We start from the raw sequence: 86,103 nt of genomic DNA, 5'->3' as shown, positions 1-86,103 counted from the left end.
CAAACGCAAACGCAAACGCAAACGCAAACGCAAACGCAAACGCAAACGCAAACGCAAACGCAAACGCAAACGCAAACGCAAACTATAATATACTCGATGTACCTTATCTGTCAGGCAGTATTGATAATAATAAAATCCATTTACCGCCCTATCAAGCATGTTTTTTAGAAAAAAATACAGTAAATAATCATGGTGAAATATAATGGCTAGTATCACCTTACATAATATCTGTAAGCGTTATGGCAATGCCAATATTTCTAACAATATTAATCTGGATATAGCCGCTGGGGAGTTTGTCGTTTTTGTTGGGCCTTCCGGTTGTGGTAAGTCTACATTACTCCGAATGATTGCAGGGCTTGAAGACATTACATCGGGTGATTTATATATTGGCGAACAGCATGTCAATCAGATACCACCCAAAGATCGTCCTGTGGGCATGGTATTTCAGTCATATGCGTTATACCCACATATGACAGTAGCAGATAATATGGCTTTCGGTCTAAAGCTTGCCAAAGCCAATCAATCAGTTACTCAGAAAAAAGTCCGTCAAGTGGCTCAAGCCTTACAGCTTGACAATTTATTAGCCCGAAAGCCTAAAGATTTATCGGGCGGCCAACGCCAACGGGTCGCTATCGGTCGAACCATTGTGAGAGAACCAAAGGTTTTATTATTTGACGAGCCACTATCGAACTTAGATGCCTCATTACGAGTAAAAATGCGTATAGAGCTTTCTAAACTCCATAAACGGTTGGGGGCAACTATGATTTATGTCACCCACGATCAAGTAGAAGCCATGACGTTGGCTGATAAAATTGTGGTATTAGAAAATGGTAAAGTTTCTCAAGTAGGTAAGCCGTTAGAACTTTATCATTACCCTAATAATCAATTTGTTGCTGGATTTATTGGCTCGCCACAAATGAACTTTATTCCCTGCCAAGTCATCGAGTCATCACCAACAACTGTTGTAGTACAGTTTGCAGATAATAATAAAACGCTTAGTTTGCACCTGGATGGTACTCATATAAAAGCCGGTGAACATGCCATGCTTGGAATTCGCCCAGAACATATTTGCAATGCAGAAGAAGCAGATATTAGTTTCGTTTGCAAAGTCAATGTTATAGAACGCTTAGGTGATGAAACCATGGTTTATGGTGAACTACCAGGCTTAGTTGACGAGTTTATTATTAGAACCCATGGTAATGCCATCACCCAAGAAAATGACAATTATAACGTTGGCGTTAAAGCACAATGTTGCCATTTATTTAATCAACAAGGAGAAGCCTGTAAACGGCTTTATCAAGAGCCTAGTTTAGGGTACCCCTAATGCGAATGATTAAAAGCCATTCGCATTGGTGGTATAATATCCAAATTAAATTATTATTAGTGGACTATGCTAGTCAGTGACTAGGAATGGCTGGCTATCCAACATTTTTATTAAAGCCACCTCACCAACCAATGTTTTTACATTCTGTATAAAACAAGCCATCACCAGTCAAATGCAATATAAAATATATTAATTGCTGATAGTACTATTTATCCAATTTGTATATGCATATACACTTGTGAACACATCATATGAATTTGGCGTAGCACACCCTTTAACAAAACTTGCTAAACCGACAAGCTTATTTACACCATTATCATTATAAACTAATGGACCTCCACTATCACCAAAGCAAACCCCTGAAACAGGTGTAGATACTGAGCCTACACAAACTTGATTGCTGCTGGATATCAAACTATTTAGTGTATTATTTTCAGCTGCAGCTTTAAGTAAAATATTATGCCTTATCAAGTCATTCACTTCTTTTGTGAATAGTTGAATACTTTTAGATATTTTCACCTCTAACTCTGTAAGCTCATTTAGTTTGCTTACCTCACTTTTATCAGTTAGCTTTATTTTTTTATTAATTTTTAATTGGATTACAGCTAAATTTTTTAAATTATCTGTAAAGTGTGAAATAGTTTTTGGTATTTTCCACAAGCTTGTATTTACACCCACCTCACTAAATTTACTCTCTCGACAAATATTAGTCTCTTTAATAGCATAATTTATATTCTGCCTTACTGATGGCTTACTTGTTGTTTCATTAATTAAGTACGCCTCAACCCCTTCATAAGTAAACTTCTTAAACTCACTTTTATATTGAGTTACCCCCCAACCAGTAGCAGTGACTAATGAGTTACTATCCAGTTTTTTATCAATCAGCTGTATCCCCTCTTTTTGTGTTGCAGCCGATGTTAGCTTCAGCAAAGCAATATCATTATCTAACCATGCCATATCTTTTAGTGGAGAGTAAGTAGAATAATAATTGGGGTGAATAATAATTTTGCTTATTGATTTTATAGCTAAACTACCATATTTTTCTTCTCTATCAAGATCAAGAGGTCCAACAACAGCACTTATATTTTTTTTATCCATTTTCTCTACACAATGTGCAGCTGTAACAACCCAGCGGTTATTTAATAATACACCACCACAAAATTGATAGTCAGATATATTTTTATTGTTTTGACTTGCCTCTAACTTATCATAGTCTTTTAATAGTGCAACAACCCAGTCATGCTTCACTGTTGCTACTGTGCCATTTATACTTCTTTTTTTTCGTATATGCTCTGAAGCTACACTACTTGTGCTTACAACAATACCCAGCCCTATAATGGCCATTAAAACTTTTTTCACAATAGTACCCTTAAAATAATTATAAGTATGATAGTTAGTGTTGGTCTAAAATAATACCCACTCATTCATCTATTAGTGGTCGCGAGCAATTCTATAATAACAGATACGTTACTTTATTGTAACAGAACCAATTAAACGCCTTTAAGTTATGCATTAGCTATACATCAAGTTTTACTTACAAAGGACAATACCCGCAAAAAATATTAAAATTACAACTTACTATCCTCAAGTTGAAAAACAGAAGAAGACTCCCCCCAGAAGCCTATGATAAGCAACTGAGGTAAGATAATAATACTTTTTTTAAGGTATGTATAAATTGCATTCATGATGAGTACAATTAAAGTGATAGGACTTCCGTATTAAACTCATCCTTAATAATTTCTTGTGCTGGCAACCCTCTTCGTAGTTCATACATAGCTATAGATGCCGATACAGCTACATTTAAACTACCTACCGGCCCATATTGTGGAATTGTCACCACATGAGCACATTTTTTTATAAAGCTAGTAGGTAATCCATCTGCTTCATTTCCAACTATTAATGCTGTTTTTTCTGGAAACGTAAACTGATTTAACAGTGATGTCTGTTCAGCAATTTCAATAGCAACGGATGTATAACTATTCGCCATACACCACTCAAACACATCGTCAGGATTTGGCAAGTGAATAATTTCTGCCTGCTTTTCCAGCTTTCTTGAAAAAGATTGGCTACCTTTTTTAAATTGCCAGGGTAATTCATGGCCAATAAATACGATTTCATTACCACCATGAGCGATATGACTGCGAACTATCATCCCTACATTTTGGGGACTATTTAACGAATGAAGAACTGTGCAAAAATCAGACATTATTAATAATCTACATATAATCCAATGGTAATTCAGTTGTGTGTTTCATGGTTTCCATGACAAAACTGGCGCTTACGTCGTATAAATCGGCTTTAATTAACGCTTTATATAACTGGTCATAGCCTGCCATATCAGTAATTACAGCTTTGATTAAATAATCTAAATCACCACTAGTGCGGTATACCTCTAATACCTGAGGTAGGCTATTTACCACTTTGCGAAATTGCTCAGACCACTTTTCGTTGTGTTTATTTGTTCGCACAGCAATATAGGCAGTCAGTGGTAGATTAACTTGCTCTTGGCTCAGCAATGCAACCCGCCCTCGAATGACACCATCCTGTTCTAGCTTTTGAATTCGCCGCCAGCAGGCTGTTTTTGATAGTGCAACTCGTTCAGCTATCTCCCCTACTGACAAGCTGGCATCTTGTTGCAAGATTGCTAGTATTGCCTTATCAAACTTATCCATTGTTCACATATCACCCACACTAATAAAATAATTTTTCCATAATAAACCACTTAGGGAAATTTTATTCTATTGATAACCAATATCTATGGCAATTTAGCAACAATGTTCATGTCAATCAGAACTATAATGCATATACTAAGAATATAATGGAATGAAAGGGCAGTCTTATGCAGCACCTGATCGAGAGCATCCGCCAAGCCGTGATTGGTGAACATCACCCCATTGAAACCCCGTTTGGGCAAAAGCCTTTAGTCTACGCAGACTACACTGCTTCGGGACGTGCCTTGGATGTCATCGAGCAGTTTATCCAGTATCAAGTACTCCCCTACTACGCCAACACCCATACTGAAACTTCATTCACTGGCCGCCAAACGACAGCGCTTAGAGAACAGGCCAGACAAATCATCCGGCAGGCTGTTAATGGCCAGGAAGATGACCAGATTATTTTTTGTGGCTCAGGGGCAACCGCAGCCATCCACAAGTTGATTGATATTCTTAACTTACGCTTGCCTGCAGACCTGGATGAGCAATATCAGTTCAGCAAGCAAATTCCTGACGATAAACGCCCTGTCGTATTTATTGGTCCCTACGAACATCACTCTAATGAACTACCCTGGCGCGAAAGTATTGCTGAGCTAGTCTCCATTCCACTTGATGAGGATGGTCAAATAGACTTGGGCGCTTTGACAGCTGCACTGGAAACATATGCTCACCGCCCGTTAAAGATAGGTAGCTTTTCTGCTGCCTCTAATGTAACGGGTATTAAATCAGACGTTGATGCAATTTCACGCTTATTACATAAATATAATGCCTATAGCTTTTGGGATTATGCAGCAGCAGCGCCTTATGTTTCGATTGATATGACTGGCGAACAAAATGAGCATGGCGATAGCAGTAAAGATGCTGTTTTTATCTCCCCCCATAAATTCATTGGTGGTCCTGGTACGCCTGGTATTTTAATCGTTAAAAAGCATTTACTTACCAATCGTGTGCCTGCTGTACCTGGAGGCGGAACCGTTGTTTATGTCACCCCCGAAGACCATCGCTTTATCGAAAACCCTGAGCGACGAGAGGAAGGTGGCACCCCCGCCATTATTGAGTCAATTCGTGCAGGCTTAGTTTTCAAGCTACAACAAACCATCGGCACCGAGACCATTGAGCAGCGGGAACACCAGTTTGTTCGGCAAGCGATTCAACGTTGGCAACAACATGAGGCTATTGAGATATTGGGTAATCCGGATGCCTCTCGCTTATCCATTATTTCTTTACAGATTAAGTGGCAAGAAAAATACTTGCATTATGGGTTTGTTGTTGCCCTCTTAAATGACTTATTTGGTATCCAGGCTCGTGGTGGTTGCTCTTGTGCAGGGCCTTATGGCCACTCATTACTGGGTATGGATATGTCATATAGTAAAGCCTTGGAAGCTGAGTTATTAAATGACCAAATGATTTTACGCCCAGGCTGGGTGAGGCTTAACTTTAATTATTTTATTGAACAAACTACTTTTGAGTATCTCGTTCGAGCCATTGAACTCATTGCCACTCATGGTTGGCGACTGCTGCCTTATTATCAGTTTGACTGCCAGTCTGGTGTTTGGTTATACCAAGGCCAAAAACCCAAGCTAGCCGTAACACTAGACACTCTGGATTTTACTAAAACTTCATCTAAATCAGGCCAAGTATACTGTCCAACTACCTTAAAAGATTGCTTAGCGACAGCAGAAATAGAACTAACCAACCCATCCAGAGACGCAAAGCAATACACAATCAAGCTACCGCCTAGCGCTGAAAAGTTACGCTGGTTTGCCCTACCCCAAGATAAAGCTCAACAAACAATTAAGGACTAACTGTGGCACTTGTCATTTCAGTGGGTATTTTAGTTGGATTAATGCTTGGCCTAACAGGGGCAGGTGGCTCTATTTTCGCTGTGCCTCTGCTTATTCTGCTGCTCAACTTCTCCCCTAATGATGCGATGGGGGTTGCTTTAGGAACTGTCAGTATCAGTGCCATTGTCGGTATTCTGGCCAGACTGCATCATCAACAAATTGCCTGGAAGCCTGCTATTGTCCTGATCATCTCTGGTACCGCTTTAGCACCTATTGGTCGCTGGCTTGGTAGTTTAATAGACCAGCGGCTTTTATTAGTTGGATTCATCTTACTAGCCAGTTATATCGCTATCCGCATGTGGCAATTATCAGGAGCTGCTGTTACTAACCTAGCAGCAAAACCAGAGCCTATTAACTGCACTGCAACCAAACATTCCCCATTACTTTGGCTGGCAGGTGCAGTTGCAGGGCTTTTATCCGGATTATTTGGAGTAGGTGGTGGCTTTTTGAACGTACCGATTCTTACCCTTCTGACGGGCATTAGCATGAAGCGTGCAGTAGATACATCACTACTGGTTATAGCATTAGTCAGTACTACAGGCTTTATATTCCATGTTAACTGGGTTGCAGAGGTACCTACAGAATTACTAATCGTCGTTACCATTGGCAGCGTAATTGGCATTCTCATGGGTACTTTCTTAACCCGGCATATTGCCAGCTACCAGTTACAAAAGTTATTTGCTGTATCGGTTCTTGGACTGATGGCGCTTTCTGTTCCCAAAGTATTAAGCTAAAAGAAAGGAGCAAAACATGTTATTTCGTCAACTATTCGATGAAGCAACCTGGACCTATACATACTTGCTAGCCGAACAGGAAGGTGGTCACGCCTTACTCATTGACCCTGTAAGGGAAAAAGTTCCGCAATACCAACAGCTTATCAGTGAGCTAGGCTTGCAGCTGGCATACGCAATTGATACCCATGTCCATGCCGATCATATTACCGCTTTGGGCAAACTACGAGAGCTATATGGTTGTGAGACCATCTTTGGGGAAAGAACTCAAGCCCAGTGCGCCAGTCGTATGGTTAAAGACGGTGAAGTTATTTCCCTTGGTAACCTGCACCTAAAAACAATTTACACCCCAGGCCACACTGACGACTCTTACTGTTTTTTATTAATCAATGAAATACCACAGCTGTTATTTACAGGTGATACCCTATTAATCAGAGGAACAGGGCGAACTGACTTTCAGCATGGTGATGCTTACCAACAATATGAAAGCTTGTTTAATAAACTGCTTAAGCTACCTGACACAACCCTGGTTTACCCAGGCCATGATTACAAAGGCATGACAGTAAGTACCATCGGGGAAGAAAAACGGTTTAACCCACGCTTGCAGGTAAACAATGCCAAGGAGTACTGTGAAATCATGGACAACCTAAACCTACCTAACCCTAAATTAATGGATGTTGCAGTCCCTGCTAATTTAGGTTGCGGTCTATAGTTCTCTTTTTATTAGGTTTTAGGTGTATCGTCCGTTAGTGGTTGACTGCATTGCCATACAAGGCAGAAGATGTGTGGTCTAGTGATCAACTAACAATATAATGATGAGAAATAAGTAAAAAACATTGACTTGTCAATAGGGTTGTTTATAATTCACTCAGCTTGAAAGTACGGCGTTAATTTATGTTCAATTTTCACGATGTTCCTTTTGTAGTGCCTCGTTAGTTTGTCATAAGTCACACCTAAATTTCTCTGCTACACTGTCTTACACCTCTCTCCTAGTGGGTAAGGTTTAAGAAATTAGATTAATTTAATTGTTTAAAGAAAGATCCAAATTATGTCTGATAGAAAAAACGGCACTGTAAAATGGTTTAACGAATCTAAAGGCTTTGGTTTCCTAGAGCAGCAATCTGGTCCAGACGTCTTTGTTCACTACAGTGCAATTCAATCTCAAGGCTTTAAGTCTTTGACTGAAGGCCAACAAGTTGAATTTACTGTCACGCAAGGCCCTAAAGGCCCACAAGCAGAGAACGTAGTTCCTTTATAAGCCACTCTTATAATTGATACTTCTGTTCAGGACAGTGCTTAACTTAAGCGCTGTCCGCGCACTTCATATCATTTACCTCTCAATACCCCTTTTACATTCCTTCTAAGCAAGCACTTTTAAAAGCCACATCAACTTTCTGACCTTCTATTCGACTTTTTTGCTTTCCATCAATCTGCTCCCCATAAAAAAAGCCAGCAACAACTGTGCTGACTTTTCATCCAAGGTTAACCGACCTTACTTTTTATTCAAGCCATTATGTAACGACTTTAGTAACGTCGACTCCTGATCATCTTGACCTAAGTGCCAAAACATCACACCAGCTAACTTCTCTTGTTTGATGTAATCCGTTTTATACTTCATTGATTCCTTATCATCATAGGTAACGAATAGGTTATGCTTGGCATTATGTAGCCAAGGGGCTTTGGCTTCAGAATGGAAATGACGTTTATAGCCAAAGCCACCAGCTAACATTTTTTTAATATCAGCATAAGTGGCTATACGCGGCTCATTACGCTCAACACACTTGTCACAACCGACTAACCAAGTTGGATCACCACGGTAGGGATCACCTTTTTGGGTGTTAAAGGTTTGGTATAGCCCATAGTTATCAGTACCTGCTTTTCTAAATGCTCGCCCATAAAAAGGGACACCCATTACTAGCTTATTGCGTGGTACTTTCATAATTAAATGCTGTTTAACAGCCGCATCAGCCGTTAAAGCAAATGGGCTTGGAAATAGCTTTGTAATCTCTTCCCAGGACTTTGGCGGATTAAACTGTACTTCACGTAATGCATTATAAAATTTCGGTTCATCCTTCGCGCCATATAAATGAGCATGGAAATTGGTTTTAGTCACCCCCTGCCAAGGTCCATTAAAATCATAGGTCATAAGGTTAATGTAGTCTAATGGCTCAACCACCTTATCCAATAGATGATAGTAGCGAGACATAAAGAAAGCACCACCTGCACCTGCAATGGTTAGCTGATAGTCAGATTGACTCGTTTTTTCTGCCTGATTGATTTGTGTACGAAATTCCTTCAGCAATGCCACAAAATTGTTAGCATCCTGCTTCCTCGGATATTCCCAATCTAAATCAACCCCATCAAATCCATGCTTTTTCATAAAAGCAATACAGGATCTGGCAAACTCAGTTCTTGCTGCCGGGGTACTCGCTGCATCTCTAAACCGGTTAGCGGTTGGGCTGGCATCATTGGAAAAAGCCCAGCCTCCTACTGAAAACATCAGCTTCAAGTTTGCATTGTATTGCTTCAAGTTGGTCAGTAACTGAAATACCTCAGCTGACTTTTGCTCATTAGCTCCTTTTAATAAGTCACACTGACCTTTGTCGTTAATACCAATAAATGCATAGTTAATATGGGTAAGCATTTTGGCTTTTTCCGGTGAAATATTACTCACAGGAAAATCAACAGCAGGATATTTATTAATTTCATCTGGCCCCAACATGTAGTAACCAATCACTGCATACTTACCACTCGTGTTGGGTGACCCATCATCAGGATTCGGCTTATCCGGATCTGGTTTATTTGGATCTGGCTGTCCTGGGTCAGGATTAGGTTTATCGGGATCAGGACTGCCATCTACTCGCTTCCATGGGCCCCATTGATCTTTTCCTGGCTCATCACCGCGAGTCCACCATTTCGCTTCATAAACAACCTGATTATGTTTAACTCGATTACCTTTGATATAAGTAGCTGTAGCATTCCAGTCTTTTATATCTCCCGTATCTGGCTTATCAGAATCATCGGGATCGGGTACTGGGCTTGGCTTATCGTTGTCATCTGGTTTGTCATTATCATCAGGAGTTGGCTTTGGTTTATCATCACCAGGTTGATCCGCTAGCAATTTCCATGGTCCCCATTGCCCCTTTCCAGGTTGATCACCCCGAGTCCACCATTTAGCCTGATAGTGTTTACCTTGATAGTGTACCTTATCACCCGAGGTATACACTTTAGAAGCATTCCACTCTGCTATACCATCACCATCTGGATCAGGCGTTGGAGGCTTAGGCTTATCATTATCACCAGGATCAGGAGTGGGTGGATTAGGTTTGTCATCACCTGGATCATCAGGGGTTGGTTTAGGCGGCTTCGGTTTATCTGGGTCAGGTTTAGGCGGCACAGGTGGTTTTCCATCTGAATTTAAACCTTCATGCATCGCATTGAGAATTTGCCCATTATCTGCGTCAATTTCCCAAGCAAACAACCCTTTCAGCTGTTTGCTTAATGCATAAGCGCCTTTTGCTTTAACTGAACGGGGGTTATCATAGGTAATTAAGGTACCTTTTTCAGCATTCCACACATAAGGTGCTTGTGCTTTTTCATCATAATAATATTTAAAACCGTTGATGCCCCGGCCATTAACTCCACCTAAGTAGTATTTTTCAATCCCTTTATAATCAATTACTCCATTTTCCCACGTACCTTGCTGGGTATTTTTAGGTAGCGGCCCCCCCCCTTTACCGGCAAATGGATTATTAGGAAGACCACCAGCTACGCCTTTCCAACCTCGGCCATACATGGCAACACCCATGACAATTTTATCTGAGGGGAAACCAGCCTTAATAATATTATTAACCGCATCATGACCATTGTATTGCGGTACTTTTTCATGGTCAGCCGCATAAATGCCTGCATGGTGCCCCAGTGTATTGTCCCAGCCGCCATAAAAGTCGTAGGTCATGGCAAATACGTAGTCCATATACTGAGAAACCTGAGAGTAATCAATACTGGCTATTTTTTTAGGCCCTGCCGATACTGCTGCTGTTAATAAATATTGACGCCCCGTTTGCTGGCTTAAATTATCCAAAGCTGCTCGCAGCTCTTGCATCAGTGCCGTAAAGCCCTGTTTATCTTCTGGTTTACCTAAGTCAGGGTTAGCGCCGGGTTGGCCTGGGAATTCCCAATCAATATCCAAACCATCAAAAAAATCATACTTCTTGATAAAGTCCACTGCAGACTGAACAAATTTAGCACGCTTTTGTGGGTCGTTAGCTAAATAATAAAAGGGATCTGATAATGTCCATCCACCGAGTGAAGGCAGTATTTTAATATGAGGATTTGCAGCTTTCATTTTGGCTAACTGATTAAAGTTACCTTTAATCGGCTGATCCCATTTATCACCAGGGTAGCTTTTTTCTAAAGCGGCAAATCGATCATGAATAGTAACGGTATAGTCTTCTTGATCACTACACTCACGTTGTAATGCACTATACCCTTGGGGATTGGCTTTTTTTAGTGACTCATTAGGGCCACAAACTGCAATAAAACCATATAATACATGAGTGAGCTTTTCTGCTGGTATATCTTTTACATGAAAGTTGCGTCCATATATACCCCATTCTACAAAATAGGCAGCAACAACTTTATCATCAGCAAGATTGTTACCACCCACAGGGGTCGCAAAAGATGCTTCAGCTAAAGACAGACCTAAACCAAGCGTTATACTTAAACTTAGAGTCTTAGGCAGCAGATGTCGGAAAGACCGTCTGTTCATTTATGCCTCCACAGGCTTAAAAGCGTAATGTATGTAAACAAAATAACGTGTTGTATCAGCTTAAGTAGTTTCAAACTTACTGCTTAGCAGTCAGTAAAAATTAGGATTAAAAAGCGCTCAGATAAACGTAATGACAAGCACTAAGCCAGCTTTTAATATTTCATAAAATGAGAGGGTTAAATAATTACAACTGACAACATAGTGTTTTTAACACATCTCAACCTAAGCATTTCAAAATTTATTTAAGCAATAATTAAAAAAAACAGGATAAAGACTTAAAAAATGATGAAACGTTGCTGTCATAAGTCGCCTTTATACACGAAACAAAGCGACACGCACACACAGCGAAAGATATTTAAGCAAGACTTCCTACAATTCAACCCTAATATTTAGGGGCAACAACAAGGCTTAAAAATTATTCGAAAAGAGTATAATTTCTGCTAAACCCACTTAAGCCTATTATTGCAACTCACATCTATTTTAAGCGTAGCAAAAGAATATAAAATACCACCAATACAGTTCACATATTTCTGTGAATAATAAACGACAAAAGTAGTAAATATTTAAAATGGTGAACTCAAACAACACCAATTAAGGTCCAAATGCCAAACATTATTAAAATAATTCAGCGCATCTCAGCAACCAAGAGATTACGCTATTTGACCAACAACCGCTGTTCAGACCAATTCAAAAAAAGCATAACCATAAAACAATTAAAAAAGAAGTGGTTAACTTATTTTATGAAGAGATAACGAGTGCCCCAATACTGAGCTTTCATTAAAGCCATTTATTCCCAGAAAAGCGCTTTTACTAGGATATAGGGACTACCTCAAGAAAAAGAAGATAACTAAAGAATAAAGAAACAAACAGGTTAATGATCAGTCATTTTGTAAAACATTAAAGGCTAAACCATTAACAAGCTCCCTTACTTAGTTAGGGGCAGCACTCGTGATTGAATTTATAATAATCTCAACCTTGCGCCCTTTTGGTTGAGTAGAAGGCTGAGGCGTCAGCATCAGCTGTAGAGGAAAAGCAGTTTTTTTATCTAAAGCGGCTGGTAAATATTGTTGTGACAGGGTTATAAGCCCTCGTTGACTATGGCCTTTTTTAGTTTCAAACAGCACACCATTTTGATTCCAGTTAATACTGTGTGTTAACCGGCTGGCTTGCCAATTATATACACTCTGTTTACTCTCTACTTGCGCTTTCTGCTGCAGCCAATAATGGGTGATTACACCATTTGTAGTATCTTGGCAGTTACTCGCACAGCGCATAGTAAAACCAAGCCCACTGTTTTTGTCCTGGTTTTGCAGACTAACAGAAAACTGGCCATTAGCGAGTAAATTACTGGCTTGTGCAACTGTTTTAATTTGCAACTGGCCAGACGAAAAATTATCAACCGACTCTATACCTGCAGCTAGCCATTGGCCATTCTGATACTCTAATACCAAATGCAACCGTCCACGCTGGTCTACAAAAACATTCTCTGGTGCCCAACGCCCTCCCTTCACGGAGCCTTGCTTTATTCGCCATTTGCTGCCAGCAAAAACCAGTTTATTATTTTCTGCGTATTCTACATGAACCCTGGCAGACTCATGATGGCTCAGATTTAATTTAGTCGATGACAATGTGGCACGGTAAATCTTACCTTGGTAAATATAATCACTGGCGGTCAGCCAGTATTCACCTGGCTCAACATTTGTCAGGCTATCCTGGCCAACTGACAGCTTTCGCGTTACTGGCTCACCACCTGAGACAGGGTGTAAAGTCAGTGTTGCTTTTGCTCCAAAAGGCAAGCCCGTCACCTGAGTCGCAACCGCCAGCTCTCCTGTCGGCTGTAAAGACTGCTGAAACGTTAAATTGAACTGCTGTACTGCTTCTTTGCTAGCAGTAAACTCAAAGGGCTTTTCAGCACTGGCACTGGGCTTATATTGAAAAGGCCAACGCTTGACGGGGTTAAACCATAACCGATAACGATGACCTACCACCAGGTTATTCAACTGTTGGGTTTTCGCCCACTGCAACTGCAGTTGCTTAGGGTGCTCACCGTGAGTAACGTCTTGAATATAAGCGGTGAGTGAATCTGAGCGATCAACTACTTCTGCTGGAGTAACCAGTTGCATAGCGGTGGTATAGACAGGCTCATCATATTTAATTTTGACAACTGCGGCAGACTTTCTATTGGATAAGCGAATAGACTGCTTAGCCATGCCTGGAAAGTCCCCTACCTGTTCCGTATGGACGGTATATTCACCATAAGGTAATTGGTCGAGAATAAATTTCTGCCCCCAGTCAACCGCAACCCGCTTTTCAAAGTCACCAACGCCTTTCACTGTGACAACAGCCGGCATCCCTTTCACTTCAGGCCCAGGAGCTTTAGGTGCCCTGAATAGAAGCTGGCCATGTTGGTAACTTACCTGCTGGTCTTTATCTGATAAAAAGATGGTTGCTTTTGCTGATGACTGGCCTAGCTTTGCTTTTGATTCAAACTTCAACATCAAAGATAGAGTGGAGCCTGGATGCAACTCTGTTTGCAGCTTTTGGTTTTCACTAAATGCCAGCACCAGTTGATTGTTGTACTGCCCACCAATTCTTTCTGAAACCAACACACGGCGATCAGGCATTGAAATAGGGAAAAAACTGCCTGACACTTCAATAACCCGATAAGGCGTAGCAAATTCAATTAAAGCATTAGTTAAATCAACCGTTTGTTTAGATTGGTTAGTAATTAATAGACGACCTGTTGCTTGTGTCTCTCCGAGATGCTGAATAGAAATCACAGAAGCATGAAGACCAGAAGCAACAGCACCAGGCTTTTCTGCAACTGTTGCTGCTAGCGCAGATGCTGCACCTAGCGAAATAACAGCTGTTGTTAAGCTTAGCCAAGCTTCAGTGTTCAACGATCATCTCCTAATACAAACGTTTATCTTTAATGGCATTTGCAGCTTATACCAATACTAACAAGCATCAACACAGTTAATGATAAAACGACTCAAACCTTAAATATCTTGTCGTCTTAAATTTGTCAGATGTTTGTTACAAGCTTTTGTTTAACAAGCTTCCGGTATAAACTTTTGATTACAAAGGATTCTACTACAATTACCTACTAAGAAATACGGCATACTTCGAGAATTAAGCAGAACAACACTAAAGGGTACCTCTAATAATTGTTTGCTGTCTCTGGCCTTCTGGTAAATTCGCAATCAAGGCGTTGGTTTGAAGGCATGCTGGTGGCCTGTCGAAAAGCAACAACACCGAGTGTCGGTTTACCAGAAGGCTACGATTCATTTAGTTAACCTCACTAAATGAATCGCGAGTAATATTATGAGTACCCTGCTGCTGTACAATAATAGTATCCTCTATTCGAACACCACCATATGGCTTAAGAACGTCAACCACTGACCAATTGATGAGTTTTTTCTGCACAGACGAGAGCTGATCTAATAATAAATCAATAAAGTAAATACCAGGCTCAATGGTAAATGCCATCCTTTCTGTAATGGGCCTTTGTAGCCTTAAAAATGGATAGTCAGGATGTGCGTTAAGCAAAGTACCTTGTTCATCCTGTTGCCAGCCACCCACATCATGGGTTTGCAGGCCAATCAAGTGACCCAATCCATGAGGAAAAAAGCTACGAGTCAATTGCTGTTCATAACAGGCATCAGCTGTGGTATTGACTATCTCCAACTCAGTTAAGATAGTGGCAATTCGCTGGTGCATTTGGTCATGCAAAGCCGCATAATCCATCCCTGTTTTGATCTGTTGAATTATCCATTGTTGAGCTTGATCTAGCTTTTCAACTAACTGATTAAACAGCCCAGACTCTACCGCACTTGTTGTACGAGTAATATCGGCTATATAGCCTGAAAAACTAGCACCAGCATCCACTAACAAAGATAAATGCTGTTTAGGCGGTATGGACTGATAGTGGTCATAATGCAAAACTGCACCATGCTCATTTAACGCCACAATATTATTATAAGGTGCATGAGCTTCTTGATGGCCACAAGCTTTTAAAAAGTCCAGATGAATGTCCAGCTCTGACTGCTGCTGTTGAAATGCAGCAATTGCAGCATTATGCCCTTTCATAGCAATCTGGTTGGCCAGAATCAAACATTGCTGCTCATAGTCAGTTTTATATGCTCGATGGTAACTCAGATAATTCACTAACTTGCCAGGATTAACCTGCCCTATCCCCCAATCAGCAGCTAACGGGGCTTCTTCACCAAGAAAAGCAAACTGCTCTAGGTTAGCGGGCAACACATTTTTAAGTGTTTCAACTTTATTAATAATCGTTAAATTAAAGCTATCAACCCAATAACCTGCTGGTGGCTCAGGTGTTACATGCCAAAAATCCTGAGGCATAAAGTAAACAAGCTGTGGCTTTTCAGCTGGTTTAATGATCACAGCGGACTGAGGCAAGTTGGGTAGTGGCACCCACCACTTAAAAAAAGGATTAGCTTTAAATGGATAATAGGTATCATCCAAAAATGCCGACTTGGGTTTTCCAGAAAAAATAACCACTCCCTCAACATTGGCTAATGTCATGGCTTTTTCAAATAATTGGCTAACCCTGTCAATATGATTCGCATAAAGCTGCTGCCAATTCATTCTTATTTCACTCATTTTATTGGTCTCAATTTTTTATTTTTGTAATTACTTGGTAAATTGCCTTACATAACAACTGACAGTCTTCCTGTTCCATTACATAAGGCGGCATAATATAAATCAGTTTACCGAAAGGACGAACCCAAACACCTTCATTAACAAACAAAGGCTGGATAGTTTTCATATCAACGGACTGCTTCAGTTCTACTACACCTATAGCACCTAATACTCTTACATCAGCCACATTTGCAAGTTCACGGCAAGGGGCTAAACAAGCTTCCATCGTGATAGATAATTGTTCCACTTGCGCTTTCCAATGTCCCGCTTGTAATAGCTCCAAACTTGCTGATGCAACAGAGCAAGCTAATGGATTTGCCATAAAAGTTGGGCCATGCATCAACACCCCCTGATTAGAGATAGTATGCGCCACCTGCTGGGTACATAAAGTAGCAGCCAAGGTCATATACCCCCCCGTCAGCGCCTTACCCACACACATAATATCAGGGCTGATATCTGCATACTCACAAGCGAATAACTTACCCGTTCGGCCAAACCCTGTCGCAATTTCATCCAGTATTAATAACACTTGATAATCATCACAAAGCTCTCTGATCCGCTTTAAATAAATGGGCGAATAAAAGCGCATTCCCCCTGCATTCTGTACAATAGGCTCTAAAATAACCGCCGCAATCTCCTGATGGTGCTTATCCAAAGCCGCTTTAAACTCAGCTATATAATCTTCTTGCCAGTCTTCATGAAAACCACACTGCGGTGCTTCAACAAAAACATTATTAAGTAACACCCCCGCAAAGACTTCATGCATACCTTCAGGGTCACAGACAGACATAGGAGCGAAGGTATCACCGTGATAGCCTTTTTTGACGGTTAGCAATCTTTTTTTAGCTGGTTTGCCGGCAGCTACCCAGTATTGAATCGCCATTTTGATAGCTACTTCTACAGATACCGAGCCAGAGTCGGCGAAAAAGACTTGCTGGAGAGATTCAGGGGTAACTGCCAACAGCTGTCTTGCAAGGCGAATAGCCGGCTGATGCGTAATCCCTCCAAACATAACATGAGCCATTTTCCCCAACTGCTGCTGGAGGGCTTCATTTAACCCTGAGTGGTTATAGCCATGAATAGCTGACCACCAGGAGGCCATGCCATCAATTAGCTGACGCCCGTCAGCCAAGGTGAGCCGAACCCCATCAGCGCTAGTAACAGGGTACATTTCATAGCAGTTAGTTATTGAGGTATACGGATGCCAGATATGCTGGCGATCAAACTCCAGGTCTTCAACTGTGATGGTATCAGCCATACAACATGCTCTCAGTAAAAGTGACTAGTGCTGCATTATATTAGAGTGCAACACTAGTTTTTCACAAAATGGCGATGTCTGCATTACAGCAGTACAATAGACACAAAAGTGTTCCCTGAGAAGGAAGTAAAATGCCTGCTTTATTTGTTAAGCAACTAACTGTTATCGACTTTTCCTACTACTGCGCTACTCGCGGTCTGGTTGGTGAAAGCTGGCTGGTAGATGTTATCCTTGATGGCCAACTCAATGAAGAAGGAATGGTGTTTGATTTTGGTCAGGTAAAAAAGACCATTAAACAAACAATTGATGATTTTGTAGACCATAAGCTATTGGTGCCAGGTACTCACCCAGCGATCAATATTGCCGCAGAACATGGACGGATGAATGTTACCCTGTCAACAGAAAACCGCGGCAAAATTATTTGTGATGCGCCAAGCAGTGCCATTATCACCATTGATGCCAGTGAAATATCTCCCTCAACGATAACACCTGTGATCGAACAGCATTTAAAACAGGTATTACCTGATAATGTTGAAAATATTACTTTAAAATTATATCCAGAGATAATTAATGGCTCATTTTATCATTACAGTCATGGTTTGAAAAAACACAAAGGGTGTTGTCAACGGATCGCCCATGGACACCGTTCTGCTATTAATATATATCGTAATGGCGAACCAGACCCGCTACTCGAAGCAGATTATGCTAACCAATTTCGTGATATTTATATTGGAACAAAAGAAGACATCACTGGCGAGTTTATTGATAATGATATGGCTTATTTTAAATTTGCCTACACAGCCCAACAGGGCTATTTTGAGCTAGTGATCAGTCAACCCCATTGTTATCTAATTGACTCAGATAGCACTGTTGAACTCATTGCTCAACATATTGCAAACACAATTAAAACAGCCTATCCAAATGATAAAATTACTGTTAATGCCTTTGAAGGCTTTAAAAAAGGTGCTATAGCAGAACTTTAATATTCTGCAACTAAAATAGTCATTTTAATTTTTAATTAACCCATGGACTGTTAATGTTTATACTTTCCAGGTATACATTAGCAGGCCTAATATTCACAGCATTTATCACCCAATCAAAAAAAACTATTTATTTCCATCCCGAATAAAAAACATTTTTGACGAATATTAAAACATTTCTCATACTGGTAGGGTAAAAGCACTTATAGACCTTATAACCTGGGGAAGTCAATTTGGCTATAGCTAAACAGAACAGGTTATCAGTCAAACTGTTGCGGGTCGTTTTACTGTCCGCATGCTTGGTTGGACTTGTATTAAGTTTTGCTCAAATTGTATATGACGCCTATAGCGCCGATGAAACCATCGATACCTCTGCCTATGCGATGCTCGCTATGGTCAGAGACCCCGCTATTCAGGCGGTATACAGCTTAGACAAGGAAATGGCTTCTCAAGTGGTTGAAGGCTTATTTGAGAACAATTCTATTCGCTATGCCGCCATTGGCCACCCAGATGAACCCATGCTGGCTGAAAAAAGCCGCCCTCTTATAGACACCCCTTATCGCTGGCTAACTGACAAAATTTTTAATCAAGAACGTACTTATAAAGTGAACTTGTTTGGTCGGCTTCCTTACAGTGAGTATTACGGTGACTTGGTAATTACGATTGATACCGCACGGAGCGGCTCAGAATTTGTCAATCGATCAATTATTATCTTTACCTCTGGCTTATTACGAGCCATTGCTATGGCCACGGTACTCTATTTAATTTATACCTGGCTACTCACCAAACCCCTAACCCGCATTATTGACAACTTATCAAGAATTAACCCTGACCAGCCTGGCCAAAAAAAAATTCCTATGCTGCCAGGCAATGAAAACAACGAGCTCGGCCTATGGATTCGAACGGCGAACCAACTGTTGGACTCCATTGACCGTAATAATACCAAGCGGCAAAAAGCTGAAGCCCATGTGCTCCGGCTAGCCCAATACGACTTTTTAACCGGTTTGCCTAATCGAGTCATGTTACAAAAAGAATTACAACAAATTCTTCAAGAAGCCAGTGCTCGTAACAAGTCAGTCGCTGTTCTCTGTTGTGGTATTGATGATTTCAAGGGTGTCAATGAGCAATTTACCTATAAAGTGGGTGACCATATTCTTATGGCGCTTGCCGATCGACTGAGAAATCAACACCATAAAGTTAAAGCAGTCGGACGATTAGGAGGAGACCAGTTTGCCATTATCCAGGATGAAATTGACCAACCCTATGAAGCAGCTGAATTAGCCCAACAAGTGCTTAGCGACTTAGAAGAACCCTTTGTCATCAATAATATTCCTATCTCCATTCGCTCAACGATGGGAATCACCCTTTATCCAGAAGATGGTAATAACCCTGAAAAGCTACTGCAAAAAGCCGAACAAACCATGACGCTGGCAAAAACCCGTAGCCAAAATCGTTTTCAATTTTATATTGCTAGTGTTGACACAGAAATGCGGGTGCGTCGCCAGCTTGAAAAAGACCTGCAAAGAGCGCTGGAAAACGAAGAGCTCCATCTTGTTTACCAGCCACAAGTTTCTTATTTAACTGGGCGAGTTGCTGGTGCAGAGGCCTTAATTCGCTGGATTCACCCAGACAAAGGGTTTATTTCCCCAGACCTGTTTATCCCCCTAGCAGAGAAAAGCAACACCATCATCGATATTGGTGAATGGGTGCTCAACCAAGCCTGTCACCAATTAAATAACTGGCACCAACAAGGGTTTGAAGACTTTCGTATCGCCGTTAACCTGTCTGCTGTACAGCTTCGTCATGAGAAAATTGAATCCTTAATTGCAGATACTATTCAAAAGAATAATATTCCTCCCCACTGCCTAGAGCTGGAGGTGACTGAAACGGGTATTATGGAAGACCTGTCTATGGCTGCTGCTAAACTAAACAGTATCAAACGGTCAGGCGTGATGATCGCCATCGATGATTTTGGAACTGGCTACTCCTCGCTCAGCTATCTAAAGAAACTCCCCTTCGACAAAATCAAGATTGATAAAAGCTTTGTTCAAGATGTATTGGAAGACGAAGAAAACGCTACTATTGTTAGGGCCATAATTCAGTTAAGTAAAAGCTTAAATTTAAGTGTAATTGCAGAAGGTGTAGAAACGGTTGAGCAAGAAGCCTACATCATAGAACAAGGTTGTCAGGAAGGTCAGGGTTATTATTACAGCAAACCCGTTTCTGAAGAGCAGTTTCAACAATTCATAAAAAAAAACTACAAAGCAGCTTAGCCCACATTGAAGCCAGCCCCCGTTAGACTTTTTTTACTAAAAATACCTTGCCAGTAACACGCTTAGAAATAAACAACACCTTATTTATTATCCAATAAAATATTGTTAACCAGCCATAGTAAAGTCACTTGTCACTTTTAAACGATAAACATTATCATTATACTCTCCACTCTTATTACTAAGATAAGCGTTAGGAGTGGATGTCAATGCAATCAACAGGTTTTACCCGAAATTTATTCGCTTGTGCTTTTGCCAGTATGGCTCTGGTTAGTTACGCAGGTGCTGAACAAACTCAGACAACTGCTGTATCAACTGTCTCCTCATCAGCGGTAGCTAGCACTCAAGTAACGCCAGCTGCTGTGGTTAAGCATTATGCAGATATCGCCTATGCTAACTATTCAGATGGTTTAACGACAGCTAAAGCGTTACAAAAAGCCGTTGAGACATTCCTTCAAGCTCCTACTGAAGCCAATTTAGCTAAAGCCAAAGAAGCCTGGATTGCAGCAAGAGTTCCTTACCAGCAAACTGAAGTATTTCGTTTTGGTAATGCCATTGTTGACGACTGGGAAGGCCAAGTAAATGCATGGCCACTAGATGAAGGCTTAATTGATTATGTTGATGCCAGCTATGAGCACGAATTAGGCAACGAAGGCGCCAAAGCCAATATCATTGCTAACGCTACCCTGAAGATAGGTAATAATTCATTAGATGTAAGTAAATTAACACCAAAACTATTGGCCGACTTAAATGAGCTAGGTGGTTCAGAAGCTAACGTGGCTAGTGGTTACCACGCCATTGAATTTTTACTATGGGGCCAGGATTTAAACGGCACTAACCCTGGTGCAGGTAAACGCCCCGCCACTGATTATACAGCAGGTAAAGCTTGTACCAACGGAAATTGTGAACGCCGTGCAGCTTACCTGAAAGCAGCTGCCGAGCTATTGGTCAATGATTTAGACGAAATGGTTAAACAGTGGTCACCAACTGTCGCTAATAATTACCGCCAACAGCTACTGAATGAGAAACCAGAAGATGGCTTACGTAAAATGCTGTTTGGAATGGGCAGTTTAGCATTAGGAGAATTAGCCGGCGAAAGAATCAAAGTGGCTTTGGAAGCTAACTCACCAGAAGATGAACACGACTGTTTCAGTGATAATACGCATTACTCTCACTATTACAATGGTAAGGGCGTTAAAAATATTTATTTCGGTGAGTACAAGCGAGTTGATGGCTCTGTCTTATCAGGCCCAAGCCTGGCTGACTTAGTTAAACAAAAAGATGCCAATAAAGCAAAAGCCATTGCTAGCGCATTCAACAATACTGAGCAGGCACTCCAAGCAATGGTTGATTCAGCTAAAAATGGCTTCGCATTTGATCAGTTAATTGCAGCCAACAACAAAAAAGCGAATCAAATTCCACAAAATGCGATTCAAGCATTAGTGGCAGAGACCGCAGCTATTGAAATGGCTGCTGGTTTAATCGGGGTTAGTAATCTAAGCCCTGATACCGCAGATCATGAGTTTAATTAATTGATAATTATCTACTAGGCATCCTAAGCAAGTTGTATCTTGCAATTTGGTTGTTCCCCCCTTTGAAAAAGGGGGGCTAGGGGGGATTTAAGTTTGAGTATAAAAAGACTAGTGGGTGGTTTAAGGTTTGAGTAGACTTTCATGAAATCCCCCTCAATCCCCCTTTTTCAAAGGGGGAAGCTGGATTGTGCCATAGCTCTAATCGCTCACTTTTCGTGACAGCCTCAATAGTGAGAAAGACTTTAGTTAGGGCTTGACTACATATCCACACACCAAACTACTAAAAAACCAACACTAAAAATACTACTCATTCACTGCCTAAAAAAATATAATAGCGCAAAATTAAAACGCACTCATAGGCGTTGTTACGATATACACCATTATCCTGTCTTGTTTTTAGGAAGTTTTTGATGATTAAGCCTATGGGAAAACGACCCACAACAGTAGTCGCCTGTTTTTTGGTATTACCAGTATTTGCAGGTAATGAGCCCACTGAACAACAAAAAACCAAAGCACTCTCTGGCGGTACTGCCACTGTATTTAATACCACACACAATGCGTTCTCTCTCCCCTCAGCCAATATGCCACTAAGTCGCAAGCTGGACTTTAGCGTTGGCAACAGTTTTTTTCGCAATCCCTGGGTAATAGCGCCTGCGACAACAACGGCACGTGATGGTTTAGGTCCAGTTTTTAATACTAATGGCTGTCAGAACTGTCATATCAAAGATGGACGTGGCCACCCACCCGAAAGTCCCAACGATAATGCAGTGTCTTTGCTGGTCAGATTAAGTGTTCCAGCTAAAACCGCCGAAGAAAAACAACAATTGGTTTATTCCGGAGTCATACCTGAGCCAACCTATGGTGGCCAACTGCAAGATTTTGGCGTACCAGGGGTACCAGAAGAAGGGAAGGTAAATATTGAATATACCCCCATTACCGTGAAGTTTGCTGATGGAGAAACCGTCACGTTACGTCAGCCCAACCTAACTATTACAGGGCTGAATTATGGAGCTATGCACAAAGACACCCTACTTTCTGCCCGAATCGCCTCTCCTATGATCGGCTTAGGTTTATTAGAGGCCATCACTGAAGCGGATATTTTAGCTAATGCAGACCCTGATGATCGTAATAACGATGGTATTTCTGGCAAAGCCAACCAGGTTTGGGACAAAACCAAAGAGAAACCGTCCTTGGGCCGGTTTGGCTGGAAAGCAGGACAGCCCTCTTTAATGCAACAAAATGCTGCGGCTTTTAATGGGGATATTGGGATCACTTCCAACTTATTTCCAAGCACGGACTGCACTGCAAAACAAGCGGCTTGTCAAAAGGCAGCAACGGGCGGCAACCCAGAAGTAGAAGATAAAATTCTTAAGTTTGTCGAGTTTTATTCACGAAACCTGGCGGTCCCTGCCCGTCGCAATCTAGATGACCCAATGGTGCAAAAAGGTGAAAAGTTATTTGAACAAGCCCAATGCAGCAGCTGTCATATCACTCAGTTTAAAACCCCCACACTTAAGGAACAGCCTGAGCAGTCCAATCAAGTCATTCACCCCTATACCGACTTGTTATTACACGATATGGGCGAGGGGCTTGCTGATAACCGCCCTGAGTTTCTAGCTAATGGTAAAGAATGGCGTACACCACCCTTGTGGGGTATTGGGCTCACCCAACAGGTAAATGGCCATACTTTCTTTCTTCATGATGGACGTGCTCGCAATCTAATGGAAGCTATCCTGTGGCATGGTGGTGAAGCAGAAGCAGCGAAGCAACGTGTCCTCAACATGGCTAAACAAGACCGCCAAGCATTACTAGCCTTTCTCAACTCACTGTAATTCTTTAGATGCCGACATGAACTTTAAACAACTTCCAACTGTCTTAAGTAAAACCTACCTCCTAACAACATTGCTCATTGCCGCTAGTAACAGCTACTGGCTGAGCAATGTGGCTTCGGCCGATTCTCCACCGCCACCAGCAGCACTAAGCGTACATCAACAAGTGTCAGGGTTTTATCAACAGCTAACCAACTCAGCCCGTTACTTCCAGCAATCATCTTTAGAGCTGTGTCAATCACCTTCTGCAGCAAAGTTTACAGTTGTACAAAATCACTGGCGACAATTGATGAATAGCTGGATGATTGCTGAGGTGATTAATTTTGGTCCAGTACAACAGGGTAATATGGCTTGGCGGTTTCAGTTCTGGCCTGATAAAAAAAACCTGATCAAGCGAAAAGTAGAAGGTTTTTTAGCCACTCATTCTCAGCCAAATACAATTTCTATAGAAACAGTTAAAACATCCAGTGTACTGGTTCAAGGGTTAAGCGCAGCTGAATATTTATTATTTGATCCTCAGCTTAAACCTGATCAACAGGTCACTAACAGTTCTCAACGCTGTAAAATGTTGGCCAGTATCAGTGCTCATTTATTTGCAAATGCTCAGCAGCTTGAAAAAAGCTGGCAAACTGAAACTGCTACGAATAAACCAACTGTCGAAGAGAGTATCAGCCAATTACTTAATGGCATGGCGACCCTAATCGAGCGTAGTCACAAGAAGCTGGTTATGCCCCTCGGTAAACAAAAAGCAAACCCTTATTTTGCTGAGTCCTGGCGTAGTCAACATTCAATCGACAATATTAAGCACAATTTAATTAGCATCAAGCAACTTTATCAGGTTCAATTAAAGCCGCTACTATTGGAGAAAAAACAAGGGAATTTATTAGCTGAGAAAATCGATCAACAATTTAACTTTACCTTTACACTGCTTGGTCAATTTAAACAATCACTTTTTATTTTATTAAAACAGCAGCAGTTAAAGCAGGCCTCTCAACTGGCTGAAAACTTAAAACAATTAAAACAACTGTTCAGTCAGCAATTACCCGACAAATTAGGTGTAATCATTAGTTTTAATGCTAATGATGGAGATTAATAACATGGATCGGCGACAATTTCTGATCAGCCTTGTTGCAGGCGGTACCGGTTTGGCAGTCAGTCAGCATAACTGGGCGAACACGTCTACCCCACTCCTAGTGAGTGCCTATAAAAATCAAACAGGCCAATATGGCGTTGCGGCCTTTTCGACTGTTACACATCAACCAACATGGCAATTACCCTTACCTGCCAGAGCCCATGCCATTAGTACTCACCCTAATCAGCCGCTGGCAGCAGTATTCGACCGCCGACCAGGCCAGCAGATACATATTGTTGACTGGCAGCAAGGCAAATTAATTACTGCGATAAATGCGGCCGCTAAACGACACTTTTATGGCCATGGTGTTTTTAGTCAAGATGGAAAACTACTGTTTTGCACAGAAAATAACTGGCAGCAAGGCACTGGTGTTATTGGCATTTATGACACCCAACATTTTACCCGCCAGGGAGAAATTGCCAGTGGCGGCATTGGCCCCCATGAACTGGTATTGCATCCCGATGGACAATTTCTGGTGGTGGCCAACGGGGGCATTTTAACTCACCCAAACAGCGGTAGAAAAAAACTCAACCTGGATAGTATGGCCCCCAATCTGAGTCATATCAGCATTGAGACAGGCAAGCTGGTTGATCAACAAGTCTTTGTTCATCACCAACTGAGTATCCGTCACTTAGCTATTTCTCAACAAGGACAAATCGTTGCCGGTATGCAATATCAAGGTGACCAGTCAGATATTGAGCCTTTAGTTGCCAGTCAACTTGCTCAAGGTCGCCCCCTAACCCCACTTGCTGGAGATGAACTAGCCTGGCTGCAAATGAATCAATACACAGCGAGCGTCTGCATTCTCGATCATGCTGATACGGTTGTTATTACCTGCCCTCGTGCAAACCAAGTCATGAGCTGGCAGCTAAGCACCGGCAAGTTAGGGACTACCCTCAATGTGGCAGATGCCGCTGGAGCAGTTGCAATAAGTACGAATCATTGTGCTGTTACGACCGGGCTTGGGCACTTGCATACTATCAAATGCCACCAAGGCTCGATGACGCCAATGACTCAACAACGTTTTGCAGGTATCGCTTGGGACAATCACTTAGCACTTGCGACTATCTGATCCTACAAGACCTACTAGGCGTTAGCGCCTGTTGAACTGAGTTCCACAGGTGCTAAATTTTAGTCACTCCATTGTAAAAAAACGTCAGCTTTCATCTACACTTAAACCTGTTAGCAACTTAGTGATTCACTCTGTCGGTAAGAGGCGTTAGCTATTGAGGTGTTGTAATGGAGTGGCTAAAGCAAAGCTTAGTAGTCAAAATTTTCTCATTATTTATTGTGGGTCTTACCCTGATATTTGCTGTTTCTGAATGGGGTTTTCTAAGATTTAGTCATACTGTTGATCAGCATCAAACACTACTTAATCAAGAGTTTAATAACGCGCTTACCATTACTCAAATTAATCTTGAATTTAAACGACAGGTTCAGGAATGGAAAAATGTTTTAATTCGCGGTAACGATGCTAACCAACTAAATAAATACTGGGGGCGTTTCGAAGCACAAGAGAAAAAAATAAAAACCATGCTAGAAGCGCTTCAACAAAATGTTAAGGACAAAGAAACCCTCAACACTCTCGAAAACTTCAGGACTAAATACCAAGAAATGGCCACAAAATACCGGCAAGGAAAGGATACTTTTGTTCAGTCCAAGTTTGATATCAGTAAGGGCGATAAAAGCGTCAGTGGTGTTGATCGAGAACCATCAAAGCTACTGGAAGAAGCAGCTGCACGCTTATCGACAATAGCTGCGGAAGAAGCCGCTACTGCAAAAGCAGACAGTAATAAAGTCAGTTTAGTGGCTACCTCATCCATGATAGTTATTTTAGTGATTGTTGGTGTTGCCCTAAGCTTGATGTTACATCACTTTCTGGTAAAACCCACCAGACAAATAATCGACCATATCAGCAATGTTAGCGAGGGTGAGCTTACTACCGTACTCCAGCTTGACCGAGAAGATGAACTTGGCAAACTTGCCAGTGCAGCCAACCAGCTGCAGCTCTCCCTTAAAACGACTGTGACTAACCTAAAAGATGCTTTAAGCAGCTTATCTTTTTCTTCCTCAGAATTAGTGCAGATCTCATCTGGAATCAACAAAGGTATTCAGGAACAGCACTCCAGAACGGACCAAGTAGCCACAGCCATGAATCAAATGACCGCCACTGCAAATGAAGTGGCAGAACATGCTCAAGGCGCCGCTAGTGCAGCCAGCCAAGCAGATGAATCAGCCCAGGAAAGCATGACGGTAATGGAAGGCACTATTAAAACCATTGAAAATATGTCACAAGAAATTGCTAATGCATCAGAGGTTATTCAAAAGCTAGAAGAAGACACCAAAAGTATTGGTACTGTATTAGACGTCATTCGAGGTATTGCTGAACAAACTAACCTGCTAGCTCTAAACGCAGCCATTGAAGCAGCACGGGCAGGTGATCAAGGTCGAGGGTTTGCAGTCGTGGCCGATGAAGTAAGGACACTGGCCCAACGTACTCAGCAATCGACAGCAGAAATACAAGGCATTATTGAAAATGTTCAAGTGGGTGCACACCACGCAGTTGAAGCGATTGAGCGAGGCAAAACCCAAACCGATCTTGGGGTAGAAAGAGTATCTCAGGCTGGTACTGCTTTAAAAAATATTACTCAGGCAGTTGAAGAAATTCGTGATATGAACCACCAAATTGCCACTGCGGCAGAAGAGCAAACCTCTGTTGCAGAAGATATAACCCAGAACATCCATGAAATTACCACCATTGCTTCTTCCAACAGTGATCAAGCAGAAAAAACTGCACAAACCAGCGCCGCTTTGGAAGATTTGTCTAATGAGCTTGAAAAAATCGTTAACAAACTAGGCCACTAAACATAATTTTTCATTTCCCTAAAACAGCAAAACCCCTCAATTGAGGGGTTTTTTAGCGTTAGCTGCCAAAGAGGAAGCTTGGCTAAATAGCCGACATTACATCATGCCGCCCATTCCACCCATGCCACCGCCCATGCCGCCCATATCAGGCGCAGGCTTATCTTCTGGGATTTCAGCAACCATTGCTTCAGTCGTGATCATCAGACCAGCAACAGATGCTGCTGCTTGTAGTGCAGCACGAGTTACTTTAGCTGGATCAAGAATACCCATCTCAATCATATCGCCGTACTCACCCGTTGCAGCATTGTAACCAAAGCTACCTTCGCCTTGCTTCACTTTGTCTACAACTACAGAGCCTTCATCACCAGCATTTTCAGCGATTTGACGAATTGGCGCTTCTAAAGCACGCAGTGCTAAAGCAACACCTTGGTTTTGATCTTCGTTATCACCTTCAACAGTGATGCCTTGTAAAGCACGCACCAGTGCAACACCACCACCAGCAACAACGCCTTCTTCTACAGCGGCACGAGTTGCGTGTAATGCGTCTTCAACACGGGCTTTCTTCTCTTTCATTTCTACTTCAGAACCAGCACCTACTTTGATGACGGCAACACCACCAGCAAGCTTAGCAACGCGCTCTTGCAGTTTTTCTTTGTCGTAGTCAGAAGTAGATTGCTCAATTTCAGCACGGATTTGCTCAACACGCGCTTGAATATCAGCAGCAGCGCCAGCACCGTCAACAACTGTTGTGTCTTCTTTAGTGATCGTTACACGCTTAGCTTGGCCAAGATCATCTAAGGTAGCGCCTTCTAAAGACAGGCCGACTTCTTCAGAAATAACCGTTCCGCCAGTCAGAATAGCGATGTCTTGCAACATAGCCTTACGACGATCACCGAAGCCAGGCGCTTTAACAGCGGCTACTTTAACGATGCCACGCATGTTGTTAACAACCAGTGTTGCTAATGCTTCGCCTTCAACATCTTCAGCAATAATTAACAGTGGCTTAGATGCTTTAGCAACCGCTTCTAGAACGGGTAGCAGATCACGGATGTTAGAGATTTTCTTATCAACCAACAGAATGTATGGGCTTTCCAGCTCAGCACTCATGCTTTCTTGGTTGTTGATGAAGTAAGGTGACAGGTAGCCACGGTCAAACTGCATACCTTCAACAACGTCCAGTTCGTTCTCTAAACCACTGCCTTCTTCTACAGTGATTACACCTTCTTTACCTACTTTTTCCATTGCTTGAGCAATGATTTCACCGACTTGCTCATCAGCGTTAGCAGAAATGGTACCTACTTGAGCAATAGACTTTGAGGTTTCACATGGAGTCGCAGCCGCTTGTAATTTTTCAACAACAGCAACAACTGCTTTGTCGATACCACGCTTTAGGTCCATTGGGTTCATGCCTGCAGCAACAGACTTCAAACCTTCGTTAACGATTGACTGAGCGAGTACAGTCGCAGTTGTTGTACCGTCACCTGCTTTGTCATTTGCTTGAGACGCTACTTCTTTAACCATTTGCGCGCCCATGTTTTCGAACTTGTCTTTCAGCTCGATTTCTTTCGCAACAGAAACACCATCTTTAGTAATGGTTGGCGCACCGAAAGATTTTTCGATAATTACATTACGACCTTTTGGTCCTAAGGTAGCCTTAACTGCATCTGCTAATTGGTTAACACCTAGCAACATGCGCTGACGGGCGTCATCACTGAAAACGACTTCTTTTGCCATGTTAATATCCTTACTTTGAACTAAATTATCTGTTTAAGAAAGCGAGAAATAAATTAAAAAGGCTTAGCCTTCCAACACACCATAAATTTCGCTTTCATTCATGATGATCAGCTCTTCGCCGTCAATTTTTACTGTGTTGCTTCCAGCGTACTGACCAAAAACGACCTTGTCGCCAACCTTAACACTTAATGGACGTACTTCGCCGTTATCTAAAACTCTGCCTTCACCAATAGCAACAACTTCACCTTGGTTAGGCTTTTCAGCAGCAGTACCTGGTAACACAATGCCGCCAGAAGTAGTGGTTTCTTCTTCTTGACGACGTACGACAACGCGATCGTGTAATGGACGGATTTTCATTGATCACTCTCCAATGTTTTTCAATTCGCCGAGTGTTGCTCAACTATCGTATAAATCAGCACAGCATAATCAGCTTATTGCTATGCAGCATTCCTTAAGAAAGCAGCCTTAAGAAAGCAGCTAAATTGATCCAGCCATCAGTAGATTGCGCCTACAACTCGAAGGCAGACCATACTATGACTGACATCAAACTTTTGTGTGAAGGAAGATGGGGTTGCTCCAAAAACTTTTCAACACCTTTCAACAAAATTTTTTTAATTTTTTTCTACCAAGAGAGTTAATCGACTGACAACTCAAGTAGTATTCTGTGGATGTGATGGATCTGAAATGCTCGCAAAGATACAACTCACGAGCAGTACTGAGGATAGTGGGTAACTATTACAATATAGGCCTTTAGGCTGTCGCAAAGGCCGAGAGATATAAGGTGATAGGGTATTTTGGAGGCACTGTTATTTGTTTAGTTTATGCCAGTCATCTTCTCGCTTAAACTCCCCATCAATAATGTGAGGGTCGCGATGGGCAGATCCTTCTGCGGTAAAGTGAGCTGATGCATGCACATTATGCACTTTAAAGCCCTTCTTAATTGCCTGTTTAATTAGCCAGTGACGGGTAAAAGGAAGTAAACAGCAAAAGCCAAAGGCATCGGTAACAAAGCCCGGTGTGAGTAATAATGCACCTCCTACTGCCAGTACAATACCTTCAGCCATTTCCTGTGCAGGTATTTGCCCTTGCTGCATTTTTTGCTGGGCATGCATTAACGTCGACAACCCTTGTTGACGCAGCAGTTGTAACCCAATCACAGCCGTTAGCAGCACTAAACCAATAGTTAACCACGCACCAATAACTTCCCCCACTTTAATCAGCACAAACATTTCAACAATGGGGACAACAATAAATAACATTAATAAGGGGCGCATGGTTTTAATCTCCTAAAGTACACTGATAAAGAAGTGAAGCCACCCCTTCATAGCATACTTTTTGCTAACAAAGCCTTCATTTCTTTATAAGATGAAGGCAAATCCAGTTATTTTCAACCCCCTTACATGTAATAAGTCGTACAGGTGATTAATCAACCGGCCATAGCGACTAACAGCTTTCGCACTTGCTGAGGTGTTTCGGCCACTTCATGAAAAGCAAGCCGCACAACTTTATCAGCAACTCGCAGGTTAAACCCTTCACTATCAATACCTGCCATCTGAGGCGCTACACCATCTGGCAACTGAATGCTGGCCTTTTGGCAATAGGTTATCATGGCTTTAGTATGGTCCTGATTCATGTGTTGTACCATACCCTGTTCTACCTCACCGAAGAAAGGGTTCGGCTTAACTAGCAGCTCTGGCTCTAGCCAATAAATTTCGCCAAATCCACCAATAAAGCGAGCACGCACCAGTTCAATCACATAAAAGTCAAAGTCATGAGTTTGATGATAGCCTCTGGCTTGAGGGAAAAATGCATAGTAACGCTCAGCCAGTAATGGATCATTTACCTGATAAGCATCGCCCACCCAAGTGAGTCTGGCGCCGGTTTGAATATCATCAATATCGGCTTCCGTTACCGTTAACGACACTTTATTATCAGCCTCTATATTTTTTGTATGCTGAGCAATGCGACTAATCAGCATCACTAAATTCCCTTTACCATCCAAACAATACGGCACTACTGAACCAAACGGATAGCCAGGTAATGAAAGTGATTGAGTAGCCAAAACACCATGATATTGGTTTAGTAACAACTGTCGTGCAGCTAAAGCTGCTTGCTCTTTTTTGCTCATTTTTCTAACCAGTGGTATTACCAACAATAAACGAAGACTTACCAGAAAATAATAATCATTCTCACCTAAATAAGCTACTACCAGATTAATTAGGAGCCACTAAATGGATATTACCAATAAAGTCATTGTCATTACTGGAGCTGCTCAAGGGCTGGGCAGAGCTATGGCCGAGCGCTTTGCCAAGCAGCAAGCTCAACTAGCATTGGTAGACCTTAATGAAGATAAATTACTAGAAGCAGTTAATCACTGCCAATCACTTGGTGCAAAAGCTCACTCATTTATAGCCAATGTGGCAGATGAAACATCCGTTGAAAACTTATTTGAGCAAGTGAGTCAACAGTTTGGAAAGATTGATGCGCTCATCAATAATGCCGGAGTTTTACGGGACCGCATGTTAGTGAAAGTCAAAGACGGACAAATCGTCAATAAAATGAGCTTGGCAGAATGGCAAAGCGTTATTGATGTCAATCTGACTGGACTGTTTTTATGTGGTCGTGAATGTGCTGCAAAAATGATTGAAAAGCAACAGCCTGGCGTCATTATCAACATTTCCAGCATTGCGCGGGCAGGCAATATCGGCCAAACCAACTATGCTGCAGCCAAAGCTGGTGCAGTTGCCTTAACCGTTACCTGGGCAAAAGAACTGGCTCGACATGGTATTCGCTGTGCTGCCATTGCACCTGGTTTTATTGGTACGGAAATGACTGCCAGCATGAAACCAGACGCACTGGAACGCATGACCTCGCAAATCCCTTTAAACAGAATGGGCACTCCTGATGAGATTGCACAAGCAGCTGAGTTTATTCTACAGAATGATTATTTTTCGGGAAGAGTGATAGAAGTAGACGGCGCCTTCCGCCTTTAATCCTCTTCTTGAATAACTGTTAGGCTATGTTGTTTTCAGTTGACCACCACGGATGGTGGGAATGCAGTTCGTGCAGGAGCATTTAACTGCCTTCACCCCAGTCACTTATCACAAATAAGCTCCTGGGGCTTCATCGCTCAACGCCTTGCCTAACAACTCTTCAATTTGAGGATAAACACTATAACAAAATATAGCTTCCCCCTTTGAAAAAGGGGGACTGAGGGGGATTTCATGAAGACCTACTCAAGCAACTTTAACAATTCGCTTGCCAATTATGATCAAATTGACTGAAGTAGAACAAGCACGCTGGCAACTTTAAATCCCCCCTGCTCCCCCCTTTTTCAAAGGGGGGAAATGGCTTTTACGACAACCTACTCCAAAAAAGCAGTACCACAAAAGGGCATTACCACTTATACCCTACCCCAAAGGAGAAGGTGCTATCTTTCTTATGCTTACCCTCTGCTGGGTAGTTATCGTAGTCGTACTCATACTGCAGTACTGTTGAGATATTATAAGGTAGCCTGTATTCAAAACCGGTTTCACTTTCGAAGCGGAAGTTCTTGCTTGATTCTTTAGGGATAAACATTTCGTGGTTGTGGAAGAACGACAGTTTATCAAAAAATATCATTTCCTTGTTGTAGTCGAGGGCCCAACGGAACACCTCGAACTCTTTCACCCCTTCATCCCGGTATTTTTCTCGAATATGGTTAATACCACCTTCAACAGAAAGCTTGTGTAGTGGTGTATTGAAGAATTCATAACCCAAACCAATACCAGCAGAGAGTCGTTCATTCAGCTCTTTGATACCGTCTTCTTCATAGCCTAGGTTGGTAGTAAAGTACCAGTGCTGGTTGTAAAAGTAGTCATAGCTGTAATCAGCTTGCAACTTATCTTCTACCACATGCTCCTTTTTAGTCGTACGATCAGTTTCTAGCCCGACGTCATGACGATGTACTCCATGAACAAAGCTTAAATCAGCATCAAAATTCAGCTCTTCAGACTCTGTATTTCCATCTTTTAACTCAAGAAACGCGTAGGTTTTCCCAGAAAACCGCCAAGGTTTTTCTTTATCCTCTTTGGGGTAAAGCTGGCTGATTCCATTTAAAGCAGCAAATTCAACCACTTCACCATCTGCTTGCTTGACATGATACAGTGCCCCATCACTAGCTAGCTTGCCATGCACCACATCACCAGAGCGAGTAACAATAGTCATTGGCTTTTTAGTCTTAATGGATTTCACCTTAGTCCAATCCAACTGAATATTGGCATAAGGTGTTTTAATTACTAGTATCTCTTGGTCGAGATACTTAATTTTTCCAGAAATTTTATCGCCATTAGAGAGCGTAAGGGTATCAGCAACAGCAGAGCAACTGATAAATATAAGGCAGGTATAGACTATCTGTTTTATTAACCTTGACATCATACGATCACAGAAACTTCTTAATAAGGCCAACAGCTACTGACTAAGTTAGTAACCACGGGTTGAAATATGTTTAATTGATAATTAATGCTTACTAAAAGAAAACTGAGTACGGTTAGATACATGCATAAATGAATAATTCAATTTGATAAAAAGTTTGTCATCGCTATGATGGCGGCTGTCTAAGGCCAATAACTGTTTATTTGCTTCAACTAATTTATTGCAGCTTGAATAATTAATTTTTTTCAGCATCATCAACACAGTTATTGTCAACCTATATTAACCATCACTACTTCAGTCATCACTACCACTAAGTTATTACGATCATAAAAGAAGCAGCAATGGATCCAACAAAAAATGCCCGCATTTGGCAAGTCGTTAGTTTAATACCTAAAGGCCGGGTTGCTACCTATGGCCAAGTAGCCAGAATGGCTGGCTTGCCCAATCACGCACGGATGGTGGGCAGTGTACTCAAACAACTGCCACACGGTTCTGGGCTACCCTGGCACCGGGTAATTAATAGCAAAGGCTGCTTATCATTTCCGCGAGATAGTAAGCAGTTCTCAATACAAAAAGAGAAACTCGAAGCAGAAGGTATTATCTTCGATAACCAAAAAGTCTCGTTACAAAGATTCCAATGGCAAGGTGAATAATATCAAGTTATATAACCTTAACAAGCGCTCACGAACTCATTACTATCAATACATATATCCATTGGAAAGAATCAGTTGATACTAACTTGAGTAGAAGAAACATGCAGGCTACCTTATCAAAACTCCTTGACACCCTGGCTATATACACCCAGCGCCGGGTCATTACCATGCTACTGCTGGGCTTTTCATCTGGCCTGCCCTTTATGCTGATTTTCTCTTCGCTGTCTTTCTGGCTAAGAGAAGCAGGTGTCGACCGAGCATCAATCACTTTGCTCAGCCTGACAGGATTAGCTTTCGCCTTTAAATTTTTGTGGTCCCCACTTGTTGATAAAATAGCAATCCCGACATTAAGCCAAAAGTGTGGTCAACGCCGCAGCTGGTTGCTGCTATGCCAGCTGACCATTTTATCCTGTTTTCTCTTAATGGCTTTGCAAAACCCTTTAGCCAGTTCAGGCTTCCCTCTAGAAATAATGGCAACACTTGCAGTAATCGCGGCGCTTAGTGCAGCTACTCAAGATATTGTTATTGATGCTTATCGAATTGAAATGGCAGAACCAGAATTACAAGGAGCCATGGCTGCTATGTATATTGGAGGTTATCGAGTTGCCATCATTACAGGTGGTGCAGGCACCCTTGGGCTTGCTGCTTGGTTTTCAGGAGACCTGACAGGTTATCAGTACACTGCCTGGCAGAGCACTTATTTGGTGATGGGCAGTTTAATGGTAATTGGCGTTATCACCACATTATTGATGCCTGAACCCGTTCGAAACATTGACCAAGCAACGGTTGAGTTAGAACAAAAAAGTAATGCTGTTATCAGCCGCTATTTACCTGGCTCTTCGTTACTCAAGCAGATTATCACTATTTTTGTTAGCGCCATCTGGGACTTTATTAAACGCTACGGCTGGCAAGCAGTAGTCATTCTGCTGTTAATTGGCAGTTATCGTATTGCTGATATTGTTATGGGAGTCATCGCTAACGTTTTTTATGTGGATATGGGTTTCACTAAGTCTGAAGTGGCTACAATATCAAAGGTCTATGGTGTCATCATGACCTTGGCAGGAGCTGCTTTAGGTGGCTTTATTATTAAGTATGTTGGTGTGATTAAAGTGCTGTTTATTGGTGCTTTTATGTCTGCCGTTACCAATTTACTATTTGCTGCACTGGCCCATATTGGACACGACACCAGCTTTCTGATTTTTACCATTAGCCTAGATAATTTGAGCAGTGGGCTAGCTCAAGTTGCGTTTATTGCTTACTTATCAAGCCTAACGAATGTGTCATTTTCTGCTACACAGTATGCATTGTTTAGCTCACTGATGCTGTTATTTCCAAAGCTAATTGGGGGCGGTTCAGGCTGGATAGTCAACCAAATTGGCTATTCTCACTTCTTCACCTTTACTGCTATTTTAGGTATCCCTGTACTAGTTTTAGTTGTCATTGCAGGTAGAGTTGCACCACCTGATACTACTAACAAGCAGGATACAGATGCCAACAGTTCTCTACCCATACCCTAAAACAACATGAGGGTACCTCTAAAAAGGACATGTCATATATTCTTGAGGTAAAGGATCTTACTAAACAATACCCTGGGGTATTAGCCGTTGACCAAATCAGCTTTGCTATTCCTCAAGGTATTTGTTTTGGTTTACTTGGGCCTAACGGTGCCGGCAAAACCACCACCATTGAAATGATTGAAGGCATTACCAAACCTACTGTGGGTAACATCCTTTTTGCTGGCAAACAACGTAACAATAACTTTAAACAGCGCATCGGCATTCAGTTTCAAGCCACTGCGTTAATGGATTATTTAACAACACAAGAAATTCTTAAGTTATTTGCCAACTTTTATCATCATACCCTGCCATTAGCCACCGTGATTGAACTATGTAATCTGAATGATATTTTAAACCGCTATGCTACTAAATTATCAGGTGGTCAACGACAGCGTTTACTATTAGCACTTAGCATTTTAAATGACCCAGACTTGATATTTCTTGATGAGCCCACAACAGGTCTAGACCCAAAAGCCAGAAGGCAATTTTGGCAGTTAATTGAAAAAATTAAACAGCAAGGTAAAACCGTCTTGCTAACCACACACTACATGGATGAAGCTGAAGCACTGTGTGATGAACTAATTATTATTGATCAGGGAAAAATTATTGAACAAGGAACACCTACCGCATTATTACAAAAGCATTTTTCCAGTGTTCGTGTCACTATCCCTCGTGACAATATTACTAATACTTTACAACTGAAGTCTTTTGCTAAAGTTCAGGTAAATAGTAATGAAGTGGTGTTTACAACAAATGAAGTTGAAAAACTGATCCACCAGTTATTAGCTGAACAGGTCAACTTGGCAGGACTGAGCATCAGAAGACACAATTTAGAAGATTTATTTTTACAGCTGACTGGCCACCACTTGCAAGATGCTAAACCTTAAACCCTTTATTGCTATATTCATTGCGCGAACTAAAGAGTTTTATCGCGATAAGGCCGCTTGGTCTTGGTCACTAATCATGCCTTTTCTATTAGTGATTGGCTTTAACTTTGCCTTATCAGATAGCCAGCGTCAGCAATATAAAGTAGGTGTTGTAGAGACGTCTACAGATCAGTTAAACCCTCTTAAATACCTCAAATTTATCGAGTTTGTTTATTATCATGACCAACAGCAAGCTATTGATCGAGTCAAATACCATCAGTTGGACCTGTTAATTAAAGCTGAGTCCTCACAGATAAAATACTGGGTTAATAGCGACTCAACTGGCGGCTATTTCATGGAGCAGCTATTACTACAGCAAGCAGCTGATGCAACCAAACAAACGGTCACAGGTCGCGAAATTCGTTATGTGGACTGGGTGATGCCTGGCATACTTGGCATGAACATTATGTTCAGTGCTTTATATGGCGTAGGTTTTGTAATTGTTCGCTACCGCAAAAATGGCGTATTAAAACGCCTTAAAGCCACCCCCTTGTCAGCACTACAGTTTATTACCGCACAAGCTTGCTCGCGGTTAGTTGTCATCCTGCTTATCAGCTTAACTCTCTATCTTGGCTGTTATTTAACAATCGACTTTTTAATGCTGGGCAGCCTGATTGATTTACTTGTTGTGTTGTTGACCGGTGGTGCCAGTATGATAGCCATGGGGTTAATTATCGCCTCTCGCATTAGTACAGAAGAGGTAGCTGATGGTATTTTAAACGCCATTGCCTGGCCTATGATGTTTTTATCAGGTGTTTGGTTTTCCTTAGATAGTGCCACACAAACCTTACAGCTCATAGCCAACTTAATGCCTTTAAATCATATGGTCACTGCATCAAGGGAAATTATGATTAATGGAGCCAGCCTGACCGATATCAGCAATCACTTACTGATCATGGTGATATTTACTGTTGTTTGCTTGGTGATTGCGGCCAGTTTTTTTCGATGGGAGCGCAATTAACCATCACGCGCTGTTAGGAGGTCGTTGCAACAACCACCTCCCCCCACCAATCAACTAGTCACGAAAGTTATTGTATTGTAGCGGCATATCTAGACTCGCTTCTTTCAGCAAGGCAATCGTTGACTGTAAATCATCACGCTTTTTACCCGTAACCCTGACTTTCTCTCCTTGTACTGCCGCTTGTACTTTCAGTTTTGCATCTTTGATCAACTTAACGACTTTTTTAGCAAGCTCTTTGTCCAATCCTTCTCGTACAGTTGCCTCTTGCTTGACTAACTTCCCTGAGCCGTAAAAATCTGCTACTTCCAGGCACTTTACATCAATCCCTCGCTTAATTAGCTTGCCTTTCAGCATTTCCAGCATTTGCTGTAACTGAAAGTCAGCCTCTGCTGTCATTTGAATCTGTTTTTCTGTTAAGCTAAAGCTGGCCTCTATTCCACGAAAATCATAGCGGGTTTCCAGCTCACGACTGGCTTGATCAACCGCATTGGTTAACTCATGGCTATCCACTTCAGAAACGATGTCAAAAGAAGGCATAAATTCTCCCAGCACTATAATTAATTAAAGCAATTTCAGAAACGGCTAGTGTAGTGTCTTCTGATACGACGAGTGAAGCGGGTTTGAGCATGTTTAGGAGACGATGCAACAGTTTTTGTCAAGCCCCTTTAAACCAGGATTTTGATTAAGTTCTAAATCGTCGCCTCAGGTAGAACACAGCACTAGCAACTTGTTGTATATTTGACAGATATTGCCAGCAGTTATTATAACTTATTTTTAGGTTAGTCTGTTTTGTACTAGCCACTCACTTACTAAACAATATAACAGGACCCTAATGGCGAATCTTAATATACCAATAATGGTTGTTGACGATGCGAAGTTTAGTAGCGTAATGATTGGCCGCACCTTAAAAGGAGCAGGCTTTCGGGATATCCGGTTCGCTAGTAGTGCTAATGAAGCTCTGGTTCAACTACAAAAACGCCCTGCCAGTATTTTAGTAGCAGACTGGTTAATGCCTGAAATGGATGGTTTGCAACTCACCCAGCAGGTTAGAGAATTAGACAAACGCCTACACCACTTCACGTATGTCATTTTGCTAACAGCCAAAGAAGGAGTAAAAGCACTGGCAGAGGCATTTGATCGGGGTGTCGATGACTTCATCAATAAATCAGTAATGAACGATCAGCTATTACCAAGAATATTTGCAGCTGACCGAACAGCGCATATGCAAAACCAGCTTTTAGAAGAAAATAAGTTATTAGTTGATAACCTCCAACAACTTGAAAAACACAGCCTCACCGACCATTTAACTGGTATCGGTAATTTACGATTTTGCCTTAACCATCTAAGTGAAGCCATTCGGCATGTAGAGTCACGTGATGCTTCTGCTTGTTTACTGGTCATTGCCTTGCAAAATGCCAAGCAAATTGAACAGCAACGGGGGCTAGCTATTTATAATGAAGTGGCCAAAGGTGTTGCTCGACGCCTGCAGCAGTTAATCAGACCACTCGATATTATTACTCGCACTGGTGATGATCAGTTCTCAATCATTACTACCCATCTGCATGATGAGCAATATACGCCAAAAAGCTTTCGCCGCATTTATGAAGGGCTTAATCTAAAAGCATTTAAGTCATCTGTTGGCTATATTTCAATTAAAGCAGCCATGAGTATGTGCATACTAACGAACACCCCCCCATTACCTACCGCGGAACAATTGTTGGTGGTTACTCGTAAAATGCTCCAAAAATCACTTGAAACTGGCCTGATAACAGCCACCCAATGGAACCCTGGTATGCTGAAGAAAAAACCACCTCAAAGTGAAGCAACATCATAGTAAAAAAATCACCCGCTTTAGTCATATTGCTAATAAGAATGCTGGTACCATTTTTTGCTGCTGTTATTATTCTGCTATTGTCGTTATTTAGATAGCTTTTTTATAGCATGACTCAATCTCTTAATAACCAGCCTTGGTATATTCTTGGTGCCGGCGCTATGGGTTGCTTACTGGCTAGTCAACTCGCCAGACAACAACAACCAGTTAAATTGATCGTTAAACGAGCAAGCACTCCTTCCCAAGCCATTCATTACCAGCAGACTGACTTACACTTTTCTTGTAAAGTACCAGTAGTTGATCATTGCGCCCTTCACCACCATATCAACAAATTAATTGTGACTACCAAAGCCTATGATGCGCTTCCAGCTGTTCAGTCAATCGCCCATTTGCTAACAGCTGATGCTCAAGTCATTTTGTTACAAAATGGTTTAGGTTCTCAACAAGTTATCGCGAACACACTGCCAAACCAGCAAATTGCGGTCGGTTCAGTAACCCATGGTTGCTTCTTAACTAAACCATTTCAAGTAGTACACGCAGGACTTGGCCAAATTACTATTGGCGAACTTAGTCCCCAGCTTAATAATGCTAAACCCCGCTGTCAGTTCCAGCAGTTTGCTCAGTTACCTCTGAATATTCATTGGACTACAACTCCACTCACCACCCTCTGGGAAAAAGTAGCTATTAACGGTGCCATCAACGGCCTTACAGCACTTTATCAATGTAAAAATGGTGAGTTATGGCAACATCAGGGATTAAGGCAACAGGTTATTGCCCTTTGCTTAGAAACAGAAGCTATACTTAAGCAGTTGCAAATACCCTTATCTGATCAACTAGTCACATTAGTGAAAAGGGTCATCTTACAAACTGCCGATAACTATTCATCAACACTTCAAGATGTAAAAGCAGGAAAAGCAACTGAGCTAAGTTACATCAATGGCTATATTATTGATAAAGCCCATATAATGGGAATTGACCTGCCCCATCATCAATGGTTAGTTCGCACCTTAAAGGAAAAAGGCTACAGTTAATAATGTAACCTGCCGTAAAGGCTATAGTATCAAACCTATATATGACTCAATCATCAATCTCAGGATATCTGTCAAGCCTGCCCATTAGCCGCAAATTATTACTTCTGCTGCTAAGTGTTATCATTTCTATTGCCTTTGTTGCCAGCATTACGTTGGTATTAACAACTTACTTAATATCCAAGGATTATATTGTTCCTCACAATGTTACAACCACCAGTAAGCTGTTAACTAACCCACTATTGATTTCCCAAATTCAACGTGAGCCTGAATTAGCTCGTCATTTGTTACAGCATTTAAGTCAGTTTGATTATATTGAATCAATTAGCTTTTATGACCAACAGGGTAAATTACTGTTATCTTTTCCTGATGAGCAACACCAGTCACAAACCAGTATTACTTCTATAACGCTAGAGCCATCCTCTTATGTTGAAAAAATCCAGTTAGATGATGGCCAGCAACTTACCCTTGAAATCAAAGCCAATCATTCATTACCTGAAATGTTATTTTTGGCAATGAAAGTGGCTATTTTAATCATCATGATTTTTGCTGTACTGATTATGCTATTTGTGACTGGTGTTATCCGTCAGGTCATTACTAAACCAGTATTACACTTAATTAAATTGGCTCATACTGTCTCCATTGAAGAAAACTATTCAGTACGCGCAACGAAGTTTCATAATGATGAGCTAGGAATTTTGGCTACTGCCTTCAATACCATGCTGAATCGTATTGAAGCTAGAGATCAGCTGCTAAGAAAAGCGCGTGATGAAGCAGAGCAAGCCAGTATGAAAGCCCAGTCAATGGCCTTGGAAACCCAACGTACCAACAAAAAACTGGAGCTAGAGGTTCAGGTTCGTACCCATATTGAGCAAAAGCTGACTGCTTTACAGAAATACCTCAACAATATTATTAACTCGATGCCTTCTGCATTAATTGCCATTAACACCAATAAACAAATTCAACAGTGGAATGAAGAAGCAGCTGCTTTATTTAACATTAAAGGCAACCAAGCATTACAACGCCCTATTCAAGAGCTTTCTACTATTCTGGCTGAGCACGAGCCTGAAATAGATAAAGCGTTAAGTCATCAAACCGTGGAAACTGTCGAGCGCGTCCCCCTCACTCACCACAATGAAGAGAACTATTTTGACCTGGTTATCTACCCACTTTGTGGAGAAGAGCACCAAGGAGCCGTCATCCGGCTAGATAACATAACTCAGCGCATTCAATTAGAAGACACTATGGTACAAACTGAAAAAATGTTATCAGTAGGTGGACTGGCCGCCGGTATGGCCCATGAAATTAATAACCCGCTAGGTGGCATTGTTCAGGGAGTGCAGAATATTTTACGCCGCATTTCTCCTACCTTAGCTAAAAATAAAGAGGAAGCAGAAAAGCTACAACTGGATATCCACCAACTTTACATTTATATGGAGCAAAGGGGTATTACCCGCTTTTTGAGTAACATTAAAGACGCAGGTACCCGAGCCTCTAAAATTGTGCAGAATATGCTGCAATTCAGCCGTCGTAGCTCAAGAACCCTATCTCCAACCGATCTAAGTGAATTAATCAATCGTACCATTGAAATTGCTCACAGCGACTTAGACATTAAACATGGCCTTGAGCTAGAACGAATCCATATCATCACCAACCTGGATGACACCCTTACCAGTGTGCCCTGTATTGCCAACGAGCTTGAGCAAGTACTACTTAATTTAATCAAAAATGCTGCCCAAGCCATTAATCAGCGCGAAGAGCCAAAGTGGAATGGCAAAATTATTATCACGAGTAAACAAACAACGACCCAAGCCATTATTAAAGTCGAAGATAATGGTATCGGCATGGACAACACTACGCGTAAACGTATATTTGAACCTTTTTTTACGACTAAAGAAGTGGGAATTGGCACTGGTTTAGGGTTATCAGTGTCGTATTTCATTATCACTAATAACCACAAAGGGCAGTTACATGTGAAGTCAGCTGCTGGAATAGGCACAGAATTTATTATCAGCTTACCCCTAAAAGTTGAGCTAACTCCCATCCCCAAAGCAAAAGCAATAGAAACAGCCCTAAGAGACTAATAATCCCTATTAAGTCAGTAAGGTAACTAGCGCGATAATTGCTCCCCAGATAACTACTGTTCGATTCAACAACCCTCGCACAGCCATCAATTCATCAGCAGCCATCTGTTGCTGCTCTGTCGTATCAGTTGTTTGCTTAAACTCCTCCATATCCAATGGAATAGTTAGCGCCTGCAATCCCGTACGAACCACTAACTCTCCTGGGGGCTCAGCCCATCGCCGCCAGCTTTGTTGGCATTCATGATAAGCTTTAGTGAAGTTACCAGCTAAGGTAAATGACCACGCAAGCACTCTGGCAGGTAACCATTCAATAATATATTTTAAATCCCAAGCCACATGCGCAGAAGCTAATTTGTTTTCATCATTTTGCTGCTGATTAGCCAAATACAGCTCATTCATACGATAAATAAGAGCAGCTACAGGCCCTAATACAATAAACCAAAATACAGTGGTAAACAGTTGCTCCAATACCTGATAAAACACTAACTGTCTAATTTGTTGATACTGATGAGACCATTCATCACGTAAATCTTTACTGAGTACTGGAAACAATTCTTGCGCACGAATAAATACCGTTTCAGCATTAGCTACTTTCAATGAAGCTACATAGAGGTCTAGTCTATTTAAATACCCTTCCCTCCCCAAGGAATAGACTAAAAGAACCACACTTATCAACAACATGGGGAAGCCTAGCCAAGCCTCATTGGCTTCACTGACTAACCAGGCGACAACTGCAGTAGGAATCAACAATGTGATAACCCAGATCCACTCAGCCCCCAAATTACCACCTAGCTTGCTCGCCACTAACTCAATCAGTTTATTAAACCAGTTATCATGCTGTATGAATTTACGGCTATCAGCCATAAAAAAAATAGCAACACCTATACACAAAGAAATGAATAGCATAGTTTATCACCAGGGTTATATGACCATTCGCAGAAGTATACATCACCCAACTGCAGAGGGGTGACGTAAAAGGGTGTTGGATAAAAACATGAAGTAACAGGGTATTCTTCTACCACTCTAAAGGCCATCCATAGTCTTTAGCGCTTTAGCTGGGTCCAGCCAGCAATGCCAGAACACTCTATCACTTCATATTTCCCTGATTTTGCGACACTCTCATAAAAGGTTATAAAACCATACTTAAACACCTATGTGCAAACCACCATAACGTCAGCAGGTCATTAAACGACTCAAATAGTGGTTAATTCAAAAGAAAGCGTTCGAAAATGCAGGATGAGATCACAAACACAAGTGGACAGTTAACCTATACCCTTCACGAATGATTTCTAGGTTTTGTTATCTTCATTTCTCGCCCCAATCACCTATTATTATAGGCTCATGGGGCCTCGTCACTTGATGGCCGCACCTAAAAACCATTCGTATTGGGTACATACTAGCAAAGGGAAACAACGTAGTTATTTCCCTTTGCTAGTAGATATTTAATATTTCACTTTATAGTTAACGAAGAAAGTACGACCACGCCCTTTGAAGTCATAGACCTCTTCAGGCCCATAATAAGGAGAATAAAGCTTCTGCGCTCGCTGTGACCAAATAGTGGTGTATTCGCGATTAAAAACATTTTGTACACCGAAACCAACATCACCGACAGGTAGCTTATAATTGCCTAAGAAATCCACAGTGGTATAACCAGACAACTCACCATTTTCACCTTTCCCTTTCAGCCGTTTCCTATCATCTCGCAAACTAAACAGAGTTTGGCTTTGCAGTTTTAGTGAGTATGTATCATCATACCAGCCAACCCATGCCCCCGCTTTTGATGCACTACTACTATCAACCAATGAACGTTGCCAGTGGCCGTTTTTATCTTTTTCCTGGGTTTTTACATAATGCCCAGTTAAGCCAAGCTGGAGCTTATCTGTTGCCCAATAACTTGTTTCAAACTCGAAGCCATAAACCCGCTTTTCATGATCACGTAGCTCCAGTAATAGTTCTTTTCGGTCATATGATTCCACTTTATCTGACTCAGAATAATAGAGAGCCGTTTGAACACTTAAGTCAGTTCCCGTATAACGCCAACCTAATTCGTAGCTGTCAGTTTTTATGCCATCAAGGCGATCATTACGAATATCTGAAGATTTTACTAACTCAGCATGACCATCTTTATTAGAGTCTGTATATTGACCATCACCGTATCTTTTTGCTGTATCCGGCAGTTCAAAACCTTGGGAAAAGTTTGCCCATACTTGCTGATTAGCCGTTAAATCAAAAACGGCCCCTATATTGAATAAGCCGAACTTATAGTGAGTTTGCCCACCTGGTACTGGGTCTGCAGATGTGTATTTACCAAACGCAATATCTTTTTGAATACCAGTATCAATAAAATCATCTACTTCATTCTTCATATATTGATAGCGGTATCCTCCTTCAATCAATAAACGGTCCGTTAACTGATAACTTGCCTGAAAAAAGCCAGCAATAGATGAAACCTCTGTATCAGGATAACGACCTATTTTATAGGCTTTTTTATTAACTAGCCCGCCACTGGCATTAGAAATATTTTGATCAAAAATTATCTGATCATTTTCAAATTGGTCAATATAGCCATCCACCCCATAACTCAGGGTTAGCTTATCAAATGATTTAACAAGTGCCGTACGTAAACTAAAAACGTCTGTCTCCTGCTTAGACGCTGAAAAATAACCTTTATTAGATGGCTCCTTTGATCCACTGGGCCGAATAAATGGGTTATATGAAAATGATTCTTTACGATAAGATGCCTGCACTATTAGCTCATGACCAAACACTTCTTCATGGTGATAAGTTGCATTTAATAAATAGCGCTCTGTACCAAGATTTCGATCAGAAGAAAATCCTCTGCGTGTTTCTATTAAATGATGGTTGCCTGCTTTAGAGCCTGCCAGATTTTCACCAAAATAAGTACCATAAGGACTATCTTGCTCACTATTATAGTGTTGAGCCAACAAAGTAACGGTTTGTTGATCGTCTAGTTTATATTCAAGCGAACCCATTAAATCAATAGTCTCATTAAACTGTAATGAGCCTTGGGTGCTATCTGGATTAATTAACTCACCATTAGCATCATAAAAAGCATTCGTTTCGCTATAAACAAGAGAACCCCTAGCTTTTAATTTATCCGTTCCACCACTGATTGACTGAGCAATTTTATAATCCCCATCATTACTATTATTAAACCCAGAGCTACCCCCAACATAAGTTTCTGCTGTTAGTTCACCTGCCTCGGCACGTTTGGTAATAATATTGACTACACCACCCGAAGCACCTGCGCCATAAATAGCCGTAGCACCAGATAATACTTCAATACGTTCAATATTAAATGGATCAATAGAATCCAGCTGTCGGCTAATTGATCGTGCAGAATTTAACGACACGCCATCAATCATCACTAACATTGCCCGACCACGTAAATTCTGGCCATAATTAGTTCTCCCCTGACTACCTACATCCAGGGAAGGTACTACAGTGGAAAGAATATCACTTAAATTTTTCCCTCCACGAGACTGCGCTTCAATGGTTTCTTTATCCACCAACCAAACAGTACCAGCAATATCGCTAATCTGTTTAGGCGCCCGGCTTGCTACCACCACCACAGAGTCCAGCTTTTCAATATTTTTCTGTTCAGCGGCCACTGTGACCGGAGAAAGTAAGGTGGTAATCACCAGTGAATGATAAAAATAATGGCGTGACTGCATAATGTCTAACTCACTTATGTAACTAACTATACTCTTCACAATAGGTATACCCGTCGCGAATCATTTTTAGGTTTTGTTATCTTCGTTCCTCACCTAAAAACCCTTCGCATTGGGTATATTTTGGCTATTTGGTGAAAAGATCCCCATTGTTACGGGTATTAATTACTGGTTTTTAATTAAGGTAATTTGCTCTTCTTTACTACGGCGGTTGCAAGTGCCACATAATTTCCTATTAGGTAAGCTGAACTTTAAACAACAGTTATTACGTCTTGGGATACAGACATAACCCGTTGCTTTTTCAATCAACAACCAATCAACAGCACTTTGTATAGAAGGCGAAAACTTTGATAAAAAATGTTTAATATCAGGATGAACAGCTTCTCCTCCTTTGCCAAAATGCGCCAACCGACTCCAAGGTGAAGCGATAGCGAGTGCTGTATTTCCCCAAAATGCTTGTGGGTTAATCCGCAATAGCGTACGAAAAATGTCAAAAAACTCTTTTATCAAATCATCTAACCAACTCACTAAGGATTCATTAGTAGTACAAAAAGGCTGTCCCCGCCATTGTATATTTTCAGAAAGTGACTGATTAATAAAAAGCTGATTTAAATTTAATTGTGGTATCAATCCGGTAAATAGATACACTGCAACTAACGGTGATACAACACAGCTCATCAATCGCTTTTGCACTAAGGAAGCAGCTACTCTGCGATTGGTTACCTGCTCTTTTTCACAAAATTGATTAACAGCATTAATCAACCATTTTGAATCACTAAATAATAAGTCTAATGAAAGATGATCAGACTCATTACACTCTTTCCAATGCCATTCATCATTAAATGACGCTAAGTTAGTTAATGCTGAATTAACATCATTGAACACTGGAAAGTGTGGTTCAAAACAAGCTGGTAGCATATATACCCTTCGCTTTGGCTATACCTATTATGCATCATTTGTAGATGTAGAAAATTAAATGGCTTGCTTTAAAGGTGGCTGAGCAGCTGACTGGTCCCAGCTAATTAAGCCATCACTCGACTCAAGATCAAATATTTCTTGTTGGCATAGATGATTAATAATCCGTGCTGAACGCCAAGCCATTAAACTTAATTGAGGTTCAGCAATACCATGACTGTGCAAACCAGCATTAACTGCAAAAATCCTATTTTCAGCAGGGCCATCCCAATCAACAGCAAAATGTTCATTTAATGAGTAACGGTCTTTTTCATCAAATTTTAACCGAGACTGGATACCAGCCAAACAGTTTAAAGTAGGTGTAGTAAACCCTGTCGCCAAAATAATGACATCTGCATCATAATACTCAGTTTCCTGAGTTAATCCATTTATTGCCTGAACCTGATAAATATTATCCGTTTGATTGACTGCACTCATTTCCCTGTGAGGCAATAAATAGACCCATTTTGGTTCTCGTAATACATCAAAACGATGATAAAGCGTACGATAAATACTTAATAAACAAGCTTGGGTTACTCCATCAGAAGTTAACTTTTGGTCACGAATCTCTCGCTCTTTAACCTGGCGACCTAGTTTATAAAAGCTATCTACATAATCAGGAGTGAAGTATTCATTTGTAAACGCCGCTTCATCCAGTGGTTGATAATTTGCACGTCTTGATAGCCAATTCAATTTGCTGGGCTTTCCCCAATAACCATTTAATACATTAAGAAAGATATCAGCGCCACTTTGTCCACCTCCAATTATCATTACCCGCTTACCACTAAAATCGTGGGAGTTTAGGCCAATGTTAGCAGCATGAATAACTTGCTTACCTAAATAAGGACGAGCACATTCAGGAATAAATGGTTTTTTACCAGTACCTAAACATAAATTCTTAGCATAATAAGCACCTTTAGAGGTTTCTACCTTAAATTGGTTATTCATAAATGAGATATTTTCAACTTCAGTTGCAAATTGCACTGATGGAATTTGTTGAGCAGCCCAGTTAAGATAATCGGAAAACTCAGCACGACTAATACAGTTTAATTCTGCTGATAAAAAACGATAAAACTTCTTTCGTTTAACCAAATAAGATAAAAAAGAGTAAATACTATGCGGAACAACAGCAGTGACCAAGTCCTTTAGAAACATTGTTTGCATATGAGTATCAGGTAACAGTAACCCAGGGTGCCACGCGAACTGTTCACGACTTTCAAAAAATCGTGCACTCACCCCTTTTACCTGTTGAAGTAGTGCAGCCACACTTAGGTTAAAAGGACCTACACCAATACCTGCTACATCAATTATTGAACTATTTGGTTGTGTTGGCTTAGTTAGCATTTGTTTGCTCCTGATCACTGTTGACTGTTATTTCTGCTACAGTCATTTTTTCTTCAGCAATGCAAAGTGGGTTATCTAATAACTGATCCATATCCGGCAGCATTCGACTTTGGCTACTATCAGTTTGATGACGGAATTTAGCCAGATTTAAACCAATACGCAGAATTTTTGGTTTAAACAAATCTAATCGTTCAAACCGCTCATTCAGCTCTGGGTTCTGGGCCATATAGGTTTTGATTTCTTTACCCAACAATCCATAAAAGACAGGTTCAGCCACTCCAAGCGCTGTTGTTAGCGGAGATATAAAACGTAATACCGTTACAAAATGACCCGTTTGTAAATCGTGAATAATGAGTTCTTCAGGTAGTTTAACCGTTGCTGCTTTCACTGAAGCAGGTAAATCTGCGCTTTCTGGTAATTCTCTGTCAACTAAACGCATATCCCCCTGAAAATCTTTCAATAAAACCCGTTTTGGTTGATTGTTCTCTAAAATAATAGTGACATTCTGACCATGAGCAATCAGTGAGACCCCATACTTGCATAATAAATGATAAAAAGGTAACACCACCACCCGAAATAACTTTGTCAACCAGTCTGTTGGTGATAAGCCTGAAGCTTGTATATAAGCACCAATGATAGATTGCCCCTGCTCATCAATTTCCATTAGTGCAGCCATTAATATTGCAGTTTCGTTATTTCTCAGCTTTTCATTGATACTTTCACGCCAAATGACACCTAATAGCTCATGGTAACGATAGGGTGCTTGGTTTAAATTGTTATAAGCCGGATGTGTAACAAAAGCACTGGCAGGCTCTTGTAGAATTTCAGCACCTATACCTTGCAAAAATAAATCCTGTTTAAAGACTTTATTCAACCATGATGATGCTTCAGGCCCTGCTAAAATATAGCGGCTGGGTATCCCCCGATAACAGGAAGTATTCATAATGGTTAACGGGAGTTTTATATCTAATCCTTCTGGTCGACTAATATTGCTCAAAGTACGCAACGATAATTGAGGTAAAAATAAGTCACCCCATTCACCCAGATAAATTATCTCACCATTAGCGATTAACTCAGCAAATAAAGTTGACAGTTTATTTTGCCATTGCCAAGGGTGTACAGGGAGCAGCAAGTAATCGTCAGGATGACCACCATAATGTTGGATCTGAGCCTGCATTTCTACTTGTACTTCAGTATTTACAGCACTATCTACTAGTTTTTGCCAACTCCACTGATCTGCCACTGCATATGTAGTATTTTCCTGTTTAACTGCTATCCAGCATAATTGAAAAGCCTGACGAGATTCAGGCGCATACAATGCTAAGTCTTTACTACCCCAGCCTCTTCGGCCTTTATTAAATACAAATTTGGGATGACCATTAAATAGGCACTGTTGCTGATTAATATCCAGCTTAATGAAGTCATCAGCTCTTAGGCCTTTTTTCAATTCCAGCAATTGACAATCAGCAACCAGTGTTGCATACATATCTTCATAATGTTCAGCTAGACTTTCATCCACCAACTCCAGTTCAGTTTTTGCATCCTGCATAAAGGTCGCTACAGAGGTAACTGACAAATGAGCTGATTCATTATTTGAAGCTGGCTGTTGATTCACTGGCTCTTGCTGAAGGACTATTTCTTGACGAGACAAACTACTCGGCTTAATAACATATTGTCCCCATATATTCCTCCATCCCTCAAAGTAGTAACCCACTCCTGACTCTAGCTGCAGAAATAAAGACTGTTCTGAAGGCCTGATTTGATTGGTATCTGCTTTTGCTGGCAATTGATCAATCTTAGCTGCTTGAAAATCAACTTGCTTTATCTGAAAGGCTTGTTCATAGGCAAGTTCAGAGATTATCTTAGCAACCATGATTTGATTAACTATACCCCAATAGCTATGTAATGCCTGTTGGCTCATGGTTACTGTTCCTCCATGAGCTCAACAAACTGATCATGGAAAAATGCCTGACGTTCAATCATTACCAAAGCAGATGTCTTATGGGGAAAATCAAATTCAAATAAAATACGATAGCCTACGTCTTTAATTCGACGAAATAATCGTTGGTTATCATGACGAGGCTCTAACACAATTCGCTGTGTACGCTGTTCATCAATAAATAAATAATGGGTTAACGCTCGCATCCAGCTCTTAAAGAACAGTGGCCCACGGAAGACTTGTTCTCCAACTAATAAATGTATCCCTCGGTCATAGTGAGTATTATCATAATAAGGTGCTAACCGGTCTTCAGATACCCAATAAACCTCAAAGTAACCAAATGGGTCACCATCAAACTCACCAATCAATGGAATAATATGTGGATCTTGTTGTCGTTCGTTGATAAATTCTACTAGTTTTTCTCGTGACCAGGCTTGCTCCCAAAATTCAGCTACCCGTGGGTCGTTCATCCATCCAGTAAAACAATTGATGTCTTTTTCCAAGTCAAAAGTACGAAAACTTATTTGCTTACCCACTAAACTGTCAAAGCGGCTATAAACTTCACCTGTTGGCTTTGGAGGACGTTGCGGATGGAGACGCACCTGCTTAGTACTTTGAATTAGACGTTGTGGGTAATGACTGGATAAATTATGTTTGTGCCAGTGTAATGGCAGCTGATAAAACTGCTGCCGATATAGAACTTGATTGATAAAGGGAGTTAGAGCAGGTACTTGACTCGCCAAATTACTCCAGTTTTGCTTTTCATCATTTAACAAATAAATACCGTCAATAGTTGGAAATGCTTGAAATAAACTATCAATCCCTTTCACCCAAAGTTTAATTAAGTAATCAAGGGATATTTGATCCAAAATTTCAACTTTAGCAATCTTCTCAGCGGGTTGTTCAATAGCAAACAAACTATCATATGGTTTAACTGTATTTTCAGACATATTACATTACCTCTGATACAGTTTTTTTAGTCGATGTATTTTTAGCACTCGCCAACTGTTCAATTTTAGCTATAGGGTTTTCAAGATCAAAATAAATGACGGCAGGATCAGGAATCGAGTTTTCATTATAGTTTTGCAAATAACAAAAAAAGTTACCTTTACTGCGAAGAGTAGCATTCTGCAAAACAAAATCTAAACAAAAACTATCTTGCACACCTTGGCTTTGCAGTTGCTTTAAACAACCGTGTAATATATGCAACAAGTCCACCTCACTTACCGCACATCGTGAACTGACTGCTGCAATGGTGTTATAAGTAGAGTTAATAATTAAGTAATAAGGGAAGTAACGCCGTACTTTATCTTCGTTCCAAAAGTTTTCTGGCATCTGAGCATCATCAATCAGTTGCTCAGGAAAAAGTTGATAAGCTAACTCTGTATACCCTGTACCTTGGCAGTCACGATAATACATGCCAACGGGCTCTCCTCGCTCCATTTTCAACACGATATTTTGTTGGTGAGCCAGTAACACAATGCCATAATTGGCCTGTAAAGCAAATAAAGGTTCAACAACATACTTACAGTATTGATTAAACCAGTATTTTGCAGCCTGACTAATCGATATATTTTTATGACTAGCAACCGTTTTCACTCTATCTGCAATTAAGGAGTCTGCTGCTAATGGATGTTGTTGAGTTAATGTTGCCAGTACAACCGCTTCTTCTTGAGGGGTATGCATTAATAAGTTGTCACGCAAAGCAACCAATGACTCAGCAATCACCTCACCTTCTGAATTAATTAAGCCAATAAAAGCAGGCTCTTGCATCACTTTAAATGAAGCGTACTGCTGGCCAAACGAGCACAATTTCTCAGTATCAAATACCTGTTGTAGCCGTGTTCCCCTTATCACTTCTTTTAGTGACAAGTTACGTATAGAGTTTGTGAGCTTAACACTGAGAGAAAACTTCAGCATATAAGGCAAACCAGGACTATAGAGTGAGCGGGTGGAAGACGTTGGATACCAGTTTTCACCAATCGCACCTAGATTAACTAATAATCCCCTTTCTTGATACTGTTGAATATCGGCTGTGTTTAGTAATAGCTTAGCCTGCCAAGGATGCACTGGTAACAGCAAGTAATTCTCAGGCACCTTACCAAAAACAGCCTCACTTAATTGCGTATCTGCAGTTAACAGTTGTTGTATTCTTTCACTAATTCCATAATGGCCGGTACTATCAGTAATCGTAATAGATGGAGAGACTGCAAACCAATATAAGGCAAATTTGGCCTGGTGCTCTGGAGCAAAAAGGCGAGCATCCTCTTCAGAAAATTGTTCTCGACTTTTTGGCGCAGGATGCACTGAGTGGCCTGCAATTAGCCCTTGTTCTGCTTGCGCAAAGTTCAATTCACCACTATAAATAGCCTGCAAATTATCACGTGCTGCAATGGCTGCTTGTGTATTAGCACGGCTTTCAACCACTCGCTGAATAAATATCGACTTTTGCTCATTGGTTAAGTCACCAACGATATCTACATCATTAATAATAAGCTGCAAAAACTCATTAAAGTTGAGTAGTTTTTCTTCTGATTTTTCTGACTGACTGACTAGTTTTAATGGCAACTGATATTCATGAATTCCTAACGCAGAATGATAACTTACTGGTATATAAATCAGTTGTTGTCCATTATTTAGTGGAACAATTGCCACTTCTTGATTAGCACTACTCTTTTGCCAAGTAACCGCTTTCGACTCTCGAAGAAAGGAATTTAAAAAACAATTAATCGAAATATCTGCTTGAATACTTTCTGGGTCAAGACCTACAGAAAAGTTTACTTCAGTCACAAAATTCCCCTTACAACATAGAGAAGTTCATTAGGAGAAAAGGCTAATCCTCTGTATCCAAAAATCAGCCAAAACTTGTCGAACAATAATTAGAATTACGTAACCTGGATAATCAGGATTAACAAAGCAAATGATAATCATTTTCATTAAATAAAGCGAGCATTTACTTGTGTTTTTTTAAAGAAAATAGTCAAAGCACAAGCTGACTATTTCACAAAGTGAAATAAAGGGCTTTTCGACAGGCCACCAGCATGCCTTCAAGCCAATGCCTTAATTGCGAATTTAGCGAAGGCCAGAGACAGCAAACAATTAGTAGAGGTGCCCTTAACTCTATTTTAACTGTGGCGTATTTGTCATAAATCCAAGTTTATTACTTTCTAAGAAGAAACAAAAAGAATCCACCGCCCATTATAGACGCCAATACTCCCGCAGGAATCTGCCAGGGGAATAACCAGTTTCGCCCTAACCAGTCAGCGACTACCATTATTATGCTACCCATAAGCCCTGCAATAACCAACTGATTACGAGCTGCATATTGGCCAAATAATTTCGCGAGCTGAGGTGCCAATAAACCAACAAAGCTCAATGGCCCAACAACCAGAGTAGCAACTGTCGTTAATATTGCTGCAATTATTAGCAGCCATAGTCGTACTTGCTGACAGTTCATACCTAATCCAGTTGCAGCTGCTTCACCTAATGTCAGCAGATCCAGGCAGCGGTGCAATAATAAAAGCATACTCAATAAAATAGTAGTAACCACCAGTAGCAGGATAACATCCATATTAGTTGCCAAATACGTTGACCCTGATAGCCAATGTAAAATTGCTTTAGCCTGGTCAGTACCACTTGTCAATAATATACGAATTGTTGCGTCTAAAAATGCACTGAGCCCAATTCCCGCCAAGACCATTTGGCTTGGTGAAAATCGGCTACGCTGAGAAAGTAACCACATTATCCCGAATGCTAGCAACGCCCCCATACTACCAAATAATAACTGCTCTCCACGAGATGATATAATTCCAGTTATCACTCCTACAATTAACATTAAAGCAACGCCAGAGCTGACACCCATAATTTCTGGACTTGCCATGGGATTTGCAGTTATTCGCTGAATGGCACACCCTGCAACAGCCAGCCCCCACCCTGCTAACAAAGCAGCAAATACTCTAGGAAATCGAAGTGTCAATATACTATTCGTTAATTGAACAGCCCAACCGTGTTCATTTTTTCCTACTAATAAAGCAATAGCCGTACATAGTATTGCTATAACCAAACAAACCGTAAGCAGTTTAACAAAAGCATATTGCTTTATATTTATCGGCTGTTCAGACACTACCTTTGCTACAGCAGAAAGCGGATTACGCAGCAATAACCAAATGAGACAAGGAGCTCCTATCAGCGCAGTTATTGCACCAGCAGGTAACAACTCCCCCCCTACCCCAGAAAAAGGCTGGATAACTAAGTCTGCCATTGACATTAGCAGAGCGCCTATGATCGCACTGGTGACCAGTCTAGTATAAAACTGTCTAGCACCAGCTAACTTTGCAAGCGCAGGAGCCACTAATCCCACAAAGCTAATTATCCCCACTGTACTCACAATACTCGTTGTCATAAAAACAGCTAGCGTTAATGAGATTAACCGGATAGTACCTACTTTTACGCCTACGGAGGATGCCAACTGCTCCCCCACCTGCAGTAACATTAAAGGCCGTTGAAATAATAACAACAGAATAAATGGAATAGCAATTTGTGGTAATAAATGAGTTACATTTTGCCAGTCGGTTTGACTAAGATCCCCAGCCCCCCAAATAAACAAGCTAGTCAGTTGCTGATCATTAAATAACACCAGCACTCTATTAACTGCCCCAAACAATAAGCTAATGACCATACCCGCCAAAACCATTTGTAAGGGGGCAAAACCTTTGCGGGCGGAAATAAGGAATACTAAACCTGTCGCAAGCAAGCCCCCAATAAAAGCAAACCAGTCAGGATCTATGGCTAAACCACTAGGTGCTAACAATAAAGCACAAGCCAGACCCAACTCAGCCCCGGCAGCGACACCTAATGTAGTGGGTGATGCTAACGGATTACTTAGCACTTGTTGCATAACACACCCAGCTAATGCCAGTCCCGCTCCAACTAATAGTGCAATGGCGATCCGTGGTAAAAAGCTGTAAAAATAGATAATTTGCCTGAAGTCATTCTCATCGGGAGCAACTGTGGCCTGCCACACCAAGTCAAGTGGTAAGTTAGCAGACAAATTAAAGAGAAAAATACTTCCACTTATTAATGACAACACAACCAACCATAAAACAAGCTGGGGGCTTATTATAAAAAAGCGTGTTAAGGGAGCTGAATAAAATAAGTTTGTCATTAGCTGACACTACTTTGTTATTGGTTTTGCCATTAAATGGGCATCTCTAAAAATAGTAATTTTTTTCATGAGAGCAAGGCAGCACCGCACGGAAGGCCACAGTGTATAAGTAATACATGAGGACCTGAGTACGGAGGTAACGCAGCTATCGAGGAAAAAGTGCATTTTTAGAGGTGCCCATTAATGCTTCTGTTAGTGTATCACTTAACCTTACAGCAGCATTAATACCACCAAATGCCCAAATAGGTGGTAGCTCATAAACTCGCTTGCTACGGGTAAATGCCATTGCTTGCCAAAGGGGCGTTGAAAATAATTTTGCTTTATCTGTTTTATTTAGTGGCCCAAAATAAATAACATTCGCCTGCTGACTCAGTGCCAGCTTATCTACACTGGTTGAGGCAAATCCCCATAAGTTAGTTGATCCCTGCCAGGCATTCGTTAACCCCATCATTGTTAACGTTTGGCCCACTAACGAATGAGTGCCATGTATGCGAATATGTTTATCACCTATAAAACGAACAAGAAAAAAAGGTCGTACAGATTTGCCTGCTTTTTTTAGTTGACTGCCATTGTTTTGAATATGTTGCTCTGCTTCAGCAATTAGTTGGGATACTATATTTTCTTTTGCTGTTACAATAGCCAGTTGATTTAATACTTTTTTTGCTTGGCTAAATGGATCACGCTTTTTATTATAAACCGTTAATACCATTGTTGGCGCAATTGCTTGGAGAGATGGGTATAAGGGACTTAAATGGCTACTCATCAAAATCAAGTCTGGTTTTAGCTGGGTCAATAACTCTAAATTAGGTTCACGCCTTGACCCTACATTTTTGACCTGACTCGGTAACTGTGGCTTAACTACCCATTGGTTATAACCGTCACTATCCGCAACAGCATACGGTGTTACCCCTAAAGCCAGTAGGCTTTCTGTTAATACCCAGTCCAGTGTAACAATTTTAGAGGGAGTTTTAGCTAGTTCCAAAGTACCCATTTCATGAGTAATGGTTTTTGCTTGTACAGTAAAACCAAATAACAAACCAATTAATAATAAATACTGCACAGCTAACTCCTTCGCAAGCATAGATAGATTATGGCGCTACGCCTGGACACAAAAAGCTTAAAATAAAAACACATTAACGAACAAAACTGACGATGCTATCATTCTCTGGGTGAGCAAATAGCCCCATGGGAATACCGTAAATAGCTTCCAGCATTTCAGCTTGCATAAGCTCAGTGGGGCTACCTTGTGCCATAACCTTTCCAGAATGTAAGGCAATTAAATAATCGCTAAACCGAGCAGCCATATTAATGTCATGCAATACCATAATAACCGTTAATTTCAGCTCCTGATTTAAGCGTCTAATAAGAGACAACAGTTCATACTGATGAGCAACATCCAGTGCCGAAGTAGGTTCATCTAATAATATACAACGGCTGTTTTGTGCTAATAACATTGCCACCCAGGCTCGCTGACGTTCGCCACCCGATAAAGTGCTTACTAAACGCTTGGTATAAGCTGTCATACCGACCAAGTCAATGGCCTGATTAACCATTGCACGATCCTCAGCATTATATCGGCCTAAAGCACCACGCCAAGGGTATCGGCCAAAGTAGACTAACTCTTCGACTGTCACACCGTCAGGCACCTGTGGTTGTTGAGGCAAATAAGCAACCTGCAAAGCAAATGCTTTGTTACTAAAGTCATCTAATGGCTGATCTGCTAGAAAAACTTTGCCACTAAACGGCAGGTGTTGTCTGCTTAACAACTTCATGAGCGTCGACTTTCCAGAACCATTATGGCCCAGCAGTGTGGTTATTTTTTCTACTGGAAATACTAAAGAGGCAGGCTTAAGAATTTGTTGCCCTCCTACCTCAAAAGTTACATTAGAAAGGGTGAACATTACCTAGTACATCCTAATGCAGATACTAAAGCTGATTGCCTATACAACAACTGTCCCTTCATTTAATGATTAATTTGATATAAGAGCACCTCTAACGATTGTTTACAGTCTCTAACCTTTTGCTAAATTCGCAACCAGCCGTACACATCGCAAGCCATCTTGCTCAAGAATCCATCAGGTTGCACAAAGGCCATAAACAATTATTAGAGGTGTCTAGTTAGTTACAACATGTTGCTATTGTTAAAGTCAATATAGTTTGCTTAACAGAAACGTAAATGATAATGATTTTTATGTTGATTACAATAAAATTATTTGCTTAACTAAGCTGATCTACCAAGACACATAAGAAATATGTGTTATTTCACTATTTTCGTTATCTAGAAAATACTGGTTATCTCCTCACTTTACCCAAAACGAATGGTGTTTAGGTGAGACCATTAGGCGACGAAGCCCCATACCTATAAGTAATAGGTGATTGGGGTAAGGAGCGATGATAACAAAACCTAAAAATGATTCGTGAAGGGTATATGCTGTCAATTACTCTTGAACAGACCTCTCCTCCTTATAAGCTCTATTTAATTGCAGCAATTGCCGCCCTAATGGGAATTGGCCAAAATGGGTTACTGGTTGCACTACCTATTTTAACTGAATCATCAAATATCCCGCTTTATATTTGGTCAATTATTATCGCGACAGGTAGTGTACTTTTTTTACCAAGTTCTCCTTTTTGGGGACAACTTAGTGACCGTCATGGCCCTAAACCTGTAGTTATTCAAGCACTAGTTGGGTTTGTTATCAGTTTTTCATTAATGCTACTGTTTGTCTGGCTAGCTCACTTGCAGTGGCTAACAACACCTCTTGCTATCGCAGGCTTGTTATTGGCTAGGGTTATTTATGGTTTAACTGTCTCCGGAATGGTGCCTGCTGCTCAGCACTGGGCAATTATTTTACAAGGTGAGCAAGATAGAATAACAGCCATTGCTATGGTAAGTGCAGGCCTAAGCTGTGGTCGCTTGCTTGGCCCACTATTGGCGTTAGGCTTGTTACAGTGGCATCAGTTTGGCCCACTGATGGTGATGAGTATCTTACCCCTGATTGCGCTACTACTGGCTATTAAATTAAAGGCACCTTGCCGTTCAAGCTCAGCCGAACCCTCTAATCAAAAGCTCACAAAAGAAAAACAAAAATGGCAATGGCCAAGTTGGAATTTATTCCCAATGCTGATAATAGCCATCAGTTTATGTACAGCTGTTGCGTTACTCCAATACACACTGTCACCATTAATTCAGCAAATTACACATTGGTCCACAGGTACGATTAGTCAAGTAATTGGTGCTCTACTGACTATTAGTGCAGCCACTACGCTTAGTGTGCAGTTAGGTGTAGTAAAAACTAAACGGCTATCAATAACATCATTATTTCATTGGGGAGCAAGCCTGTTTTTAGTAGGCTTTATTATGTTTCTAATCCCTTATTTACCCATGTTTTTTATTGCCATTAGTTTAATGTCTGCAGGCACAGCCCTGCTTGTGCCTGCCTATACAACAACTGCCACCCAACTAAGCAGTCTAGGACATGGCACAGTAACTGGCTATATTTCTATGTCACACACAATCGGCTATGGTTTGGCAGCACTGACGGCAGCATCGGTGATTTTTTCACCTTATGTGCCTATAGGAATCTGTATAATTTGTGGATTATTATGCTGTGCTTTTAGTATAAGGCAGGTAAAGTCTAACCAATAAGCTTATAAATATAGTCTTTCACTTGCTCTGGCTATTGGTAAGTATAAGTAGATAAACAAAGCCAGCCAACGAAAATATAAGTAAAACAACAGAAGTCAAAGCAACAATCATCAAAACAATATGAACTCTAGGTTTTCTTCATTTGTCTCAAGTTGCCAATGACTGATTCTAACGCTCGATCAAATAACAGATTATCGTCAAGTAATGTGACGTTACCGTGATCAACATCTAAAGCCAACTCTAAACTTGTTTTTTCAGCGACTTTCATGCCTGTTCGGTTAACAAAAATATATTTATCTGCTGGCTTTATAAACGCAGCAAGTTTGGCACGAAATTTATTATCTTCATTTAATCCAAACTCAACCCAATTACCCACTTTCATGTGGGCTATTTTGTTTAAACTCTGTTCACTGACAGCTGGCTCATTCAGCTTGGCAGACTGCTCTGCCACTTTATTGTCATTAACAACCGTTGCGGGCTTTTCTGGTTCCTTCATTTCAACCACCTCAGCTTGGTCATTAATGACTGGAGGGGGCTGCTGTGGATCAGGCTTCACCTCAGCGCTAGATGCTACTGATTGATCCGATTGTTTTACTCTTGTTTTAGCGGCAGTAGCAGTAGGCCTAGCTTGCCTCAAGCTTTGTACATGTAAATTCTGTAGCTGTTTAAATAACTGCCGCTGTTTGTAGGGGTCAAATGAGATTTCTGTTAAGCTATCCCTCAACTGTCTCATTAAGGGGGGCACCATCTTAAGCAGCTTCTTTTTATCTTCAGTACTGGTATGAGGCTGGACACTCCATATTAACTCATCCATCACTGCAATAGCATGTTGCCATGCTTGCGACTGCTCCCCTGCTTTTAAATAAGCAATAAACAAGACATTGGTCCAACCTTCTTGTAACAACTCAGTTACAACGTCTGGTAGCTGACCATTCTCTATTCGTTTTTGAATTTCTTGGGTAGCAAGCTGTTTTGCCTGATCTGTTTTTGCCTTACCTTCTTCAGCGTCTTTAATTCGCTGCTCAACAAGTGAAGCTCGACGCTGCTCCTTTTGAACAAATGCAGTAAAGTCATCTACCAGCTCATTAAATAATTCAATATTGTCAGCAAAACCATGTAACAACTTTTGTACAACCTCAACCATCTTGTCATATAGCTTTTGCTGGGCTGCATTATCTTTCTCATCACAGCCTAGTGCAGCTGACGCCATTTCATTCAATAAACGACGAGCAGGGTGAGATGCTTTACTAAATAAGGCCTTATCAAGAATAGCTACTTTTAATAAAGGAATTTGCAAGCGACTAATGACTGCTTTGAACTGATTGGGCAGGTTACGGTCGTCCAGAATAAATTCAAACAACATTGACACCAGGTTAATAACATCCTGGTCAACCTGACCGATGGTTTTACTTTGATCATAACTTTTTAACAGGCTTTCCAATGCTGTTTTGATATCAACCTGTTCAGCTGGTTGACTGGGAGCTGGTAACTGCTCTACAGCAGGTTGATGTTGAATTTGTGACAACATCCCCATTAAATCTGGCTGGCTAACGGCTGGCAGGTTATTGGTTGAAGCTTGGGAGTTCTGTGGAATTGATAATTGAGCAGCAACCAATAGATCTCGAAGAGCTAAAAATGCTTCCTGGGCTGCTTGAGCATCCATCATTAGCTGCCCACTGTCTGCTGCCCCTCCTCCATCAACAGTCGTCCTTCTATAAATAGGAGCCCTTTGACTTTGTACAGGGCGACTGGTCAGCTCAGGCATTACTCCTGCTTCTTTTAACAGCTGATTGGCTCCATGATAAAGCTGGTCAACAGCACCGAGCACATATTTCTCAAATAGCCTGAAAACAATGAGCTTAACTTTGATATCTATATCTAGCTTCTTTGTCGCTTGGACAAATGCCTGACAAAGCTTTTCTGGGCCAATCGGATTGGCTTTATCGTTAATAGTTTGTGGTAATAAGCTGTCAATGCGGGTGGTTAAGTGCATCAACTGCATGCCATGATCGCGATTGATCACTTTCGATACCATCGTGTCGATGGCAACTGTTTCTTCAAGATCCTCATTATTAACTAATGAAAGCGCATCAAAAGAAAGTTCATCTAGCTCAACTTGACTGCCCTGCTTTGGGGGGCCAACTAACTCATTGAAGTTTTGCTGGTAGGCTTCAAAAAAGCTCATCTCAATCGCTTTGCGCTGCAATCGCACCTCGCGCATGGCTTCAAAGTAAATATTTTGCTCTGTATTAGAGCCTGCTCGATCGGCCATCTCGAACAGGGTGTCATCTGCATTTTCAAACAAACTGCGAATACAGGATTGAAGCTGATTAAGGCAATGTTCACAAACCTTAACTAATGGTGCTGAAAGGCGAGTAGCTGGTTTCACGGACTTGGTATTTATTGACGATAAGCGAACAACCTTCGAATCTTCCTGCATTAGCTATTTCTCCGCATTTGCCCGACCCACTTTCATGTACTGTCAAAAGCCGGGAAGACTTCCTGTATAGAAAACAGATAGCTGCACCTATCATACAACCGTATGAGAAATAGTTCCATTGATTTAGTGAGAGCCATCAAAGTTATTATAGTAACTTCAACACATCAAAAAATGGTTAAAAGCAAGGATATGAGATTGATGTCACAATATTTTACAGTATTGAAAAAGACATTTCATGCCGAAATTCCTAAGCTGAAGAACAACGAGTTAAAACAATAACTACTGATGTTAAGCCTTAATAACTTTAGTAAATTTATGCCAATTGTTTATTTTTGATTAACTAACTATTCCAAAATTGTCTAGCCATTTTAACGCCACCCTTTTACTCACCGTTTGCTTAACAATAGTGTTAGTATTACATGGGCTTTTTAAATTTATGTAGCGCTAATATGAGTAATTCCGAAGAAACTCAAAGCCATCAAAATACAGCAATATCTCACACAATTGGTCGTGGGATGTTGGTTGCTGCCTGGATCACTGCACTGCTATTGCTAACCCTTTATTTCAGCAACTGGGAAAAACAACGGCATAACCCAAACCAAGTACCAGTTGCCCAAGTTAACCAGGATGGCAGTCGTGAAGTCAGGCTAACGCGCAACCGCTATGGTCACTATGTTGCTAATGGTTATATTAATGGTAAAGAAGTCCAGTTTTTTTTAGATACTGGAGCAACTAATGTTGTGATTCCAGAAGCGGTTGCAAAACACCTGAGTCTACCAAAGCTCGCTACTCACAAAGCACAAACCGCCAATGGCACGGTTGATGTGTTTGTCACCCGATTAGCCAGCCTTACCCTAGGTAATATTCGTTTTTTTGATGTCGATGCCAGTATCAATCCACATATGGAAGGTGATGAAATTTTACTGGGTATGAGTGCATTACGCCAATTAGACTTTAGCCAGCAAGGTGACCAGTTAATACTTAAGCTACCCCAACAAAATTAGATATACTAATCCTCTTAAAACAACTAACCCTACATTACCGAAGGCAATAATGATTGACCCAGTAATTCTAAAACAAGCTGTAATAGATAATGTGAACCAAGCACTGGCTGAAGATGTGGGAAGTGGTGACATCACTGCTCAATTAATACCTGCTAAAGCTGAAGCCACTGCCTATGTGATTTCTCGGGAAACAGCTATCATTTGTGGCCAACCATGGGTAGATGAAGTATTTAAACAAGTGAACCCAAGCCTAATCGTCAACTGGCAGGTAGAAGAAGGTCAATTTGTTACCGCTAACCAGCAACTATTTAGTGTAACAGGCTGCGCTCAAGCAATCCTGACTGCAGAACGAACAGCCCTCAATTTTTTACAAACCCTTTCTGGCACAGCCACTATTTGTCATGAATATGCCAAACTAGTGAAGCATACGCCAGTAAAATTACTGGATACTCGCAAAACCATCCCTGGCTTACGAGTTGCCCAAAAATACGCGGTAACTAAAGGTGGCTGTTATAACCACCGTATTGGTCTATATGATGCCTACCTAATTAAAGAAAACCATATCAATGCCTGTGGCTCAATTACCAATGCTGTCAATCAAGCGAAACAGCTCAACCCAGGTAAGCCTGTCGAAGTCGAAGTAGAGTGTTTTGCGGAGTTAGAAGAAGCTCTGGCAGCAGAAGCAGATATCATCATGCTGGATAATTTTTCCCCTGAGCAATTAATCCAGGCAGTTGAACGGGTAAAAGGAAGAGCAAAGTTAGAAGCATCAGGTGGGATTAATAAACACACCCTGGTTGAAGTAGCCACCACAGGTGTCGACTATATTTCAATTGGAATGCTAACCAAAGATTGTCGTGCTATCGATTTATCCATGCGGTTCGAAGAACAAAATTTGAAAGGTAATTGAAAAATTAAAACAATTAATACCCTAACCTCTGAAAGTATCGTAAAACCACTTAACACCCTTTCCCTCTGGGAGAGGGCTGGGGTGAGGGAAAAATTTGATAATTATATTGGATGTAAAGCATGCAAAAAATTTTAGTAACAGGCGGAGCTGGCTACATTGGAAGTCATACCTGTGTTGAGCTACTGAATAAAGGCTATGAAGTGGTGGTAGTGGATAATCTATCCAATAGCCATCCAGAATCGTTGGATCGTGTACAGAAAATATGTAATAAACCACTTACCTTTCATAAAATCGACATTCTGGACACTGAAGCCTTAGAGCAAGTATTTAAACAACATCAGTTTTATGCTGTCGTCCATTTTGCTGGCTTAAAAGCTGTCGGTGAGTCCTCTGAAATCCCCCTTACTTATTACGAAAACAATGTGTCAGGCACCATCAAACTGTGTCAAATGATGCAAGACCATCAGGTTAAAAACCTGGTATTCAGTTCATCCGCTACTGTTTATGGGAACCCAGCTAGTTTACCTATTGTTGAAAACTTTCCACTATCAGCCACTAACCCCTATGGCCGCTCAAAACTTATCGTGGAAGATATATTAAGAGACCATTACCAAGCTGATAACCGCTGGAATATTGCTCTACTTCGTTACTTTAACCCAGTAGGCGCACATGAATCCGGTTTAATTGGTGAAGATCCCAATGGCATCCCCAATAACCTAATGCCGTATATCTCCCAAGTAGCCATTGGTAAACGTAAACAACTTAACGTATTTGGTAACGACTACAATACTCCCGATGGCACTGGCGTGAGAGACTACATTCATGTAGTAGACTTGGCCAAGGGACACGTCAAAGCCATCGAAAAAATGGCTGATAAGCCAGGCTGCCAAGCCTATAACCTGGGAGTAGGCAACGGATACAGTGTATTAGAAATGGTAGAAGCCTTCGCCAAAATTAGCGGCAAACCCATCCCCTACCAAATTACCGATCGCCGCCCCGGCGATATAGATGCTTGCTATGCCAACCCAGCATTAGCGAAACAAACTCTTCACTGGGAAGCCACCAAAACCCTAGAAGATATGATCAACGATACATGGCGTTGGCAACAACAAAATCCTGAGGGGTACTCTGCAAAATAGCTCCACAGCTAAAGTGCTTAAACAACGATGTTATAGATATCTAAAATAATAGTTGACAAATTATTTCAATAATCGCTTTATCAAGGTATAAGAGAAGGCTTCAAGTAACCAAAAGAAATCTAACACTTCTCTTATATCTCTTCTATGCTTAAAGGTGCCGTCTAATAAAAAGCTGAGACCGGGATGAGTACCTTAGCAATCAATCAACGTATTACTTTTAGTGAAACCATAAATAGAAATACACTAATATTAGTGTTTTTTCTATCCGGTTTTGCAGGCCTGATCTATGAGTCGATTTGGACTCAATACTTAAAACTATTTTTAGGTCATGCCGCCTATGCCCAAACTTTAGTTTTAATTATTTTTATGGGAGGCATGGCACTTGGTGCCTGGTTAGCAAGTAAATATCTACATAAATTTAAAAACTTATTTTTAGCATATGCAATCGTTGAAGCGATTGTCGGTATTTTCGCATTAGTATTTCATAATATTTATGTAACCAGCACTGATTTTTCTTACAATATTGTCATGCCTTTTCTTGGTAGCAGCTTACAAATTGAAGTTTTTAAATGGAGCTTAGCAACCCTCTTAATCCTGCCACAAACTATCTTATTAGGCAGTACATTCCCTCTAATGAGTGCCGGCTTTATCCATTATTTTCCTGAAAAGAAGGGGCACTCACTCTCTATTTTATATTTTTCTAATAGCTTTGGCGCGGCAATTGGTGTATTAGTTGCTGGCTTTTATTTGGTTCACACCGTAGGATTACCTGGTACATTGCTAACAGCAGGGTTGATTAATTTTGCTGTAGCACTTATCTCATGGATAACCAGTAAACAATTTGTAGATGAAAGTATTCAATCCACTCATCTGGACAAACAAGAAGTTGAGACTCATAAAACACTAAAGGTTTTACTTATCGTCGCAGCCATCACTGGAGCTGCCTCTTTTATGTATGAAGTCGCCTGGATTCGTATGTTAAGCATGGTGCTAGGCAGTTCCGTTCATTCCTTTGAGCTAATGCTAAGTGCTTTTATTTTGGGTTTAGCCATCGGAGGTTTTTGGATTAGAAATAAAATCAGCAAAATAACCAATCCAATCCAATGGTTAGGTTATATCCAAATAATAATGGGGATACTCGCTGCGTTAACCATTGTCTTTTATAACTACACATTCGACTTTATGGCTTTTACCATGCATGCATTACAGCGTACGGAGCCTGGTTATATTTACTTTAATTTGGTTAGTCATGCAATATGCCTAGTGATTATGTTACCCGCTACAATCTGCGCAGGAATGACATTACCATTAATTACCTATATTCTACTAGAGAATGGCTATAATGAGCGTTCAATTGGTTGGGTATATTCATCTAATACTATAGGTTCTATTTTGGGGGTAGTAATTGCTGTTCAAATTGTAATACCATTATTCGGTTTAAAAAACTTAATTGTAATTGGAAGTACTATTGATATCCTTATTGGAATAATTGCCTTAGCTTTATTTAAATATAAACTTAAAACTAAGTTCGTAGCTTTCATATTATCTCCCCTATTACTTTCATTTATTAATTTCAACGAACTAAAAATGGCATCAGGAGTTTATAGATCAGGTACTTTACCCAACTCTGACTTATCAAACATTATTTATCACGCGGACGGAAAAACAGCAACAGTAGCTGTTATAAAACAAAGAAAGGAAAAAAATACAAGGATATATATTAGCACCAACGGTAAGACAGATGCAAGTGCAACAATAAGTCAAGATCACCCTCCCACTCCTGATGAAGATACTATGATTTTAACAGCAGCTATTCCTATGGCAATAAAAAGCAATATTTCAAGTGTTGCTATAGTAGGAATTGGATCAGGAATTTCTAGCCATGTTTTTTTATCCAACCCCCAAATAGAGAGTGTAGATACAATAGAAATTGAGAAAGAAATGGTAGAAGGAGCAAAATTTTTCAAAAACTTCAACTTCCGGATTTTTGATGATGCTAGAAGTAATATACATATAGCAGATGCTAGAACTTTCTTTTTTTCCAATCAAAAAAAATATGATGTAATAATGTCTGAGCCTTCTAATCCTTGGGTTAGTGGAGTTGCCAGCTTATATACAACAGAATTCTATAGTTTAATAAAAAAATTTATAAAGGAAGATGGTTTATTCGTTCAGTGGTTACAAATTTATGAAATCGACATAAACCTCGTTTTTTCCGCATTTAGAGCCTTAGGGGAAAATTTTAATGACTACATTGTTTATGCATCCAATCAAGGGGATTTGATAATAGTTTCATCTCCAAATAAAAAAATAGACATTAATTATATTGACATTTTCAACATCGACAACATTAGATCCGATTTATCAAGAATAAAACACTCTAGTATAGATGATATAATCATACATGAAATAACCAACAAAGCTATCTTAAGTAAAATAATTAATAAAACAAAAACAAACCCCAACTCTGACTATTTTCCAATAATTCAACAAAAATCTGATAAAACCAGATACTTTAAATCATCAGCGCACGCAATCTTTGATTTAAAGTTATCACATATAACAAAAATAAAAACTAACAATAAAATCAACATAAAAAATCTAAATAAAGAAAACACCTTCTTCATTGCACAAAAAATAAGCCAAACAAACAAATCAAATATAACCCTTAAAAATTCAATTTATAACAAAGAATTTTTTTGCAAAAATAATGGCTTATTAGATGAGTGGATTAAAAAAACAGCTACATCGTTATACACCTCTTCATGGCTAAACAAAAAAGTAGCCTTGGATCACATTGAAGCTCACTTCAAAGACTCTTGTCCAGTAGAAAAAGTCAATAATTTAAAAGAATACTTCACTAGTATAGCCACCAACAAATATTCAGATACAATAAAACAAGTTGAAAAGTTCATTTTACTGAATAATACAATCGATCTACCAATGCGAGTATCATATAGCTATGCACTTGCAAAGCTAAACTACAAAGAAGATGCAAAAAGAGAAGTTTCAGAAATAAATAGGAAAGTTAAAAATAACCTTATAGTAACATACATTGATGCCTTGTTAGATTAGATGACTCCAAAAAAAATAATATCAATCACTATTTATATAGCAAGCATTGTCTTTATTATATTATATACATATAGCATTAAAGATCATATAACAACATTAGAAAAAACAAACTATAAAACCATTATGATTTGTTTTTTTTTATATTATGTGTTTTTTTTTATCAATGGTTTTGTACTAATGAAGTCAATAACTTTATTGAAAAGCGACAAAAAAAACAAAACCTTGTTTTTCAAAATAAGTATTTACTCATCATTTTATAATTTAATAACTCCATTTAAAGCTGGCAGTATTTTAGCCAAATGGCACTTACTTAAAAAATATTTTTGTATTTCTAACAAAAATTTTATTTCATCATTTGTATATCTAAATATAATAAACTACTCAATTTCACTAGTCGCACTAAACATTTCAACTATAGTGCTTGTACAGAAATACGATATAAGAACCTTTCTACTATTTGACATACTAGTTACAGCTCTGTCAATTATCATTCTATACCATACAAAAAAAATATTAACCTATATAAAAATAGAAAACTTGCTTACAAAAAAAAACTTGAAGACAACACTAAAAATCACCACTTCACTTTTAATTCAAGTAGGAATTGGATCGTTAATAATTTATTATATATTTTTATCAATAGAAAAAGATGCAAATCTAACTACAAGTATCGTTTTATTTTGCCTGATAAACCTTAGCACATTCATCGCAATAATACCTGGAAATATAGGCTTTCGAGAGATCGGCTTAGGTGCAATATCAACTTTTATAAATTTAGACTTTAATATTGTTTTTACAGTTGTATTAGTAGATAGAATAATACAAACTAGCTTTATCTTTATTTTATCATTGCATTATTTTATTATAGAAAAAACAAAAAACTAGCAATCCTTTTAACTAAAAAACTATTTAACTTCATAAACAGAAATTAAATTTTCGCCACCCTTTAGCTTCACAATGCATCTTTTATTAATTGCTTTATAAAAATCGATTTTTTTGCTTTTTATCCAATCAATATTTTTATAAAGACTTTCTTCGTAATACATATTATTACTTTCATCAATAACAAGCCATTTAACACCAGTTTTTTTTGCATATTTTATAACTTTTTCTAAGCTATCATTTGGAATCACCCTAAATACTCCACCTAATATATATGCATGCCCAGGATGAAACGAAAAAATCGGATCATTTTTATTAATTATTTTTTTACACAAAAATAATGGATCACTTTCTTTCGCTGACTTCCTTGTCATTTTAACCTCAAAAAAAGCATTATTCAAAGAAAATAATAAAATCAAACCCAAACAAAAAAACCAACATAAAAAAGTGTTAATTTTTAAATTAAAATACCTAAAAATATAATAAAATTCACAAACCACCACAACTACGGCAAAGGGAAAAATAACGTATACATACCTACCAATTAAACCAGAGAAAAACGAAACGAATATAAAGTAAAAAATAATACATAAAGACAAAATTTTTCTACACTCATCAAAAAAATTATTTATTTTTAAGGAAAATGAAGAAATAATCGACAAGATAAAGCATACAAAAAACAGATTGCCATTTAAATCTAAGATATAAATAATATTTTTATATAAATTCACTGCATAATCATCAACTCTAAAACCACTTTTTTTCGTATCTATTGAAATGGTATACCCTTCCATTTCTGATGAGTCTACTAAAAGTTTTCTTAACCTTCTCCTATTTTCAATTAGTTCAGAATAAGAAGATATAATTTTAATATCTTTCTTTTTACTGGTTTTCACTACATATTTGTTTAGCCTAAATCTTTGACTAGTTAATACCTCTCCTGTTTGCTCGTATAAGGCTATGCTATAAGGAATAAAAATAGTATTAAAACCAACTAGCAAATATATTATTATTTTTTTTTGAAAGTTATAAAGAATCAAATAACCCAAAAAAACAATAAAAAAGAAAATCCCTATATGCCTTGTAAGAAATAAGGTTGCAGAGGTTAAACCAAGAATAAATGCTATACTTCCTCTACCTCTTTCAATAACTTTTAAAGCTAAGATAAAGTTTACAGATAAAATAAAAATAAAAACCCCCTCAGTAAGTATAGAACTACCAAAATAAGCAAAAACCCAATTCAGCTGAACAATAAGACAAAAAATTAATGAATTTTCAGTACTTGAAATTTCCACTACATAAGCCATTAATAAAATTACAGCACAACTAATACAAAAAGTATTAATAAAACTAGCAAATAGTACTGGATCCATAAAAAAATTTCCAACACCTATTAAAAATGGAAAAACTGGGGGTAAAATTAGCCCTATGTCGATATGCTCCCACCCTTCAATAAAAAGTTTTCCATCATAGATAATACTCTCTCCAAGATAGAGATACGCAGCAGAGTCTGGAGAGTTTACACCAAACATATAATTATAGTTTATTAGTAAAGGATTAGAGAATACAAGACAAAAAATAATATAGATATTGACTCTATTTCTATAAAAAAAATTCTGGACCCATGTATAATAAAAATCACTTAACATAATAACTATGATTTAGCATAAAAAGTTTAGTGCTAAGATATACAAAATTTTAATATTAACCGTAGATTATGAAGGCCATCTAGCCTTGTAAAAGTTTATTTTTTATAATAGCTACAAACAGAATACCTTTACTAAATTATTAACTAATAACTGAAATATAAAAACCAAATAATAAGCACCATTTATCCCGCTTAGCCTATATTTATTTTACATTTCAAACTCTCGCCAGCACTAACTATTTAAATAAATACCACAACTTCAGAAAACTATAAATACATATTCCCAAAAAAACTAAGCTAAATCCTCAATATAAATCCATTCGTTTTTAATTTTTTTTATTTCGTATTTATTTTCAGACTTTAGGAGTAACTCAATATTATAACGATATGGAAAGAAATGTGTATGCAGATTAAAACCAAACTTATATGGCCTCTCTCTTGGTAAAATAATAATAATTCTTTCACTCGCAACCCTCCTAAATTCTTTTATCGCATCTATAGGGTTTATCAAGTGCTCCAAAACATGAGAACAAACAATTGTACTAATACGTTTATCTTTAAATGACAAATTATTTGCTGTACAATAGCAAAACTTATATTTTTTTTTAAAACATCTTGCAATATCACAGCATAGATAGTCAATTTTTCCATCTACATATTCCGATATAATACCGGAGCCACATCCTACATCAAGAACATTATTACCAATTATTAGACTTTGTAGCTCTCTCAATACCTCATCGCTTGTGTCTGATTTAGCTTTTAAATCACAGTCTTCCGTAACTCTGTAGTAATCTGTAATCTCTTTTTCACTAAAATTAAAAAAATTATCTCTAAACTCTAAAAAATATTTATATTTTTCTTTAAAAAGTATATAATATATAGGAGAGAATATGTATTTATTGTCACGAATTATTGGAGGTAACAACTCATTCAAGCACCAATTAAAAAAAGCAGCTATGCCATTTGAAAATTTCAATTAATTTCACCTGTTTTTTTTCATATACATTAAAGCTGTAATTTGTTCAGCAACCAAACCTATTAAAAAAATAATTAACCCATTACTTATTAATAGTGCACTCATATTCGTAAACCTCTCATATAAAACAAACGTATATAAATAATAAAAAAAACCTGTTATCACATGAAAAATACCTACTGGAAAAAAAACTTTCAATGGTGAGTACAACGTACCTACTTTAAAAATTATCAGCAAGAAACGAATACCATCACTCAACGGCTTAATATGACTTGCACTATTTCTTTTATTGAATTTAACTGGCATGAAACCAACTGAATAACCAGCTCGATAGAATGCCATTGTAATGGTTGTTGGGTATGAAAAGCCATTAGGTAAAATATTTATAAATTCTCTAAATTTTGCAGCATCAACCACTCTAAACCCTGAGGTTAAATCTTTTACTTTATTGCCTACGACATAACTAGAAAAACTATTATAAAACTTATTTGCTACAAGCCTGAAAAAATTTTCGTGTGAAGCATAATCCCTCGCAGCAATAATCATATCATAACCACTTTCTAACTTCTCTAACATTTGCTTTATATACTTAGGATCATGCTGGTTATCTGCGTCCATAAAAACCAAAATATCCCCACTTGCGCTATTTGCTCCAGATTTAATAGATGCGCCATTTCCTTTATTATAAGGATGAGTAACTTCCTTCACATTATATTTAGCACATATGCCACTAGTATTGTCCTTCGATCCATCATTAACAACCAAAATTTCAGCATTAATTTTTTGCTCTATTATTTTTTCTAAAAGAAGCTCTAGTTTAGAGCCATCATCCTTGCATGGTATAACTATGCTCAATTTATTCATATTCTTTTATCATTCTGCTATAGTATTTTATTTCACTTGAAACTCGTCTATCATACCTATACTCATACAGAATATTCATTACCTTTTTAGCTTGATTTATTTGTCGATTTTTAATAAATAAATAAACTAAATCAATCCCTACCCTAACGTGATTACGATCGTTCTCCCAAAGATCCTTTAAAATCTTCATTGCTAAGGCGTCATTATTAGCTACAATAAATAGCTCAGCTGCAATATTTTCAATCAACCATTTCCTTTTATATTTATAATTTACAACCCAAGTATAGAAATAATTAGACAGCTTTTTAATATCTATACTTCTACAATGGCCACTTCTATAAAAATAAACTAATTTTTCTAATGCAATAGTAACGTACTTTAAATTCTGCTCTCTTTTCTCGCTAATAAAAGTCATATAGTACTTTTCATCTATGATCTGATTATTAAGGCATAATATATGCATTTGATGCAAATTTGCACCAATTATCATTTTTGAATTTATTTTTTTAATTTTATTTACGGTATTTATTGCCTCTGATAACATACCTAAGTTACTATACTCACTTCCCAAGTCCATTAAAACCCTTATAGAGTTAGGATGTCCATTTTTAAAATGCTGTAGTAGAGTAAACTTATCCCCCCAAATATGAGAAAGTTGATAAGCAGTTAAATATATAGTGACAAAATATAATACTATACCACTCTTTATTAACTTATTTACTTTCTTCTTAAAATAATATACACCTAGACCAACTACTCCCCAAATTAAACCTATGGCTGGAAAATAGTTTCTATGTTCAAAATACAGTTCCAACCCAAGAAAACTAGACTCAACCCCATGTCCAATCAAAAAAAACAATATACCAAAACTTAAAAGTCTAACTCCCACTTTATTCCAAAATTTAATAACCAAAAATATAGTTGCAACCCATAGAAACAATGACATAACAGTTGTCCAGGGTTTTAGGATGCTAGAAGACTTTAAGAAATCATCATGAAATACTCCCATACTTACTACATCTGGTATAAATATATTTTTTATATATATAAACAAAACTCTTAACTGCGTTAGAACTCTCTCATATAGTGTAAACTCTCTCTCTTCATAGTTAAGACCAGGCAAGTAGTTCAAACCCACAAAAAAGATAAAATAAACTCCAAAAGCCACTCCCCCCACAAAAGTTAGAAAATAAATTTTTTTCAATATATTGCTAAAATATAATTTCTCACTAAACTTAAAAAAGAAAACCTCTAACAAAAATAGCACAGGCAGTGTTAACAAACCATTCTCTTTACTAAAAATAGCTAACGGATAAAAAAAGATAAAACTTAGAAAATAGAGGAGAATTGACTTATATACTACTAAGCTTACTCTTGCATAGTAATAGGCAATCATACTACATAGCATAAACAAACAACTTATTTGTGCCATGCGCTGTATAACATATAAAGTAGTACTAAAAAATAACGGATTTATTAACCATAGTAAAGCCACACAAAAAGCAGCCTGTTTGCTTTTATTTGCAATTTCTGTCTTATCGTACAAAATAACTGACAACCAAAAAATCAAACAAGCAATTAACAAGTGAATAAAAACATTTACCAGCTTAAAAAAAAATTTATTATCCCCCCACACCACATAGTTTAGTAAAAAAGATGCCATAGATACAGGCCTGCCTAAAGGACCTGATTCATTTTCAGAAACAACATCAATCCACGTAATATTTTTATTTTGTATCTCAAGTAACGGAATCAGATTATGATAGTCATCTAACAGTGCGGGTCCCCTAAGACCAGGTATATACAATACTACGCCGAGAATAATTAATATAAAGATGAGAACTTTTTTTTCTAAAAAAAAAGCTAGCTCATTGCTTGATGAGCTAGCTTTTTCACAAAGCTTATTCACGGCAATTAGCAGGTCTGAATTTCGGGTCTAATGTACCAGCAGTACAACTCCAAGTAACCCCTTGACCAACTGTACCAACTCCCGTAAAAATGAGAGTATCACCTTTTGTATCAGACCCTCCTAAAGTTGAGTTTAGTGTATAAGTAATGGTAGCTCTAGTATCTGATCCCTGGTTATATTCAATTTTAGTAATATAAGGGCTTTGTTTAGTGTTTAGACTTATACCACCGCCTGTTGCAGTCTTAGGCATTTTTGACGTTGATAGAAATGTTTCCGAAATACTTGACTTATCTTTACCTGCAATAACCAATACCTCCGAGCTTCTCGCCCTAATGGTATAGTCCTGGTAAGCCGGTATCGCTACCGCTGCTAGTATGCCAATAATAGCGACTACTATCATTAATTCGATAAGGGTAAAACCCTGTTGTTGCCTTATGGTTTTCATGCGTCTTACTCCGTCTATTTTTAGGAAAGTACTCAACTCCCTGTCATTATTTATGCCAAACTGTTTTAGGCATCCTTTAAGTCACTTTAGACGCTATTTACAAGTTAGTTATAGCACTTCTTTGTGAAGCTGCAATTTTTGATTCAGTTTATTTATTAAACTTTAGGTCACTTACTGACCATTTTGGTCAGTCACTAATACATAACTTTTTTATTACCATTTTCTTCCAACATGAAAAGCTGACTATTTCGCTCTATACTTGATTCGATCTAACAGATATATTTTCGATAGTTGTAGCCTAAGTAAGCGATTATAAAAGATGATTCTAACGGGACTTGCTAAACGTTTAGTTGATGATAATCTGCTCAGCCATGACCAGGCGAGCCAAGCCTATCAAGAAGCCTCTAAGCAAAAAATTCCTTTTGTCACCCACTTGGTACAGGCTGATCTCGTTCAATCGAAGGATATTGCCCGACTTGCAGCAGAAGAGTTTGGCTCGCCTTTAATGGATATGGACTGCTTCGATTTCGAGCAAGCTCCTAAAGAGTTGGTCAATGAAAAGCTGATCAGAAAACACCATATTCTTCCGTTACTTAAACGAGGTAATCGATTATTCATCGCAGTTTCTGACCCCACCAACCTCAACGCTTTAGATGAAATCCGCTTTAATACTGGGTTAAATATCGACTCTGTATTAGTTGAAGAAAATAAGCTCTCTGCAGCTATCGAAAAGTTTCTTGAAAGCGCTGATGATGCCTTAAGTGATTTAGCAGACGAAGACCTGGATGCTCTTGAAATATCTGCTGGTGAAGAAGAACAAGAAGCTGCTGGTGGTGATGAAGCAGATGATGCGCCTGTCGTTCGCTTTGTTAATAAAATGCTACTCAGTGCTATTAAAGGTGGGTCTTCAGACCTCCACTTTGAGCCCTATGAAAAGAGTTACCGGGTAAGGTTCAGGACAGATGGTGTACTACATGAAACCGCGAGGCCACCTATTACTTTAGCCCCTCGCATTTCTTCCCGGTTAAAAATTATGTCTGCGATGGATATTTCTGAGCGGCGCAAGCCTCAGGATGGCCGGATTAAAATGAAGTTGTCCAAGTCAAAAGCCATCGACTTTCGGGTCAATACTTGTCCAACGTTGTGGGGTGAAAAAATTGTATTAAGGATTCTTGACCCAACCAGTGCTCAAATGGGAATTGATAGCCTGGGTTACGAAGAAGAACAAAAAGACATGTATATGGAAGCCTTACATCAACCGCAAGGCATGATTTTAGTGACTGGACCAACAGGGAGTGGCAAAACCGTTTCATTGTACACTGGGCTTAATATTCTCAACACTGTCGAGCGCAACATATCTACTGCTGAAGACCCTGTAGAGATTAACTTGGAAGGCATTAACCAGGTTAACGTCAACCCAAAGCAAGGTATGGACTTTGCTCAGGCCCTGCGAGCATTCTTACGACAGGATCCAGATATTATCATGGTCGGTGAGATCCGGGACCTGGAAACTGCCAGTATTGCTATCAAAGCAGCACAAACCGGCCACATGGTAATGTCCACGCTACATACCAATAGTGCTGCTGAAACCCTAACCCGATTGTTAAACATGGGGGTACCAGCTTTTAACTTAGCCACAACAGTCAACTTAATTATTGCCCAACGCTTAGCAAGACGCTTATGTAGTAACTGCAAGGTTAAAATGGATATTCCTAAAACAGCCCTTCTTCATGAAGGATATACTGAAGAACAAGCACAAACTGCAATACTATATAGCCCTAGTGCTAAAGGTTGTGATAAGTGTAACAATGGTTATAAAGGGCGTGTGGGTATTTATGAAGTAGTTAGAATTACTCAAGGGCTTTCTAAAATCATCATGGAAGAAGGTAACTCAATTCAAATTGCCGAACAAGCTAAAAAAGAAGGCTTCAATGACTTACGCACTTCAGGCTTATTAAAAGCCCTACAAGGTGTCACTAGCCTGGAAGAAGTGAATCGAGTGACTAAAGACTAGTCATCTTACTTTTGAAGTAAAGTTATACTACTAGGCTAAAACCTTAATTATTTGAACAAGTTAGCATTATAACTGGTTGTTTCTAACAGATTTAACGTGCATGCGTTACACTTATTGTGTGACACAACAAGAAGGCATATTGTGATTTAAGCTACAGGAATCAACAAGTGCCTTTATTATAAATACATAATGCTCGGTAGCGGGCCTTACCCAAGGAATCTGATAGTCAGGTACTCCAATGGCTACAAAAGCAGTTAAACCCAGCGCTTTCGTCTGGGAAGGCAAAGATAAGAAAGGTCGAAAAACCAAAGGGGAAATCCAGGGCGCCAGCATTGCCATGGTGAAGGCAGAGCTGCGTAAGCAGGGGATCAACCCAACTAAGGTTAAGAAAAAAGCAATCAGTTTTGCTGGTAAAGGCAAAAAGATCAAGCCAATGGATATTGCGGTTTTTACCCGTCAGCTGGCCACTATGATGAAAGCGGGTGTGCCGTTGATTCAGTCTTTTGAAATTACTGCTGATGGTTGTGAAAATACCACTATGCGAGACCTGGTAAATGATGTCAAAAATGATGTGGCAGGGGGTACCAGCTTAGCTGAAGCCTTAAGCAAACGCCCCAAGTACTTTGATGACTTATATTGCAGTCTAGTGGCTTCTGGCGAGCAGTCTGGTGCCTTGGAAAGCTTGTTAGATAGAATTGCTACTTACAAAGAGAAAACTGAGTCGTTAAAAGCCAAAATCAAAAAAGCCATGACCTATCCCATTGCTGTAGTCGTTGTAGCAGTGATTGTCACGGCTATTCTATTAATTAAAGTGGTCCCCCAATTCCAAGAGGTTTTCCAAGGATTTGGTGCTGACTTACCTGCTTTTACCTTATTTGTAATTCAAATATCAGAATTTTTACAAGCCTATTGGCTGTACTTTTTAGCGGGTATTGGTGTGCTTATCTTTGCATCCAGTAAAGCGCTGGAAAAATCGAGAGGATTACGTGATAGCAGGGATCGGCTTGTACTGAAAATACCCATTATTGGTGATATTATCGACAAATCAGCTGTTGCCCGTTACGCAAGAACCCTCTCTACCACTTTTGCGGCAGGTGTACCATTAGTGGATGCCCTTGACTCTGTGGCTGGTGCTGCAGGTAATGTAGTTTACTATGATGCGGCTAGACAAATTAAAGAAGATATCTCCTCCGGTCAACAATTACAGTTTGCCATGAAAAACACGGCAGTATTCCCTAATTTAGCCGTCCAAATGGTAGGAATTGGCGAAGAGTCTGGAGCCCTTGATGACATGCTAGATAAAGTGGCAAGCCATTATGAAGAAGAAGTGGATAATATGGTTGATAACCTCACCAGCTTGATGGAGCCATTGATTATGTCTGTATTAGGTGTATTAGTAGGTGGCCTGATTGTGGCCATGTACTTACCTATTTTCCAACTGGGTCAGGTTGTATAAAGCCTACTTCTTTTACTTTTCTCAGCTTTGCTATTATATAAGGGCAGTCATTACTGTCCTTTTTTGTCTGGTATTTTTTTCAATGAATATTATCGATTACTTAGCCAGTAGTCCTGCGGCTTTTATTTTAGTTTCACTTATTTTTGGTCTGATTGTTGGCAGCTTTTTAAATGTGGTTATTTTACGGCTACCAATCATGATGAATCGAGAATGGAATACTGGGTGTTGTGAATTTCTTAAGCTACCACCCCCTACTATGGAGCCCACTAAGTTTAATTTAATATTTCCTCATTCTCACTGCCCAACGTGTCAAACCCCTGTTAAAGCCTGGCAAAACATACCCATTGTGAGTTACATTCTATTAAAAGGAAAATGCGCCAACTGTAAGTCCTCCATCTCAATTCGCTACCCTATTATTGAGTTTGTCTCTGGATTATTGACTGTTGCAGCTGCCTATTATTACGGTTTTAGTTTGCAAATGCTGGCAGCGAGCAGTTTATTTTTTGCCATGATTGTACTCACAATGATTGATTTAGATGAGCAATTATTACCCGACAGTATCACCCTACCTTTTTTATGGCTTGGCCTGGCTTTAAACTATTTTAACATTTTCACAGACCTTGGCAGTGCAGTTTGGGGAGCTATTGCTGGATATTTATCATTATGGAGTGTTTACTGGGCTTTCAAATTATTAACTAAAAAAGAAGGTATGGGGCATGGGGATTTTAAGTTATTAGCTTGCTTTGGTGCCTGGCTTGGTTGGCAAATGTTGCCTGTTATTATCCTACTGTCTTCATTTGTGGGAGCTTTGGTAGGTATTACTATGATTGGTTTAGGCCTTAAAGAGCGCAATAGCAAAATCCCCTTTGGCCCTTACTTAGCCATTGCAGGTATTATTGCTTGTTTATGGGGTGAAGCCCTACTTAATAACTACCTACAAATCGCAAAATTCCATGGCGTATAAAGTTGGTATTACTGGTGGCATTGGTAGTGGTAAAACGTCTGCAACAGACTATTTAGCTAATATTAAACAAATTACTATCGTTGATGCCGATATCATTGCCAGACAGGTAGTAGAGCCAGGATCCTCAGCCTTATCTACTATTGAGGAGCACTTTGGTAATCAAGTTTTACTTGAAGATGGCTCACTTAACCGCCCATACTTGCGACAGCTAATTTTCAACTCACCAATAGAAAAAACATGGCTAGAAAAACTGCTGCACCCCCTTATTCGACAACAAATTATTGCAGCATTAGAGCGGGCTACATCTGCTTATGCAGTGCTGGTATCCCCTTTACTATTTGAGACTGATCAGCACCTGCTTGTTGACCGCACTTTACTCATTGATGTGCCTGAAACAGTACAAATCACTAGAGCCTGCCAGCGAGACAAGATGTCAAAAGAGCAAGCTCAACGCATATTGGCAACACAAATGCCACGAGAGGAGAAACAGCAAAGAGCAGATGATATAATTAATAATCAGGGTTCTATTCAGCACCTTTATGCTCAATTGGACCAGCTTCATCAGCAATATTTAGGATTTGCTTGTCATGACTAGTGCTATCGTTAAATGCCCTACCTGCAAAAAAGCAGGTCCCTGGACACCTAAAAATGAATTTCGACCCTTCTGCTCAAAACGCTGTCAGCTGATTGATTTAGGTGCCTGGGCAGATGAGCAGCACCGCATTCCGGGCGATCCTGCTTATCTGCCTGATGAAGAGCTTTTAGCAGAGTACCCCTCTGACCAGCTAGTATAAAGCTAACTAGGCCAGAACTGACTAATTCCAGCAACACCTTGGCCACCAATCTGCTTGGCCTGCTTTACATCGGAAGCGTCGAGACCACCCAGACAATAAATAGGGCACTGCGCTAAATTGATTAAATGCTGTGCTTTTTCCCAACCTAAGCTGGGCTGTTCTGAGTGGCTCGCCGTTGGCTGAATTGGTGAAAGAGTAATAAAATCCACAGCTAACGCATTAGCCTTAGCAATTTCCTCAGCGTTATGGCAGGAGGCAGCAACTAGCCAACCCTGCTCTTGATACTGAGCAATAGCAGCTTCATTGCAATCCATCAATTCAGTTGCCGTTAGATGAACACCGCAGACTCCTTCCAGATTATATGTCTCTCTACTACAACTTGACTGTTTAATAAGCAGCTTCACGTTTGTTTGATAACAGTACTCTGCCAAGGCTTTGACCAAGCCCAGTGGTATAGGTTTGTCCGTAGCCCTTAGCTGTATTAATTGAATGCCTGAAGCTATAGCTGTTTGTACGCGCCTTAAGCAGTCAGCCTGGTCAGTAAAGCCACCTGAAATTAAATAATGATCAGGTAGTAATAAGGCTTGAAGAATAGGGCGATTAGCGGGTGGAAACTGATAATCTGATAGTTTTGTTTTTGCCACCCACTTAATTGCCTGTCCTTCATTGCCAACAGGATCACCACTAAATGCTGTTACTTGCCATACATCAAGCTGTACAACTTTTTCAGGATACTCATAAGTTATTTTAATTAATGGGTTAGCAGTTATTACCTGAATAGCAAGTTCTTCGTATAGCTCTCGCGTTAATGCTGCCTGCACAGTTTCTCCCTGCTCTATCTTGCCTCCAGGAAACTCCCACTTACCCCCTTGGTGTTTATCATCCGGGCGTTTAGCAATTAATACTTCACCTGAAGCATTTATAATCGCCGCCGCTGCAACCTGAATAGACTTTTTGTGCATATTTTATTCTCTGTTATCAGGTCCGATATTCAGCATTGATTTTGACATACTCATGGGAAAGGTCAGTTGTCCAGATAGTTTCAGCAAAATCGCCATTACCCAGCTCAATATCAATTGAAATTGCAGACTCAACCATTGCCTGTTGACCCTGCTCTTCTGTATAGCTGGCTGCTCGACCACCTTTTTCAACAATGGCAACATCATTTAGCTTTATCTGTACCTCATTGACATCTAATTCAGCAATCTCTGCTCGGCCAACTGCCGCTAATATTCTGCCCCAATTGGGATCACTGGCAAATAAGGCGGTTTTAACTAAAGGAGAGTGTGCCACTGTATAGGCAACTTCCAAGGCATCTTGAGCAGTTTTTGCACCATTGACATTAATGGAGACAAATTTAGTGGCGCCTTCTCCATCACGCACAATCATTTGAGCTAGCTGCTTAGCCACCTCAATTAGCGTGCTTTTAAATAATTGAAATAACTGATCACAGGTATTCACTATTAATTCATTATTAGCTGCACCGGTAGCTGCTACTATAAAGGCATCATTAGTGGAGGTATCACCATCAATGGTAATACGATTGAACGACAGGTTCGCTATATCTACAGTTAATTTCTGCAGTAAAGACTGATCAACAGCAAGGTCTGTTGCAATAAAAGCTAACATGGTGGCCATATTTGGCTTAATCATCCCTGCCCCTTTCGCAATACCTGTGATGGTATAAGTTTTCCCTGCCCAACTAAATTGCTTAGAAATACCCTTAGCCTGAGTATCAGTAGTCATAATGGCTTCTGCTACCTGATTCCAGGACTCAACACTTAATTTGTTTACCAGTTGGGGTAGTGCATCCTCTATTTTTTTGACAGGTAATGGTTCTCCAATAACCCCTGTCGAAAAAGGCAATACTTGTTGTTGCGTCAGGCCTAACTGTTCTGCTGTCACCTCACAACTACAGTAAGCATCTTCCAAGCCCTGCTGGCCTGTTCCTGCATTAGCATTTCCCGCATTGATTAATAGTGCTAAAGGCTGTTGCGATAAATGTTGCTTTGCCACTTGAACCGGGGCAGCACAAAAACGGTTTTGGGTAAAAACCCCTGCTACAGTGCTACCAACCCTAAACTGCAGTAATGCTAAGTCTGTTCGTAGATTTTTTTTGATACCAGCAGAAACTGCTGACAACTTTACACCTGGAACAGGCAACAGTTGCTTTATAGACTCTAAGCCGACCGCCATATTTCTTACTACCTCACAAAAAAGGCGACTACCGTCGCCTTTTTTAAATTACTTCTAATTAACAAAATATCTTATTGAGTTATGTATAGTTTATACAATCTTACCATGACATTGTTTATATTTCTTTCCAGACCCACAAGGACAAGGCTCGTTACGCCCAACTTTTCGTTCCTGGCGAATAAATGGTGTATTAGCGTGCTCATCACCTTCTTCCGAAGCTGGCTCACCAGTCATGCTTGCCGCCTCAGCATGCTGAAACTCCATTTGTTTAGCTAAAGCAGCCCTACGCTGGCGCTCTACTTCTTCTGTATTATCATCTTGTTTGACTTGTACATGGGAAAGAATTTTGATGGTTTCATGCTTAATATCTTCAAGCAGTTGTTGGAACAGCTCAAATGACTCACGCTTATATTCTTGTTTAGGATTTTTCTGTGCATAACCACGTAAGTGAATACCTTGGCGCAGGTAGTCCATAGTTGCCAGATGCTCTTTCCACTTATCATCCAATACTCTTAACAACATTTGCTTTTCGAACATACGAAGAACAGAAGCACCTGCTAGCTCTTCCTTAGACTGATAATCTTCCAACAAATGTTGTTTAATTTTTTCCCTTAGTGGCTCTTCATAGAGTTTGTCATCTTCATCCAGCCACTGCTGAATAGATAGATTAATACCAAACTCTGAGGATAAGTGCTCCTCTAAACCATTGATATCCCACATTTCCTGCAAGCTTTGAGGAGGAATAAACTGGTTAATTGCCTGTTCCAAGACATCTTCTCGGAATTCTGTAACCATTTCAGATAGGTCATCTTCACTCATTACCTTATTACGGAAGCTATAGATGTACTTACGCTGCTCATTAGCCACATCATCATATTCTAATAAGGCTTTGCGAATGTCATAGTTGCGACCTTCGACTTTACGTTGGGCTTTTTCAATAGCATTGGTCACCATTCGGTGCTCAATGGCTTCACCTTTTTCCATACCAAGCCGCTGCATTAAGTTGCGAATACCATCAGAGGCAAAAATACGCATGAGGCTATCTTCAAGAGATAAATAAAAGCGGCTAGAGCCTGGGTCACCCTGACGACCTGAACGGCCCCTTAGCTGGTTATCAATACGTCGTGACTCATGACGTTCAGTACCAATAATATGTAGGCCACCAGCATCTAATACCTGTTGATGCCGTTCTTGCCACTCAGCTTTAATGCTATTAATTTGCTCTTCTGTTGGGTTTTCTAGATTAGCGACTTCCGCTTCCCAGTTACCTCCCAACATAATATCTGTACCACGGCCTGCCATGTTGGTAGCAATAGTTACAGCACCAGGTCTACCTGCTTGGGCTATAATTTCAGCTTCTTTTTCGTGGAATTTCGCATTTAATACTTGGTGTTCAATTCCCGCTTTCTTTAATGCACTAGAAACTCGTTCAGAAGACTCAATGGAAGCGGTACCTACCAAGATAGGGCGATGCTTGGCTACATTTTCTTTAATGTCTTCAATTACCGCATCATATTTTTCTTCGATACTGAGATAAACCAAGTCGTTATAGTCTTTCCTCACCATCGGCTTATGGGTAGGAATGACAATAACGTCTAAACCATAAATTTGTCTTAGCTCAACTGCCTCAGTATCTGCAGTCCCTGTCATACCTGACAATTTTTCATACAAACGGAAATAGTTTTGGAAGGTGGTCGATGCTAAGGTCTGGCTTTCGCTTTGAATCTGCAGGCCTTCTTTTGCCTCTAAGGCTTGATGTAAACCTTCAGAAAGTCTTCTACCTGGCATGGTCCGGCCTGTATGCTCATCAACTAACAACACCTGACCATTTTGAATAATATAATCAATATTTTTATGAAAGATTTGATGGGCTTTTAAAGCAGCGTAAACATGATGGAGTAAATTTAGATTGTTCGGTGCATAGAGGCTTTCCCCTTCACCCAGCATTCCCTTTTCGGCCAGCAGCTCCTCTATAAACTGGTGTCCAACCTCATTTAGCTCAACCTGTCGGGTTTTCTCATCTAAAGTAAAGTGACCTTCAACAGCCTCTTCCTGCTTTTGTAATTTAGGAATAAGTTTATTTATAACAGTGTAAAGCTCAGAGCTGTCTTCAGCAGCACCAGAAATAATCAAAGGAGTTCTAGCTTCATCAATCAGAATCGAGTCTACTTCATCTACAATGGCATAGTTAAGTGGGCGCTGGAATTTGTCCTCTAAACTAAATGCCATATTATCCCGCAAGTAGTCAAAACCAAATTCATTATTAGTCCCGTAAGTAATATCCGACTGGTAGGCTGCTTTTTTTGATTCTGGGTCTTGACCTGATGTCACCACACCAACAGTTAAACCAAGAAACTCATATAACGGACGCATCCAGTTTGCATCACGACTAGCTAAGTAATCATTGACTGTCACAACATGGACGCCCTTGCCAGATAAGCCATTAAGGTAGGCTGGCAAGGTTGCTACCAATGTTTTACCCTCACCCGTACGCATTTCAGCAATACGTCCTTCGTGAAGAGTCATGCCACCAATCAATTGAACATCGAAATGGCGCATCCCCATTACCCGCTTGCCTGCCTCACGCACAACAGCAAAGGCTTCGGGTAATAAGCTGTCTAAGCTCTCACCTTTTTTGGTTCGATCACGAAACTCATCAGTTTTAGCCTTTAATTGCTCATCTGACAGTTTACTCAATGACTCCTCTAGAGCACTCACTGCTTTCACTACTTTACGCATCCGGCGTAACTGGCGGTCATTTTTACTACCAAAGACTTTTCGAACTAAAGGCGCTAACATAATCGTTTACTTATTGTGTCCACAAGATTAATACCAGACAGCATCTCAAATGCTCGGCTGATTTTATAAAATAAACTTAGATAAAGTAGCTGGATTGTAACGCTATTTACTTTAGACAAGAAAGCATTACCACAGCTTTTAAGAGAAACTACTCAAAGTGCTTATCGGTTTACCCATTTGCACGGGAAATGTATCTGGCGGGGTTAACAGCTTTTCCGTCTTTATACACTTCAAAATGAACATGTGGACCTGTTGCTCGTCCACTGCTGCCCATTAAAGCAATTTTTTGCCCTTTTTTTACTAAGTCACCTACTTTAACTAAGATTTTACTGTTATGAGCATAACGAGTAACAAAACCATTACCATGATTCACTTCAACCATGTTGCCATAGCCACCTCGTGAGCCAGCCCATGTAATTACTCCCGACCCCACAGAAAAAATACCAGATCCATATTTACCCGCAAAATCAACACCTTTATGCCAGGCATAACGCCCATTGATAGGGTCTGTTCGCCGACCAAATCGAGAAGATAGCCAGCCTTTCCTTATTGGGCTACCTGCGATTAATACGTCACTCTTTATTTTTCGCGAGGTAATTAAATCACCTAACAACTCTAATTGAGCTTCTCGGTTGTCGATTTGTTTGATCAGCTGATCTATCAGGTCAATAAATTGAGGAGGCTTAAATGCTTCATCAATATCATTAGATTCAGGACCACCTAACCCAGGAGGCTCACTAAAATC

General features: G+C 39.9%; 65 protein-coding genes (1 of these 65 cut by a window edge). 32 read left to right on the top strand and 33 right to left on the bottom strand.

The features are described 5' to 3' along the window. Together ORQ98_RS12840 and malK are read left to right on the top strand one after the other, a co-directional pair. A partial coding sequence (locus tag ORQ98_RS12840; protein WP_274689210.1) for a hypothetical protein occupies positions 1–203 on the top strand: 203 nt, incomplete at its 5' end. Beyond that, entirely contained in the window at positions 203–1,324 is a 1,122-nt protein-coding gene (gene malK / locus ORQ98_RS12835; RefSeq protein WP_274689209.1) for a maltose/maltodextrin ABC transporter ATP-binding protein MalK, read from the top strand. The genes ORQ98_RS12840 and malK, both read left to right, overlap by 1 nt. Positions 1,325–1,513: 189 nt before the next feature. Here the strand turns inward: malK and ORQ98_RS12830 are convergent, their stop codons facing one another. From ORQ98_RS12830 to ORQ98_RS12820, 3 genes are all read right to left on the bottom strand, one after another. Continuing rightward, positions 1,514–2,683: a serine protease gene (locus ORQ98_RS12830; RefSeq protein WP_274689208.1), complete on the bottom strand. Its 1,170-nt coding sequence runs from the start codon at positions 2,681–2,683 to the stop codon at positions 1,514–1,516. Positions 2,684–3,020: 337 nt separating this feature from the next. Then, entirely contained in the window at positions 3,021–3,530 is a 510-nt protein-coding gene (locus ORQ98_RS12825) for a TrmH family RNA methyltransferase (RefSeq protein ID WP_274689207.1), read from the bottom strand. Between the two features lie 10 nt (positions 3,531–3,540). After that, positions 3,541–3,996: an Lrp/AsnC family transcriptional regulator gene (locus ORQ98_RS12820; RefSeq protein ID WP_274689206.1), complete on the bottom strand. Its 456-nt coding sequence runs from the start codon at positions 3,994–3,996 to the stop codon at positions 3,541–3,543. Positions 3,997–4,163: 167 nt separating this feature from the next. Here ORQ98_RS12820 and ORQ98_RS12815 point away from each other — a divergent pair, with 167 nt between their 5' ends. From ORQ98_RS12815 to ORQ98_RS12800, 4 genes are all read left to right on the top strand, one after another. Next, on the top strand, positions 4,164–5,843 hold the full coding sequence (locus ORQ98_RS12815) for an aminotransferase class V-fold PLP-dependent enzyme (RefSeq protein ID WP_274689205.1): 1,680 nt from the start codon (positions 4,164–4,166) through the stop codon (positions 5,841–5,843). Between the two features lie 2 nt (positions 5,844–5,845). Then, the gene (locus tag ORQ98_RS12810) at positions 5,846–6,616 is read left to right on the top strand and encodes a sulfite exporter TauE/SafE family protein (RefSeq protein WP_274689204.1); all 771 of its coding nucleotides are present in this window, start codon (positions 5,846–5,848) and stop codon (positions 6,614–6,616) included. Between the two features lie 16 nt (positions 6,617–6,632). Continuing rightward, positions 6,633–7,325: an MBL fold metallo-hydrolase gene (locus ORQ98_RS12805; protein WP_274689203.1), complete on the top strand. Its 693-nt coding sequence runs from the start codon at positions 6,633–6,635 to the stop codon at positions 7,323–7,325. 336 nt (positions 7,326–7,661) lie between these two features. After that, complete coding sequence (locus ORQ98_RS12800) at positions 7,662–7,871, top strand: cold-shock protein (protein WP_274689202.1); 210 nt, start codon at positions 7,662–7,664, stop codon at positions 7,869–7,871. Between the two features lie 234 nt (positions 7,872–8,105). Here the strand turns inward: ORQ98_RS12800 and ORQ98_RS12795 are convergent, their stop codons facing one another. The 4 genes from ORQ98_RS12795 to bioA form a co-directional block, all read right to left on the bottom strand. Then, positions 8,106–11,384 carry a glycosyl hydrolase family 18 protein gene (locus tag ORQ98_RS12795; protein ID WP_274689201.1) on the bottom strand — a complete coding sequence of 1,093 codons (3,279 nt, stop codon included), beginning with the start codon at positions 11,382–11,384 and terminating at the stop codon, positions 8,106–8,108. 929 nt (positions 11,385–12,313) lie between these two features. After that, positions 12,314–14,284 carry a LamG domain-containing protein gene (locus tag ORQ98_RS12790; protein WP_274689200.1) on the bottom strand — a complete coding sequence of 657 codons (1,971 nt, stop codon included), beginning with the start codon at positions 14,282–14,284 and terminating at the stop codon, positions 12,314–12,316. 388 nt (positions 14,285–14,672) lie between these two features. Then, positions 14,673–16,010, bottom strand: a complete 1,338-nt coding sequence (gene pepQ, locus ORQ98_RS12785) for a Xaa-Pro dipeptidase (protein WP_274689199.1) — start codon at positions 16,008–16,010, stop codon at positions 14,673–14,675. A gap of 10 nt (positions 16,011–16,020) precedes the next feature. Further along, a complete protein-coding gene (gene bioA, locus ORQ98_RS12780; RefSeq protein ID WP_274689198.1) occupies positions 16,021–17,307 on the bottom strand; it encodes an adenosylmethionine--8-amino-7-oxononanoate transaminase in 1,287 nt (428 codons plus the stop codon). A 131-nt stretch (positions 17,308–17,438) separates the two neighbouring features. Here bioA and ORQ98_RS12775 point away from each other — a divergent pair, with 131 nt between their 5' ends. The 7 genes from ORQ98_RS12775 to ORQ98_RS12745 all read left to right on the top strand — a co-directional run bounded on the left by ORQ98_RS12775 (position 17,439) and on the right by ORQ98_RS12745 (position 27,915). Next, positions 17,439–18,290 (top strand): 6-pyruvoyl trahydropterin synthase family protein, encoded by an 852-nt coding sequence (locus ORQ98_RS12775; protein WP_274689197.1) that lies wholly within the window; start codon positions 17,439–17,441, stop codon positions 18,288–18,290. Positions 18,291–18,520: 230 nt separating this feature from the next. Continuing rightward, positions 18,521–20,560, top strand: coding sequence for a putative bifunctional diguanylate cyclase/phosphodiesterase (locus ORQ98_RS12770; protein WP_274689196.1), 2,040 nt, complete (start codon positions 18,521–18,523; stop codon positions 20,558–20,560). A 206-nt stretch (positions 20,561–20,766) separates the two neighbouring features. Further along, entirely contained in the window at positions 20,767–22,089 is a 1,323-nt protein-coding gene (locus tag ORQ98_RS12765) for an imelysin family protein (protein ID WP_274689195.1), read from the top strand. 410 nt (positions 22,090–22,499) lie between these two features. Continuing rightward, complete coding sequence (locus ORQ98_RS12760) at positions 22,500–23,921, top strand: di-heme oxidoreductase family protein (protein WP_274689194.1); 1,422 nt, start codon at positions 22,500–22,502, stop codon at positions 23,919–23,921. 16 nt (positions 23,922–23,937) lie between these two features. Continuing rightward, on the top strand, positions 23,938–25,011 hold the full coding sequence (locus tag ORQ98_RS12755; RefSeq protein ID WP_274689193.1) for an imelysin family protein: 1,074 nt from the start codon (positions 23,938–23,940) through the stop codon (positions 25,009–25,011). A gap of 4 nt (positions 25,012–25,015) precedes the next feature. Continuing rightward, complete coding sequence (locus ORQ98_RS12750; protein WP_274689192.1) at positions 25,016–26,122, top strand: DUF1513 domain-containing protein; 1,107 nt, start codon at positions 25,016–25,018, stop codon at positions 26,120–26,122. A gap of 167 nt (positions 26,123–26,289) precedes the next feature. Next, positions 26,290–27,915 carry a methyl-accepting chemotaxis protein gene (locus tag ORQ98_RS12745; RefSeq protein ID WP_274689191.1) on the top strand — a complete coding sequence of 542 codons (1,626 nt, stop codon included), beginning with the start codon at positions 26,290–26,292 and terminating at the stop codon, positions 27,913–27,915. A gap of 96 nt (positions 27,916–28,011) precedes the next feature. Here the strand turns inward: ORQ98_RS12745 and groL are convergent, their stop codons facing one another. The 4 genes from groL to ORQ98_RS12725 all read right to left on the bottom strand — a co-directional run bounded on the left by groL (position 28,012) and on the right by ORQ98_RS12725 (position 31,777). Further along, positions 28,012–29,649 carry a chaperonin GroEL gene (gene groL / locus ORQ98_RS12740; protein WP_274689190.1) on the bottom strand — a complete coding sequence of 546 codons (1,638 nt, stop codon included), beginning with the start codon at positions 29,647–29,649 and terminating at the stop codon, positions 28,012–28,014. A 63-nt stretch (positions 29,650–29,712) separates the two neighbouring features. After that, a complete protein-coding gene (locus ORQ98_RS12735; RefSeq protein ID WP_163832621.1) occupies positions 29,713–30,006 on the bottom strand; it encodes a co-chaperone GroES in 294 nt (97 codons plus the stop codon). A 449-nt stretch (positions 30,007–30,455) separates the two neighbouring features. Beyond that, positions 30,456–30,923 (bottom strand): FxsA family protein, encoded by a 468-nt coding sequence (locus ORQ98_RS12730; RefSeq protein WP_274689189.1) that lies wholly within the window; start codon positions 30,921–30,923, stop codon positions 30,456–30,458. Between the two features lie 152 nt (positions 30,924–31,075). Further along, positions 31,076–31,777 carry a HugZ family pyridoxamine 5'-phosphate oxidase gene (locus ORQ98_RS12725; protein ID WP_274689188.1) on the bottom strand — a complete coding sequence of 234 codons (702 nt, stop codon included), beginning with the start codon at positions 31,775–31,777 and terminating at the stop codon, positions 31,076–31,078. A 103-nt stretch (positions 31,778–31,880) separates the two neighbouring features. Here ORQ98_RS12725 and ORQ98_RS12720 point away from each other — a divergent pair, with 103 nt between their 5' ends. Further along, the gene (locus tag ORQ98_RS12720; protein WP_274689187.1) at positions 31,881–32,642 is read left to right on the top strand and encodes an SDR family oxidoreductase; all 762 of its coding nucleotides are present in this window, start codon (positions 31,881–31,883) and stop codon (positions 32,640–32,642) included. 403 nt (positions 32,643–33,045) lie between these two features. Here ORQ98_RS12720 and ORQ98_RS12715 read toward each other — a convergent pair whose 3' ends face one another. Continuing rightward, positions 33,046–34,065 (bottom strand): DUF481 domain-containing protein, encoded by a 1,020-nt coding sequence (locus ORQ98_RS12715; protein ID WP_274689186.1) that lies wholly within the window; start codon positions 34,063–34,065, stop codon positions 33,046–33,048. 338 nt (positions 34,066–34,403) lie between these two features. Between ORQ98_RS12715 and ORQ98_RS12710 the strand changes: the two genes are divergently transcribed. The 4 genes from ORQ98_RS12710 (at position 34,404) to ORQ98_RS12695 (ending at position 38,158) form a co-directional block, all read left to right on the top strand. Next, on the top strand, positions 34,404–34,715 hold the full coding sequence (locus tag ORQ98_RS12710) for an MGMT family protein (protein ID WP_180570638.1): 312 nt from the start codon (positions 34,404–34,406) through the stop codon (positions 34,713–34,715). A 101-nt stretch (positions 34,716–34,816) separates the two neighbouring features. Further along, positions 34,817–36,232 carry an AmpG family muropeptide MFS transporter gene (locus ORQ98_RS12705; RefSeq protein ID WP_274689185.1) on the top strand — a complete coding sequence of 472 codons (1,416 nt, stop codon included), beginning with the start codon at positions 34,817–34,819 and terminating at the stop codon, positions 36,230–36,232. A gap of 29 nt (positions 36,233–36,261) precedes the next feature. Then, positions 36,262–37,158 carry an ABC transporter ATP-binding protein gene (locus ORQ98_RS12700; protein WP_274689184.1) on the top strand — a complete coding sequence of 299 codons (897 nt, stop codon included), beginning with the start codon at positions 36,262–36,264 and terminating at the stop codon, positions 37,156–37,158. Continuing rightward, on the top strand, positions 37,145–38,158 hold the full coding sequence (locus tag ORQ98_RS12695) for an ABC transporter permease (RefSeq protein WP_274689183.1): 1,014 nt from the start codon (positions 37,145–37,147) through the stop codon (positions 38,156–38,158). The genes ORQ98_RS12700 and ORQ98_RS12695 overlap by 14 nt, the downstream gene beginning before the upstream one ends. Before the next feature lie 54 nt (positions 38,159–38,212). On the opposite strand, the gene ORQ98_RS12690 is transcribed toward ORQ98_RS12695, so the two are convergent. Further along, positions 38,213–38,695, bottom strand: coding sequence for a YajQ family cyclic di-GMP-binding protein (locus ORQ98_RS12690; protein WP_274689182.1), 483 nt, complete (start codon positions 38,693–38,695; stop codon positions 38,213–38,215). A gap of 295 nt (positions 38,696–38,990) precedes the next feature. Between ORQ98_RS12690 and ORQ98_RS12685 the strand changes: the two genes are divergently transcribed. The 3 genes from ORQ98_RS12685 (at position 38,991) to ORQ98_RS12675 (ending at position 43,101) form a co-directional block, all read left to right on the top strand. Further along, on the top strand, positions 38,991–39,992 hold the full coding sequence (locus ORQ98_RS12685) for a response regulator (protein ID WP_274689181.1): 1,002 nt from the start codon (positions 38,991–38,993) through the stop codon (positions 39,990–39,992). Positions 39,993–40,099: 107 nt separating this feature from the next. After that, positions 40,100–41,020 carry a ketopantoate reductase family protein gene (locus tag ORQ98_RS12680; RefSeq protein WP_274689180.1) on the top strand — a complete coding sequence of 307 codons (921 nt, stop codon included), beginning with the start codon at positions 40,100–40,102 and terminating at the stop codon, positions 41,018–41,020. A gap of 41 nt (positions 41,021–41,061) precedes the next feature. Beyond that, positions 41,062–43,101 (top strand): sensor histidine kinase, encoded by a 2,040-nt coding sequence (locus tag ORQ98_RS12675; RefSeq protein WP_274689179.1) that lies wholly within the window; start codon positions 41,062–41,064, stop codon positions 43,099–43,101. 9 nt (positions 43,102–43,110) lie between these two features. On the opposite strand, the gene ORQ98_RS12670 is transcribed toward ORQ98_RS12675, so the two are convergent. The 10 genes from ORQ98_RS12670 to ORQ98_RS12625 all read right to left on the bottom strand — a co-directional run bounded on the left by ORQ98_RS12670 (position 43,111) and on the right by ORQ98_RS12625 (position 58,095). After that, positions 43,111–44,007: a regulatory signaling modulator protein AmpE gene (locus ORQ98_RS12670; protein WP_274689178.1), complete on the bottom strand. Its 897-nt coding sequence runs from the start codon at positions 44,005–44,007 to the stop codon at positions 43,111–43,113. Positions 44,008–44,543: 536 nt separating this feature from the next. Then, positions 44,544–46,796 carry a TonB-dependent receptor gene (locus ORQ98_RS12665; protein ID WP_274689177.1) on the bottom strand — a complete coding sequence of 751 codons (2,253 nt, stop codon included), beginning with the start codon at positions 46,794–46,796 and terminating at the stop codon, positions 44,544–44,546. Positions 46,797–46,958: 162 nt separating this feature from the next. Beyond that, positions 46,959–47,711 (bottom strand): hypothetical protein, encoded by a 753-nt coding sequence (locus ORQ98_RS12660; protein ID WP_274689176.1) that lies wholly within the window; start codon positions 47,709–47,711, stop codon positions 46,959–46,961. A gap of 54 nt (positions 47,712–47,765) precedes the next feature. Next, positions 47,766–49,091 carry a lysine N(6)-hydroxylase/L-ornithine N(5)-oxygenase family protein gene (locus ORQ98_RS12655; protein WP_274689175.1) on the bottom strand — a complete coding sequence of 442 codons (1,326 nt, stop codon included), beginning with the start codon at positions 49,089–49,091 and terminating at the stop codon, positions 47,766–47,768. After that, the gene (locus ORQ98_RS12650) at positions 49,081–51,012 is read right to left on the bottom strand and encodes an IucA/IucC family protein (RefSeq protein ID WP_274689174.1); all 1,932 of its coding nucleotides are present in this window, start codon (positions 51,010–51,012) and stop codon (positions 49,081–49,083) included. Before ORQ98_RS12650 ends, ORQ98_RS12655 begins: the two co-directional genes overlap by 11 nt. A 2-nt stretch (positions 51,013–51,014) precedes the next feature. Further along, positions 51,015–51,980: a GNAT family N-acetyltransferase gene (locus ORQ98_RS12645; protein ID WP_274689173.1), complete on the bottom strand. Its 966-nt coding sequence runs from the start codon at positions 51,978–51,980 to the stop codon at positions 51,015–51,017. A gap of 1 nt (position 51,981) precedes the next feature. After that, on the bottom strand, positions 51,982–53,820 hold the full coding sequence (locus tag ORQ98_RS12640) for an IucA/IucC family protein (protein WP_274689172.1): 1,839 nt from the start codon (positions 53,818–53,820) through the stop codon (positions 51,982–51,984). A gap of 370 nt (positions 53,821–54,190) precedes the next feature. Next, positions 54,191–56,194: a Fe(3+)-hydroxamate ABC transporter permease FhuB gene (fhuB, locus tag ORQ98_RS12635; RefSeq protein WP_274689171.1), complete on the bottom strand. Its 2,004-nt coding sequence runs from the start codon at positions 56,192–56,194 to the stop codon at positions 54,191–54,193. A 145-nt stretch (positions 56,195–56,339) separates the two neighbouring features. Further along, positions 56,340–57,254 (bottom strand): ABC transporter substrate-binding protein, encoded by a 915-nt coding sequence (locus ORQ98_RS12630; RefSeq protein WP_274689170.1) that lies wholly within the window; start codon positions 57,252–57,254, stop codon positions 56,340–56,342. Between the two features lie 73 nt (positions 57,255–57,327). Further along, positions 57,328–58,095, bottom strand: a complete 768-nt coding sequence (locus ORQ98_RS12625; RefSeq protein WP_274689169.1) for an ATP-binding cassette domain-containing protein — start codon at positions 58,093–58,095, stop codon at positions 57,328–57,330. A 527-nt stretch (positions 58,096–58,622) separates the two neighbouring features. On the opposite strand from ORQ98_RS12625, the gene ORQ98_RS12620 reads away from it, so the two are divergent. Continuing rightward, a complete protein-coding gene (locus ORQ98_RS12620; protein ID WP_274689168.1) occupies positions 58,623–59,840 on the top strand; it encodes an MFS transporter in 1,218 nt (405 codons plus the stop codon). A gap of 127 nt (positions 59,841–59,967) precedes the next feature. On the opposite strand, the gene ORQ98_RS12615 is transcribed toward ORQ98_RS12620, so the two are convergent. Beyond that, positions 59,968–62,280: a DUF1631 domain-containing protein gene (locus ORQ98_RS12615; protein WP_274689167.1), complete on the bottom strand. Its 2,313-nt coding sequence runs from the start codon at positions 62,278–62,280 to the stop codon at positions 59,968–59,970. A 449-nt stretch (positions 62,281–62,729) separates the two neighbouring features. On the opposite strand from ORQ98_RS12615, the gene ORQ98_RS12610 reads away from it, so the two are divergent. The 5 genes from ORQ98_RS12610 to ORQ98_RS12590 all read left to right on the top strand — a co-directional run bounded on the left by ORQ98_RS12610 (position 62,730) and on the right by ORQ98_RS12590 (position 69,293). Next, entirely contained in the window at positions 62,730–63,284 is a 555-nt protein-coding gene (locus ORQ98_RS12610) for a retropepsin-like aspartic protease family protein (protein WP_274689166.1), read from the top strand. 49 nt (positions 63,285–63,333) lie between these two features. Beyond that, on the top strand, positions 63,334–64,194 hold the full coding sequence (gene nadC, locus ORQ98_RS12605) for a carboxylating nicotinate-nucleotide diphosphorylase (RefSeq protein WP_274689165.1): 861 nt from the start codon (positions 63,334–63,336) through the stop codon (positions 64,192–64,194). A gap of 119 nt (positions 64,195–64,313) precedes the next feature. Then, positions 64,314–65,333, top strand: coding sequence for a UDP-glucose 4-epimerase GalE (galE, locus tag ORQ98_RS12600; RefSeq protein WP_274689164.1), 1,020 nt, complete (start codon positions 64,314–64,316; stop codon positions 65,331–65,333). A 183-nt stretch (positions 65,334–65,516) separates the two neighbouring features. Then, entirely contained in the window at positions 65,517–68,408 is a 2,892-nt protein-coding gene (locus ORQ98_RS12595) for a spermine/spermidine synthase domain-containing protein (protein ID WP_274689163.1), read from the top strand. After that, complete coding sequence (locus tag ORQ98_RS12590) at positions 68,409–69,293, top strand: lysylphosphatidylglycerol synthase domain-containing protein (RefSeq protein WP_274689162.1); 885 nt, start codon at positions 68,409–68,411, stop codon at positions 69,291–69,293. A gap of 20 nt (positions 69,294–69,313) precedes the next feature. On the opposite strand, the gene ORQ98_RS12585 is transcribed toward ORQ98_RS12590, so the two are convergent. The 5 genes from ORQ98_RS12585 to ORQ98_RS12565 all read right to left on the bottom strand — a co-directional run bounded on the left by ORQ98_RS12585 (position 69,314) and on the right by ORQ98_RS12565 (position 75,135). Next, positions 69,314–70,822, bottom strand: a complete 1,509-nt coding sequence (locus ORQ98_RS12585; protein ID WP_274689161.1) for a hypothetical protein — start codon at positions 70,820–70,822, stop codon at positions 69,314–69,316. Positions 70,823–71,230: 408 nt separating this feature from the next. Then, positions 71,231–71,917, bottom strand: a complete 687-nt coding sequence (locus ORQ98_RS12580) for a class I SAM-dependent methyltransferase (protein WP_274689160.1) — start codon at positions 71,915–71,917, stop codon at positions 71,231–71,233. Positions 71,918–71,923: 6 nt separating this feature from the next. Further along, on the bottom strand, positions 71,924–72,781 hold the full coding sequence (locus ORQ98_RS12575) for a glycosyltransferase family 2 protein (RefSeq protein WP_274689159.1): 858 nt from the start codon (positions 72,779–72,781) through the stop codon (positions 71,924–71,926). Continuing rightward, positions 72,774–74,690 carry a hypothetical protein gene (locus ORQ98_RS12570; RefSeq protein WP_274689158.1) on the bottom strand — a complete coding sequence of 639 codons (1,917 nt, stop codon included), beginning with the start codon at positions 74,688–74,690 and terminating at the stop codon, positions 72,774–72,776. The genes ORQ98_RS12575 and ORQ98_RS12570 overlap by 8 nt, the downstream gene beginning before the upstream one ends. Beyond that, positions 74,683–75,135, bottom strand: coding sequence for a pilin (locus ORQ98_RS12565; protein ID WP_274689157.1), 453 nt, complete (start codon positions 75,133–75,135; stop codon positions 74,683–74,685). The genes ORQ98_RS12570 and ORQ98_RS12565 overlap by 8 nt, the downstream gene beginning before the upstream one ends. A 319-nt stretch (positions 75,136–75,454) precedes the next feature. On the opposite strand from ORQ98_RS12565, the gene pilB reads away from it, so the two are divergent. The 5 genes from pilB to yacG all read left to right on the top strand — a co-directional run bounded on the left by pilB (position 75,455) and on the right by yacG (position 80,363). Further along, on the top strand, positions 75,455–77,149 hold the full coding sequence (gene pilB, locus ORQ98_RS12560; RefSeq protein ID WP_274689156.1) for a type IV-A pilus assembly ATPase PilB: 1,695 nt from the start codon (positions 75,455–75,457) through the stop codon (positions 77,147–77,149). Between the two features lie 238 nt (positions 77,150–77,387). Further along, positions 77,388–78,605, top strand: coding sequence for a type II secretion system F family protein (locus tag ORQ98_RS12555; protein ID WP_274689155.1), 1,218 nt, complete (start codon positions 77,388–77,390; stop codon positions 78,603–78,605). An 82-nt stretch (positions 78,606–78,687) separates the two neighbouring features. Then, positions 78,688–79,569, top strand: a complete 882-nt coding sequence (locus ORQ98_RS12550; RefSeq protein WP_274689154.1) for a prepilin peptidase — start codon at positions 78,688–78,690, stop codon at positions 79,567–79,569. After that, on the top strand, positions 79,559–80,164 hold the full coding sequence (gene coaE, locus ORQ98_RS12545) for a dephospho-CoA kinase (protein ID WP_274689153.1): 606 nt from the start codon (positions 79,559–79,561) through the stop codon (positions 80,162–80,164). Before ORQ98_RS12550 ends, coaE begins: the two co-directional genes overlap by 11 nt. Continuing rightward, a complete protein-coding gene (gene yacG / locus ORQ98_RS12540; protein WP_274689152.1) occupies positions 80,157–80,363 on the top strand; it encodes a DNA gyrase inhibitor YacG in 207 nt (68 codons plus the stop codon). Before coaE ends, yacG begins: the two co-directional genes overlap by 8 nt. A 2-nt stretch (positions 80,364–80,365) precedes the next feature. Here yacG and ORQ98_RS12535 read toward each other — a convergent pair whose 3' ends face one another. From ORQ98_RS12535 to ORQ98_RS12520, 4 genes are all read right to left on the bottom strand, one after another. Then, positions 80,366–81,325: a Nudix family hydrolase gene (locus ORQ98_RS12535; RefSeq protein ID WP_274689151.1), complete on the bottom strand. Its 960-nt coding sequence runs from the start codon at positions 81,323–81,325 to the stop codon at positions 80,366–80,368. A gap of 16 nt (positions 81,326–81,341) precedes the next feature. After that, the gene (gene argJ / locus ORQ98_RS12530) at positions 81,342–82,559 is read right to left on the bottom strand and encodes a bifunctional glutamate N-acetyltransferase/amino-acid acetyltransferase ArgJ (RefSeq protein WP_274689150.1); all 1,218 of its coding nucleotides are present in this window, start codon (positions 82,557–82,559) and stop codon (positions 81,342–81,344) included. A 90-nt stretch (positions 82,560–82,649) separates the two neighbouring features. Further along, positions 82,650–85,358, bottom strand: a complete 2,709-nt coding sequence (gene secA / locus ORQ98_RS12525) for a preprotein translocase subunit SecA (RefSeq protein WP_274689149.1) — start codon at positions 85,356–85,358, stop codon at positions 82,650–82,652. Between the two features lie 169 nt (positions 85,359–85,527). Further along, on the bottom strand, positions 85,528–86,103 hold the 3' portion of the coding sequence (locus ORQ98_RS12520; RefSeq protein WP_274689148.1) for a M23 family metallopeptidase. The gene runs 357 nt beyond the window's last position; only the last 576 of its 933 coding nucleotides appear in the window; the start codon falls outside the window, past its right edge; it ends in the stop codon at positions 85,528–85,530.

The organism is Spartinivicinus poritis (assembly GCF_028858535.1).
Classification (GTDB): Bacteria; Pseudomonadota; Gammaproteobacteria; order Pseudomonadales; family Zooshikellaceae; genus Spartinivicinus; species Spartinivicinus poritis.
The sequence above is the reverse complement of the archived record's forward strand: the minus strand, read 5'-3'. Positions and strand labels throughout refer to the sequence as shown.

Excerpts from the sequence above, each read along its gene's own strand:
- malK (WP_274689209.1), top strand. The coding sequence starts at position 203 with ATGGCTAGTATCACCTTACATAATATCTGTAAGCGTTATGGCAATGCC.
- ORQ98_RS12825 (WP_274689207.1), bottom strand. The coding sequence starts at position 3,530 with ATGTCTGATTTTTGCACAGTTCTTCATTCGTTAAATAGTCCCCAAAAT.
- ORQ98_RS12820 (WP_274689206.1), bottom strand. The coding sequence starts at position 3,996 with ATGGATAAGTTTGATAAGGCAATACTAGCAATCTTGCAACAAGATGCC.
- ORQ98_RS12815 (WP_274689205.1), top strand. The coding sequence starts at position 4,164 with ATGCAGCACCTGATCGAGAGCATCCGCCAAGCCGTGATTGGTGAACAT.
- ORQ98_RS12805 (WP_274689203.1), top strand. The coding sequence starts at position 6,633 with ATGTTATTTCGTCAACTATTCGATGAAGCAACCTGGACCTATACATAC.
- ORQ98_RS12800 (WP_274689202.1), top strand. The coding sequence starts at position 7,662 with ATGTCTGATAGAAAAAACGGCACTGTAAAATGGTTTAACGAATCTAAA.
- ORQ98_RS12795 (WP_274689201.1), bottom strand. The coding sequence starts at position 11,384 with ATGAACAGACGGTCTTTCCGACATCTGCTGCCTAAGACTCTAAGTTTA.
- pepQ (WP_274689199.1), bottom strand. The coding sequence starts at position 16,010 with ATGAGTGAAATAAGAATGAATTGGCAGCAGCTTTATGCGAATCATATT.
- bioA (WP_274689198.1), bottom strand. The coding sequence starts at position 17,307 with ATGGCTGATACCATCACAGTTGAAGACCTGGAGTTTGATCGCCAGCAT.
- ORQ98_RS12775 (WP_274689197.1), top strand. The coding sequence starts at position 17,439 with ATGCCTGCTTTATTTGTTAAGCAACTAACTGTTATCGACTTTTCCTAC.
- ORQ98_RS12765 (WP_274689195.1), top strand. The coding sequence starts at position 20,767 with ATGCAATCAACAGGTTTTACCCGAAATTTATTCGCTTGTGCTTTTGCC.
- ORQ98_RS12760 (WP_274689194.1), top strand. The coding sequence starts at position 22,500 with ATGATTAAGCCTATGGGAAAACGACCCACAACAGTAGTCGCCTGTTTT.
- ORQ98_RS12755 (WP_274689193.1), top strand. The coding sequence starts at position 23,938 with ATGAACTTTAAACAACTTCCAACTGTCTTAAGTAAAACCTACCTCCTA.
- ORQ98_RS12750 (WP_274689192.1), top strand. The coding sequence starts at position 25,016 with ATGGATCGGCGACAATTTCTGATCAGCCTTGTTGCAGGCGGTACCGGT.
- ORQ98_RS12745 (WP_274689191.1), top strand. The coding sequence starts at position 26,290 with ATGGAGTGGCTAAAGCAAAGCTTAGTAGTCAAAATTTTCTCATTATTT.
- groL (WP_274689190.1), bottom strand. The coding sequence starts at position 29,649 with ATGGCAAAAGAAGTCGTTTTCAGTGATGACGCCCGTCAGCGCATGTTG.
- ORQ98_RS12735 (WP_163832621.1), bottom strand. The coding sequence starts at position 30,006 with ATGAAAATCCGTCCATTACACGATCGCGTTGTCGTACGTCGTCAAGAA.
- ORQ98_RS12730 (WP_274689189.1), bottom strand. The coding sequence starts at position 30,923 with ATGCGCCCCTTATTAATGTTATTTATTGTTGTCCCCATTGTTGAAATG.
- ORQ98_RS12725 (WP_274689188.1), bottom strand. The coding sequence starts at position 31,777 with ATGAGCAAAAAAGAGCAAGCAGCTTTAGCTGCACGACAGTTGTTACTA.
- ORQ98_RS12720 (WP_274689187.1), top strand. The coding sequence starts at position 31,881 with ATGGATATTACCAATAAAGTCATTGTCATTACTGGAGCTGCTCAAGGG.
- ORQ98_RS12715 (WP_274689186.1), bottom strand. The coding sequence starts at position 34,065 with ATGATGTCAAGGTTAATAAAACAGATAGTCTATACCTGCCTTATATTT.
- ORQ98_RS12710 (WP_180570638.1), top strand. The coding sequence starts at position 34,404 with ATGGATCCAACAAAAAATGCCCGCATTTGGCAAGTCGTTAGTTTAATA.
- ORQ98_RS12705 (WP_274689185.1), top strand. The coding sequence starts at position 34,817 with ATGCAGGCTACCTTATCAAAACTCCTTGACACCCTGGCTATATACACC.
- ORQ98_RS12700 (WP_274689184.1), top strand. The coding sequence starts at position 36,262 with ATGTCATATATTCTTGAGGTAAAGGATCTTACTAAACAATACCCTGGG.
- ORQ98_RS12695 (WP_274689183.1), top strand. The coding sequence starts at position 37,145 with ATGCTAAACCTTAAACCCTTTATTGCTATATTCATTGCGCGAACTAAA.
- ORQ98_RS12690 (WP_274689182.1), bottom strand. The coding sequence starts at position 38,695 with ATGCCTTCTTTTGACATCGTTTCTGAAGTGGATAGCCATGAGTTAACC.
- ORQ98_RS12685 (WP_274689181.1), top strand. The coding sequence starts at position 38,991 with ATGGCGAATCTTAATATACCAATAATGGTTGTTGACGATGCGAAGTTT.
- ORQ98_RS12680 (WP_274689180.1), top strand. The coding sequence starts at position 40,100 with ATGACTCAATCTCTTAATAACCAGCCTTGGTATATTCTTGGTGCCGGC.
- ORQ98_RS12675 (WP_274689179.1), top strand. The coding sequence starts at position 41,062 with ATGACTCAATCATCAATCTCAGGATATCTGTCAAGCCTGCCCATTAGC.
- ORQ98_RS12670 (WP_274689178.1), bottom strand. The coding sequence starts at position 44,007 with ATGCTATTCATTTCTTTGTGTATAGGTGTTGCTATTTTTTTTATGGCT.
- ORQ98_RS12665 (WP_274689177.1), bottom strand. The coding sequence starts at position 46,796 with ATGCAGTCACGCCATTATTTTTATCATTCACTGGTGATTACCACCTTA.
- ORQ98_RS12660 (WP_274689176.1), bottom strand. The coding sequence starts at position 47,711 with ATGCTACCAGCTTGTTTTGAACCACACTTTCCAGTGTTCAATGATGTT.
- ORQ98_RS12655 (WP_274689175.1), bottom strand. The coding sequence starts at position 49,091 with ATGCTAACTAAGCCAACACAACCAAATAGTTCAATAATTGATGTAGCA.
- ORQ98_RS12650 (WP_274689174.1), bottom strand. The coding sequence starts at position 51,012 with ATGAGCCAACAGGCATTACATAGCTATTGGGGTATAGTTAATCAAATC.
- ORQ98_RS12645 (WP_274689173.1), bottom strand. The coding sequence starts at position 51,980 with ATGTCTGAAAATACAGTTAAACCATATGATAGTTTGTTTGCTATTGAA.
- fhuB (WP_274689171.1), bottom strand. The coding sequence starts at position 56,194 with ATGACAAACTTATTTTATTCAGCTCCCTTAACACGCTTTTTTATAATA.
- ORQ98_RS12625 (WP_274689169.1), bottom strand. The coding sequence starts at position 58,095 with ATGTTCACCCTTTCTAATGTAACTTTTGAGGTAGGAGGGCAACAAATT.
- ORQ98_RS12620 (WP_274689168.1), top strand. The coding sequence starts at position 58,623 with ATGCTGTCAATTACTCTTGAACAGACCTCTCCTCCTTATAAGCTCTAT.
- ORQ98_RS12615 (WP_274689167.1), bottom strand. The coding sequence starts at position 62,280 with ATGCAGGAAGATTCGAAGGTTGTTCGCTTATCGTCAATAAATACCAAG.
- ORQ98_RS12610 (WP_274689166.1), top strand. The coding sequence starts at position 62,730 with ATGAGTAATTCCGAAGAAACTCAAAGCCATCAAAATACAGCAATATCT.
- nadC (WP_274689165.1), top strand. The coding sequence starts at position 63,334 with ATGATTGACCCAGTAATTCTAAAACAAGCTGTAATAGATAATGTGAAC.
- galE (WP_274689164.1), top strand. The coding sequence starts at position 64,314 with ATGCAAAAAATTTTAGTAACAGGCGGAGCTGGCTACATTGGAAGTCAT.
- ORQ98_RS12595 (WP_274689163.1), top strand. The coding sequence starts at position 65,517 with ATGAGTACCTTAGCAATCAATCAACGTATTACTTTTAGTGAAACCATA.
- ORQ98_RS12590 (WP_274689162.1), top strand. The coding sequence starts at position 68,409 with ATGACTCCAAAAAAAATAATATCAATCACTATTTATATAGCAAGCATT.
- ORQ98_RS12585 (WP_274689161.1), bottom strand. The coding sequence starts at position 70,822 with ATGTTTGGTGTAAACTCTCCAGACTCTGCTGCGTATCTCTATCTTGGA.
- ORQ98_RS12575 (WP_274689159.1), bottom strand. The coding sequence starts at position 72,781 with ATGAATAAATTGAGCATAGTTATACCATGCAAGGATGATGGCTCTAAA.
- ORQ98_RS12565 (WP_274689157.1), bottom strand. The coding sequence starts at position 75,135 with ATGAAAACCATAAGGCAACAACAGGGTTTTACCCTTATCGAATTAATG.
- pilB (WP_274689156.1), top strand. The coding sequence starts at position 75,455 with ATGATTCTAACGGGACTTGCTAAACGTTTAGTTGATGATAATCTGCTC.
- ORQ98_RS12555 (WP_274689155.1), top strand. The coding sequence starts at position 77,388 with ATGGCTACAAAAGCAGTTAAACCCAGCGCTTTCGTCTGGGAAGGCAAA.
- ORQ98_RS12550 (WP_274689154.1), top strand. The coding sequence starts at position 78,688 with ATGAATATTATCGATTACTTAGCCAGTAGTCCTGCGGCTTTTATTTTA.
- coaE (WP_274689153.1), top strand. The coding sequence starts at position 79,559 with ATGGCGTATAAAGTTGGTATTACTGGTGGCATTGGTAGTGGTAAAACG.
- yacG (WP_274689152.1), top strand. The coding sequence starts at position 80,157 with ATGACTAGTGCTATCGTTAAATGCCCTACCTGCAAAAAAGCAGGTCCC.
- ORQ98_RS12535 (WP_274689151.1), bottom strand. The coding sequence starts at position 81,325 with ATGCACAAAAAGTCTATTCAGGTTGCAGCGGCGGCGATTATAAATGCT.
- argJ (WP_274689150.1), bottom strand. The coding sequence starts at position 82,559 with ATGGCGGTCGGCTTAGAGTCTATAAAGCAACTGTTGCCTGTTCCAGGT.
- secA (WP_274689149.1), bottom strand. The coding sequence starts at position 85,358 with ATGTTAGCGCCTTTAGTTCGAAAAGTCTTTGGTAGTAAAAATGACCGC.